Origin of the sequence: Pseudomonas sp. zfem001, from assembly GCF_032621725.1 — a bacterium.
GTDB lineage: Bacteria > Pseudomonadota > Gammaproteobacteria > Pseudomonadales > Pseudomonadaceae > Aquipseudomonas > Aquipseudomonas sediminis.
Genome location: NZ_JAVYJI010000006.1, coordinates 220,489 through 334,838 on the forward strand (window position 1 = coordinate 220,489; position 114,350 = coordinate 334,838).

Consider the following 114,350-nt stretch of genomic DNA (forward strand, 5'->3'; position numbering starts at 1 on the left):
CTGCACCACGCACAAACCGGAAGCGAGATTGGCCCATACCGGAGGCAGGCGGCCGTGACGCAGGGCGAAGCCGCCGTCACGGTCGCGTGCCAGATAGCGCACGCGGGTGATGCCAGCCAGCAGGATACGGCCGTAGCACATCAGGCAGGGTTCGAGGCTGACGTAGAGGGTCAGACCTCGGCGGTCGACTTGCGCATGTTCGCTTTCGAGCTGGTCGAGCACCCGCATCTCGGCGTGGGCGGCGCTGCTGTAGGTCGAGGTGAACACCTGGTTGCGAGCGCTGCACAGCAATTCACCTGCGCCATCCACCAGCAGTGCGCCGACCGCATAACAGCCTTCTTCGAGTGCCAGCAGGGCTTGTTCGCAGCACAGCCTGGCCCAGGTGTCATCGTCGTGAGTGCTGGCTGGCGCCTGCTGCAACAGGGCGAGGTGCTCGGTGTTCATGGCGTCTCCATGGCCGGCGAAATGTTGCCGGAGTATGGCCCGCCATTGGCCACGTGCCCTACGACCTTGGTGCAATAGGCAGGGCAGGCACCGGCGGCGACACTGAGGCCGTCCCGATCATCCTGCGTGATTTGGGTGCAAGCGTTTCCGCATTCCTTTCGAGGAATGCCTTGAATGGGCGGGCGACCAATTTGGTCGCCCTTTTTTTGCCCGGAATTTCGCCGGCGCTAGACGCCCTGATTCAGCCGGTCGATCAGCGCGCGTACGCTGCCCGGCAACGCATCGAGCTCTCGTACCAGCATGCTGCGCTCGCGCACCGCCCAGGCTTCGTCCAGCTGCAGGATGGCCAGCTGCATGGTGCGGCTGTGCCGGCGTGCGGCCGACTCGGGGATGATGCCGATACCTACGCCGCCTTCGATCATCCGGCAGATCGCCTCGAAGCTCGAGACCTGGATACGCAGGGCCAGGTTGCCACCGAGTTCTTCCACTTGCTCACGCAAAAAACTCAGCAGGGTGCTGCCTTCGTGCAGACCGATGTGCTGGTAGGTGAGGGTGTCGGCGAAACTTACTGACTGCCGCTGCGCCAGGGCGTGGCCCAGCGGTACGGCCAGCACCAGGCGGTCGGTGCTGAAGTGCAGCACCTGCAGTCCCGGCGCCTGCACCGGGCCTGCGATGATGCCGAGATCCGCTGCGCCATCGAGCACGCCACGGACGATATCGCGGCTCAGGCGCTCCTGCAGGTCGACGGTGACGCCGGGGCGTTCGGCGAGGAAACCGGCCAGCACCTCAGGGAGAAATTCAGTCACTGCCGTGGTGTTGGCGAAGATGCGGATATGCCCGGCGGCATCGGTGCCGTATTCGGTGAATTCGCTTTTCAGGTAGTCCACCTGGCGCATGATCAGCCGCGCATGCTGCAACAGGCGCTGGCCGGCCGGGGTCAGCTCGACGCCACGGCTGTCGCGGTAAAGCAGACGGCTGCCGAGCTGGCCCTCCAGCGCCTTGATCCGCGCACTGGCGGCGGCCGGCGAGAGAAACGCCTTGCGCGCGCCCTGGGTCAGGCTTGGCGACTCGGCAATGTGGATGAACAGGCGCAGGTCGGGCAGATCGAAATGCATGGGTTCCTCTGCTTCTGTGGGAGGGGCCGGGCGGCGATCCGCTTTAGCCGCGACGCCCTGGCTTCCCCGGAAAACATCGCGGCTAAAGCCCCTCCCATATAGAAATATGGTGTTAAGCATATCCGAACGCCGGTTTAAATAAATGCGGATTCTCTGAACGCATGCCGCGTCTCATGCTCCAGCTCACACAAGAACCGAGCTGGAACCTGCCTCATGAGTGATTCTGCTTTTTCCGCCTGGATCGGTCGTAGCGAAGAAGTCCACGACCAACTCAGCCGCAATCTGGTCAAGCGCATCGCCGCCACCTTCGGCGAAGCCACGCCGGCCCATGGCGAGGCGCTGCCGCCTCTGTGGCACTGGGCATTTTTTCAGGAGCCGGTCGCCGAGAACGGTCTGGGCGAGGACGGCCATCCGGCGCGCGGCGGCTTCCTGCCGCCGGCTGACAACCGTAACCGCATGTGGGCTGGCGGTCGTGTCGAGTTCATCCAGCCACTGCGCGTGGGTGGCGAAGCCAGCCGGGTGTCGACCATCAAACACATCGAGGAAAAGCACGGCCGTACCGGCGCGCTGCTGTTCGTCACGGTGCAGCACGATTACCTGCAGGACGGCCAGCTGGCCATCCGCGAGGAGCAGGACATCGTCTACCGCGAGCCCAGCCCGCCCAAGGCCAGCAGTGGCGAACAGCTGGTTGCCGGCGACTGGCGCGAGGCGGTCACGCCGTCCAGCACCCTGCTGTTTCGCTACAGCGCCGTGACCTTCAACGGCCACCGCATCCATTACGACTGGCCCTACGTCACCGAAACCGAAGGCTATAGCGGTCTGGTGGTGCACGGCCCGCTGACCGCCACCCTGAACCTGCGCGCCTTCTGCCGCGCCAACCCGCAGGCGCGTCTGCGCCGCTTCGCCTACCGCGGCCTGCGCCCGCTGATCGCGCCGCAGCCGTTCGAGGTGGGCGGGCGCATCAGCGGCGAGGGCCAGGCCGAGCTTTGGGCGGGCAACGAGGCCGGCCTGGCGCAGCGCGCCGACGTGCAGTTCGACTGATTTCTGATTGCAAACACTGATTCGTGGGAGCCCGGCGGGTGCCACGACGCGATTTCCGAGGGACACCGATGAACGCTTATAACAACGAAGAACTCAACGCCATCCGTGAAGGCGTGCGCGCGCTCTGTGCGGAATTCCCGGCCGAATACTGGCGCAAGATCGATGAAGAGAAGGGCTTCCCCGAGGCCTTCGTCACGGCCATGACCGAAGCCGGCTGGCTGTCGGCGATGATCCCCGAGGAATACGGCGGCTCGGGCCTGGGGCTGGCCGAAGCCTCGGTGATCCTCGAGGAGGTCAACCACTGCGGTGGCAACTCCGGCACCATCCACGGGCAGATGTACAACATGTTCACCCTGCTGCGTAACGGCAGCGAGGAGCAGAAGCGCTACTACCTGCCCAAGCTCGCCAGCGGCGAGCTGCGTCTGCAGTCGATGGGCGTCACCGAGCCCACCACCGGCACCGACACCACCAAGATCAAGACCACTGCAGTCAAGAAGGGCGACAAGTACGTCATCAACGGGCAGAAGGTGTGGATCTCCCGCGTGCAGCATTCCGATCTGATGATCCTGCTGGCGCGTACCACGCCGCTGACCGAGGTGCAGCGCAAGTCCGAAGGCATGTCGATCTTTCTGGTCGATCTGCGCGAGGCCATCGGCAATGGCCTGACCGTGCAGCCGATCGCCAACATGGTCAACCACGAGACCAACGAGCTGTTCTTCGACAACCTGGAAATCCCCGCCAGCAGCTTGATCGGCGAAGAGGGCAAGGGCTTCCGCTACATCCTCGATGGCCTCAATGCCGAGCGCACGCTGATCGCTGCCGAATGCATCGGTGACGGTCGCTGGTTCATCGAGAAGTCTGCGCAATACGCCCGTGATCGTGTGGTGTTCGGCCGCCCCATCGGCCAGAACCAGGGCGTGCAGTTCCCTATCGCCGAGGCGCATATCGAGATCGAGGCTGCCGACCTGATGCGCTGGCGCGCCTGCGAAGAATACGACGCCGGACGCAACGCCGGAGCGGCAGCGAACATGGCCAAGTACCTGGCGGCCAAAGCCAGCTGGGAGGCCGCCAACGCCTGCCTGCAGACCCACGGCGGCTTCGGCTTCGCCAATGAATACGACGTCGAGCGCAAGTTCCGCGAAACCCGCTTGTACCAGGTGGCGCCGATCTCCACCAACCTGATCCTGTCGTACGTGGCCGAGCATCTGCTCGAGCTGCCGCGCTCTTTCTGAGGTCTCTGCGATGAGCACACATACTCAGCAGCTCGCTGCATTCCTCGCCAATCTCAATTACGAGCAGATTCCCGAGCACGTACTGGATCGCACCGAAGACCTGTTCCTCGACTGGCTCGGCTCGGCCCTGGCCAGCGAAGGCGCACGGCCGATTCCGCTGTTCGAGGCCTATGCGCAGAAGATGGGCCCGGCCGATGGCCCGGCGCGCATCCTGGTCAATGGTCGTGGCACCTCGGCGTACTTTGCCGCGCTGGTCAACGGCGCATCGTCGCACCTGGTGGAGCAGGATGATCTGCACAACAGCTCGGTGCTGCACCCGGCCACCGTGGTCTTCCCGGCGGCCCTGGCGGCGGCGCAGGACCTCGGCAAGTCCGGCCGCGACCTGCTGCTGGCCTCGATCGCCGGCTACGAAGCGGGTATTCGCATCGGCGAATTCCTTGGCCGCTCGCACTACCGCATCTTTCACACCACGGCCACCGTCGGCACCCTGGCTGCGGCGGTGGCGGTGGGCAAGCTGCTGGACTTCGATCAGCAGCAGTTCGTCCATTTGCTCGGCAATGCCGGCACCCAGGCTGCTGGCTTGTGGGAATTCCTGCGCGACGCCGCCGACTCCAAGCAACTGCATACCGCCAAGGCCGCGGCTGATGGCCTGCTGGCCGCCTACTTCACCGAGCAGGGCCTGACCGGCGCGCAGAACATTCTCGAAGGCGAGCAGGGCATGGCTGCGGGCATGTCCAGTGACGCCAATCCAGGCAAGCTCTCGGACCGTCTCGGTCGGCGCTGGGCGCTGGTGGAAACCTCGTTCAAGTTCCACGCCTCTTGCCGGCACACCCATCCGGCGGCTGACGCACTGCTTGGCCTGATGCAGCGCGAAGGTCTGCGCCACGAGCAGATCGAGCGCGTCATCGCCCGTGTGCACCAGGGCGCCATCGATGTGCTCGGGCGGGTGAAGGTGCCGCAGACCGTGCACCAGGCCAAGTTTTCCATGGGCACCGTGCTTGGCCTGATCGCCGTGCATGGCAGTGCGCAGCTGACCGAGTTCGCCAACCTGGCCCTGCAAGACCCGGCCGTGGCCGCCTTCCGCGACAAGGTGCAGATGCGCCTGGACCCTGAAGTCGATGTGGCCTATCCGCAACGCTGGCTGGGCCGCGTCGAGGTGATCACCACCGATGGCCGCACCCTGCGTGGTGCCATCGACGAGCCCAAGGGCGACCCCGGTAACACCCTCAGCCGCGTCGAGCTGGAAGACAAGTTCCGCCGCCTGCTGGCCTTCGCCGGCAAGCGCAGCAGCGATGAGGCGGGCGTGCTGATCGAGCGGGTCTGGCGCCTGCGCGAAACCGACGACCTGAGCCAGCTGGCCTGACCGAGGACATGGACATGAACAACGCACAACAACCCCGGCCACTGGATGGCATCACCGTGGTCAGCCTGGAGCACGCCATCGCTGCGCCGTTCTGCACCCGCCAGCTCGCTGACCTCGGCGCGCGGGTGATCAAGGTCGAACGTCCCGGCAGTGGCGATTTCGCCCGTGGCTATGACGAGCGCGTCGACGGTTTGGCCTCGCATTTCGTCTGGACCAACCGTTCCAAGGAAAGCCTGACCCTCGACCTCAAGCAGGACGATGCGATGCAGGTGCTCGGCAGCCTGCTGGCCAAGGCCGACGTGCTGGTCCAGAACCTCGCACCGGGCGCCGCCGCGCGCATGGGCTTGTCGTTCGAAGCGCTGCACGAACGCTTCCCGCAACTGATCGTCTGCGACATCTCCGGCTACGGCGAAGGCGGCCCCTACGAGCAGAAGAAGGCCTACGACCTGCTGATCCAGAGCGAGGGCGGCTTTCTCTCTGTCACTGGCGGCGCTGGCGAGGAGGAGATGGCCAAGGCCGGCTGCTCCATCGCCGATATCGCTGCCGGCATGTACGCCTACACCGGCGTGCTGTCAGCGCTGATGCTGCGCGGCAAGACCGGTGTCGGCAGCCGCGTCGACGTGTCGATGCTGGAAAGCCTGGTGGAGTGGATGGGTTACCCGCTGTACTACGCCTACGACGGCGCCACGCCGCCGCCGCGCGCTGGCGCTGCGCACTCGACCATCTACCCATACGGCCCGTTCCCGGCTGGCGACGGCGGCACGGTGATGCTCGGCCTGCAGAACGAGCGTGAGTGGCAGGCGTTCTGCGCCAAGGTGCTGGAGCAGCCTGAACTGGCCAGTGACGAGCGCTTTGCCGCCAACTTCAAACGTTCCGAAAACCGCAGCGAGCTGCGTGCGCTGATCGTCGAAGCCTTCTCGCGCATGAGCACCGCGCAAGTGATCGAGCGCCTGGAGCTGGCGCAGATCGCCAATGCCCAGGTCAATGACATGGCCGGCGTCTGGGCTCACCCGCAGCTCGAAGCGCGCCAGCGTTGGCGCCAGGTCGACAGCCCCAGCGGCAGGCTGCCGGCACTGCTGCCGCCAGGGCGCAACAACGCCTTCGAACCGCGCATGGACGCCATTCCAGCGTTGGGCCAGCACACCGATACGCTGCTCGCCGAGCTGGGTTATGCCGCTGGCGATATCCAGCGTCTGCATCAGCAGGGGGCCGTGTGATGAACCGATCCATCATTCGTACCGCGCTGTTCGTGCCAGCCAGTAGACCGGAGCGCATCCCCAAGGCGCTCGCCGTCGGTGCCGACGCGGTGATCGTCGACCTGGAAGACGCCGTGCAGGAGAGCCTCAAGGTCGAGGCCCGCGCCCATCTCGATGGCTTTCTCACCGCCAATCCAGAGGCTCGCTTGCTGGTGCGCATCAACGCGCCAGAGCATGCCGGCCATGGCGCCGATATCGAACTGTGCGGCCGTCATGCCGGAGTCGTCGGTGTGCTGCTGCCCAAGGTGGAAAGTGCCACGCAGGTGGTGCGCGTGGCTGCCTGTGGCAAGCCAGTGTGGCCGATCATCGAGAGTGCGGCGGGCTTGTTGGCGTTGGCGGAAATCGCCCGCGCGGAAGGCGTCGAGCGCTTGTCCTTTGGCGCACTCGACCTGGGGCTGGATCTCGGGCTGAGCAGCGGCAGCGCTGCGGCCGAACGCATCCTCGATCAGGCTCGTTATGCCCTGTTGCTGCATTCGCGCACGGCAGGCCTGGCAGCGCCGCTGGACAGTGTGTTCCCCGCCATCGAAGACCGTGACGGCCTTGCTCGCACGACGCGCGATGCCCGTGACATGGGCTTCGACGGTTTGCTCTGCATCCATCCCAAACAGGTGGAGGTCATCCATCACGCGTTGCATCCGGCCGAGGAAGAGCTGGCCTGGGCACGACGCGTGATGGCGGCGGCCAGCAGCGGCGAAGGCGTCTTCGTGGTGGACGGCCAGATGGTCGACGCACCTGTGCTCGTTCGCGCTCGTCGCCTGCTGCAGCGGGCGGGGGAGAAGCTTCCCTGAAAACCGGCCGGTGGCTGCGCGTCACCGGCCATTTTGTCCCACGTACCGACCTACAAAAACAATGAGGTAACGTCATGTTCAAACTCACCGCCAAGGCGCTCGCCTGCGCCGCCATCCTGTCCTGTGCCGGCCTGGTCCAGGCTGCCGAGGAACCCATCCTCATCAAGTTCGCCCATGTGGTGGCGGACAATACGCCCAAGGGCCAGGGGGCGTTGCTGTTCAAGCAACTGGCTGAAGAGCGCCTGCCAGGCCGTGTGAAGGTGGAGGTCTACCCCAACTCCTCGCTGTTCGGCGATGGCAAGGAAATGGAGGCGCTGCTGCTCGGCGACGTGCAGATGCTGGCGCCGTCACTGGCCAAGTTCGAGCAGTACGCCAAACCGGTGCAGATCTTCGACCTGCCATTTCTGTTCGACAACATGGAGGCGGTCGACCGCTTCCAGGCCAGCCCGGAGGGTCGTGGGCTGCTGACCTCAATGGAAGACAAGAACATCACCGGCCTGGCCTACTGGCACAACGGCCTGAAGGTGATGTCGGCCAACAAACCGCTGCGTGATCCGGCCGATGCCCGTGGCCTGAAGTTCCGCGTGCAGGCCTCGGCGGTGCTGGAGGAGCAGTTCAAGGCAGTCCGTGCCAACCCGCGCAAGATGAGCTTCGCCGAGGTTTACCAGGGTCTGCAGACCGGCGTGGTCAACGGCACCGAGAACACCTGGTCGAACTACTACAGCCAGAAGGTGCACGAGGTGCAGAAGTACATGACCGAGTCCGATCATGGCCTGATCGACTACATGGTGATCACCAACACCAAGTTCTGGAAGGGCCTGCCGGATGACGTGCGCAGCGAGCTGGAGAAGGTCATGGCCGAGGTTTCGGTCGAGGTGAACAAGCAGGCTGACGAACTCAACCGCACGGCCAAGCAAGACATCGCCAAGGCCGGCACCACCGAGATCATTGAGCTGACCCCGCAGCAGCGCGCCGAATGGCGTGAAGCCATGCGCCCGGTGTGGAAGAAATTCGAGCAGGAGATCGGCGCCGAGCTGATCCAGGCGGCGGAGAATTCCAACCAGCAGTGATGTTGCGCTGCAAACGAAAACGCCCGGTGCTTGCACCGGGCGTTTTTTTGTCTCGGCCGAGCCTCAGAGCCCGGCCTCCTGCATCCACTTGGGCTTGGGATAACGACGGTCCGACTTGCCGGCCTTGAGGATGGCGCCGGGTACGTCGTGGCCAATCAGGCCGGGCAGGGTGGCGGCGGCGTCGAGCAGGACATCGAGGTTCACGCCGGTGTCCAGGCCCATGCGCTGGAACATGTGCACCAGGTCCTCGGTGCAGATATTGCCGCTGGCACCCGGCGCGTAGGGGCAGCCGCCGAGGCCGCCAAGAGAGGCGTCGAAGCGGTCGATACCCGCGTTCAGTGCCGCCACGGCGTTGGCCAGGCCCATGCCACGGGTGTTGTGGAAGTGTGCGGTGAATACCGCCTCGGGCCAGCGTTGCAGCGACTCGCGACAGATGCGCTCGACCTGGGCCGGGTCGGCCATGCCGGTGGTGTCGCACAGGGTCACGCCCTGCACGCCGATCTCCAGCAGGCGCTCGGTCAGCTCGTATACGCGGGCCTCGGGCACCTCGCCCTCGAACGGGCAACCGAAGGTGGTCGATAGCGAGGCGTTGATGAATACGCCGCTGCCACGTGTGACCTCGATGATCTCGGCGAACTGCGCCAGCGATTGCTCCGGCGTCATGCGCAGGTTGGCCAGGCCATGGGTGTCGCTGGCCGACATCACCAGATTGATCTCGTCCACTTCGCAGGACAGCGCGCGCTCGCAGCCCTTCACGTTGGGTACCAGCACGGTGTACTCCACGCCAGCCACGCGCTGGATGCCGCGCATCACTTCTTCGGCATCGCGCAGGTTGGGGATGGCCTTGGGCGAGGTGAAAGAGGTGACCTCGATCTTCGCCAGGCCGGTATGGGACAGGCGGTCGATCAGGGCGATCTTGTCGTCGGTGGGGACGAAGGAAGCTTCGATCTGGAAGCCGTCACGGGTGGCGACGTCCTGGATGTAAAGGCGTTTGCTCATGGCATGATCCTGGTTGTTCGCGGCGTAGGGTGCGCGGTGCGCACCGGCTTGGGCTGCGTTGCTGTCTTGGTGGACAAGCTTCGCGTTGTCCACCCTACGAACTGTTGTAGTGCGCACGGCCTAGGCGGCCCCGCGACACCCTACGGGCTAAGTGGTACTGCTGTTAGATGACCCCGCGTTCGCGCAGCCCCGCGACCTGCTCGTCGCTCAGGCCAAGGCCGGCAAGGATGTCGTCATTGTGCTCACCGAGCTGCGGGCCGCCGGTGCCGATACGGCCAGGTGTGCGGCTGAGCTTGGGCAGCACGCCCGGCACCTTGAGTAGGCCGACGCTGGTCTGCACCTGCTCGATCATCTGCCGCGCCAGGTAGTGTGGGTCCTGCACGATGTCGGCGGCGGTGTAGGGGTAGCCGGCCGGCACCCGCGCGCCCTTGAGCGCTTCGATCACCTCGTCGCGGCCACGCTGGGCGGTCCATTCGGCGATGGCGCCGTCGATCAGTTCGGCGTGCTGGCTGCGCCCGTCGTTCTGTGCCAGGCGCGGGTCGTTGCCCAGGTCATCGCGGCCGATCAGGCTCATCAGGCGCTTGTAGATGCTGTCGCCATTGCCGGCGATCAGCACGTAGCTGCCATCGTTGCACGGGTAGGAGTTGGACGGGGTGATGCCGGGCAGGGCGCTGCCGGCTGGCTCGCGGACGTAGCCGAAGGCGTCGTATTCGGGAATCAGGCTTTCCATCATGGCGAATACCGACTCGTACAGCGCCACGTCGATCTCCTGGCCTTCGCCGCTGCGCGCACGCTCCTGTAGGGCCAGCAGCACGCCGATCACGCCGTACAGCGAAGACAGCGAGTCGCCGATGCTGATGCCCACGCGCACCGGCGCCTGGCCGGGGTAGCCGGAGAGGTGGCGCAGGCCGCCCATGGCTTCGCCGATCACGCCGAAACCTGGCAGGTCGCGGTAGGGGCCGGTCTGCCCGTAACCGGAGATGCGCAGCATGATCAGCCGTGGGTTGATCGCCTTCAGCGCGTCATAGCCCAGGCCCCAGCCCTCCAGCGTGCCGGGGCGGAAGTTCTCCACCAGCACATCGGCCTCGGCCACCAGCTTGCGCACGATGTCCTGCGCTTCGGTCTGCTTCAGGTCGAGGGTCAGCGAGCGCTTGTTGCGCGACTGCACGTGCCACCAGAGCGAGGTGCCGTCCTTGATCTTGCGCCATTTGCGCAGTGGGTCGCCGACGCTCGGCGGCTCGATCTTGATCACGTCGGCGCCGAATTCGCCGAGCAGTTTGCTGGCGAAGGGACCGGCGATGAGCTGGCCCATCTCGATCACCTTGAGCCCCTGCAGGGCCATGTTGCTGGTGTTGTTTTGAGTCATGGCTGCACCTGATTTGCCTGTGCGTTTCTCGTGGTGCGCAGAATGGCGCAGCGGCGCGGTGCCGACAATTGCCCAATGGCCAAGCTAGGCTTCGCGTATCGCGAAGTGGCATGCTGTAAATCAGCTTTCTGGCAGCCTTGCTTCGCCAGACACGAAATGGAGACCTTCATGCGCCGCATCGATTTCGTCACCCTCAAGCTGTTCGTCGCCATCGCCGACGAGCGCAGCCTGACCCGCGCCGCCGAGCGCGAGCACCTGGCCCTGGCGGCAGTTAGCAAGCGCGTCAGCGATCTGGAAAATCAGCTCGGCATCGCGCTGCTCTATCGCCAGCCCAAGGGCGTAGAACTGACCCCAGCCGGTCACGCGCTGCTGCATCACGCGCGCAACATGATGGACAACCTCGAGCAGCTCAATGCCGACCTCAGCGAGTTCAGCGAAGGGGTGAAAGGCCATGTGCGCATCCACGCCAACACCTCGGCAGTGATCGAATTCCTGCCCGAGGACCTGGCCAGCTTCAGCCGCCTGCACCCGCAGGTGAAGATCGATCTGGAGGAGCGAGTCAGCAGCGAAACCATCCGCGCCGTGCGCGAGGGCCTGACCGATATCGGCATCTTCGCCGGGCATGTGCCGGCCGAGGATCTGCAGGTGTTCACCTACCGTCACGACCAGCTGGTGCTGGTCACCCCGCATGAGCATCCACTGGCCGAACGCGACGGCCTGTTCCTGCGCGAGGCGGTAGGCTTCGATTTCATCGGCCTGCAGCAGGACGCCTCATTACATGGCCTGTTGCAGCATTCGGCGCAGAGCCAGGGCGTGGCCCTGCGCTTGCGTATTCAGGTACGCAGCTTCGAAGCCATCTGCCGGATGATCCACACCGGCATGGGCGTCGGCGTGTTGCCGGACCTGGCGGTGCGTACCTACCTGCCGGCGCTCGATGTGCGGGTGATCCCGCTGCATGACCCCTGGGCGCGGCGCGAACTCAAGGTGGCGGTACGTAACCAGGACAACCTTTCGCTGACCGCGAAGCAGATGCTCGATCACCTGAGAAACAGCGGTTTGGCGGGGGAGAGTTCTGCGCTGCCTTCGTGAATGCCGAAGGCTCGGTTGTTCAAATGTGAATTTCAGCCTGGGGGGACGGCGGAGTAGAGTCCGGGCCAATCGAAGGGGTTTCTCCCTCGACGCTCAGACAAAAACAACAGGAGCCTTCCATGAAGTTTTCTTTCGTCCGTCGTGGCCTGGCCGGTGTACTCGCCGGTTGCGCACTGCTTGGCGCACTCTCGGCACACGCAGCCGAGTCGCAGCCGACCGCCCCGATCTTGATCAAGTTTTCCCATATCACCGCCGACAGCACGCCGAAGGGCCAGGGCGCGCTGCTGTTCAAGAAGCTGGTGGAGGAGCGTCTGGCCGGCAAGGTCAAGGTCGACGTCTATGCCAACTCTTCGCTGTATGGCGATGGCAAGGAAATGGAAGCGCTGCTGTTGAACGAAGTGCAGATGCTCGCGCCGGCACCGTCCAAGCTGGAGCAGTACACCAAGCAGCTGCAGCTGTTCGACATGATGTTCCTGTTCGATGACGTGGCTGCCGCGCAGCGCTTCCAGTCCTCAAGCAAGGGCAAGGCGCTGCTCAAGTCGATGGAGAGCAAAGGCATCACCGGCCTGGCCTACTGGCTCAACGGCATGCGCCAGCTCACCGCCAACAAACCGCTGGTCGAGCCTGCCGATGCCCGTGGGCAGAAATTCCGCGTGCAGCCGTCCGATCTGCAGGCCGCGCAATACAGCGCCCTGCGTGCGGTGCCGCGCAAGATGGCCTTCGCCGAGATCTACCAGGGCCTGCAGACCGGCGTGGTCAACGCCCAGGACAACCCCTGGTCGAACATCTACTCGCAGAAGTACTTCGAGGTGCAGAAGTACATGACCGAGTCCAACCATGCCATCGGCAACTACCTGCTGATCACCAACACCCAGTTCTGGAACGGTCTGCCGGCGGACATCCGCAGCGAGCTGGAGCAGATCGTCGACGAGGTGACCGTAGAGGTGAACAAGCAGGCCGAGGCGCTGAATACCGAAGCCCGTCAGGCCATCGTCGCTACCGGCAAGAGCGAGATCATCACCCTGACGCCCGAGCAACGTGCCGCCTGGCGTGACGCCGTACGCCCGGCCTGGAAGAAGTTCGAAGCCGAGATCGGCACCGACGTGATCGAAGCCGCACAAGCCGCCAATCAGCCGTGAGCCCCACGGCCGCTCCGGGCCCACGCACCCGGAGCGGCCTTTCATTCGCCGTCGCCTAAGACGGCGTTTGCCAATGACGAATATCGCGCCGTCCCAGGCTCGGTTAGATTCGCCCGACTCCTGACAATCACAAGAACCTCGCGGAGATGCCATGAACGCCTTGCGGCGCGGCTGGGAGCACTTCGAGGAAGGCTTTATCGCTTTCCTCCTGGCGACCATGACGCTGATCACTTTCGTCTACGTGATCCTCAACAACTTCTACACCCTGTTCTATTGGCTGGGTGACACCTTCGGCGGTAACGAGACTCTGCTCGCTATCGGCGACTCCATTCTCGACATGGCCCAGGCGATGACCTGGAGCAATGCCCTGACCAAGGCCCTGTTCGGCTGGCTGATCTTCTTCGGCCTGGCGTACGGCGTGCGTACCGCCGGCCACATCGGCGTCGACGCCCTGGTCAAACTCGCCCCGCGCGGCATTCAGCGCGTGATCGGTGTGATCGCCTGCTCGGCCTGCCTGGGCTACGCCGGCCTGATCGCCGTCGGCAGCTTCGACTGGGTCAGCACCCTGTTCAGGGCTGGCATCGGCGCCGAGGACCTCGGCCACTACGGCATCCAGCAATGGCACATCGGCATGATCGTGCCGTTCGGCTACGCCATGGTGTTCATCCGCTTCCTGGAAATCCTCGTCCGTATCCTGCGCAACGAGCAGACCGGCCTCGGCCTGGCTGACGAAGCCGCCGATGCGTTGAAAATCAATGAGCACGAGGAGCCCAAGCAATGACCGTTCTGTTCCTCTTCCTGCTGCTGTTCCTGCTGATGTTCATCGGCGTGCCGATCGCTGCGTCGCTCGGCCTGGCCGGCTCGATCACCATCATGCTGTTCAGCCCGGACTCGGTGCGCTCGCTGGCGATCAAGCTGTTCGAGACCTCCGAGCACTACACCCTGCTGGCGATTCCGTTCTTCCTGCTGTCTGGTGCGTTCATGACCACCGGTGGCGTGGCACGTCGCCTGATCGACTTCGCCAACGCCTGCGTCGGCCACATCCGTGGCGGCCTGGCCATCGGTGCGGTACTGGCGTGCATGCTGTTCGCTGCGCTGTCCGGCTCCTCGCCGGCCACCGTCGCCGCGGTCGGCTCCATCGCCATCGCCGGCATGGTCCGTTCCGGTTACCCGCAGGCGTTCGGTGCCGGCATCGTGTGTAACGCCGGTACCCTGGGGATCCTGATTCCGCCGTCGATCGTGATGGTGGTGTACGCCGCCGCCACCGAGCAGTCGGTGGGCAAGCTGTTCATGGCCGGTGTGATCCCCGGCATCATGCTCGGCCTGGTGCTGATGATCGCGATCTACATCGTCGCGCGCATCAAGAAGCTACCGGCCCTGCCGCGTGCCAGCTTCCGCGAGTGGCTGCGTTCCGCCCGTGAAGCGTTCTGGGGCCTGCTGCTGATGGTGATCATCCTCGGCGGTATCTACACCGGCATGTTCACCCCGACCGAGGCCGCGGCCGTGGCGGCGGTATACGCCGGCTTCGTTGCCCTGTTCGTGTACAAGGACCTGACCATCCGCGAGTGCCCGAAGGTGCTGCTGGAGTCCGGCAAGCTGACCATCATGCTGATGTTCATCATCGCCAACGCCATGCTCTTCGCCCACGTGCTGACCACCGAGCAGATTCCGCAGCAGATCACCGCCTGGGTGGTGGAGCTGGGTCTGCAGCCGTGGCAGTTCCTGCTGGTGGTGAACATCGTGCTGCTGGTGGCCGGTGCCTTCATGGAGCCGTCGGCGATCATCCTGATCCTGGCGCCGATCCTGTTCCCGATCGCCATGCAGCTGGGCATCGACCCGATCCACCTGGGCATCATCATGGTGGTGAACATGGAGATCGGCCTGATCACGCCGCCAGTGGGGCTGAACCTGTTCGTCACCTCGGCAGTGACGGGCATGCCACTTACCTCGGTGATCAAGGCAGCCTGGCCGTGGCTGATGCTGCTGCTGAGCTTCCTGATGATCATCACCTACATCCCGGCCGTGTCCATGGCGTTGCCGAACTGGCTGGGGATGAGCTGAGCAATTGTGTCTACCTCTGTGCCCGGCCTTGTGCCGGGTTTTTTTATCTGCGCGCCTCGACGTATCCATGACGCTGTCGAATTGGCTCGCCATATGCCAGGCAGCGCTTCAAGACCATGGTCTTAGAGCGGTAAGACCATGGTCGAATGGCCTCACGAAGGGTCGGGGGATACAAAAGGCACCATACAAAAACAACTCCCCGTCGAGGTGATTTCATGAGTGCTGCGTCTCTTTACCCTGTGCGTCCCGAAGTGGCCGCGCGGACCCTCACTGACGAGGCCACCTACAAGGCCATGTACCAACAGTCCGTGGTCAACCCCGAGGGTTTCTGGCGCGAGCAGGGCAAGCGGATCGACTGGATCAAGCCCTACAACAAGGTCAAGCAGACCACCTTCGACGATCACCATGTCGACATCAAGTGGTTCGCCGATGGCACCCTGAACGTTTCCTACAACTGCCTCGACCGTCACCTGGAAGAGCGCGGTGACCAGATCGCGATCATCTGGGAAGGCGATGATCCGTCCGAGCACCGGGAAATCACCTACCGCGAGCTGCACGAGCAAGTGTGCAAGTTCGCCAACGCCCTGCGTGGCCAGGACGTGCACCGCGGCGACGTGGTAACCATCTACATGCCGATGATCCCGGAAGCCGTGGTGGCCATGCTTGCCTGCGCGCGCATCGGCGCCATCCACTCCGTGGTATTCGGCGGCTTCTCCCCCGAGGCGCTGGCCGGGCGCATCATCGATTGCCAGTCCAAGGTGGTGATCACGGCTGACGAAGGGCTGCGTGGCGGTAAGAAAGTACCGCTCAAGGCCAACGTCGACGACGCCCTGACCAACCCCGAGACCCGCAGCATCCAGAAGGTCATCGTGGTGCAGCGCACTGGCTCCGAGATCAAGTGGAACCAGCATCGCGACATCTGGTACGAAGACCTGATGAAGGTGGCTGGCAGCGTCTGTGCACCCAAGGAAATGGGCGCTGAAGAAGCCCTGTTCATCCTCTACACCTCCGGTTCTACCGGCAAGCCCAAGGGCGTGCTGCACACCACTGGCGGCTATCTGGTGTACGCCTCGCTGACTCATGAGCGCGTGTTCGACTACCGTCCGGGCGAGGTCTTCTGGTGCACCGCCGACATCGGTTGGGTTACCGGCCACACCTACCTGGTCTACGGGCCGCTGGCCAACGGTGCTACCACCGTGATGTTCGAAGGCGTACCGAACTATCCGGACGTTTCGCGCGTCGCCAAGATCGTCGACAAGCACAAGGTCAACATCCTCTACACCGCCCCGACCGCCATTCGCGCCATGATGGCCGAAGGCAAGGCCGCGGTTGAAGGCGCCGATGGTTCCAGCCTGCGCCTGCTCGGTTCGGTTGGCGAGCCGATCAACCCGGAAGCCTGGCAGTGGTACTACGAGAACGTCGGTCAGAGCCGTTGCCCGATCGTCGACACCTGGTGGCAGACCGAAACCGGTGCCTGCCTGATGACCCCGCTGCCGGGTGCCCATGGCCTCAAGCCGGGCTCCGCTGCACGTCCGTTCTTCGGCGTACAGCCGGCGCTGGTGGACAACCTGGGCAACATCATCGAAGGCGCTGCCGAAGGCAACCTGGTGATCATCGATTCCTGGCCGGGTCAGGCACGTACCCTGTACGGCGACCATGACCGTTTCGTCGACACCTACTTCAAGACCTTCCGTGGCATGTACTTCACCGGTGACGGTGCGCGCCGCGATGAAGACGGCTACTGGTGGATCACCGGCCGTGTCGACGACGTGCTCAACGTCTCCGGCCACCGTATGGGCACCGCCGAGATCGAGAGCGCCATGGTCGCCCACGCGAAAGTCGCCGAGGCTGCAGTGGTCGGTGTACCGCATGACATCAAAGGGCAGGGCATCTACGTCTACGTCACCCTGAATGCGGGCGAGGAAGCATCGGAGCAACTGCGCCAGGAACTGCGCAACTGGGTGCGCAAGGAGATCGGCCCGATTGCCACGCCGGACGTGATTCAGTGGGCTCCGGGCCTGCCGAAGACCCGCTCGGGCAAGATCATGCGCCGTATCCTGCGCAAGATCGCTACCGCCGAATACGATTCCCTCGGCGACATCTCCACGCTGGCCGATCCTGGCGTGGTGCAGCACCTCATCGACACGCATCGCCAGATGCAAGCCGCCTGCGCCTGATCGGTAACGGCAAACGAAAGCCCCGCCCGGCCAAAAGCCCGGCGGGGCTTTTTCATTTCTGGGAGGAGTGAAAGGCAGCAGGGTGGATCTTGTTGTACGTTTTTATTTATTTGTACAAGTTTTGTATAGGTGTGCATAATGGCGCTGCGCCATGTCTCTCGGGGCATCACTTCCTTGTGCGTGTCGCCGCTATCCCATAGTCAATGCCTACCTTTGCGCTCCGAGGACGTCCTCATGTTTGCCAATCTCAGCATTTCTCAAAAGCTGTATGCGGGTTTCGGCGTTGTTCTGCTGATCATCCTGATCCTTGTGTTATCGACCTGGCGTGGTTTCAGTGAGGTCGACAGTACGGTCAAGCGCAACATCCATACCTACGATGTGATCAACGAGTCGGCCGATCTGTTGGCGAGCCTGATCAATATCGAGACCGGTATGCGTGGTTTCGTCATCACCGGCCGCGAGCAGTTCCTCGCCCCCCTAACCGAAGGTGAGCACGCATTTCAGGAACATTTCGCCAAGTTGCGCAATCTGACTGCCGACAACCCGGCTCAACAGCAGCGTCTCAATCAGTTGCTGAGCGCGCATGACCAGTGGATGCGGGAAGACATCGACAGCAATGTCGAATTGCGCCGCAAGGTGAGCGCCGGTTCGCAGCCCATCGAGGCAGTAATCGAGCAGGTCAGTGCGGGCCGCGACAAAGCCAAGATGGATGGCATGCGCCTGTTGCTCAAAGACCTGCAGGCCGAGGAGAGCGCATTGTTGGAGCAACGCTCGGCATCCATGCAATCGGCCAAGTCTTCGTCGCTGGTGATTCTCCTGCTGGGTGGGCTGGTCGCTGTAGTACTGGCCCTGAGTGTTGCCTTCGTGCTATCTCGCAGTATTGCCGGGCGCTTGCAACAGGTCGTCGACGTCGCCCGCAGCATCGCCCAGGGGCGCCTGGATTCGAGCATCAGCCGTGCCGGTGGTGACGAGATCGGCGTGCTGCTGGATGCCTTCGCGACCATGCAGGAGCGTCTGCGCGAGATGATCGGGCAGATTCGCTCTGGCGCCGAGCAACTGGTCGCCTCGGCGCAGAACATCTCCAGCGCGTCAACGCAGCTTTCGGTGTCGACTCAGGAGCAGTCACAGGCAGCCTCCAGCATGGCGGCGACGGTCGAGGAGCTGACGGTTAGCATCAATCATGTCGCTGACAACGCCAACGAGGCCCATGGCCTGTCGAGTGAGTCGGGGCGGCAATCGGCCGAGGGCGGTACGGTGATTCAGAGCACGCTGTCGAGCATGCAGCGCATTGCCGATACCGTGCAGGGCGCCGCTGTGCAGATCAGCGAGCTGGGCCAGCATTCGGACCAGATTTCCTCTATCGTCAACGTGATCAAGGAGATTGCCGATCAGACCAACCTGCTGGCCCTAAACGCGGCGATCGAGGCCGCGCGTGCCGGTGAGCAGGGGCGTGGCTTTGCCGTGGTTGCCGACGAGGTGCGTCTGCTGGCGCAGCGTACTGCCAATTCCACCCAGGAAATCACCGAGATGATCAAGAAGATCCAGACCGGTACGCGCAATGCGGTGGGCAACATGGAGATCGGCGTGCAGCAGGTCAGCAGCGGGGTGGAGCAGGCCAACCAGGCCGGCGACGCCATCGTCACCATCCGTCAGGCCTCCGAACGCGTGGTTGGTGTGGTCGATCAGATTTCTCTGGCACTGCGCGAGCAGACGGTGGCCAGCCAGGACGTGGCGCGCAACGTCGAACGCATCGCGCAGATGTCGATGCAGAACAGTGAGGCCGTGGCCGATACGGCAAGCACTGCGAGAGATCTGCAGCAACTCGCGCTGTCTCTGGAAAGACAGGTGGATTACTTCAAGCTCTGATTCGTTAGCAGCCGCTGTCGTCTCCTGGTCAGGACCCGTTCAATGGACATTGTCAGCCCTAGTACTTTCCCTGAACCCTTTCGTTCGGTTGGCTGTAACGAGTGCCGCAATCCCGAAGCGCTGGGGTTCGATTTCACCATGGCGTTCCAGCTGATTCTGGATGTCGAGGAACAGCGGCCGTTCGCCTACGAGGCGCTAGTGCGTGGCCTCAATGGCGAGTCCGCGGGGGAAATACTCGGGCGGGTCAACGACGGCAATCGCTATCGCTTCGATCAGGCGTGCCGGGTCAAGGCCATCGAGTTGGCGGCTGGCCTCGGCCTGCACAAGATTCCCGACTGTCTGCTCAGCATCAATTTTCTGCCTAATGCGGTTTACCGGGCCGAGACCTGTATTCGCGCCACCTTGGAGGCAGCCAGGCGCTTCGACTTTCCACGCGAACGGCTGATGTTCGAGGTGACCGAGGGAGAGCAGATCCACGATGCGGAGCACCTCAAGCGAATCTTCGCCGAGTACGGCAAGCAGGGCTTCACCACCGCCATCGACGATTTTGGCGCGGGCTATTCCGGGCTCAATCTGCTGGCCGAGTTTCAGCCGCACCTACTCAAGCTGGACATGGCCCTGACCCGCGGTATAGATCAGGACCCGGTGCGCCAGGCCATCGTCGCCGGTATCGTGCTGGTCGCGCAGCGCCTGGGCATTCGTATCATCGCCGAGGGCATCGAAAGTGTTGGTGAGCGTGATGCGTTGATCGAGCTTGGTATCCGCTATATGCAGGGTTTTTTCTTTGCGCGGCCGGCACTGAATCGACTCTGCCAGCCCAACTAGCGAACAGCATGCGGGGCGTCAGGTAATGCCAGTCAGTTAATCGATGAGCGGCGCCCCGCCGCGAACAAGGGCGAGGCGCAATCGGAAAGCTTCGCCCCGGGGCGGGGTTCCCACGAAAGGCCGCTTTGAAAACTTATCTGATCGGCATCAGGGGCTTTTCTCAGAGTGCGCCAAATACCTTCTTCGCCAGGCTGGTAGCAGCGCCGGCCGGGTTCTGACGGATGCTGGCTTCCTGCTTGGCAATCATCTCGAACAGGCCGTCGAGCGCCTGTTCGGTGACGTAGCTTTCCACCGTGCTGGTCTTGGCATCGCCCACGCCAAAGCTGGCGGCCTGGCCGGCGAAGGCGTTGTATTGCTGGGCCAGGCCGACCTGATCGGTGGCCTGCTTGACGATGGGCAGGAACTTGGCGCGGATCTGCTCGCGGCTGCTCTTGTTCAGGTACTGGGTTGCCGAGTCCTGCGGGCCGCTGAGAATCGACTTGGCGTCGGCCACGGTCATCTTCTTCACCGCGTCGACCAACAATGCCTGAGCCTGCGGCACGGCGGCTTCGGCGGCCTTGTTCATGCTCGCTTCGAGCTGATCGACCTGGGCGCCCATGCCCATCATTTTCATGGTCTTGGCCGCCTTGCCGAGTTTGCCGGGCAGCTCGATGCGTACGTCCGGGTTGTTGCTGAAACCGCCGGGCGTGCCCAATTGCTTGACGGCCACCTGGGCGCCCTGGATCAGCGCATCCTTGAGGCCGCCGCTGGCGTCCTGCTGGCTCAGATCGGAGAGGGACAGTGCGAAGACGTTGGCCGATAGCAGCAAGCCAGCGGCGAGAGTAGTGAGGCGCAGCATGATGATGATCCTTGCATCGGGGGGAAATGCTGTGAGCTTAACGGAGTCTGCAGCGTAGGCAAGCCAACCGATAAGCGTGGATGGGCAGCACGCTCAGCTATAGCTATGATCGGCGCCATGAATTCACCGCTTCCCCTCCGAAACTCTTGCCCTCCGGGTGCCTGCGACTGCCAGCGCGATGAGCTGCTGGGGGTGCCGGGCGCCGACACGCGCGTGCTGTTACTAACGCGTAACGAGGAGCAGCGCCTTCTGGAGCGTCTGGAAAGCCTGCAGAGCCTGGAAGACCTCGAGCGTATGCAGCAGCGTATGTTCGAAAACCTGGGCATTCGCCTGCATATCGAACCCGCACATGGCGAGGTACGCAGCATGCGCGGCATTCACATGCGCTTCGACGCGCATCCTGGTTTGTGTCGTAAAACGCGGCAAAGCATCCCGGCTGCGATCCGCCGGGCCATGGAGAAAAGGCCAGAAATCGCCTGGCGTCTGCTCGATGCCAACGATTTGCTGGGAGCCTGCTAGGTCGAATACGCATTGATCGAAAACGACAACGCCACGCATAAGCGTGGCGTTGTCGTTTGTGGCGGATGAGCAGGCTAGCGCTGCCAGCCACCGCCCAGCGCCCGGAACAGATCGGCCAGCGCCAGTTGGCGGTCGGTGCTGATCTGGATCAGCGTGGTCTGGTCATTGAAGCTGCTGCGTTGGGCATCCAGGTAGCGCAGGTGGTCATCCACACCGCCTCTGTAACGGGCTTCAGCCAGGGCTTCGGCCGCTCGGCTGGACTCGGCCAGGGCGCGTCGCGCAGTTTCTTCGCGGCGCAGTGTGTCGGTGGCGGCAAGGGCGTCGGCGACTTCGCGGAAGGCGGTCTGGATGGTGCCTTCGTAGTCGGCCACGGCGGCGTCCTGGCGGACTTCGGCGAGATCCAGGTTGGCGCGATTACGACCGCCGGCGAAGATCGGCAGCGACAGCGTCGGGGCGAAGCTCCAGGCCCGCGAGCCGCCCTCGAACAGCCCGGACAGCTCGGTACTGGAACTGCCAACCGAACCGGTCAGGGTGATGCGCGGGAAGAACGCCGCACGGGCCGCGCCGATATCGGCATTGCGTGCCTTGAGGCGGTGCTCGCTGGCAAGAATGTCGGGGCGGCGCTCAATCAGTTCCGAGCTGGTGCCGGGGGCGATGTCTTGCAGCACCATCAGCTCGTCGCGTGGGGTCGACGGCAAGAATTGTCCGGCGTCTGGCGTGCCGAGCAGCAGCGCCAGGGCGTTGTCCGCCTGGCGCAGCTGGCGTTCGGTGCTTTCCCGTTCGGCTTTGGCCTGCTCGGCGAGGCCGACCGCTTCCTGGTAATCCAGGGCGGTGGCGGCGCCGACTTCACGACGTTTGCTGACCAGTTCCAGCGAGGCCAGGCGGCTTTCCAGGGTCTGCTCCACCAGCACTTGGCGGCGCAGCGCGCCATCGCGGGTCAGGTAGGCCTGGATCACTTCGGCGATCAGGCTGATCTGCGTGGCGCGGGTCGCTTCCTCGGTGGCCAGGTAGGTTTCCAAGGCGGCTTCGGACAGGTTGCGCACGCGGCCGAACAGGTCGACCTCGTACTCGGCCAGACCCAGGCCGACCTGGTAGACGCTGGCGACTTCCGAACGGCCGGTCTGCGACTGATCGGCCGGCAGGCGCTGGCGGTTGCCCGTGGCGTTGGCGTTTATCGACGGCAGACGGTCGGCACGCTGGATGCGGTACTGCGCACGCGCCGCCTCGATATCCAGCAACGCCTGACGCAGGCTGCGGTTGTTGTTCAGCGCAGTATCCACCGCGCGGCGCAGGTCGGCATCGACGATGAATGTCTGCCAGTCCAGCGCTTGCGCACTAGTGTCATTGGCGTTGGCCACCTGCCAGTCTGCCGCCACCGGCGCAGCCGGGCGTTCGTAGGTCGGCGCCAGGGAGCAGCCGCCGAGGGCGATGGCCAGGGTCAGCAGAGCAGGGCGGAGCATGAGGTGAGAGGTCATCGCATTACTCCGCTTTGTGCAGGGGATGGTTGTCGGTTTGCTGAGGTTTGGCACGCATCAGCGACAGCACCCAGACGAAGAAGATCGGCACGAAAATCACCCCGAGAAGCGTCGCGCTGAACATGCCGCCCAGCACACCGGTACCGATGGCGCGCTGGCTGGCGGCGCCGGCACCGGATGCGATCACCAGTGGCACCACGCCGAGCATGAACGCCATGGAGGTCATCAGGATCGGGCGGAAACGCATACGCGCTGCTTCGATGGCGGCGTCACGCAGCGAGTAGCCGTCTTCCCACAAGTCCTTGGCGAACTCGACGATCAGGATGGCGTTCTTCGCTGCCAGACCGATCACGGTGATCAGGCCGACCTTGAAGTACACGTCGTTGGGCAGGCCGACGGCGGTCACTGCCAGCACCGCGCCGAGTGCGCCGACCGGTACGATCAGCATCACCGCCAGCGGAATCGCCCAGCTCTCGTACAGCGCGACCAGCAACAGGAACACCACCACGATGGCCAGCGCGAACAGCATCACCGCCTGGCCGCTGGCAACCCGCTCTTGGTAAGACAGCCCCGTCCATTCGTAGCCGATACCTTCCGGCAACTCGGCAGCGATGCGCTCCAGTTCGGCCATTGCGTCACCGGTGCTGACACCGGGGGCGGCGTCGCCGGAGATGCGAATTGACGGGTAGCCGTTGTAGCGAGCGATCTGTACCGGGCCTTGTTCCCACTGGGTGGTGACGAAGGCGCTCAGTGGCACCAGGCTGCCGCTATCGTTGGGTACATGCAGCTTGAGCACGCTTTCCGGGGTCATCCGCGCGGCCTGTTCGGCCTGCACGACGACCCGCTGCTGGCGACCTGCGTTGGCGAAGTCGTTGATCACCGCAGAGCCGAAGGCGGTGGACAGTGCAGTGCTGATCGAGTCGAAGGCGACGCCCTGGCTACGCGCTTTCTCGCGGTCGATGACCAGGCGCAATTGTGGCGCTTCGGCCAGGCCCTCCATCATGCCGTAGAGGAACAGCGGGTTGCCGTTGACCTCGCCGAGCAGTTGGTCACGGGCGGCGAGCAGCGCTTCGCGGCCCAGGCTGCCACGGTCCTGCAGGCGCAGCGAGAAGCCGCCGGAGTTACCCAGGCCTTCGATAGGCGGAGGCGGCACGGCCATCATTGCGCCGTCGTCGAGGTTGGCGAAGTGAGCGTTGACTGCCTCGGTTTCCGCCTGCACGGATTGCGAGCTATCGCGCTCGGACCAGTCCTTGAGCAGGGGGAAGGCAATCGCGGCGTTTTCGCCCATGCCCGAGAAGCTGAAGCCCATCACCAGGAAGGAGGTGGCTACCGCTTCGCGAGACGCGAGGAAGGCTTCCAGTTCTTCGCCTGCTGCCGACGTACGCTCGCGGGTGGCGCCCGGTGGCAGTTGGATATCGACGATCATGTAGCCCTGGTCTTCCACCGGTACGAAGGATTCCGGCAGACGCAGGTAGAAGAAGCCCATCAGCACGACGATGCCGATATAGATGAACATGAAGCGCCCGGCGCGCGGCACCAGGGTCTTGTTCACAGCGGTATAGCGGCCAGTCAGTCGGGTGAACTGGCGATTGAACCAGCCAAAAAAGCCGGTTTTTTCATGGTGACCCTGCGGGATCGGCTTGAGCAGGGTGGCGCACAGAGCCGGGGTGAAGGTCAGTGCCAGGAAGCCGGAGAACAGGATCGATACCGCCAGCGACAGCGAGAACTGCTGGTAGATCACCCCGACCGAGCCGGCCATGAACGCCAGTGGCAGAAACACCGCAGACAGCACCAGGGTAATACCGATGATCGCCCCGGATACCTGGCCCATCGCCTTGATGGTCGCCGGCAGAGGTGCCAGACCTTCTTCGGCCATGATCCGCTCGACGTTCTCCACCACCACGATGGCATCGTCGACCAGAATGCCGATGGCCAGCACCATGCCGAACATGGTCATCATGTTCACCGAGAAGCCCAGCAGGTACATGAAGGTCAGTGTGCCGAGCAGGCACACCGGCACCACGATGGTGGGAATCAGCGTGTAGCGCAGGTTCTGCAGGAACAGGAACATCACCAGGAACACCAGCACCATGGCTTCGGCCAGGGTGGTGATGACTTTTTGGATGGCCACGTCGACGAAACGTGAGGTGTCGTAAGGCACCGAGAATTCGACGTTGTCCGGGAAGTTCGCCGACAGCTCGGTCAGACGCTCTTTGACAAGCTTGGCGGTCTGGATGGCGTTGGCGCCAGGCGCCAGCTGCACGGCTGCGGCGACGGAAGGCTTGCCATCCTGGCGCGAGCCGAAGTTGTAATCCTGGCGGCCGACTTCGATGCGTGCGACGTCGCCCAGGGTCAGTTGCGAACCGTCCTGGTTGGCGCGCAGCACGATGGCGGCGAACTCCTCCGGGTTGTCCAGCGTGCCCTTGACGGTCAGCGTTGCGGTCAGCTCCTGCTCGCTTGAGCCTGGTGTGCTGCCGAAGGCGCCGGCAGGCACCTGGACGTTCTGGGTACGAATCGCTTGATTGACGTCGTCGATGGACAGGCCATAACCGACCAGTTTCTGCGGGTCGATCCACACGCGCATGGCGGCTTCGGAGTCGAAGAACTGCAGCTTGCCGACACCGGGCAGGCGGCGAATCTCGTTGTTGACGTTACGCACGGCGTAGTCCGCCAACGCCGTGGTGTTGGCGTTCTTGTCGCCGTCCTTGTAGCGCAGCGAGTAGACCAGCAGGAAGCCGGCGGTGGCCTGCTCGGTCTGAATGCCCAGCGTGAGTACCGCCTGCGGCATGCGCGACTCGGCCTTCTTCAGGCGGTTCTGCACGTCGACCTGGGCCAGATCCGGGTCGGTGCCGGGCTGGAAGGTCACGGTGATCTCGGCGATGCCGTTGGCGTTGCTGGTCGACTCGAAGTACAGCATGTTCTTCGCGCCGTTGAGCTCATCCTCGATGACGCTGGTCACCGAGTCGGTCAGTACCTGGGCCGACGCGCCGGGGTAGGTGGCGGTGACGGTGATCTGCGGTGGTGCCACGTTGGGGTACTGAGCCACCGGCAGAAACGGGATGGCCAGCAAGCCTGCCATCGAGATGAACAGCGCGACCACCCAGGCAAAGCGCGGGCGTTTGATGAAAAACTGGGGCGTCATGTCATGAACTCCGGCTTATTGCGCCTTGGGTTGGCTGGCGGCGTCGGACGCTGGCGCACCTTCTTCGCGGGGCACCACCTTGGCGCCGGGGCGGATCGCCGACAGCGAACTGACGATGACTTTGTCACCCGGCTTGAGGCCTTCACTGATCTGCCAGCGCGAACCCTGCATGGCGCCAGTGGTGACCGGGCGTGACTCGACGGTGTCGCCTTCGCCCAGCAGCATCACGCTGGCCTGGCCATCGGAGGAGCGCTGAACGGCTCGCTGTGGCACCAGAATGGCGTTCTGATCGAGGCCTTGCGGGGTGCGCACACGTACGTACATGCCGGGCAGCAGCACGCCTTGCGGGTTGTCGAAGCGCCCGCGCAGAGCGATCTGGCCGGTGCTGCGATCCACCGAGATATCGGTGAACAGCAGGGTGCCTTTGCTCTCGATGTCGGTGCCGTCGACGCGTAGCGACAACTGCTGATCGTCCGCACCGGAGACTTTGCCATCGGCGATGGCGGCACGCAGACGCAGGGCATCGGCGGCTGGCTGGGTGAAGTCGGCATACACCGGGTCGAGCTGCTGGATGCGCGCGAGCAGGGTGGCTTCACCCTGGCCGACCAGTGCGCCTTCGGTCACCTGGGCACGGCCAATGCGCCCGGCAATCGGCGCGCGCACTTCGGCGTAACCCAGATCAAGGCGTGCCGTTTCCACGCTGGCTTGTGCCGAGCGCTTGTCGGCCTGCGCGCTTTGCAGGGCGGCCTTGGCTACATCGAAGTCCTGCTTGCTGACGGCATCGATCTTCACCAGCGGCTCGTAGCGCTTGACCGTGGCCTGAGCCTGGAACAGCTGCGCCTCGGCGCGCGCCAGTTCGCCCTGGGCACGAGATAGGGCGGCCTTGAACGGCGCCGGGTCGATCTGGAACAGCAGGTCGCCGGCCTTGACGTCGCTCCCTTCCTCGAAGGTGCGCTTGAGCACGATGCCGGCGACCCGGGCGCGTACTTCAGCGGTGCGCACCGGTTCGATACGGCCTGGCAGTTCGGCGATCACGGTGAACGGCTCGGGCTTGACGGTCAGTACGTCGACTTCGCGTGGCGGTGCCTCGCCCCAGCCTTGCTCGCCTTTGTCGCAGCCGGCCAGGCCGATTGCTGCCAACAGAGTGACCACTGAAAAAACGTAACGTCCGCGAATTCTGCTCATGCCTGTCACCTGGATTGAGATTCATTTTCCCTGAAAGGCGCGAATGATCGTACTTTGGCTTAAATGAGTCAATATTGACTCATTTGGGTCTTCTGTGAGCAAAATTGTAAGTCCCCGTTGAGTCTGGGGACTCTTTCTGCACAATGCGCGCTGCTCAAGCTGGAGGCCTTCGATGTCCAATGATGAAAAGCTGCTCAAGGCCCTGGCTGTTGCCATCGTCGATCGCCCGCGGGCGACGCTGAAAGACCTGGCCGAAGCTGCAGGCGTCAGCAAGGCCACCTTGCATCGTTTCTGTGGCACGCGTGACAGCCTGGTCGAGCGCCTGATGAATCACAGTCAGGCAGCGCTCAACCAGGTGATCGAAGACGCCAACCTGCAGGTTGCCGATGTGGCGCAGGCATTGCGTGACCTGATCGAGAATCACCTCAGACACCGCGAATTGCTGGTGTTCATGATCTTCCAGTACCGCCCGGACAGCCTCGACCCGGACCAGGACGGGGCACGCTGGATCGCCTACACCGATGCGTTGGACAGCTTCTTCCTGCGTGGCCAGCAGGAGGGGTACTTCCGCATCGACATCACCGCCGAGCTGCTGACCGAACTGTTCGTATCGCTTGTCTATGGCATGGTCGATGCCGAGCGCCGTGGCCGCGCCGCCAGTGCGCGTTCGCTGGCGGTGCTGGAGCAGTTCTTTCTCAAGGGTGCCGGGCAGCAACGGCCCTGATGCTCAAGCCTGTCACCACGGCAGGGGCTGGCCGTCGTAGGCGTGAAAGCTGCCGCTGTGCTCGGGCCCTAATGAATCGATCACCCGTAGCATTTCCGCTGCTGCCTGTTCGGCCGGTCGTGCGGCTGTGGCGCCGCGAAAGGGCTGTGACAGGGGCGAAATCACTGTGCCGGGATGCAGGCTGAGCAGCCGAGCCTTGGGCTTGCTGCGTGCCAGCTCGATGGCGGCGGTCTTGATCAACATGTTCAGCGCCGCCTTGGACGCACGGTAGGCGTACCAACCACCGAGACGGTTGTCGCCGATGCTGCCGACCTTGGCCGAGAGCATGGCCATGGCGCCTTGTTTGTCGAGCAGCGGCAGGAAGTGGCGCAGCACCAACGCCGGTCCCAGTGCGTTGACCTGGAATACCGCCTGCAGTGCATCGGCTTCGATGGCAGCCAGGCTCTTCTCCGGTGCGATCCCGTCGCGGTGCAATAGCCCGGCCGTATGCAGGATCAACTGATACGGCCCTTCGTCGGTCAGTGCCGCTGCGGCCTCGGCGATGCTGGTTGGAAGCTCCAGATCGAGTGACGGCGCGCTGCTGCGGCTCAGCTCGCGCACACTGGCGCAGTTGGGGTCGGCACGCAGCGCCTGGCAGAAGGCCTGGCCGATGCTGCCGCTGGCGCCAATCACCAGCGCCTTGTAGCTGTTGCCCAGGCTGTGCAGGGTCATGGTGTGGCAGCGCCCCGGCGGAAGAACAGCGTGACCTGGCCCAGCTCGATGCCGAACTTGCTCATGGCCGAGCGGTTGATCAGGGTGTCGTCATCCATCAGGTACATCCAGTCGTCGAAGTAGACGACATAGGTTGTATCGTCCACCGGCAGATTGAGGTGGTAACGCCAGCGCAGGGCGTTGCCGGCCACTTCGCCGATGGCTTCGCCGACCACATCGTCAGCGGTGCCGATCCAGCGTCCTTCGCCGTCCGGGGTCAGGGTCCAGACCCGGCGCTGGCGGGTGCCGTCGCTGTAAAGAAAACGCTCGTCGAGGATCAGCTTGTCGCCCTCGCGGCGGCTCTGGATATCGACGTGGAAGCGCTTGATCACCTCACCGGAGCGATCCTGGAACATGCCCCAGGCCTGCACCGGCCCGGAGAAGTAAGTGGGCAGATCCAGCACAGGTTTCTCGTTGGCGTAACGCTCGACCGGGACCTGGCCGCAGCTGATCAGCAGCAGAGTGCTCAGCACGATCAATAGGGCTTTCATGTAGTACCTCACGGGTTAAGGCCGAGCAGGGCGGCACGCAGTTTCGGGCTGCGGGTCTGCGGGTCGAGCCAGATGGAGAAGAACGCGCGGGCGAACTCCGGATCATCTATGACGTGTTGCAATTGGCCGTCGACATAGAAGCGGCAGCCCTGCTCAGGCAGAAAAACACCGGTAATACGCGTACCGTCCTTGACGTCGACAAAGGCCTGGCTCATCTGCTGCGTCCAGGCGGACTGCTGTTCAGGGTCCAGCGGTTGACCGTTGATCCTGCGGATTTCGTCGAGACTGGTGTCGACCAGGGTTTCCCGGCTGATGGTGCGTCGGTATGTCAGTTCGAGAGCAAAGGGCTCGGTGAAGTCAACTCGACTGCTCGGGCTCCACAATTTGGCGTTGTAGACGGAGAAACCGAACCAGCTGAAGTCGCCACTGCCGACCAGCGTGGCTTGTGGCAGTTGTTCGCGCCAACCGCTCGGGCTATTGGCCTGTGCCGTTCCAGCAGCGAGTGCAAGCGCCAGCAGCAGGACTGAACAGAGGCGTGATCTCGGGGTTGCCATGGCTCATCGCTCCGCAGTTGAATCTGACTGCGGCCAGTAACTGGCCGCAGGTGAAGAATAAAAAAATCCGACAACCAAAAGGGGAGAAGTGGGTTGCCGGATTGCGCAGCTTGTTGGCGCTGCCTGCAATCAGGCAGCGAACTCCTCGTCAGTGAAGGCCATCAGCGTCGCCTTGCCAGCCTTGATTTCGCTGAGCAGGGCATCGGTTTCCGGCAGGATGCGCGCCATGAAGAAGTCGGCAGACTTGACCTTGGCTGCATAGAAATGGGTTTCCGAGGTGCCGGCATCGAGGTGACGCTGGGCCAGTTGGGCTTGTTGCGACCACAACCACGCCAGGCTAGCCAGGCCGAACAGGCGCAGGTAAGGGGTTGCCGCAGCGGCGGCCTGCTCCGGATCCTTGCTGCCTTCGCTGGCCAGCCATAGGGTGGCTTGCTGCAGTTGCTTAAGTGCCTGGGTGACGGCCGCTGCGTGCGGGGCATCGGCATTGCTCTTGAGCCAGCCTTCGACCAAGGCGAAATAGGCACGCACGGCGCGACCACCGCCGAGTGCGAGCTTGCGGCCCACCAGGTCCAGCGCCTGGATGCCGTTGGTGCCTTCGTAAATACGGGTGATGCGACTGTCGCGCACCAGTTGTTCGATGCCCCAGTCTTCGGTGAAGCCCGAGCCGCCCAACACCTGTAGACCTTCGTTGGCGCAGGTGAAACCTTCATCTGTTAGGAAGGCCTTGACCACAGGCGTGAGCAACTGCACCAGGTCGTCGGCGCGCGTGCGGGCTTCGGCGTCCTCGGCGCCGTGGGCGATGTCCTGCTGCAGGCCGGCGAAATAGGCGAGGGCGCGGCAGCCTTCGATCATCACCTTCTGCCGCAGCAACATGCGCCGCACATCCGGGTGCACCATGATCGGGTCAGCGGGCTTGTCGGCCGCTTTCGGCCCTGAGATTGAACGGCTCTGCAGGCGCTCACGCGCGAAACCCAGGGCGATCTGGTAGGCGCTTTCAGCCACGCCCAGCCCTTGCATGCCGACCATCAGGCGTGCCGAGTTCATCATGGTGAACATGCAGCTCAAACCCTTGTTCGGTTCGCCGATCAGCCAGCCTTTGGCGCCTTCGAAATTCATCACGCAGGTGGCCGAACCCTTGATGCCCATCTTGTGCTCGAGACCACCGCAGAAGGCCGGGTTGCGGCTGCCATCTTCAAGCACCTTGGGCACCAGGAACAGGGAGATGCCTTTGACGCTATCCGGTGCGTCCGGCAACTTGGCCAGCACCAGATGGACGATGTTGTCGACCAGATCGTGCTCGCCGCCGGTAATCCAGATCTTGGTGCCAGTGATGGCGTAGCTGCCATCAGCCTGCGGTAAGGCGCGGGTACGGATCAGGCCGAGATCGGTGCCGCATTGCGGTTCGGTCAGGCACATGGTGCCGGTCCACTCACCACTGATCAGACGCGGCAGGTATTGCGCCTGTTGTTCGGGGGTGCCATGGCTGGTCAGGGCATTGATGGCGCCATGGGTCAGGCCCGGGTACATGCCCAGCGACAGGTTGGCTGAACAGGTCATTTCCTCGACCAGCATGTTCAGTACATGTGGCAGACCCTGGCCACCAAACTCGGGTGTACAGGCCAGGGCTGTCCAGCCCCCTTCTGCAAACTGCTTGTAGGCGGCCTTGAATCCATCCGGTGTGCGCACGCTGCGGCTCTGCGGGTCGTACTGGCAGCCTTGCTTATCGCCAGGGCCGTTCAGTGGTGCCAGCACGTTTTCGGCCAGCTTGGCAGCTTCTTCGAGAATCGCACCACCGAGATCAGCGCTGAGTTCATGGTGTTCGGGCAGATTTTGCAGCTGGGTGTAGGCGTCGAGCAGTTCTTCGAACACGAAGCGCATGTCACGCAGCGGAGCACGGTAGGACGGCATATCGATTTACCTAAAGCTGTACAATATTTTGCTGTGTACAGCTTTTGTATAGCTGTTTTTCTTCCTTTGCAAGCCCTTTCGAGTTAGTTCGTGCAATGACTGCTGCGTCACGCCTGAAGTTGTGCAGGCTGTACAGGTTTTGCTGGTTCACAAGCAAAAGCGCCCGATTGCGCCCCTTGTGCTAGCAGTGGGTGTCGGTGTCATGGGCCAAGCCATGGTTCTGAAGGTTCAGGCGGACAAGCCAGGGAGGCGGCGATTGATTTATTGTCGGGCTATTTGCAGGCACCGCGTGCAAGCAGCATTAAAAGCATCTGGGAAACTTGCATTCGGCCAGGCAGCTTCAAGAATGAAGTGATCGGATAAGGATTTCATCATGCCATCACTCTCAAGCTTCGGCAGACGCGTTCGCAAACTCTGGCATGGGGCAGACCTGGCTCTGGTTGGCCAGCGCCGTGAACGCCGGATGCGCATGCTGTCGAGCCTGGTGATGATCGTGATGGGCCTGCTCTGGGGGCTGTTCTTTTCCTCTCGCGGCTACTGGGCCATCGTCATCATGGATGTGGCTATCGTCTGCAGCGGTGTGGCGGTTTTCGCGCTGACCCTGCGCAACCAGGCGCGCAGCGCCAACCTGATCCTGTTCGGTGCGCTGATCCTTATCGTCGTCGCCTCGACCCTGCTGCTCGACCCGCCGACGCTCACGGCGCCGCGTGCGACTCATCTCTATCTGCTGCCGGTGGCCGTCGGTGCGTTGATGGCCTTCCGCGATGAGCCCTTGTGGCTGCGTTACGGCATGTGCTTGTTCTGTCTGCTGCTGTTCGTTACACTGGCCGCGTCCAACTGGCGGCCCACCGATCTTTATGCGCTGCCGGACGATGTGCGCATCGTCGGCTCCTGGGTGCAGGGCGTTGCCGCCATGGCGCTGTTTTTCCTGCTCCTGCATATCCTGCAAAGCGATACCGCCGAGCGCTCGGAGCTGGATCGTGACTTGCGCGCGGCCGTGCGTGAGCGGCAGTTCGTGCTGTATTACCAACCGCAGCTCAATGACGCGAACCGGGTGATCGGTGCCGAATTGCTGATTCGCTGGCAGCACCCACAGCGTGGCTTGCTGGCGCCCGGTGAGTTCATCGACCACGCCGAGAACACCGGGTTGATCATCCCCATTGGCCAGTGGGTGCTGGAGCAAACGGCCGCGCGCTTGCGGCAATGGAAGGATGACCCGCTCTTTGGCGATGTGGGGCTGGCGGTGAATATCAGTCAGAAGCAATTCTCGCAGAGCAGTTTCGTCGCCGAAATCCTCGGCCTGATCGAGCGTCACGGTATCGATGCCCAGCGCCTGGAACTGGAGTTGACCGAGACGCTGATCGTCCGCGACATGGAGGACCTTACGCGCAAGATGGCGGCGCTGGTCGAGCAGGGCGTGCGCTTCTCGCTGGATGACTTTGGTACCGGTTTTTCTTCCCTCAGCCACCTCAAGCGTCTGCCGCTGAGCAAACTGAAAATAGACCGGTCGTTCATCTGCGACGTGCTCACCGATGCCAACAGCGAAACCATCGTGCGTACGGTGATCGCCCTGGGGCAGAGCATGGGCATGACGGTGATCGCCGAGGGCGTGGAAACCGAGGCGCAGCGGCGGTTTCTGGCTGACAACGGCTGCAGCCAGTTTCAGGGCTACCTGCTTGGCCGGCCGATGCCGTTGGCAGATTTCTGCTCCTTCGTGCAGCGCCACAACGGCTGAGAACCTGTTCACGATCTGCTGCGCGTCGGCCATGCTGCGTTGAAACCACGCTCAAAATGCTCATTTACAACTCGTAAACTGCGCTTTTTCGCCTGGTTTCGCCTTGCCTGGCTCTAGCTCGCGAGATCGTGAACAAGTTCTGAGACGACGCTCCGTCCATCTACCATCTCCTGCTGCGAGTGAACTCGAAGCAAGTGGCCAATGTCTGTCTGCTGTCGGCCCGTACCGGCAGGAATTGATGGCTATTGGCCGTTAGTGTGGCGTCTACGTCGCGGATTCTGCCTGGATCGTGCTTGAGCATGCGCTCGTGCGTGTGGCCGGCATCGTTCATCCCGTTCGCCGGGTTCGTCTGACTGCCATGTGAAGATCGCCCCATGTTTTTATCTCGTCATGCTCCACTCCAACCCCGCATTCTCGGTGCCTGCCTGCTACTCGGTGGCCTGCTCGGCGGCGCGCAACCGTCTCTGGCTGAAGAGGCGTCTGGTAACCAGCGCTGGGTCAGCGACAGCCTCAATACCTATGTGCGCAGTGGCCCCACCGATGGCTACCGTATCGTCGGCACGCTGGTTTCCGGGGAGAAAGTGGAGCTGTTGCGCACTCAGGGCGACTACAGCCAGGTACGTAGCGAAAGTGGCTCCACGGTGTGGATTCCCAGCCGCGACCTGCAATCGGTGCCAGGTCAGGCGGAGCGTTTGCCGCAACTGGAACAGAAGGTCGCCGACCTCAGCGCTGAGCTCAAAGGCATCGACGACGCCTGGAAGGTACGTGTGCAAGGCATGCAGGAAACCCTCGACACGCGCAAGAACCTGATCGACGAACTGCAGGCCGCCCGCGGCGCGCTGGACGCCGAGCTGACCACCACCCGTTCGCAGCTGCGTGATGCCCAGGCGCAACTGGGTGAGGAGCAGCAGCAGGTACTGATGCGCTATATGGCCTATGGCGGCAGCATCGCTGGCGCCGGCCTGCTGCTTGGTCTGATTTTGCCGACCATGCTGCGTGTCAAGCGCAAGCGTAATGATCAGTGGGTGTAGAGCCTGCTTTCAATGACGCCAGGCCGGTGCAGAACATCAACAGGCCCTGAGTCATTCCAGATGCGGCGCCATCAACTGCTCCAGCCATTCGATCAATACCGCCAGGCGCCGTGAGCGCTGGCGGCGGTGCGGGTAGAGCAAGGCAATCGGCATGGCGGCGGCGCGCTGCTGTGGCATCACCTCCAGCAGTTCGCCGGAGGCCAGCAGGTGTTGCACATCGAAGCGCGGAATCTGGATCAGGCCCAGGCCGGCCAGGCAACAGGCGATGTAGTTCTCTGCGTTGTTGACGATCACCCGGCTGGCCGGGCGCAGTTCGCACAGTTCGCCATTGTCGTCGACATATTCCCAGGGCAGCTCGCGGCCGCTGGTGGGTGAAGCGTAGCCGACCATCCAGTGGCTGCCTTCCAGATCTTCGGCCTGCTGCGGCTCGCCATGTTCACGCAGGTAAGCCGGGCTGGCGCAGTTGATCAGCGCCAGGTTGCCCAGTTGCCGAGCAGCCAGACTGCTGTCGCTGAGTGTGCCGACGCGCAGCACGCAGTCGACGCCTTCCTTGACCAGGTCGATAGCGCGGTCGGTCGAACTCAGCAGCAGTTGCAGTTGTGGGTGGCGACGCAGCAGGGGCGCTAGCGCCGGAGCGATCAGGCGTCGAGCGATACGGCTGGGCACGTCGATTTTCAAGCGTCCGCTGACCTGGCTGCCAGTTCCTTGCGCGCTCTGCTCGATGTCCTCGGCCAGCGCCAGCAATTCGCGAATACGTTCGAGTAACTGACTGCCATCGGGCGTCAGGCGTACGTTGCGGGTGGTGCGGTGCAACAGGCGAACGCCCAGTTGGCTCTCCAGTTGCTGCAACGCCGCCGATACCGACGCGCGTGGCAGTTCCAGGGCATTGGCTGCCTTGATGAAGCTGCCCATCTCGGCGATCTGCAGGAAAACGCGGTACTGCTCGAGTTTGTCCATTGTTCTACCTGTTCAACTGGCCCGACGCAGCCACCACCAGGCGAGCCAGGCGGCAACCGCAGGAACGCCGAACAGCACGGCATGGATCGGCAGTTCCTCGGCCAGGGTATAGCCATGGGAAAGCCCGGTGCGCAGGTTGAGCGCACAGACGCCCAACCACAGCAAGGTGAACAGCGTGATTGCCAGCGTGCGTTGCGCCGCGGGTGCGAAGCGCAGGGCCAGGGCGGCCAGCGCCAAGCCTACTACCAGCAGAATCAGGGTTCGCATCTGCCCACCTCCCAGGCTTCTTCCAGGTGCTTACTTAGTTGTATAGCCGCCATTGATCAGAATTGTCTGCCCAGTGATCCACCAGCCATCGCTGACCAGGTGGCGAATGAAGGGCACCACGTCCTCGATATCGGTCAGGCCGGTCTTGGAAAATGGCGACAGCGCCGCTGCGCTCTTGTGGTAGGCCACCGCATCGGCGCCTTCCTGGCCGTAGAAGAACGGCGTGTCCATCGGTCCTGGGCCGATAGCGGTGACCGAGATGCCGCGCGCGCCGAACTCCTTGGAGGCGGCGCGGGTGTAGTGTTCCACTGGCGCCTTGGTGCCGGCGTAGGCCGCGTAGAAAGGGGTGTAGGCGCCTAGCAACGAAGTCACCAGGGTGCAGATCTTGCCGTTGTCCTTGACGTGCTTGCCGGCTTCCTTGAGGAAGAAGAACGCCGACTTGGAGTTGACCGCGGTCATCTCGTCGTATTCGGCTTCGCTGATCTCGCTGAAGGGTTTCTTCAGCACCTTGCCTACGGTGTTGATGGCGATATCGGGGCGGCCGACGGCGGCCACTGCATCGGCGAAGAGTTTCTCCACCGCGGCAGCGCTGGTCAGGTCGCCCTGTAGCGCCACGGCCTTGGCGCCGAGCTGCTGCACTGCCTGCACCGTGGCCTCGGCTTCTGCCTTGCTGGCTGCGCTGTTGTAGTGGATGACCACCGCACTGGCACCGTGAGCCGCCAGATCGCGGGCCAGCAGCCCACCGAGATTCTTGCCGCCGCCGGCGATGAGTACCGTCTTGCCTGCAATGGAATGATTGACCATGAGATGTCTCCCGACTCGGGTTGAGGAAACCTGAGTCTAGGTAGCCATTTGGGTCTGATCAGCGCCCTGATTCTGGATGCATTGTCCAGAATTGGCGACCAATCTTCATTGAGCAGTCAGATGACGGGCGATGCCCTTTTTCAGTGGCAGCAGACCCTGCGCCACACGCAGGCCGGCGCCGCGCAGCAGACGGGCGGGCAGGTGGTCGTTGGTATACAGCTCCATCAGCAGGTTGGTGGCCTGGTACAGCGGCCAGGTAGCCAGACGCAGTTGGTGTTCGTAGCGCGCCAAGGGCGTAGGCGCACCGATGTCCTGGCGTTTGCCATGGGCGGCGAGCAGTGCGTCGCTGAGCAGTTGCACACCGATCAGACCGAAGTTGAAACCGTGCGCAGTGACCGGGTGCATGCCTACGGCGGCATCGCCGAGCAGGGCGCAGCGGTTGCCGACCATGCGCCGCGCGTAGGCGCCTACCAGCGGGTAGGCGTGGCGGCTACTGAGCAGTTGCATGGCGCCCAGGCGACGGTCGAAGCGATGCTCCATCTCACGGGCAAAGGTGGCTTCATCGAGCTTCTGCAGGCGCTCTATCTCGCGCGGCGGCAAGGTCAGCACCACGGAGGATTGCCGCCCATTAAGCGGCAGCAGGGCCAGGGTCTGGCCGTAGCCGAACCATTCCCAGGCCACCTGCTGATGATCCTCCTCGTGCTGCATGCGGCACACCAGTATGGTCTTGCCGAAGTCCTTGAGCTGCGCACCGATGCCGAGCTGACGGCGGGTCTCGGAGAAGCGGCTGTCGGCAGCGATCAGCAGGCGTGGTTGCAACACCTGGCCGTCCTGTAGCACCAGCTTCACTTCATGCTCGCCTTGTTGGATGGCGCGCACGCTGGTGTCGCACAACAGTTGCACATCGGCGCAGTCGCTTACGGCCTGATAGGCCGCGCGGCGAATGGCCTGGTTGGTCACCAGATGGCCGAGGCGCTCGGCACCGGCCTGCTCGGCGCGGATCTTCAACGCGAACAGCGAGGGGCCGTTGAACACCTGGGCGTCGCGCAGCACGGCAATGTCGGCGTCAGGCAGGCGTGCCCACAGCCCCAGGCGTTCGAGCAGCGCCTGCGAGCCATGAGTGAGGGCGATCTCGCGGCCGTCGAAGGCCGGTTCGACCAGGGCCTGCTCGACCTGGCGCTCCAGTACCACGATGGACAGACCCTGCCCGGACAGGGCTCGAGCCAGGCACAGGCCGGCCGGGCCGGCGCCGACGATGACGATATCGGGTGACATGCTGCAGCTCTCCGTGCGGATGACCAATGGGGCGGTTGATACCCGCCATGCGCCGGTGCGAGTCTAGGTCGTCGCAACGCCGCCGATATTGTCCGGGATCATGCCGAGGGCTGAATCCGTTGAGCGGGTCGATGGCTATGGGTTGGCATTTAATATTGTTGTTATTACTACTTTGGCCGGCTTGATAGGCGTAATTTTCGGGTTTACTGTGGTGCGCGTTGTTTGAACTACAAAAATAATTCGAGTTTGGAGTCGATGCCATGCATCCTCACTTTTCTGCAATTGCCGATCATCGAACGGTCTTCACTCCGGAGGCGTTCAAGTGAAACTGGCTCTGGTCGGCGATATCGGTGGTACCAACGCACGCTTCGCCCTGTGGCGTGACGAGCAACTGGAGGCGGTGCAGGTTCTGCCGACCGCCGATTACGCAGGGCCGGAGCAGGCTATTGCCGCCTATCTGCAGGCTCAGGGTCTGCAGCCGGGAGCCATCGGCTCGGTGTGTCTGGCCTGCGCCGGGCCGGTCAGCGGCAACCTGTTTCGCTTCACCAACAATCACTGGCGTATCGACCGTACGGCGTTCTGCGAGGCGTTGCAGATCGACCGCTTGCTGATGATCAACGACTTCTCCGCCATGGCCCTGGGCATGACCCGCATCGCCGAGCACGAGCGTGTGCAGGTGTGCCCGGGCGAGCCGCAGGCGGACCGGCCGGCGCTGGTGATCGGCGCCGGCACCGGTCTGGGTGTCGGTACATTGCTGGCGCAGGCGGATGGCAGCTGGCAGGTGCTGCCAGGCGAAGGCGGCCACGTCGACCTGCCCATCGGCAGCCCGCGCGAAGCCGAGCTCTGGAAAATTCTTTATCGGCAACTGGGCCATGTGCGCGCCGAAGACGTGCTCAGCGGCAATGGCCTGCTGGTGCTCTATCGGGCCATCTGTGAGCTGGGCGGTCAGCCTGTGCAGCACGCGACGCCAGCGGCCATCACCGCTGCCGGCCTGGCGGGCGAGCCCGTCGCCGCCGAAGTGCTGGAACAGTTCAGTTGCTGGCTCGGCCGCGCGGCTGGCAACAACGTGCTGACCCTCGGCGCGCGCGGCGGGGTGTATATCGTCGGCGGCGTGGTGCCGCGTTTTGCCGAACGTTTTCTCGCCAGCGGTTTTGCCAAGAGCTTCAGCGACAAGGGCTGCATGAGCGATTACCTTCACGGCATTCCAGTGTGGCTGGTGACGGCCGAGTATCCCGGTCTGACCGGCGCTGGCGTGGCCTTGCAACAGGCGTCGGAACGTAGCCCGGATGCAATCCGGGAGAAGCATTGATAGCCCCCCGGATTTGATCCGGGCTACATAGTCATAACAAGAAAGGTGGCGGACCATGAGCCAGCCCGGCAAATCGATTCTGCTGGTCGATGACGACCAGGAAATTCGCGAACTGCTCGATACCTACCTGAGTCGTGTTGGCTTTCAGGTGCGCGCCGTGGCCGACGGCGCCGCATTCCGCCAGAGCCTGTGTGCGGAGTCGGCAGACCTGGTGATTCTCGATGTGATGCTGCCCGACGAGGATGGCTTCAGCCTGTGCCGCTGGGTACGCGAGCACCAGCGCTTCGCCCAGGTGCCGATCATCATGCTCACCGCCAGCTCCGATGAGGCTGACCGCGTGATCGGCCTGGAGCTGGGCGCCGACGACTACCTCGGCAAGCCGTTCAGCCCGCGCGAATTGCTGGCGCGGATCAAGGCCTTGCTGCGCCGTGCGCAGTTCACCCAGGAGCGCAGCGGCGAGGTGCTGGCCTTCGAGGACTGGCGCCTGGACATGGTCAGCCATCGGCTGTTTCACCGTGATGGCGAGGAGGTGATTCTGTCAGGTGCCGACTTCGCCCTGCTCAAGCTGTTTCTCGATCACCCGCAGCAGATTCTCGACCGCGACACCATCGGCAACGCCACCCGTGGCCGCGAGGTGATGCCGCTGGAGCGCATCGTCGACATGGCCGTCAGCCGCCTGCGCCAGCGTCTGCGCGATACCGACAAGCCACCGCGGCTGATTCGCACCGTGCGTGGCAGCGGCTATCAACTGGCGGCCACGGTCAGCCTGCAGGCCGGCGATGGGCGTTAACCCGCGGCGCTGGCTGCCGCGCTCGCTGCTCGGGCGCATGCTGCTGCTCACCTTGCTGGCGATATTGGCCGCGCAGACGCTATCCAGCGTGATCTGGCTGTCGCAACTGCGCGCCACCCAGCTCGAAGGCCTGGTCACCACTGCGCGCAGCCTGGCGCATTCGATGTCCGCCAGCGTGCGTTACTTCCGCTCGCTGCCGGTGGCGTATCGGCCGCTGGTGCTCGATCAGCTGCGTAGCATGGGTGGCACGCGCTTCGTGGTCAGCCTTAATGATCGTCCGCTGCAGATGGAGTTGCTGCCGGTCACGCCGCGCAAGCAGGCGGTGACCGAGGCGGTGGCCGAGGTGCTGCACCAGTCGCTGGGCACTGCCGCGGACATTTCGGTGACCTTCGTCAGCCCGGATGACCTGCGCATCTTCAACGGCGGCCTGAAGCTCGACGAACTGCCGCGCTCCTGGGCGCATTACGCGCTGACTCTGGAGCCGGTCAATCCGCCCGTGTTGGTGACGCAGATCCAGCTGGCGCCGGGGGAGTGGCTGTACATCGCCTCGTTGCTGCCCGAACCCTACACCAGTCTGGAGGAGCCCATCCTGCCGACCCAGCAGCTGTGGTTCATCCTGCTGACCACGGCTTTCCTGCTGCTGTTCATCGGTCTGCTGGTGCACCTGCAGAGCCGCCCGCTCAAGCGCCTGGCGCGCACCGCGCGGCATATGTCGCTGGGCGCCGAGGTGGAGCCGGTGGCCGAGGGCGGCGGCCGTGAAGTGGTCGAGGTGGCGCGCGCCTTCAACGCCATGCGCGAGCGTATCAGCCGCTACCTGACCGAGCGCAGCCAGCTGTTCAGTGCCATTTCCCATGACCTGCGCACGCCCATCACGCGTCTGCGCCTGCGCGTCGAACTGCTCGACGACGAAAGTCTGCAGACCAAGTTCGGTCGTGATCTGGATGACCTCGAGCTGCTGGTCAAAGGCGCGCTGCAGTGCGTGAAGGACACCGACATTCACGAGAACATCGAGCCAGTGGACCTCAACCACCTGCTGCATTGCCTGGTCGAACCCTGCCTGGCGCCGGCAGGCAATGGCCGCGTGACCCTCGATGGCGAGGCCTGCGCGCCGTATCCGGGCAAGCCGCTGGCGCTGCGCCGCTGCATTGGCAACCTGATCGACAACGCCTTGAAGTACGGGCACAACGCGCATCTGCATATTGAGGACGACAACGCAGCCTTCGTCCTGCATGTCGATGACGACGGCCCAGGTGTGCCGGAGCAACGCCTGGAGCAGGTGTTCGAGCCGCATTTTCGCCTGGCCGGGCAGCAGCAGGGCTACGGCCTGGGCCTCGGCATCGCGCGCAACATTGCCCACAGCCATGGTGGTGAAGTCAGCCTGCGTAACCTGCGCGAGGGCGGCTTGCGCGTCACCCTGCGTCTGCCGCGTACGCCAGAGTGAATGTCACCGAACGGTGACAAAGGCGCGCGCTTTCGTGACCGGAGCCACGGATGGCACTGACTAGAATCCGGCTTCGACCCAGCGGCATCACGCCGCGCTGAGTATGGAGCACAACCGTGAAAGCACCTGCCTGGCGCCCCGACAGCTGGCTATGCCAGCCCGCTCACCTCACCTGGCTGAATGACGAAGGCTTGCGCCTGCTGCCGTTCGCACGTGGGGCGAAGGTCGAGCAGGGCTTCGCCGCGCTCGATGCGCACGGGCGCTTGCCCGAAGGCGCGATTGCCGAGCTGATTCACACCACGCGCATGACCCACTGCTTTGCCCTGGCGCACATCCAGGGTATTCCCGGCCATGCTGCTCTGGTCGACCATGGCCTTGCTGCACTGCGCGGCGCGCTGTGGGACGAGGAGCACGGCGGCTGGTTCGCCGATGTGACGCGCAGCGGCGGCAAGTCCGCCTACCTGCATGCCTTCGTCGCCCTGGCGGCCAGCTCCGCCAGGGTCGCCGGTCGTCCCGATGCGCAAGCGCTGCTGGATGACGCCATCGGGATCATCGAGCGGCACTTCTGGAGCGAGGAGGAGGGCGCGCTGCGCGAGAGCTTCAGCCGTGACTGGCAAGATCAGGAGGCCTACCGCGGCGCCAACAGCAACATGCATGGCGTGGAAGCCTTTCTCGCCCTGGCCGATGTCACCGGCAATCCGCGCTGGCTGCAGCGCGCGTTGCGCATCGCCGAACGCCTGATCCATCGGCATACCGCTGCGTGCGGGCACGTCGTGGTCGAGCACTTCGATGCGCACTGGCAGGCGCTGCCGGAGTACAACGCGGATAACCGCGCCGATCCCTTCCGACCCTACGGCAGTACGCCGGGTCATGCCTTCGAATGGGCGCGCCTGCTGCTGTACCTGGAAGCGGCGCTGGCCCAGGCCGGGCTCGCCGCGCCCGACTGGTTGCGGGACGATGCCGAGGGCCTGTTCGCCAGCGCCTGCCGGCATGCCTGGCAGGCCGATGGTGCGCCGGGGCTGGTCTACAGCCTCGATTGGAACCAGCAACCGGTGGTTCGCGCACGTTTGCACTGGGTGCATGCCGAGGCCGTTGCGGCGGCGGCGGCGCTTGTGCAGCGAACCGGCGAAGCGGTCTACGAGCAGTGGTATCGACAGTTCTGGGACTTCACTGCCGCCTATTTCATCGACCTGAGCGGCGGTAGCTGGCACCACGAACTCGACAGCCACAACCGCCCGGCAGCCAGCATCTGGGCCGGCAAACCCGATCTCTATCACGCCTATCAGGCCCTGTTGCTGCCGCGTCTGGAGTTGGCGCCGAGCCTGGCCACGGCGCTTGCGGTGGATGTAACGAGCCGGTGACATTCATGCATCCTTTCGTTACCCGAGCCGGCCAAGACCCTGATTACACTCCCTATCAACGCAAGCGCCACGACTTGCCCGATAACAACAAGAAAGGTATTCCGATGAACGCTATTACTCGCCTCGCTACCGCCGTTTCTCTCGCCTCCCTGTTCCCCTTCGCCGCGCTGGCCGCCGACTCCAAAGGTACGGTGGAAGTGGTGCATTGGTGGACCTCAGGTGGTGAAGCAGCCGCGGTGAAGGTTCTGCGTGATCTGGTCGAGAAAGATGGTTTCACCTGGAAGGATGGCGCCGTGGCCGGTGGCGCCGGTTCCGCGGCCATGACCGTGCTGAAGACTCGTGTGGTGTCGGGCAACCCGCCTGGGGCGGCGCAGATCAAAGGCCCCGACTTGCAGGAGTGGGGCGCGCTGGATCTGCTCGCACCATTGGATGAAGTGGCCCAGGCCAATGACTGGGATGGCCTGCTGTCGAAAACCGTTGCCAAGACCATGCAGTACGACGGGCACTACGTCGCGGTGCCGGTGAACATCCACCGGGTCAACTGGCTGTGGATCAACCCGCAGGTGTTCGAGAAGGCCGGCATCGACAAGGCGCCGACCACCCTCGAAGAACTCTACGCCGCCGGTGACAAGCTCAAGGCCGCCGGCTTCATCCCGCTGGCTCACGGTGGCCAACCCTGGCAGGACAGCACCGTGTTCGAAGGCCTGGTGCTGAGCATCATGGGTGCCGAGGGCTTTCACAAGGCGTTCGTCGAGAACGACGAGGCGACCCTGACCAGCCCGCAGATGACCGAAGTGTTCACCGCGCTGAAGAAGCTCTCCACCTACATGGACGACAACCGCGCTGGACGTGACTGGAACCTGGCTACTGCGCAAGTCATCGACGGCAAGGCCGGCATGCAGATCATGGGCGACTGGGCCAAGAGCGAATGGACCGCCGCCGGCAAGGTGGCAGGCAAGGACTACCAGTGCGTGCCGATGCCGGGCACCGCCGGTAGTTACACCTACAACATCGACTCCATGGCCATGTTCAAACTGAAGAACGAAGGCGACATCGCTGCCCAGCATGCCCTGGCGCGCATCGCGCTGGAGCCTGAGTTCCAGTACGTATTCAACGAAAACAAGGGCTCTATCCCGGTGCGCGCCGACCTGGACATGAGCAAGTTCGACAGCTGCGCCCAGGCTTCGATGAAGGATTTCCAGGAGGCCGACAAGAACGGCAAGCTGGAGCCGAGCATGGCTCATAGCATGGCCACCAACCTCGCCGTACAGGGCGCCATCTTCGACGTGGTGACCAATTTCATGAGCGAGAAGAACGCCGACCCGAGCAAGGCCGGCGCGCAGATCTACGCAGCGATCAAGGCCGCTCAATAGCGCCAACGGGCCGGCGCTGCCGGCCCACTTCTCAAGCACCGCCTCGCACGACAGGGCCTTGGCCCCGTCAGGGTGGCGCTCGGCCCGGATTTCACTTCGCCAACTGGTAATGCCCGATGAGTATCGCCACGGTAATGACCAAGACCTCACCCCTCGACATGCTGCAACGCTGGCTGCCCAAGTTGGTGCTGGCGCCGAGCATGCTGGTGGTGCTGGTCGGTTTCTACGGCTACATCCTCTGGACCCTGGTGCTGTCGTTCACCAACTCCAGTTTCATGCCCAGCTACAAGTGGGTCGGCCTGCAGCAGTACATGCGTCTGATGGACAACGACCGCTGGTGGGTGGCGAGCCAGAACCTGTTGGTGTTCGGTGGCCTGTTCATCGGCATCAGCCTGGTGATCGGCGTGTTTCTCGCCGTGCTGCTGGACCAGCGCATCCGCCGCGAAGGTTTCATTCGCACCATCTACCTGTACCCCATGGCGCTGTCGATGATCGTCACCGGCACCGCCTGGAAGTGGCTGCTCAATCCCGGCCTGGGCCTGGACAAGATGCTCCGTGACTGGGGCTGGGAAGGCTTTCGCCTCGACTGGCTGGTGGATCAGGACCGGGTCATCTACTGCCTGGTGATCGCTGCGGTGTGGCAGGCCTCGGGCTTCGTCATGGCGCTGTTTCTGGCCGGCCTGCGCAGCGTCGACCAGTCGATCATCCGCGCCGCCCAGGTGGACGGGGCCGGGTTGCCGACCATCTACCTGCGCATCGTCCTGCCGAGCCTGCGCCCGGTGTTCTTCAGCGCGGTGATGATCCTCGCGCACATCGCCATCAAGAGCTTCGACCTGGTGGCGGCGATGACCGCCGGTGGCCCCGGCTATGCCTCCGACCTGCCGGCGATGTTCATGTACTCCTTCACCTTCAGCCGCGGTCAGATGGGTGTCGGTTCGGCCAGCGCGATGCTGATGCTGGCCGCGATCCTCACGCTGCTGGTGCCTTACCTCTATTCGGAACTGCGAGGCAAACGCCATGAATGATGCGAGCGTTGCACAGCGACGATCTGCCGCTGAGCTTCTCCCCTCGGGAGACGGTGGCGCGAAGCGCCGGGTGAGGGTGATCAGTCCGAGCCGCCTGGCCATCCACGCCACCCTGCTGTTCGCCGCCGCGCTGTATCTGGTGCCGCTGGTGGTGATGCTGCTGACCAGCGTCAAGACTCCCGACGACATTCGCACCGGCAACCTGTTGTCCTGGCCCGAGACCTTCACCCTGATCGGCTGGGTCAAGGCCTGGAGCGTGGTCGATGGCTATTTCTGGAACTCGGTGAAGATCGCCGTTCCCGGGGTGCTGATCTCGACTGCGATCGGCGCGCTGAACGGCTACGTGCTGTCGATGTGGCGCTTCCGTGGTTCGCAGCTGTTCTTCGGCCTGCTGCTGTTCGGCTGTTTCCTGCCATTCCAGACCGTGCTGCTGCCGGCTTCGTTCACCCTCGGCAAGCTGGGGCTGGCCAATACCACGGCCGGCCTGGTGCTGGTGCATGTGGTCTACGGCATCGCCTTCACCACGCTGTTCTTCCGCAACTACTACGTCACCGTGCCCGATGCCCTGGTGCGCGCGGCGCGGCTCGATGGCGCCGGGTTCTTCACGATTTTCGGGCGAATTCTGCTGCCCATGTCGGTGCCGATCATCATGGTCTGCCTGATCTGGCAGTTCACCCAGATCTGGAACGACTTCCTCTTCGGCGTGGTGTTCGCCAGTGGCGACGCGCAACCGATCACCGTGGCGCTGAACAACCTGGTCAACACCAGCACCGGCGCCAAGGAATACAACGTCGACATGGCCGCCGCGATGATCGCCGGGCTACCGACCCTGCTGGTCTACATCGTGGCTGGAAAGTACTTCCTGCGCGGCCTGACGGCCGGCGCGGTGAAAGGCTGAAAGCTACTGCGCTTTCAAAGTGGAGAAATGAAATGGCTACCCTCGAACTGCGCAACGTCAACAAATCCTACGGCAGCGGCCTGGCCGACACGCTGAGGAACATCGAACTGTCGATCGATTCCGGCGAGTTTCTGATCCTGGTTGGCCCGTCCGGCTGCGGCAAGTCCACCCTGATGAACTGCATCGCCGGGCTGGAAAGCATCAGCGGCGGCGCGATCCTGGTGGACGGCGCCGACATCAGCGGCATGAGCCCGAAGGATCGCGACATCGCCATGGTGTTCCAGTCCTACGCGCTGTACCCGACCATGAACGTGCGCGACAACATCGCCTTCGGCCTGAAGATGCGCAAGATGGCCCCGGCTGACATCGACGAAGAAGTGGCGCGGGTGGCCAAGCTGCTGCAGATCGAGCACCTGTTGCAACGCAAGCCCGGCCAGCTGTCCGGCGGCCAGCAGCAGCGCGTGGCCATGGGTCGGGCGCTGGCGCGGCGACCGAAGATCTATCTGTTCGACGAGCCACTGTCGAACCTCGACGCCAAGCTACGTGTAGAGATGCGTACCGAAATCAAGCTGATGCACCAGCGCCTGAAGACCACCACGGTGTACGTCACCCACGACCAGATCGAAGCCATGACCCTGGGCGACAAGGTGGCGGTGATGAAGGACGGCATCATTCAGCAGTTCGGCACGCCACAGCAGATCTACAACGACCCGGCCAACCTGTTCGTCGCCAGTTTCATCGGTTCGCCGCCGATGAACTTCATCCCCGTGCGCCTGCAGCGTCGCGATGGCCAGTGCTGGGCCGTGCTCAGCTCGTCGCTCGGTGTCGCCGGGCAGGCGCGCTGCGAACTGCCGTTGGGGGAGCTGGAGGCAGGCATGGAGAACCGCGACCTGATCCTCGGCATTCGTCCCGAACAGATCCAGTTGGCTGCCGACGACGGTGCTGAGGCACCGAGTATCTGCGCCGAAGTGGAGGTCACCGAGCCCACCGGGCCGGACACCCTGGTGTTCGTCAACCTCAACCAGACCAAGGTCTGCTGCCGCCTGGCGCCGGACATGACGCCGCAGGTGGGTAGCACGCTGTCGCTGCGTTTCGAGCCGAGCCGGGTGTTGCTGTTCGATGCCCAGAGCGGCGAGCGCCTGCTGGCAAAAAAGCGCCAGGCCACTGACAACAAGGTGGCGCAATTGAAGCGCGGTTAGCCGTGTAGCCCGGATGAAGTCCGGGCTCTGCCGAAACAACTTTCCGCATTGCATCCGGGCTACGCGACGCACCACGTCACGTAGGAGGTGCCGTGCGCACCAGGGAAACGAAGAACCGTCGCTGCGGCGGCTATTCCGCAGCATCGCTCAATAAAAACAATCAGGAGCAACGATGAAGACCACACAACAAACCCTCACCTGTTCACTCGGCGCCCCCTGCTTGCTGGCACTGGCTTTGGCCACCCCGCAGGTGCAGGCCGTCGAGTTCACCGGCTACGTACGCAGCGGTATCGGTGGCGCGGACACCGGCGGCACGCAGCAGTGCTTCCAGTTACCGGGGGCGCAATCGAAGTACCGCCTGGGTAACGAGTGCGAGCAGTACATCGAGCTGGATTTGCGTCAGGATCTGTTTCGCCTGGACGACGGCTCGGTGATCAGCGTCGAGGGCATGGCCCAGCTCTACAACCAGTACGGCCACACGCCGAAGTTCACCGGTGACTACGGCTTTGCGCGGATGAACCAGATGTACGCGGAATGGAGCAACATGCCGGCGCTGAACGGTGGTTCGCTGTGGGCCGGGCGGCGTTTCTACAAACGTAACGACATCCATATCTCCGACTTCTACTACTGGAACCAGAGCGCCACCGGTTTCGGTATCGACGAGATGAAGATCGGCGACCTCAAGTACAGCTACGTGTTCTCGCGCAAGGACAACTACGACCAGGAGCCTTACATCAACCGCCACGATTTCAACGTTGGCGGCTTCCAGGTCAATCCTGGTGGCGAGCTGGAAGTGGGCGTCAGCTACATCGACAAACCGGACAGCACCGACAGCCACAGTGGTTGGGCGGTGACCGCGCAGCACAAACAGCAGGACTTCCTCGGCGGGGTCAACACCGTCGCCCTGCAATACGGTCGCGGGCCGGGCACCGCACTGGGCTACACCGGTGATCCGACCCTCGACAGCAGCAACAGCAGCTGGCGCCTGGTGGAGTTCTTCGACTTCCAGATGACCCCGCGTCTCGGTGGCCAGGTGCAGGTGGTCTACCAGAAGGACAAGCGCCCGGATGGTGCGGATCAGAACTGGCTGTCCATCGGTGGTCGCACCAGCTACGCCTTCACCGAGCAGTTCAAGCTGGTCGGCGAGATCGGCCGCGACCAGGTCGAGGCGCCCGGCGGCACGCGCAAGTTGACCAAGTTCACCATCGCGCCGACCTGGTCGCCATCCGGCCCCGGTTTCTGGGAGCGCCCGGAAATTCGCCTGTACTACACCTACGCCAGCTGGAACCGCGCCGCGCAGCAGGCCGCCAACCTGTTGGCCGACGGCTCGGCATTGTCCGAGAACGGCGCCTTCGGCAGCGCGCGCAACGGCTCCAACTTCGGCGTACAGGTGGAGTACTGGTGGAAGTAAAACGCTCGTAGATTGGGTCCGCTGGCAAATCAGTCGGTGCGCACGGCGCACCCTACGCGACCTGCGGGGTGTTCGTAGGGTGCGCCGTGCGCACCGGGCGTCAGAGCAATCCCGCCACCAGGCGCCCGAGCACTTCCATGGCCTGTTCGCTGCGTGGGCTCCATGGGTGGCCGTAGTTGAGCCGTGCGCAGTGACTGAAGCCCTGGCTGGCGGAGAAGATCGGCCCCGGCGCCAGGCTGATGCCCTGGGCCAGCGCCAGGCGCAGCAGTTGCAGCGAGTCCAGGCGCTCGGGGAATTCGAACCAGAGGAAGTAGCCACCCGAAGGCCTTGTGACCCGCGTGCTGGCGGGAAAGTGCCGGGAGGCGGAGGCGAGCATCGCGCTCTGCTGCATTTCCAGCGAGTGGCGCAGCTTGCGCAGATGACGGTCGTAGCCGCCGTGCTGCAGGTAGTCGGCCAGCGCCGCCTGTGCCGGCACTGACGGCGAGATAGTGGTCATCAGCTTGAGCCGGGCGATCTGCTCGGCATAGCGTCCGCCGGCCACCCAGCCGATGCGATAACCCGGCGCCAGACTCTTGGAGAAGGAGCTGCAATGCATCACCAGCCCTTCGCGGTCAAAGCTCTTCACCGGTTTGGGCGGGTGGCTGCCGAAGTACAGCTCGGCGTACACGTCGTCCTCGATCAACGGCACCTGATGTTCGACCAGCAGCTCATACAGCGCCTGCTTCTTGGTCTCACTCATGCTGGCGCCGAGCGGGTTCTGCAGGCTGCTCATGAACCAGCAGGCCTTGATCGGCAGTTGCTTGAGGCTATCGGACAGGGCACCCAGGTCGATGCCTTCGCGCGGGTGCACGGGGATTTCCACGGCCTTGAGCTGCAGGCGCTCCAGCACCTGCAGGCAGGCATAGAAGGTGGGGGATTCGATAGCCACCAGGTCGCCCGGTTGGGTCACGCACTGCAGGCAGAGGTTGAGTGCCTCCATGGCGCCATTGCTGATCACCAGCTCCTCCATCGGCAGCATCACGCCGCTGACCATGTAGCGCAGGGCGATCTGCCGGCGCAGGTCGGCGTTGCCGGCGGTCATGTCGGCGATGATCTCATGCGGCGATAGCATGCGCAGCGCGTGCGCCATGCTCTTGGCCAGACGCGGCAGGGGGAACAGGTCGGGGCTGGGGAAGGCCGAGCCGAAGGGCACGGTGTGCGGGTCCTTCAGTGAGGCGAGCACGGAGAACACCAGTTCGCTGACATCGACTTCGGTGGTCTGCGCGGCGTGGGCGGTCAGTTCCGGTTCGTGCAGCGGGCGCTTGGCGTGCTCGCGAACGAAGTAGCCGGAGCGTGCCCGGGCCTGGATCAGGCCGCGATCCTCCAGCAGGTAGTAGGCCTGGAACACGGTGGACGGGCTGACGCCGTAGGTGCGGCTGGCATGGCGCACCGAGGGCACTTTCTCACCGGGGCCGAGCACGCCGGTACGGATCAGCTCGGCGATCTCGTCGGCAAATTTTTCGTAGCGTTTCATCCTGTCCTGGTTCACCGCCGCAAAGGGTACGGGCGAATACTTTACGGGGTGAGCGGCAGACATGGCAGTGCCTCGTGAGTGGTGCTTGCGTCGGACGTAGGAGCGGACTTATCCGCGATCAATGTGGCTCGGCGGTTTCGCGGTTGAAGCGGAATGCCGCCCAGCCGCTCGTTGGGTGTTGGCAACCTAGCCCGGATGCAATCCGGGGAAGTATCTCGAACCGCCCCGGATTGCATCCGGGCTACGACGCAGATGCCCATTCGCCGCGGGGCGCGGCTCCTACATGGATATCTGTAGGAGCCCCGCCTCGGGGCAAAGCGCTAGCGCAGCGGCGCAAGGAAGGTGCTTTTGGTGCTCACATGGCTCTGCGCATCGGCCTTGTCGCGCACTTCGAAACGCAAGGTCTGCGGCCCAGCAGCGTTGTGCGAGGCCGTCAGCGCGACGCTTACCGGCAGGTCGCGAATCTCCCCCGGCGCCAGGTTCAGCGTGCTCGGGCCATGCAGCTCGAAGTCGCCGGGCTCGACCAGGCTGATGGCATAGCTGCGCGGCTGCTGGGTCTTGTTGATGATCTTCAGGCTGTAGATGTTCTCGATCTGGCCCAGAGCATTCTCGCGGAACAGGCCACGGTCGCGGGTCACGTCCAGCGAGATCAGCGGGCGTTCGGCCAGCGCCCAGGCGAAGGCGCCGATCATCACTGCCAGCATCGCTGCGTAGCCGATCAGGCGTGGACGCAACCAGTGGGTCTTGCCGCCGGCCAGTTCGTTCTCCGAGCTGTAGCGCACCAGGCCACGGGCATAGCCGAGCTTGTCCATGATGCTGTCGCAGGCATCGACGCAGGCGCCGCAGCCGATGCATTCCAGTTGCAGGCCGTCGCGGATGTCGATGCCGGTGGGGCAGACCTGCACGCACATCGTGCAGTCGATGCAGTCACCCAGGCCCTCAGCCTTGTAGTCGGCGTCCTTGCGGCGCGGGCCACGGTTTTCGCCGCGGGCGGCGTCGTAGGAGATGATCAGCGTATCGCTGTCGAACATCACGCTCTGGAAGCGCGAGTAGGGGCACATGTCGCGGCATACCTTTTCGCGCAGCCAGCCGGCGTTGATGTAGGTGGCAGCGGTGAAGAACAGCACCCAGAACGCCGTGGTGGCGCCGACTTCGAAGGTCGCCAGGTCCACCGTCAGTTGGCGCACCGGGGTGAAGTAGCCGACGAAGGCCAGCGCGGTAACCAGGCTAACCGCGAGCCACAGGCCGTGCTTGGCGCTGCGCCGGGCCAGTTTCTGCAGCGACCAGGGCGCAGCGTCGAGCTTGATGCGCTGGCCGCGGTCGCCCTCGGTGATCTGCTCCACGCGCATGAACACCCAGGTCCATACGCTCTGCGGGCAGGCGTAGCCGCACCAGACGCGGCCGGCCAGCACGGTGATGAAGAACAGGCCGAAGGCGGCGATGATCAGGATCGCCGAAAGCAGGATGAAATCCTGTGGCCAGAAGGTCGCGCCGAAGATATGGAACTGTCGGTTATCCAGATCCCAGAGCACGGCCTGGCGGCCGTTCCAATCGATCCAGGCGGTGCCGAAGAACAGCAGGAACAGCAGGCCGGCACCGAGCAGACGCAGGTTGCGAAAGCGTCCGGTGAAGCTGCGCGTATGGATCGGGCCGCCGGCCTGGGCCGGTGTCAGGCGGATGGGTTTGCTCGGGTCGATGGTCTCGACGCTGCGCACGGGGATCAGATCGGTCATTTAGTTGCCCTCATCAGGCGTTTATCAGGCTGGCGCCATGATCCGAGGGCAACTGATCGCAAAACAGACTCAGGTTTTCGATAAAAAAGCGGATCAGATGATCGCGTTGGACGTAGGGAAAAATGTCAGAAAGGTCGCCGGGCCCTGCCATTTCTGGCGTTTGGAGCTTTGCCGTCTGGCTATGCCACGGATGCCCTGCGACATCGCGCCGCGCCAATCAGTGACCTGCGCTGGTCTCTGTCGTATCTATCTGATCCGCTTTTTTAAGGCTTTTCTGGCGCTGTTTTCAGTGCACGTCTGGGAGGCATAGTCGACGCCCCGTGATCAGGAGGCCTGCCTGCATGTACCAATATGACGATTATGACCGCGCGCTGGTGCGCGAACGCGTCGCCCAGTTCCGCGACCAGGTACAGCGGCGTCTGGCCGATGAACTGAGCGAGGAGGAGTTTCTGCCGCTGCGCCTGCAGAACGGCCTGTACCTGCAAAAGCATGCCTACATGCTGCGCGTGGCCATCCCTTACGGCACCCTGTCGGCCAAGCAGATGCGTGCGCTGGCGCATATCGCCCGCGAGTACGACCGCGGTTATGGCCACTTCACCACGCGGCAGAACATCCAGTTCAACTGGATCGAGCTGGAGCGTGTGCCGGACATCCTCGACTGGCTGGCCGATCACGACATGCATGCCATCCAGACTTCCGGCAACTGCGTGCGCAACGTCACCACCGAGGCTTTCGCCGGCGTCGCTGCCGACGAGTACCTCGACCCACGCCCACTGGCCGAGATTCTGCGTCAGTGGTCGACGGTCAACCCGGAATTCCTCTTTCTGCCGCGCAAGTTCAAGATCGCCCTGTGCGCGGCCGAGCAGGACCGCGCAGCCGTTCAGGTGCATGACATCGGCCTGCAGCTGTATCGCGACCAGGCCAACGAGCTGCGTCTGCGTGTGCTGGTCGGCGGCGGCCTTGGGCGTACGCCGATTATCGCCCAGACCCTGCGCGAGGGTCTGCACTGGCAGGATTGCCTGTCCTACGTCGAGACCATCCTGCGCGTGTACAACCGCCATGGCCGGCGCGACAACAAGTACAAGGCGCGGATCAAGATCTTGGTCAAGGCGCTGGGTATCGAGGCTTTCTCTACCGAAGTGGAGCGTGAATGGCAGCCGATCAAGGACGGCCCGGCGCAACTGACCGAGGACGAGTACCAGCGCGTCGCGGCCTCCTTCCACAAGCCGGACTACGTGCCGCAGGACGCCCTCGACCTCGACTTCGGCACCCACCTGGCGCGTGACGAGGCCTTCGCCCGTTGGGTTTCGCGCAATGTCATGGCACACCAGGTGCCCGGTTACCTCAGCGTGGTGCTGTCGACCAAGCCTGGCATCAGCGCTCCGCCCGGCGACGTCACGGCCGAGCAGATGGAGGCCGTGGCCGACTGGAGCGAGCGCTACGGCTTCGGCGAGATTCGCGTCGCCCACGAACAAAATCTGGTGCTGCCCGATGTACGCAAGGCCGACCTCTACGCGCTATGGCGGGAGGCCGAAGCGGCCGGGCTGGGCACGGCCAACGCCGGGTTGCTCACCGACATCATCGCCTGCCCCGGTGGTGATTTCTGCTCGCTGGCCAACGCCAAGTCGATCCCCATTGCCCAGGCCATCCAGCAGCGTTTCGACGACCTCGACTACCTGCATGATCTGGGCGAGCTGAGCCTGAACATCTCCGGCTGCATGAACGCCTGCGGCCATCACCATATCGGCAACATCGGCATCCTCGGCGTCGACAAGAACGGCAGCGAGTGGTACCAGCTCACCCTCGGTGGTAGCCAGGGCCAGCAGGCGGCGCTGGGCAAGGTGATCGGCCCGTCGTTCGCTGCCGAGCAGGTGCCCGAAGTGATCGAGCGTATCGTGCGCACCTACGTCGATCAGCGGGTGGTCAACGAAGGCTTTCTCGACACCTTCCAGCGCATCGGCCTGGAGCCATTCAAGGCGAGCGTTTACAGCCGCGAGGAGGTGGCATGAACAACCTGATTCGCCTGGTCGGGGGCCAGGCCTGCATCGTCGACGACGATCCCTGGCAGCTCGATGTGGAGGCTGACGCGTCATTGATCCTGCCGCTGGCGGCCTGGCGTGAGCGGCAGTCTGTGGAGGTGCTGGAGGGTAGGGCGATGAGTGCCGACGGCCTGCTGTTGCAGGTGGATGACGAGCCGGAGGCGCTGCAACCATTTCTTTTCAGCTTGCCGCTGATAGCCATCGACTTTCCCAGTTTCCGCGATGGCCGTGGCTACAGCCAGGCCTACCTGCTACGTACCCGACTGGGCTGGCGCGGCGAGTTGCGCGCGGTGGGCGACGTGCTGCGTGACCAACTGGCGCACATGCGCCAGTGCGGCTTCGATGCTTTCGCTGTGCGCGCCGACAAATCGCTGGAGGACGCACTCAAGGGCCTGCAAGGGCTCAGTGTGTTGTATGGTCGTTCGGTTATCGAGCCGCGTCCGCTGTTTCGTCGGGGGCGTAATAAGGAGGAGTCGAAGTCATGATGGTGCGTGGCCTGTTCTGGCTGGTATTGCTGCAATTGTTCGGCGTGGCGCTCAATCATTGGCTGTTGCCGATGTTGCCGGCCTCGATCATCGGCCTGCTGCTGCTCTCTGTATGGCTGATGTGGCGCGGCGCGGTGCCCGAGCCACTGCAGCAGGCCGCCGGCGGTTTACTGCCGTATCTGCCGCTGCTGCTGGCCGTACCGGCCTCTGGGATCATGACCAGCAGCGATCTGCTGCTCGGTGAGCTGCCGGTGATCGCCACGGCGCTGGTGCTGTCGCTGCTGGTGACCGTGCCTTTCTGTGGCTGGTTGCTGCAGACGTTGATTCGCCGTCAGGAGCGCAAGGGATGACCCTGTTGACTCATCACCCGCTATTCGCCATTGCCCTGACCCTGGCCGCCTTTCTGATCGCCGCCTGGCTTTATCGCCGCAGCGGTTGGCTGCTGCTGCAGCCGGTTCTGGTGTCGGTGACGCTGATCGTCGCCACCTTGCTGCTGTGCGGGGTGGACTACGCCACCTACCGCGCCGGCGCCGAGCCCGTTGCCTGGCTGCTGGGGCCAGCCACCGTGGCCCTGGCGGTGCCGCTGCAACACAACATCAAGCGCATCCGCCAGTTGTTCTGGCCGGTGCTGATCACCCTTACGGCCGGCGGCGTGCTGTCGGTGGCGTTGACCCTGGCCATCGGCTGGGCGCTGGGGGCCGACTGGAGCGTGGTGATGAGTTTGGCGCCGAAATTCGTGACCATGCCGATTGCCATGCCGGTGGCCGAGCAGATCGGTGGCGTGGCGTCGCTGGCGGCGGTGATGGTCATGCTCACCGGTGTGATTGGTACGGCCATGGGGCCGCTGCTACTGCGTTGGGCGGGCGTCGACCACCCGGCGGCGCGTGGCCTGAGCTACGGCATCAACGCCCATGCCATCGGTACTGCCCATGCCTTGCAGGAAGGGGAGGAGTGCGGCGCCTTCGCCGCCCTGGCGATGAGCCTGCTGGGCATCGGCACTGCCTTGCTGCTGCCGCTACTGCTGGCCTGAATCGGGCGGGATTCCGCCATTTCCAAAGGGCTCTTCACGGGGTGCTGGCGAGTTCCCGCCAGCGCCGAGTCTGCTGTGTGACAGAAAGCCGCATTCGACCTGCTGAATCCATTCAGCGGCACGCATATTGCTCTAGCACGCGGCGCGATCGGAATACGCCCGCCAAGAGGCCTGGAACCCCCTTCCTTTCGCCCTGTCGCAGATCTGCGGCTATTGCTCATGTGCGGCTTAAACGGCCGCTGCCCGAAACCTTGCCTGCACGGCCCTTGTCGTCGTGCGACGAATAGGACTGTCCCATGAAAAAAATCCTGCTGACGCTGCTTTGTCTCAGCGTGATCGGTTGCTCCAAGCCCCGCGAGCCCGAGAAAACCGTCGACGTGCTGCTGATTGGCGCTGGCGTGATGAGCGCCACCCTCGGCACCTACCTCCACGAGCTGCAGCCGGACTGGAGCATCGAAATCTACGAGCGCCTCGACAAGGTAGCCGCTGAAAGCTCAAATGGTTGGAACAATGCTGGCACCGGCCACTCGGCCTTCTGCGAGTTGAACTACACCCCGGAAACCGCCGACGGTGGCATCGATATCAGCAAGGCCATCGCGATCAACGAATCGTTCGAGATCTCCAAGCAGTTCTGGGCCACCCAGATCGAGCGCGACGTGCTGAGCAAGCCCAAGAGCTTCATCAACATCACTCCGCACATGAGCTTCGTCTGGGGCGACGACAACGTCGAGTACCTGCGCAAGCGTCACGCAGCCCTGCAGCACAGCAACCTGTTCCGCGGCATGGAGTTCACCGAGGACCACGCACAGATCGCTCAGTGGGTACCGCTGATCATGCAAGGTCGTGATCCGCAGCAGAAGGTTGCGGCTACCCGCATGGCCATCGGTACCGACGTCAATTTCGGCGAGATTACCCGTCAGCTGATCGACTCGCTGATCGGCAAGGAGCAGGCCAGCCTGCACCTGGAACACGAAGTTCGTGATCTGCAGCGCAACGATGACGGCACCTGGCGCGTGACCGTGGCCGACCTGGCCAAGGGCGGCGCCGAGCAGAGCATCAATGCGCGCTTCGTCTTCATCGGCGCCGGTGGTGGCGCGCTCAAGCTGCTGCAGAAGTCCGGCATCGAAGAAGCCAAGGGCTACGCCGGCTTCCCGGTTGGCGGCCAGTTCCTCATGACGCGTAACCAGGAGGTGGTTGCCCAGCACCTGGCTAAGGTCTACGGCAAGGCCTCGGTCGGTTCGCCGCCCATGTCCGTGCCGCACCTGGATACCCGCGTGATCGACGGCGAGAACGTGCTGCTGTTCGGCCCGTTCGCCACCTTCTCCACCAAGTTCCTCAAGAATGGCTCGCTGCTCGACATGTTCAGCAGCATGACCACCGACAACTTCATGCCGATGGTCAATGCCGGCATGGACAACTGGTCGCTGAGCACCTACCTGATGGGCCAGCTGATGCTCAGCCAGGAAGACCGCATGGCGTCGCTGCGCGAGTACTTCCCGGAGGCGCAGGACTCCGACTGGGAGCTGCTCACCGCCGGCCAGCGCGTGCAGATCATCAAGAAGGATGCCGAGAAGGGCGGCGTACTGCAGTTCGGTACCGAAGTGGTGACTTCCGCCGATGGCAGCATCAGCGCGCTGCTGGGCGCCTCGCCGGGGGCCTCCACTGCCGCGCCGATCATGCTGCAACTGATCGAGAAGGCTTTCGCTGACAAGGTCGCCACTCCTGAGTGGCAAGCGCGCCTGAAGGAAATCATCCCGTCCTACGGGCAGAAGCTGAACGACGACCTGGCGCTGACCAACCGTATTCGTCAGTGGAGCAGCGAGCGTCTCGAACTGCAGCACATCGAAGTGGCGCCGGACGTGGAAATGGCTGTCGAGCCCGAGCCGACGCCCGTGACGCTGTAAGGCTTAAACGCTGCGAAGGAACCCGCCCTGCGTGATGCGCACGGCGGGTTTTTTCTTGGGCCGCTGATATTCGTGAGCTGAATCTTTCGCGGCTGAAGCCGCTTCTAAAGGTATTCACCCGTACCGTAGGAGCGGCTTCAGCCGCGATGTTCTATCCATGCTTCACAGCCCAAGTGAAGTCCGAGGCCGTTCTAGCGTCAGAAAAGCTATCGCGGCTAAAGCCCCTCCCACAGATCTCACCGTTACTGTGGGAGGGGCTTTASCCGCGACTGGGTAGAGGGTGATTGCTCGGTTTACGTCCGGGCGATGGGCAGGCTGATCACTCCGTCAGCGTCATCAGAATATCGGCATACCAGGTGCAGTTCAGACCCAGGGCCTCGTCCTGGTCCTCGTCTCGATTACCCAACAGCCGCGTGGAATGGATGCCGAGCAAATGCCAGGGCAGGTCGCCATCGACACTGGCGCGCTTGACTACGGGCGCGCCGCTGATGCCGCGGTGGGTGCGGCCGTCGGTGAGAAAGTAACCCAACCCCTGAAAGCGCAGGCCGAAAGAGGAGGCTAACCCGGCGTGACGCGCCACCGGCATACGGTGCAGGGTGTCCTGAAATCCCAGCGGGAAGCCCACCACCAGCAGCGTCGAGCCAATTTCTACATGTTCGTCGGCTTGTAGCAGGTGCTGCGGGGTGAAGGCCTGGTAGGCGCCGCCGTTGGGAAGAGCGGCCTGATCCAGCTCGATCACCGCCACATCGATCTCGCCCGCGCCATCCATACCCTGACGCCACAGGTGCTGGTCGCCGTCATACAGCGGGATGGAGAAGCTGACGGTGCTGGCCAGGTTGTTCGCGTCGGTATGCAGCTCGATCTGCAGGCTGTCCGGCTGATGGCCGCTGGGTTCGTCGAGGACGACATGGCGGCTGGTGACGAGAAACAGCCGTTGCTCCCGGCGGAAGAAGAAACCACTGGCGTTGGTCAGTATCTGCCCAGCGGCCAGGGTGGTGATGCGTGCAGCGCTCAACATCAGGGAGTCGATCATGGCCAGGGCCTCCTGCCGGTATGTGGTCTATCACTGACTGCCAAACCCGTGACAGGTTCGTCTGTTTGTTCTGAGCCTCTGCCACGGTGGATGTAACACGTGACATCCATCCGAGGCAGTAGCGGGGCGGTAGGGTGCGCTGTGCGGACCGGTGGCTACGGTGATTCGAAGGTGCGCACAGCGCACCCTACACACATCACGGCGCGGCCGGCTCATCCTCGTTGCGATCCAGCGCTACCTGACGAATAGACAGGCGAATCTCCGCTGGCAGCACGCGCTTGGCGGCGCCTTCGGCCAGCTCGCTGAGCAGCGGGTGATGGCTGAGCTTGCCGGCTTCGTCCTGGCGCAGCACGCCCTGATCCAGCAGGCTCTGGATGAAGTGACGGAACAGGCTCTTGTCGAAGAACTCCGGCGCGTTCAGGCCATGTAGGATCGACAGGCGCTGGGCCATGACCGTACACAGGTCTTCCAGCTCCTCGGCGCTGATCGCGTTCTGCCCGGCGTTGAGCAGCAGGGCGATGGCCATGTAGAAGCGCTGCAGGGTCTGCGCCACCGAGCGCGACAGCAGCGTCAGCAGCACGAACTGGCGTGAGCTGGGCGCCGGGCGCACGTACACGTCGCCCTCGACCTTGAGCAGGCCCTGTTCGACGAACGCCGTCAGCCACTGGTCGATCACGCCTTCCAGCTCGCTCTGCTCCCAGCGGATGAACAGCTCCGATTGCAGATACGGATACAGCGCGCCGGCGTAGCGCAGGATCTGCTCGCGGCTGATTCGTGCGCTGCTCTGGAAGAAGCTCGCCAGCAGCGCCGGCAGGGCGAAGATGTGCAGCACGTTGTTGCGGTAGTAGGTCATCAGGACGGCATTCTGCTCGTCCAGATAGAGAATCTTGCCCAGTGCATCCTTCTGTTCGGCCAGCAGGTCCATGCCCTTGACGTGCTCGATCAGCGCCGCGCCGTCGCCTTCCGGCAGGGTGGTGTGCGGCGAGTAGGGCACCGCGCGCAGCAGCGCCAGATACAGGTCGAGTACGCGCGCCAGGGCGCGGTCGTCCAGGGCCAGCTTGCTGGTGGACAACAGCGCCAGGGCCACCAGGTTGACCGGGTTGATCGACGCCGCCTCGTTGAGGTGGCGCGCCACGCGCTCACCCAGGCGATTGGTCGTGTCGTTGAGCCAGGCCGGGCGGTACTGCGGGCCCAGTTCCTGCTCACGCCAGCCGGGCTGCTGCTGGTCGAGGAATTCGGCCAGCTTGATCGGCTCGCCAAAGTTCACCGAGACCTGGCCGAAGCGCTGCTTGAGCGCGCCGAGCACCTTGAACAGGTCGAAGATCGACTCCTTCTTCTTGCTCGCGCCACGCAGTTCGCCCAGGTAGGTGCGGCCTTCCAGCACGCGCTCGTAACCGATGTACACCGGCACGAAGACGATGGGCAGGCGGTTGCTGCGCAGGAAGCTGCGCAGGGTGATGGCCAGCATGCCGGTCTTCGGCCGCAGCATGCGCCCGGTACGCGAACGGCCGCCCTCGACGAAGTACTCGACCGGAAAGCCCTTGCTGAACAGGGTGTGCAGGTATTCGTTGAACACCGCCGTATACAGCGGGTTGCCCTTGAAGGTGCGGCGCATGAAGAAGGCGCCGCCACGGCGCAGCAGGCCGCCAATCACTGGCATGTTGAGGTTGATGCCGGCGGCGATGTGCGGCGGCGTCAGGCCATTGCGGAACAGCAGGTAGGACAGCAGCAGGTAGTCGATATGGCTGCGGTGACAGGGCACGTAGATCACCTCGTGGCCCTGGGCGATGTCGCGCACGCCTTCGACGTTGTGCACCTTGATACCGTCGTAGATCTTGTTCCAGAACCAGCTCAGCACCAGTTCGAGGAAGCGGATCACCGTGTAGGTGTAGTCCGAGGCGATCTCGTTGCCGTAGCGCAGCGCCTGGGCTTCGGCCTTCTCCAGGCTGATCTTCTCGCGCTCGGCTTCCTCGGCAATCGCTTGGCGCACCATCGGGTCGTGCACCAGGCCTTTGACCAGGTTGCGCCGGTGCGACACGTCTGGGCCGATCACCGCCGCCTTCTGGTTGCGGAAGTGCACGCGCAGGATGCGGTGCACCATGCGCAGGGTGCGCTCCTTGCCCTTGTCCTGCTCGACCAGCTCGCGCAGGTGAATCGGCGTGGAGAACTGCACGCGGGTCTTGCGCCCGAGAATCAGGATGCTGACCAGCCGGCGCAGGCGCCCGGTGACGGCCCAGCTGTCAGCGAAGAGCAGCTTCCAGGCGCTGGTTTCGCGATCTGGCGACTGGCCCCAGAACACGCTGACCGGGACGATCTGCGCGTCATCCACAGCGTGCTGGCTGAGGGCACTGACCACGCGATCGAGGGTCGGCGAGATGCCGCGCTTGTCCTGGCGGCCGAACCAGTCCGGTTCCGGCGTCAGGTAGAAGAAAGCGGCGGGTTCGATATGTTCCCCGACGGCTACCGGCAACACCGGGCGTGGCAGGCCAGCCTTGGTGCACTCGCGGTCGACCACTGCCAGGTCGCTCACTGACGGCTGCTGCAGCACGTAGAACACCGGCTTGCTGCGGTCGAGTTTGAGGGTGAAGGCGGACTGGTTGATGGTTTCCGAGCGTACCCAGAGGTACAGCAGGCGGCGCAACGATCCGAAGACGAGGCGGCGGAAGGGGGAACGGGTCATACGGACTCTGCTTGTATGGCAAAACGAGCGGTGGCTCGGGAAGGGCGCTAGTGTGCCGCAAGCCGCGTCTGGCGGGCAAAAAACTCGTGCGTCCAGGCGGTCAGCCCGACCAGCATGCAGGCGGCGTATGACGAAAAAACGGTCAATGACTCAGCACCCGTTGATCAACAGAACCGTAAAGCTGGTCCCGGGTTCCCGATTGGAATACCGAGTCAGCTTTCAGGATGATTGCAGCGACCTGAGCAGGGAGGACGAACAGCGTTATGACATTGTAGGGCGGGCCGGGCGGCGATCCGCTTCAGCCACCACCTGCTCCGATGCGGCCTTGACCGAACCCCTACGCCAGCTTCATCACCACCACGCCAGCCGCGATCACCGCGCACGCCACCAGACGAATCGGTCGCAACCTTTCCTTGAGCAACACCACTCCCAGCAGCACGGCGAACACCACGCTGGTCTCGCGCAGGGCCGAAACCAATGCCACCGGCGCCTGGGTCATGGCCCAGATGACGATGGTGTAGGCCGCCATCGACATCGCCCCGCCGGCCAGCCCGCCACGCCAGTGCGGGCCCAGCTGCAGGAAGGCGCGCGGCCCACGGCTGATGGCCAATACCGCCGCCATCACCACGCCGTTGACGGTAAACAGCCACAGCGAATAGCTCAGTGCATCGCCATTGCTGCGTGCGCCCACGGCATCGCTGAGGGTGTAGCCGGCGATGAACAGCGCCGTCATCAACGCACAGCCCAGCATCGCCCCCTGTGGCGCCTGGTGATGGCCGCCGCGCAGCGCCATCAGCCAGATGCCCAGTACCAGAACCAGCAAACCCAGCAACTGCAAGGCACCGAGCCCGTCATGCAACAGCAGCAGTGAGAGCAGGGCGACCATCAGCGGCGAGCTGCCCCGCGCAATGGGGTAGACCTGGCCCAGGTCGCCGTACTGGTAGGCGCGGGCGAGAAAGAAGTTGTAGCCGATATGCAGCAACGCCGACAGCGCGATCCACGGCCAGGCCGAGGCTTGTGGCAGCGCCACCAGTGGTAAGGCGCAGAGCGCTACCAGACCAGCGCCTATCTGAATCAGCGTGGCGGTGAGAAAGCGATCCAGACCAATCTTGAGCAGGGCGTTCCAGCCGGCATGCAGGGCAGCGGCAGCGATGACGGCGAGAAAGACCGTGGTTTCCAAGGCGGGCCTCGAAGGCAGGCGGTTGTCGAAGAAATAGAGCAGGAGCAGTGCGGATAGCGCTCGGCTCGAAGTGATGTGGCTGAGGTGCAGTGCCGGTCGTCAGTTTGCCGCAAGCTCTATTTTCGGGCAAAACCCATTACAACGTGATGGCAGCACAGTGGCGCAACAATGCCTATGATTCAACGCAAGGCGATGGATCACCCCCGCGACGCTGAACGAAAGGGCAGCAAACCCTTGCCCTCGACAACTAGAAAACAGCCCGCCCGTGCATGGCTTGGAGAACTAAGGCGATGACCCCGCCTAGACTGTCGATTGACGCGCATGACGCCGTCGCTCGACGCCCTCGAATCGCAACACCCTTGAACCTGCTGATCGTTCTGGCGAGCGTATTCGTTGCCGTTGTCTGGTTGATCACCCTGCAACGTATCGCCTTCGAGCGTGAGCAGGCGCTGGCCGCAGAAATGGAGGCCAACTCCAGCCTGGCCATCGCGTTCGAGCAGCAGGTGTTTCGCGCGCTGAAGGCGGCCGAGCAGGTGGCGGCCTTCGTGCGCGAGCAGTACCGCCGGCAGGGTGAGGCCATCGACCTGCGCCGCTGGGTCGAGGAGGGCGTGATCCGCGAGGAGATGTTCACCATCGTCAGCGTGGTGGACGAGCATGGCGATATCGTCAGCAGTAGCCAGGACACTGGCCCGGTCAACTACGCCGACCGCGAGTTCTTCACCGCGCAGCGCGATGCCCGTATCGATCACCTGTTCATCAATCAGCCAGTACTCGGGCGGGTTTCCGGGCGCTGGTTGATACCCATGTCGCTGCGTATCGAGCACGCTGACGGTAGCTTCGCTGGCGTCGTGGTGATGGCCGTGCGTCCAGAGGATGTCACGCGTTTCTTCCAGCAGGTCGATCTGGGACCGCAGGGGCTATTGGAACTCGCCGGTCTCGACGGCGTGGTGCGTGCGCGCAAGGTCGGCACCCGCAGCGAATTTGGTGTGGGTGCCGAGTCGTTGGCCTGGTTCCAGCGGCAAAAGCTGCACGATGCCGACGATTTCTACGACAGTGGCGAGGCGCTCGATGGCATCGCCCGTATCGTCAGCTACCGCACCATGAGTGGTTATCCACTGATGATTACCGTGGCCACCGCCTACGACGAGGAGATGGCCACCACCATGCAACGGCGCTCCACCTACCTGATGGCCGCGGTCGGCGTCACCTTGGTGGTCATGCTGTTCGTTGGCCTGCTGGCGCTGATGCTGGTCCGTCAGCGCGCGGCCACTGATGCCCTGCAAGGCAGCGAAGCGCTGTTTCGCGCCACCTTCCACCAGGCGGCCATGGGTATCGCCCACATCAGCCCTGATGGCCAGATACTGCGGGTCAACGACACGTTCGCGCGCATGCTGGGGCGCCCGGCCGAGGCGCTGCAAGGCGTCAATATTTTCGGCCTGAGCGACGCCGAAGTGGCCAGCGCAGCGCGCAGCTTTCTGAGCGCACAACTGGTCAGCGAGGCACGCACACTTTCCCCGGAAATCGAGAAGACCTATCGGCGCGAAGATGGCTCGCTGATCTGGGTCTGCGAGGCCTCGAGCGTCGTACGCAACAGCTATGGTCACCCGGAGTTCCTGGTGCTGGTCACGCAGGACATCACCGAGCGCAAGCACCTGGAGGCGCGCCTTTGTCATGACGCCGAGCATGACGCCCTCACCGGGTTGGCCAACCGCGTCAGGTTCCACCAGCGGCTCGACCAGGCGCTGGCGTCTGCGTGCGACCAGCAGGAGCTATGCGCCGTGCTCTATATCGACCTGGACGGATTCAAGGAAATCAACGACCGCCAAGGTCATTCGGCCGGCGATGGCCTGCTGCAGATGGCCGCCAGGCGGCTCGAGGGATGTGTGCGCAGCACGGACACGGTGGCGCGCTTCGGCGGTGATGAGTTCGGCATCGTCCTCGCCAGCTTGCACAGCAGCCAGGATTGTGAGGCCGTGGCGCTCAAGGTGCTGGATGTTCTGGCGCGTCCATTCGACCTGGATGGTAGCGTGGTGCGGATATCGGCTAGTGTCGGCGCCGCTCTGTTTCCGCTGCACGGTGAAAGCGGCCAAGACCTGCTCAAACGTGCGGACCAGGCCATGTATGCGGCCAAGCACGCGGGTAAGAATCGCTTTCACAGCGCTGACGGATAGGGTTGATGATGGCTTGAGCAGCCATCTACGGATCCTCGCCTGAGTACCTTGGACGGCTACTGGTCCGCGACAGGCTGAGTCGAAACGCCCTGTTCGCCAGCCACCAGCAGCTGCCTGCGCCATTTCCACTCCAGTATGCCCAAGCCTGCGACGAACGCAGCCTCGCCGAGCACATGGCAAAACCCCGGTAGCGTCATGACCGGGGCAAAGGTCGCAGCGATGCCAAGGCATACCAACGCCCAGAATCCGTTGGCCACTGCCAGCAGCTTGATCAGCGCTTCGTAGCGCCGCACACGAATCGCCAGCGAAAAGGAAAAGCAGGCATAGGCGATATTGACCGCGCCGATGAAGCTGAGCAGCTCGCGGGGCAGGGCATACCACTCGCTCAACCAGGCGGCGAACGACAGCACGAGAACCCCCGAGACTGCTGCGGCCATGCAGTCCAGCCAGAGGATATGCCTGATCATTCCCATGGGGCCCGCCTCAAGCGCTGCGCCGCTTTTGCACGGCCAGCAGAAACAGCAGGGTAAAGGCGATCACCAGCAGATCCAGGGCGACGGCGGGCGCGGCCTTGCTCAGGTAGTTCTGGCCATGGATCAGCAACAGCGACACGAAGATGGCCTTGCTCAGCGCGGCAATGACGGCACAGGGAACCCGATGCTTCGGGCTCAGCGCGCCATAGATCAGCAGCATGCCCATCAACCCGATCAGCGCCGACCAACTGCGAACGACCAAGGATTGCAACTGCCCGTCGAAGGATGCGCCAAACATCGACTGCAGCGCCTCCTGCGGGGCGAACAGGCCGTAGAACATGGTCGCCGTAAGAACGCCGGATAGCAGCATCAGCCATCTGAAATTGCGTGCAATGAAGTCCATCGATGTTTACGTCCTTGTTGGTATGAGCGGGGGAGAGCATAGCGTCAAAGCGAAGACGTTGGACGCAGCCAGGCTGGAGATTCATGTTGCCCCAGCAACCTGTGCGCCATTTCATCCAGGCAACCATATCCTCGAAGAGGTCTCGACGCTGTGCGCTCGCGCTGCTGGTTCAGGCTGGGGCTGGTGCAGCCATTGAGTCTATTGGTTTGGGCGAACAGACGCTCGATGAGCGAGCAGGGTGAGCAGCATTGGCTGGTACTCGGATAGCGGGTCGTCTGGCGCTTGATTCAGGTGCAATGGCTGGTCAAGAAGTTGCGCGATCTGTTAGTTAAAAGCTTATAAAACAAGCTGTAACCTGCATATCTTCTGGGTTCTTGGCGGTTTTGAAAAAGTGCTTTTCAGTCACAATTCATGCTTTATACTCGGCCTTCGGCTGCAGCAAGAACGCGAATCGCTTGACCTGCTCCATGCTCGATTGCCGGGGGTGGCGAACGCTGAGAAGACCGTTTTTACCGAGCCGTCAAAGCGCCTTCGGGACAATAAAAACATAGCGAGTTTGGAGAAGTTGGTAATGGCAGATCGTGAGACGGGAACCGTCAAATGGTTCAATGATTCCAAGGGTTACGGGTTCATTCAGCGCGAAAGCGGCCCGGACGTATTCGTTCACTACCGCGCTATTCGTGGCGACGGCCACCGCACTCTGGTCGAAGGCCAGAAGGTCGAGTTCGGTGTGACCCAGGGCCAGAAAGGTCTGCAGGCGGAAGACGTCTCCGCGGTCTGAGCTCCTGCTCGACATACAACAAGGCCCGTCGATGACGGGCCTTGTTGTTTATGGCGTATCTTGGGCCACTAGGGCCTGGATCACTGTGACCCGGATGGAATCCGGGAAATGCGCTGATCTCCCGGATTTCATCCGGGCTACGGCGACGATAATGACCCCGCACAGCCTTGCGTTGGAGCCCCGCCCCGGGGCGAAGCTATATTAGGTGGTGCCGCCCAGATTAGCTGTCGAATCAGAAAGCTCGTAGCGCGAGACCCCTTACCCTCTCCCGCCCTTCGGGCACCCTCTCCCGCAAGCGGGAGAGGGTCATCAGATGGCCGCCTTGCGGCCGCTATTGATCAGTACGCCAGACGATCTCGGTTTCACCATCGGCATCGATCTTGATCCAGCGATCAGCTTCCTCATCGCTTTCATCTTCTACCCAGGTGCCCGGTGCGCAGCGCACTTGCACGCCGAGCGCGGCATGGGCGGCGCGGGCGCAGGCCAGGTCGTCGGCCCAGGGCGTGGCGTCGCTTTCCAGATACAGGCTGTGCCATTTGCCCACGGCTTTCGGCAGCCAGGTCACCGGCACGTCACCGGCCTTGCATTTGAAGGTCTGGCCCTTTTGCTGCCAATCGCTGCATGGGCCGAGGGCTTCGCCCAGCCACTGGGCCACGGCGTCGCGTTCGGCGTCTTTGAGGTAGATCTCGATGTCGGGTTGGCGCATGGCTTTCAGTCCTGAGAGCGTGGGCTCTGGGTTTTGGTGATCCAATCGTAGCGGATTGAAACGGTGACATCGAAGGGCTCGGCGATCACCGCCTCTCGGTGTTCGGCACTGGCGCGCCAGCCGTGCGGGGTCATGGCCAGCAGGTCGGCGCGAGCCTGTGCGTCGGCCAGATGCAGCGGGAATTCGAGGGTCTCGCTGTGGGCCAAGTGCATGCCGGGCGGAATCAGCGCCAGGTGCTTCTCGTCGTCGTAGTCACGGACTTCGTCGTACAGCTTTTGCCGCAGCTCCATCAGGTGGCCACGGGTCGGGCCCATACGCAGCAGGCCGCCACCGGGGGCGAGCAAGCGTTTGGCCTCGTTCCAGTCGAGTGGGCTGAAGACGCTGGCGAGCAGGCTGCAACTGGCATCGGCCAAGGGCACGCGGGCCATGCTCGCCACCAGCCAGTTCAACTGCGGAGCACGTTTGCACGCGCGTTTGACCGCCTCACGAGAGATGTCCAGGGCATAACCGTCGGCGGCGGGCAGGCAACGGGCGATCTGTTCGGTGTAGTAACCCTCACCACAGCCTATGTCCAACCAGCGTGCCGGCTTGTAATCGGCAGCCAGTGCGGCCAGACGAGCAGCCAGCGGCGCGTAGTGGCCAGCGTCGAGAAAACGCCGGCGGGCCTCGACCATGGCGGCGTTGTCGCCGGGGTCACGACTGTTCTTGTGTTGCACCGGCAGCAGGTTGTAGTACCCCTGGCGCGCGCGGTCGAAGCTGTGCCGGTTGCTGCAGATCAGACCGCTGTCACTCGGCTCCAGCGATGTCTGGCAGATGGGGCAGATCAGGCTCATGCCAGCAACTTCACCATGGTCTGGTAGTAAACCTCGGTGAGCAGGTCCAGATCGCTGGCCAGTACACGCTCGTTGATCTGGTGGATGGTGGCGTTGACCGGGCCAAGTTCGACTACCTGGGTGCCCAGGGTGGCGATGAAGCGACCGTCAGAGGTGCCGCCGCTGGTGGATGGCTTGGTCTCGCGGCCGGTGACGGTCTTGATGCTGGCGGCCACGGCGTCCAGCAGATCGCCCGGCTGGGTAAGGAAGGGCAGGCCGGACAGCGCCCACTCCAGGTGGTAGTCCAGGCCGTGCTTGTCGAGGATGGTGGTGACGCGCTGCTGCAGGCCTTCGACGGTGGATTCGGTGGAGAAACGGAAGTTGAACACCGCTTTCAGCTCGCCGGGGATGACGTTGGTCGCACCGGTGCCGGAATTGAGGTTGGACACCTGGAAGCTGGTCGGCGGGAAGTAGTCGTTGCCGTGATCCCAGTGCTCGGCGGCCAGTTCGGCCAGCGCCGGAGCGGCTAAGTGAATCGGGTTCTTCGCCAGGTGCGGGTAGGCGACGTGGCCCTGCTTGCCGTACACGGTCAGGGTGCAGCCGAGCGAGCCGCGGCGACCGTTTTTCACCACATCACCGAGCAGGGTGGTGCTCGACGGTTCGCCGACGATGCACCAGTCCAGGCGCTCGCTGCGGTCGCGCAGGCGCTCGACCACGGCTTTGGTGCCGTGCTGGGCCGGGCCTTCTTCATCGCTGGTGATGAGAAAGCTGATGGCGCCCTTATGCTTCGGGTAGTCGGCGACGAAACGCTCCACGGCGATGATCATGCTCGCCAGGCTGCCTTTCATGTCCGCTGCGCCACGGCCGCAGAGCATGCCGTCTTCATCCACGCGCACATCGAACGGCTGGTACTGCCAGGCGTCCAGCGGGCCGGTGGGCACCACATCGGTGTGGCCGGCGAAGCACAGTACCGGGCCGTCACCACCGCGCTTGGCCCAGAAATTCTCCACCTCTTCGATACGCATGTGCTCGACCTCGAAGCCGCAGGCGGCCAGGCGGCGCATCATCAGCTCCTGGCAGCCTTCGTCGACCGGGGTCACGGACGGGCGGCGGATCAGGTCGAAGGCGAGGTCCAGGGTCGGGGTGAGGGGGGCGGTCATGATGGCTCCGGTACGACAGCTAGCGTGAAGGCTGGCCATCTTAAAGCAAAAGTCGTTACCGATCAGGTGATAAGGCGCGCCGTACGGCGTATTCGTCGGTCACTGGCCGACGGCTGACGTGTGCGGCGGGCTTGGGTGGGCAGGGCTATGTCCCTATAATGCGCCGCTTCGTTCAGGGCACCTCTAAAAACTACCTGCGTTGCCATCGCTGCGTTAAAAACAGGCTCGCGTGCGAGTCCGAGCGTTTTTCGCCTGTTTTTGCGGGGCCGCCATCGGTATTGCACTGGCTGCCTCGCTTACGTTTTTAGAGGCGCCCTTCAGGGGGTGAGATGAGTACAGACGATCAACGCTTCGGCGGCATAGCCCGGCTCTACGGCCAGGAAGGCTATCAACGCCTGGCGGCCGCGCATGTGGCGGTAGTCGGCATCGGCGGGGTCGGCTCCTGGGCGGCCGAGGCGCTGGCGCGCTCGGGCGTGGGCGAGATCTCCCTGTTCGACCTGGACGACGTCTGCATCACCAACACCAATCGCCAGGTGCATGCCGTCGAAGGTGCGGTAGGCAAGGCCAAGGTCGATGAGATGGCCGCGCGCATCCGCGCCATCAACCCGGCCTGCGTGGTGCATGCGGTGGCAGATTTCGTCACCCGCGAAACCATGGCCGAGTACATCACCGAGCAGCTCGACGGGGTTATCGATTGCATCGACAGCGTGCCGGCCAAGGCGGCGCTGATCGCCTGGTGCAAGCGACGCAAGATTCAGATCGTTACTACCGGTGGGGCAGGCGGGCAGGTCGACCCGACGCAGATTCAGGTCACCGATCTGAACAAGACCTTCAATGACCCGCTGGCGGCCAAGGTGCGCAGCCTGCTGCGTCGCGATTACGGCTTCTCTCGTACACCGGGGCGCACCTACAGCGTGCCCTGCGTGTTTTCCACCGAGCAGTTGCGCTATCCCAAGCCGGACGGCACGGTCTGCCAGGCCAAGGGGTTCGTCGGAGAAGGCGTGCGCCTTGACTGCGCCGGTGGCTTCGGTGCGGTGATGATGGTCACCGCCAGCTTCGGTATGGCTGCAGCGGCCAAACTGGTGGACAAGCTGGTGGCTGGCACACGCCGCCCGGCGGAGCGTCTGCCCAAGGCTTGAAAAATCCCCGGCCATGCTTCGTTTGACTATGCTGGGGCGAGATGGGAGAGGTTGCCGTAACTGACAGGGAGGCGTCGTAGATGATTCGTATCAGAGGTGATTTGTGTCGTACCTGTTTTGTAGCGTCTCTCTGAAAAGACGCTGGGCACGGATGTTCGCCTCCCTGGCGTTGCCTTTGTTGTGGGTGGCGATGGGACCGGTTCAGGCTGAACCTAAGAAGTTGTTTATCGGTACCGGCGACTGGGCGCCTTACGTCGATCAGGAGCGTAGTGACGGTGGTGCTCTGGCGCGTCTGATCAGCGCTGTCTTTGCTGAGGCGGGCTATCAGGTCGAGTACGTCTTTCGTCCCTGGGACCGCAATGTGCTGATGCTGCAGCAGGGGCAGTTGCACGCGATCATGCCCTACAGCTGTACGCCCAGCCGGCTCAACTATGGGATTTGTAGCGACACGCTGGTGCGCGGAGAGATAGTCCTGTTCCATCGTCGCGAGCAGGCGTTCGACTGGACTACGGTCGAGGATTTACTGAGCTACCGCATTGGCACGACTCTGGGTTACTCCTACGGCCCGGCGTTCGATGCAGCGTTGCAGGCCGGTCGGCTCAACGTCGAGCAAAATGGCAAGGAAGACACCAGCTTCCGTCTGCTTGAACTGGGGCGCATCGACTTGCACCCGCAGGATCGTGCTGTGGGTTACGCCATGTTGCGCCGGCTGTTTCCAAAAGACGGCGGTAACATCATTCACCATCCGCGTCAGCTCAATACAGAGCCTTTGCGCCTGTTGTTTCGCAAGGATGATCCGGAAAGTGTCATGCTGTTGCGCAAGTTCAATGCCGGGCTGCGTGAGTTCGCCAATCGTGGTGATCTGCAGCGACTGCAGCAGGCACTCAACTCCGGCGATGCCGATGACTGGAAACCCAGCCAGTCAACTCCGCTGGCGCGAGATTGAACGGCACTCGCCGAATTCCGTTCTCAAGAGTCTTTTGCATGCTCAATAACGATGTACTGCGCAGCCTGCGCTATCTGTTAGACGTCAGCGACGCCAAGCTGGAAGAACTCTGCCGGCTGGCGGATTATCCCGTCGAGCCGGGTTTGATCTCGGCCTGTCTGTTGCACGAGGACGAGCCAGGCTATCGCTCGTGCAACGATGTGCTGCTGGCGCACGTGCTCGAAGGGCTGGTGTTCCACAAGCGTGGCAAGGACGACAGCCGGCCGCGCTTGCCGGTGGAAAAGCGCCTGACCAACAACCTGATCCTGAAGAAGCTGCGCGTGGCCTTCGAGCTGCGTGACGATGATATTCAGTCCATTCTGCAAGCGGCTGACCTGCCGATGACCAAGACCGAGCTCAGCGCACTGTTCCGTGCGCCGGGGCACAAGCATTTTCGCGAGTGCGGCGACCAGATTCTGCGCAATTTCCTGCGGGGTTTGACCTTGCGTGAGCGGGGCTGAGCCTCGCTGCACAATGCCTAGATGATTTCGGCGGTTGACCGCTGCCGGCGGCGCGGGATCAGCAATATGCCCAAGGCTACCCCCCAGAACGCTGGTCAACAGATCCCCTGTGATAGCGCCTACGCTGTTCCAGCCAGTCTCAGGCAATATGCAGTCGTAGCTGACGCTGGTGAGCGCACCGAATTGCAAGGGTTGCTGATCCAGGGGTTGTCCCAGGTTGTACTGGGGGATGGCGGCCCAGTCATCACGGATGCGCTGCGTTTCTTCTGGGCTGCATAGATTGCTATAGAAACTGATGCTGCCCAGGGCGATCAATCCGAATGCGGCCAAGCCGCTGGTGACGAGACGCCGATTCGGAGCCATCAGCGCCAGGCAAATCCCGGCAAGCAGACCGGACAAGAGCAGGATCAAGATGAAGGGGTGCATTGGCAGCACCTCGTAAACGGCGTCCGGCAGAAATGCCAGCATTCCTCCAAGAAACTGAGGGCCGAAGTAAACCAAGGCGATGCTGAGCAGGGCGGCTAGCCCTACGCGGATAAAAATAGGCATGACTCGCTCCATGAGTTTGAGGGCCGCGAGCATACATCATCGATGCCGGGCGATGCCGAACCGGCTTCTAGCTTTCTTGCGCCAGTTCTCGCATGCGCTGCAGCACCGCATTGAGCCCATTGCTGCGTGACGGCGAGAGCTGCCGTTGCAGGCCCAATTGTCCAAACCAGTCGACCAGGTCGAGCGCCGCCAGTTTGTCACCGCTAAGGCCATCGACCCGCGCCAGCAATACGGCAAGCAGGCCGCGTAGCAGGCGAGCGTCGCTATTGGCGCGAAAGTGCAGGTGCTCACCATGGCGCTCGGCGATCAGCCAGACCAGGCTCTCGCAGCCATGCACACGGTGCTCGTCGACCCGCTCGGCGTCGCTCAATGGCGCCAGGCGCTCACCCCATTGCATCAGCAGGCGCGCGCGCTGCTCCCAGCCGGGGCAGGCGGTAAAAGCTGCCAGTGCTTCCTGAGCGGCGACTGGCAGGCTCATGGCGAGAGACTCCCGTAGCATGTAGGAGCGGCTTCAGCCGCGATGGACCGGGTGTAGATATTCGCGGCTGAAGCCACTCCTGCAACGAGCAATTGGCGGAATTTCATCGCAGCAGTTCCAGGGCGTTATCCAGGGCGCTGAAGAAGCGCTGCAGGTCCTCGCCGTCGTTGTACAGGCCGAGCGACACGCGAATCGCACCATTCAGGCCGAGGCCTTTCATCAGCGGCATGGCGCAGTGATGCCCGGCGCGCACGGCGATACCCTGTTCGCTGAGCAGGTGCGCCAGGTCGGCGTTATGCACGCCATCGACACAAAAGCTGGCCAGGGCCAATTGGGGTTGGCCCAGCAGGCGAACACCGTCACGCGCCTGCAGGCCGGCCAGCAGTTCGGCATGCAGGGTCGCCTCATGACGTGCCACGGCTGCGTGATCCAGGCCGTTCAGCCAGTCCAGTGCAGCGCCCAGTGCGATTACCGCAGAAACCGCTGGTGTGCCGGCCTCGAAACCCAGTGGAGCAGGGCGAAAGCGCGCTTCGTGGTAGTCGGCATCGAGCACCATCTCGCCGCCGAATTGCCAGTGCTGCAATTGGCCCAACGCTTCGCGGCGGCCATATAGCAGGCCGACGCCATCCGGGCCGTAGAGCTTGTGCGACGAGCAGACGTAGAAGTCGCAGCTCAGCGCTTGCAGGTCATGACGACCATGCACCGCCCCTTGAGCGCCGTCGACCACAGTGAGGGCGCCTTGCGTGCGTGCCAGTGCCAGCAGCTCGTCCAGCGACTGCCAGCGACCCAGTACGTTGGACAGTTGCGAGACTGCCAGCAGGCGGGTGCGTGGGCCGATCAGCCGGGCCGCTTGTTGCAGGTCGATGCTGCCAGCGTTATCGAGCGGAAGGACCACCAGTTCCAGGCCGCGACGCTTGGCCAGTTGCTGCCAGGGCAGCAGGTTGGCGTGGTGTTCTAGTGCGCTGATGACGATCTGCTCGCCCGGCTGCAGCAAGTGCTCCAGGCCGTAGGCCAGCAGGTTCAATGATTCGGTGGTGCCGCGGGTAAAGATGATCTCCTCGGCGCTGGCCGCATTCAGCCACTGCGCCGCCTGGCTGCGTGTCGCCTCAAAGGCACGGGTGGCGCGTTCGCCTGGCAGATGCTGGGCGCGATGCACGTTGGCCACGCCGCTGGCCAGGTAGCCGAGCAAAGCGTCCAGCACCGCCTGCGGTTTTTGCGCAGTGGCGGCGCTGTCCAGGTAGGTCTGGCCTTCGGCTGCGAGGGCGAGAATGCCGGGGAAGTCGGCACGCCAGGGGGAGATCAGTGACATGGATGCTTCCAGAGATCATCCGGCGGTTAAAAGTTGGGTTTAACGTGTAGCGAGCGACGGCCAGACAAGGCGCGATAAGGCGAGGACGCGGAATTTACTGGTGTAAATGAGCGTCCGAGCCTTATTGCAACGCAGTATGGGCTAGCGCAGCAGCGTTAAACCAACTTTTCAGTTGTGGGCGTGCAGGGCTTCGTTCAGCTCAATGGCCGACTTGTGGGTCTTGCACTCCACGGCGCCGGTCAGTGAGTTGCGACGGAAAAGCAGGTCAGGCTGACCAGCCAGGTCGCGCGCCTTGACCACCTTGACCAGGGCGTTGCCCTCGTCGAGCAGGTTCACCTTGGTGCCGGCGGTGATGTACAGACCGGCTTCGACGGTGTTGCGGTCACCCAGCGGGATGCCGATACCGGCGTTGGCGCCGATCAGGCAGCCTTCGCCGACGCTGATGATGATGTTGCCGCCACCGGACAGGGTACCCATGGTCGAGCAACCGCCGCCCAGGTCCGAGCCCTTGCCGACGAATACGCCAGCGGAAACGCGGCCTTCGATCATGCCCGGGCCTTCGGTGCCGCCGTTGAAGTTGACGAAGCCTTCGTGCATCACGGTGGTGCCTTCACCGATATAGGCGCCCAGGCGCACACGGGCGCTGTCGGCGATACGCACGCCGGCCGGTACCACGTAGTCGGTCATTTTCGGGAACTTGTCCACCGAGAATACTTCCAGCAGCTCGCCCTTCAGGCGCGCTTCCAGTTGACGCTCGGCCAGCTCGTTCAGGTCGACAGCGCCCTGGCTGGTCCAGGCCACGTTGGGCAGCAGCGGGAAGATGCCGGCCAGGCTGAGGCCGTGCGGCTTGACCAGACGATGCGACAGCAGGTGCAGCTTGAGGTAGGCCTCCGGGGTGCTGGTCAGGGCGGCGTCTTCAGCCAGGAAGGTGGCGACCAGCGGATTGTGGCTTTCGGCCAGGCGGGTCAGCAGCGCCGCTTGTGCAGAGTCCACGCCTTTCAGGGCTTCGGCCAGATCGGCGGCTTGCGCAGTGGTAAAGGTGATGGCCTGGTTGCCGCCTTGATAGCCGAGCTTCTCAGTGGCCTTGGCCACTAGCTCGCTGGCCGGGTTGAGCAGCGGCAGGGCGTAGAAGACTTCCAGCCAGTTGCCCTGGCGGTTCTGGGTGCCAACACCAAAGGCGATGCTGTAAAGGGAGGTGCTCATTAAGATGGGTTCCTTGCAACGAAATCGGGTGAGAGTGATCAGGCCAGCGCGGCTTGGTAGTTATCCGGCTTGAAGCCGACCAAGGTCTTGTCGCCCAGGTCGAGTACCGGACGCTTGATCATCGATGGCTGGGCCAGCATCAGTTCGATGGCCTTGGCCTGGTCGAGATCGGCTTTCTGCGCGTCGTCCAGTTTGCGGAAGGTGGTGCCTGCACGGTTCAGGATGGTCTGCCAGCCATGCTCGTTGCACCACTTTTCCAGGTTTGCACGGTCGATTCCGACGCTCTTGTAGTCGTGAAAGGCATAGTCGACCTGGTGTTCATCGAGCCAGGTTCTGGCCTTTTTCATCGTGTCGCAGGCCTTGATGCCATACAGGACGTAACTCATTGATCTTCCTCTGATGAGTGGCGTGCCGGAAGGTCCGGTAAATACGGCGGGCCATTATGCCACGTCGTGTCCTTGCATGGCGGTGGCTGTCGCTGCGATGTGTTACGGCGCTAGAATCACGGCCTCCCGCTCGTTCCCGCCGGTTCCACGCCATGCAATTGCTCTACACCATTCTGACCATGTTGCTGGTGGTCAGTGGCACCCGCATTACCGCCCAGTTCATTCCCCTGCCACTGCCGCTGCTGCAGATTCTGATCGGTGCGCTGCTGGCGATTCCCGTGTTGGGGCTGCATGTGCGGCTCGATCCCGAGTTGTTTCTGCTGTTGTTCATCCCGCCGTTGCTGTTCGTTGATGGCTGGCGCATGCCCAAGGGGCAGTTTCGCCAGTTGCGCACGCCGATCCTGCTACAACTTCCGCAGGACAACGCCGCCCTGCGCGAGCGTGAACTCAATCGCCACCGTGCGCTGATGCTGGAGTCGGCGATTCGCTACCTGGAGTCCGAAGATGAGCGCGCGGCCGATGCCGAGGGCGCGATCACCTCGGTGGAGGTGAAGGCGCGGCTGATGAGCGAGTACCGCGATCTGCTGGAGCGCGCCCATGATGGCGACGAAGCACGCGAGCAGCAGCGTGAAGTGGACCGTTTGGAGTATCGCTTGCGCCTGCAGGCGCTGCGCACCCAACGGCTGGAGCTGTATCGCATGCGCAAGGACAACGAGTTGGACGACGATATGCTGACCGAGATCCTGCGTGATCTGGATATCGCCGAGGCGCGCCTGCACAAGAGTTGAGTCACGGATAGGCGTAGCCCGGATGCAATCCGGGAGGCCTTGGGCGGGCTATCCCCGGATTGCATCCGGGCTACGGAGTCAGAGGTTCGCGGCTAAAGCCCCTCCTACAAATCAATTAGCTGTGGGAGGGGCTTTAGCCGCGACTGCTTCTGAAGTCGCTCAGGCGCCGCGAATGAAGCGGGCGATGCGCTCGGCGGCTTCGATGCACTCGGCCAGTGGTGCAACCAGCGCCATGCGTACACGGCCGGCGCCAGGGTTGACGCCGTTCACTTCGCGCGACAGGTACGAGCCCGGCACTACGGTAACGTGCTCGGCGGCGAACAGGTCGCGGGTGAACAGGGTGTCATCACCCGGGGTGCGTGCCCACAGGTAGAAGCCACCATCCGGGCGTTGCACGTCCATCACCGGGGCGAGGATGTCCAGCACGGCGGCGAACTTCTCGCGGTACATATCGCGGTTGGCGCGTACGTGCGCTTCGTCGTTCCAGGCGGCAACGCTGGCCAGCTGGGTTTGTACCGGCATGGCGCAGCCGTGGTAGGTGCGGTACAGCAAGAAGTGCTTGAGGATGCTGGCGTCACCGGCGACGAAGCCCGAGCGCAGCCCTGGCAGGTTGGAACGCTTGGACAGGCTGTGGAACACCACGCAGCGGGCGAAATCGCTGCGGCCCAGCTCGGCGCAGGCGCTGAGCAGGCCGGGCGGTGGTGCGTCTTCATCGAAATACAGCTCGCTGTAGCACTCGTCGGCGGCGATGACGAAGTCGTGCTCGTCAGCCAGGGAGATCAGTTTCTTCAGCGTCTCAACCGGGATCAGCGCACCCGTGGGGTTGCCCGGCGAGCAGAGGAACAGGATCTGGCAGCGCTTCCAGATTTCCGCCGGCACGGCATCGAAGTCCGGGTTGAAACCGTGGGCTTCCAGACACGGCAGGTAGTGTGGCTCGGCACCGGCGAGGAAGGCCGCACCTTCGTAGATCTGATAGAAGGGGTTGGGGCTGATCACCAGGCCCTTGGCGTTGCGGTCGACCACCGCCTGAGTGAAGGCGAACAGCGCTTCGCGCGTGCCATTGACCGGCAGCACGTGGCGCGCAGCATCCAGCCAGCCGCCGGGCACGCCGAAACGGCGCTCGCACCAGGTGGCGATGCTCTGGCGCAGCTCTGGCAGGCCGAGCGTGGTCGGGTAGACAGCGAGCTTGTCGAGATTGGCGGTTAGCGCCTGGCCGACGAAGTCCGGCGAACGATGCTTGGGTTCGCCGATGGACAGCGCGATCGGACGCTTGTCAGCGGCCGGTTGTACGCTGCCGAGCAGTTCGCGCAGTTTCTCGAAGGGGTAGGGCTGGAGCTGGTCGAGGGCTGGATTCATCGTTATCTCGTTTACGTCGGAAAGCGGGGCGGCTCGATCAAATATTTATCTGCAGGCTCTGCGGTTGAATGCTCGGCTCTGACAGGCGGCGGACGATGGTTTCCTGCAGGCGCGCGCAGAGCTCGGGGTCGGACAGCGGCTGGTTGTTGGCGTCGGTGACGAAGAACACGTCCTCGACGCGCTCGCCCAGGGTGGCGATCTTGGCGTTCTGCAGCGACAGGTCGTATTCGAGGAAGATGCGCCCGATGCGCGCCAGCAGGCCGGGGCGGTCCGGTGCGGTCAGCTCGAGGATGGTCACCGGGCGCTGCGCGTCGTTGTGGATGGTCACCTGCGGCGCGAAGGCGAAGTGCTTGAGCTGGCGCGGTACGCGGCGCTGAATGATGGTCGGGTAGTCGTCCGGGTTCTTCAGCGCTTCGATCAGGCCTTCGCGAATCTGCTGGATACGCGCGGGGTTGTTACCGATGGAGCCGCCGTCGGCATCCAGCACCACGTAGGTGTCGAGGGTGAACTGGCTGGTGGAGGTGATGATCCGAGCGTCGTGAATATTTAGGTTGAGCTGGCTCATCGCGGCCACGGTCACGGCGAAGAAGTCATGCTGGTCCGGCGCGTAGATGAAGATCTGCGTGCCGCCCTCGAATTCGCGCTGGGTGGTTTCCTTCATCAATACCAGCGGGCCGCCATCGTTGGGGTGCTGGAGAATGGCGTCGGTATGCCAGGCCACGTCGGTGGCGGTGTGACGCAGGAAGTAGTCGTCGCCGAGCTGGCTCCACAGCTGTTCGGCGTCGTCCGGGTCGGTGCCGCCGCGTACCAGGGTGTCCAGGGCCGCGCTTTGCGTCTGGCGAATCTGCTCTTCACGGTCCAGCGGGTTCTCCAGGCCGCGGCGCAGGGCGCGCTTGGTCTCGGTGTAGAGCTGGCGCAGCAGGCTGGCGCGCCAGGAGTTCCACAGGCTGGGGTTGGTGGCGTTGATATCGGCCACGGTCAGTACATAGAGGTAGTCCAGGTGAGTCTGGTCGCCGACGAACTGGGCGAAGTCGTGGATCACCTGCGGGTCGGAGAGGTCCTTGCGCTGCGCAGTGGTGGACATCACCAGGTGGTGCTGCACCAGCCAGACGATCAGTGCACTGTCCCAGGTCGGCAGGTGATGGCGGCGGGCGAAGGCCTCGGCGTCCACTGCGCCCAGTTCCGAATGGTCGCCGCCACGGCCCTTGCCGATGTCGTGATACAGGCCGGCGAGGTAGATCAGTTCCGGCTTGGGCAGCTTGTCGATCAGTTTGCTGGCCAGCGGGAATTTCTCCGCCAGTTCCGGCCAGCGGAACTTGCGCAGGTGCTTGATCAGGTTGAGCGTGTGCGCGTCGACCGTATAGATGTGGAACAGGTCGTGCTGCATCTGCCCGACGATATGGCCGAACTCAGGCAGGTAACGGCCGAGAATGCCGTAGCGGTTCATCCGCCGCAGGTTGCGGTGAATACCTTCCCTGCACTTGAACAGTTCGATGAACAGGCTGGTGTTGCGGATATCCTTGCGGAACTCGTCGTCGATCAGGTGGCGGCTGTCGCGCAGCAGGCGAATGCTGTCGGCGCGTACACCTTTGATTTCCGGGTGCTGCGCCATCAGCACGAAAATTTCGATGATGGCGAAGGGCGTGCGTTTGAACACGTTCGGGTGGGTGACTTCGATGTAGCGGTCGCGCACCTGGAAACGGCTGTTCAGCGGTGTGGCCGGGTTGCTTTCGCCGGCGCGCAGGATGACTTCCTCGAAGTGCTGGTTGATCAGGTCCGACAGTTCGGAAATCCCCATCACCACGCGGTAGTACTTCTGCATGAAGTGTTCGATGCTGCGTTTGCCTTCTCCGTCCTTGTAGCCGAACAGGGCGGCGATCTTCACCTGGTAATCGAACAGCAAACGGTCTTCGGCGCGTCCGGCGAGCATGTGCAGGGCGTAGCGCACCTTCCACAAGAATTCCTGGCTGGAGGAGAGCAGGGCGTACTCGCTTTCCAGCAGAAAGCCATGGCCGACCAGGGCCTGCAGGTTGAGCGTGCCGAACTGGCGGCGCGCGACCCAGAGCACGGTCTGGATGTCGCGCAAACCACCCGGCGAGCCTTTGACGTTGGGTTCGAGGTTGTACTCGGTGTCGTTGTACTTGCCATGGCGGGCTTTGCGTTCTTCTCGCTTGGCCAGATAGAAGTGCTTGCTCGGCCACATGGCGTCGGTGCTGGTCACCTGCTGCATGCGCTGGCGCAGGTGCTCTGGGCCGGCGATGGTGCGGCTTTCCATCAGGTTGGTGATCACCGTCAGGTCAGCGCGTGCCTCCTCGGCGCATTCGTCGACCGAGCGCACGCTCTGGCCGACCTCCAGGCCGATGTCCCAGAGCAGGGTGAGAAAGCCCTCGATGGGCTCGCGGAAGATTTCGTGGTCGCTGCTGTCGAGCAGGATCAGCAGGTCGATGTCCGAATAGGGGTGCAACTCGCCACGACCGTAGCCGCCGACTGCGAGCAGGGCGATGTCGGCGTCCTCGCTCCAGGTGAAGCGCTTCCAGGCTTCCTGCAGGATCTGATCGACGAACCAGGCGCGATCCTCGACAAGTCGGCGAATGTCGCGGCCGTCGCGAAAGCGCGCATCGAGCACTTCATGCGCACCGCGGATGGCCTTCTTGAATGCGGCGATGGGGCTGGATTTTAACGCCAGCTCGGCCTGGAACTGACCGCGGTCAAACAGTTCGGGGTCCATCTGCGGCATGCAGTTGCCTTCCTTATTAAGGGGTCGTAGGGTGCGCCGTGCGCACCGTTTCAGTTCATGGTGCGCATGGCGCACCCTACGAGTCAGTGGCCAGCTGAGGTGCGCGCGATGGTGTCATCGCTGCGCAGGGTGAAAATCTCGTAGCCATCGGCGGTGACCAGCACGGTGTGCTCCCATTGCGCCGAGAGCTTGCGGTCCTTGGTGATGGCGGTCCAGCCGTCGCCGAGCAGGCGGGTTTCCGGGCGACCCTGGTTGATCATAGGCTCGATGGTGAAGGTCATGCCTTCCTTGAGCTCCATGCCGGTGCCGGCCTTGCCGTAATGCAGCACCTGGGGCTCCTCGTGGAAGACCGCGCCAATGCCATGGCCGCAGTATTCGCGGACCACGGAGAAACCGTTCTTTTCCGCGTGCTTCTGGATCACTTCGCCGATATCGCCCAGGCGGGTGCCGGGTTTGACCAGCTCGATGCCTTTATACATGCATTCCTGGGTGATCTTGGCCAGGCGCTCGGCCCACTCGGCCACCTTGCCGACCATGAACATCTTGCTGGTATCGCCGTGGTAGCCGTCCTTGATCACGGTCACGTCGATGTTCAGCACGTCGCCGTCTTTCAGTGGCTTGTCGTTGGGGATGCCGTGGCACACCACGTGGTTGATCGAGGTGCAGATCGACTTGGGAAAACCCTTGTAGTTGAGCGGGGCGGGAATCGCCTGCTGCACGTTGACGATATAGTCATGGCAGATGCGGTCGATTTCCTCAGTGGTGACGCCTGGCTTGACGTGCTCACCGATCATTTCCAGCACTTCGGCGGCCAGGCGGCCAGCGACGCGCATTTTCTCGATTTCTTCGGCGGATTTGATGGTGACGGTCATATGAAGCTCTCGGGCACGAACGGAAAGGTCGCTATATTAGCAGCTTCGCTGTGCCAGCCCCAAAGGGCGCCGCAACCGCTGCAGGACGTTACTGCGTTGTTTGCCAGCTTTTGTAGCCTGAGCCGGCTTTGTGTGGTATAAAACGCGCCGCTTTACGGGCACTAAGCCCGAAAGCTTAAACCCACACACGTATCGACACGGTTTCCTGGGTGCCTTTCGACAAGTTCGAGGGTTGGAAGCTGGGATGCGTGGAGGCCTAACCCGACTTATCAAGGAACTATCATGTCCCAAGTCAACATGCGCGATATGCTGAAGGCCGGTGTGCACTTCGGCCACCAGACCCGTTACTGGAACCCGAAAATGGGCAAGTACATTTTCGGCGCGCGCAACAAGATTCACATCATCAACCTCGAAAAAACCCTGCCGATGTTCAACGAAGCTCAGGCTTTCGTTGAGAAGCTGGCTGCTGGCAAGAACAAGATCCTGTTCGTCGGCACCAAGCGTTCCGCTGGCAAGATCGTTCGCGAAGAAGCTGCTCGTTGCAACTCGCCGTTCGTCGATCACCGCTGGTTGGGCGGCATGCTGACCAACTACAAAACCATCCGCGCCTCGATCAAGCGTCTGCGTGAGCTGGAAGTTCAGTCCCAGGACGGTACTTTCGCCAAGCTGACCAAGAAAGAAGCCCTGATGCGTTCGCGTGATCTGGAAAAACTGGATCGCAGCCTGGGCGGTATCAAGGACATGGGCGGCCTGCCGGACGCACTGTTCGTAATCGACGTTGACCACGAGCGCATCGCTATCACCGAAGCCAACAAACTGGGCATCCCGGTTATCGGCATCGTCGATACCAACAGCAGCCCGGAAGGCGTTGACTACATCATCCCGGGTAACGACGACGCCATCCGCGCCATCCAGCTGTACATGGGTGCCATGGCCGACGCCGTGATTCGTGGTCGCAGCAACGCTGGCGGCGCCACTGAAGAGTTCATCGAAGAAGCCGCGGCTGCCGAGAGCGCCGAAGGCTAAGCGGTAACGCAAAGCATCTAGCGTTACGCGCTGTGCAAAAAGGGGGCTAGGCCCCCTTTTTGCCACTCAAAGATTTGATCGTCCGTGATGCGGGCGATGGTTGAAGACCTACCGAGAGGATTTTCAAAATGGCAGAGATTACTGCAGCACTGGTTAAAGAACTGCGCGAGCGTACCGGCGAAGGCATGATGGATTGCAAAAAGGCCTTGACCAAGGCTGGCGGCGACATCGAAAAAGCCATCGACGATATGCGCGCTTCCGGCGCCATCAAAGCTGCCAAAAAGGCTGGCAACGTTGCTGCTGAAGGCGCTATCGCCGTCAAGGCCGACGGTAAGGCCGCCGTGCTGATCGAAGTTAACTCGCAGACCGACTTCCTGGCTCTGCAGGACGACTTCAAGAATTTCGTTACCAGCAGCGTAGACAAGGCATTCGCTGACAAGCTGACCGACGCGGCTCCGCTGATCGAAGCTCAGGAAGCCGAGCGTACCGCTCTGGTCGCCAAAGTAGGCGAAAACGTCAACATCCGTCGTCTGGTACGTGTTGAGGGTGACGTTGTCGGTTCCTACCTGCATGGCAATAAGATCGGTGTTGCCGTTGTTCTGAAGGGCGGCGACGTCGAGCTGGCCAAAGACATCGCGATGCACGTTGCTGCAAGCAACCCGGAATTCCTGCTGCCAAGCGACGTTTCGGCTGAAGCGATCGAGCGCGAGAAGGCTGTCTTCCTGCAACTGAACGAAGAGAAGCTCAAGGGCAAGCCTGCCGATATCGCCGAGAAGATGGTTGCCGGCCGTATCTCCAAGTTCCTGGCAGAAGCCAGCCTGGTTGAGCAGGCGTTCGTCAAGAACCCGGAAATCAAGGTCGGTGAGCTGGCCAAGAAAGCTGGCGCTGAAATCGTTTCCTTCACCTACTTCAAAGTGGGCGAAGGCATCGAGAAGCCGGTTGACAACTTTGCTGAAGAAGTTGCTGCCCAGCTGGCCGCCAGCAAGCAGTAATCGTTTTCGGTACGTGTCCCCAAAGAGGCTGCCCGTTTGCGCGGGCGGCCTCTTTGCCGAATAAGGGATGACGAATAAAGTAGCGGTCGTTTCAATGAACGGCCGTTGGCGCTGTCGAAGTGCCGGATAATCGCAGCGCTCGAACGCGTTGCTGACGAATTTCATATCGCCGCAGGAGAGACTTGCAATGGCTCAGCAGACAACTGGTCGCCAACCTCGCTACAAACGCATTCTGCTCAAACTTAGCGGCGAGGCCCTGATGGGCTCGGAAGATTTCGGCATCGATCCCAAGGTGCTCGACCGTATGGCGCTTGAAGTCGGCCAGCTAGTCGGCATCGGCGTGCAAGTCGGCCTGGTGATTGGTGGCGGCAACCTGTTCCGTGGCGCGGCGTTGTCCGCTGCGGGTATGGATCGCGTAACCGGCGACCACATGGGCATGCTGGCGACCGTCATGAACGCGCTGGCCATGCGCGATGCGCTGGAGCGCTCGAACATCCCGGCCATCGTCATGTCGGCGATCTCCATGGTCGGCGTGACCGATCACTATGACCGCCGCAAGGCCATGCGCCACCTGAAGACCGGTGAGGTAGTAATTTTCGCTGCTGGCACCGGCAACCCCTTCTTTACTACCGACTCGGCTGCCTGCCTGCGTGCCATCGAAATCGATGCGGACGTTGTACTGAAGGCGACCAAGGTCGATGGCGTGTACACTGCCGACCCGTTCAAAGACCCGCATGCCGAGAAGTTCGAGCGCCTGACTTATGACGAGGTGCTCGATCGCAAGCTGGGTGTGATGGATCTGACGGCCATCTGCCTGTGCCGCGATCACAACATGCCGCTGCGGGTCTTCAACATGAACAAGCCCGGCGCACTGCTGAACGTTGTAGTGGGTGGCGCCGAAGGAACACTGATCGAGGAGGATGCACAATGATCAACGACATCAAGAAAGACGCTCAGGAACGCATGAGCAAGTCCCTGGAAGCGCTGGGTCGTAACCTGGCTTCCATTCGTACCGGTCGTGCCCATCCGAGCATTCTCGACAGCATCAAGGTACCGGCCTGGGGCAGCGACATGCCGCTCAATCAGGTAGCAGCGATCACCGTTGAGGACGCGCGTACCCTGAAGATCGTCGCGCATGACAAGACTCTCGGCGCTGCGATCGAGAAAGCCATCCTGACCTCGGACCTGGGTCTGAACCCGAGCAGCGCTGGTTCCACCATTCGTGTGCCGATGCCGGCCCTGACCGAGGAAACCCGCAAGGGCTACACCAAGCAGGCGCGCGGCGTTGCCGAAGATGCCAAGGTCGCCGTGCGTAACGTGCGTCGCGATGCTTTGGCCGAGCTGAAGAAGCTGTCCAAGGCCAAGGAAATCAGCGAAGACGAAGAACGTCGCGCTGCAGATGAGCTGCAGAAGATCACCGACAAGTTCATCGGTGATGTCGACAAGGCGCTCGAGGTGAAAGAAGCGGACCTGATGGCTGTTTGACGGCTGGGCGCCCATACATGGACAAGAACAAGCAGGGTGCGGTGCCGCGGCATGTCGCCATCATCATGGATGGCAACAACCGATGGGCGAAGAAGCGCCTGTTGCCGGGTGTGGCGGGGCACAAGGCCGGGGTCGACGCGGTTCGCGCGGTGATCGAGGTCTGTGCCGAGTCTGGCGTCGAGGTGCTGACCCTGTTCGCCTTCTCCAGCGAGAACTGGCAGCGTCCGGCCGAAGAGGTTGGCGCGCTGATGGAGCTGTTCCTGGGGGCGCTGCGTCGTGAGGCCAAGCGGCTGCTGGATAACGACATCGGCCTGCGCATCATTGGGGACCGCTCGCGGTTTCATCCCGAGTTGCAGGCGGCCATGCGCGACGCCGAGCTGCTGACAGCCGGAAACCGTCGTTTCACCTTGCAGATCGCTGCCAACTACGGCGGTCAGTGGGATATCGCTCAGGCCGCTCAGCGTTTGGCCCGTGAAGTGCAGGCAGGCCATCTGCAGCCTGAAGACATCACGCCGCAATTGCTTCAGGGCTGCCTGGCCACCGGTGACCTGCCGTTACCCGACCTGTGCATTCGCACTGGGGGCGAGCACCGCATCAGCAACTTCCTTCTCTGGCAGTTCGCTTACAGCGAACTGTACTTTTCCGACCTCTATTGGCCGGACTTCAAGCATGAGGCCATGCGCAAGGCGCTGGCTGATTTCGCTACCCGCCAGCGTCGCTTCGGCAAGACCAGCGAGCAGGTGGAAGCTGAGGCGCGCTCTTAATGCTCAAACAACGAATCATCACGGCTTTGGTGCTGTTGCCCATCGCCCTGGGCGGTTTTTTTCTGCTCGATGGCGGTGCCTTTGCCCTGTTCATCGGTGCAGTGGTCACGCTGGGTGCCTGGGAATGGGCGCGTCTGGCAGGGTTCGAGGCTCAGTCGCTGCGTGTGACCTACGCGGCTGCAGTGGCCGTTTTGCTCGGCCTGCTGTACATGGTGCCTGTCGTTGCCCCGCTGCTGCTGGTGGTGGCTGTGCTGTGGTGGTTGGTCGCCACCTTTCTGGTAATGACCTACCCCGATAGCAGTCGTTTCTGGGGCGGAGTGCCGGGGCGTTTGCTGATTGGTTTGCTGATTCTGCTGCCGGCTTGGCAGGGTCTGGTTCTGCTCAAGCAGTGGCCGCAAGCCAATGCGCTGATCATCGCCGTTATGGTGTTGGTCTGGGGCGCGGACATTGGTGCTTACTTTTCCGGAAAAACCTTTGGCAAGCGCAAACTGGCGCCCAAAGTCAGTCCGGGCAAGAGCTGGGAAGGCCTCTATGGTGGTCTCGCGGCCAGTCTGTTGATCACCCTGTTGGTCGGGCTGCAGCAAGGCTGGTCCGCTGGTGGGCTGCTGCTGGCTCTTGCCGGTGCTGCCGTGGTGGTGCTGATTTCCGTGGTTGGCGACTTGACCGAAAGCATGTTCAAGCGTCAGTCCGGGATCAAGGACAGCAGCAATCTGCTTCCGGGTCACGGCGGTGTGCTGGATCGCATCGACAGCCTGACGGCGGCCATTCCGCTGTTCGCTGCATTGCTCTGGCTCGCGGGTTGGGGCGCGCTGTGAGCGCAGTGCAGCAGGTCACCGTGCTGGGGGCTACTGGCTCTATCGGCCTCAGCACGTTGGATGTGATCGCGCGCCATCCTGAGCGCTACAGCGTCTTCGCGCTGACGGGCTTTTCGCGCTTGGCAGAGCTGCAGGTGCTGTGCGTGCAGCATCGCCCGCGCTACGCGGTGGTGCCTGATGACGATTCAGCGCTCGAGTTGCAGAACAATTTGCGCGCTGCCGGGCTGGCGACCGAAGTGCTGGTTGGCGAAGCAGGGCTGTGCGCCGTCTCTGCCGACGCCGCCGTCGATTGCGTAATGGCGGCCATTGTTGGCGCTGCGGGCCTCAAGCCGACCCTGGCAGCCGTGCAGGCCGGCAAGAAAGTGCTGCTGGCGAATAAGGAAGCCCTGGTGATGTCCGGCGCCTTGTTCATGCAGGCGGTCAAGCAGAGCGGGGCGGTGCTGTTGCCCATCGATAGCGAGCACAACGCGATTTTCCAATGCTTGCCGGGCGACTATTCGCGCGGTCTGCAGGCGGTTGGTGTGCGTCGCGTACTACTGACGGCTTCCGGTGGGCCTTTTCGCGAAACGCCGTTGGCCGATCTGGAGCATGTCACGCCGGAGCAGGCGTGCGCGCATCCGAACTGGTCGATGGGGCGCAAGATCTCGGTCGATTCGGCCAGCATGATGAACAAGGGGCTCGAGTCGATCGAAGCCTGCTGGCTATTCGATGCCCGCCCCGAGCAGATCGAGGTGGTCATCCACCGGCAGAGCGTGATTCATTCGCTGGTCGATTACATCGACGGTTCGGTACTGGCCCAGCTGGGTAATCCGGACATGCGCACGCCCATCGCGCATGCTTTGGCCTGGCCGGAGCGTATCGACTCGGGCGTATCGCCTCTGGATCTGTTTACCGTCGGTCGACTGGATTTCGAACGTCCCGACGAGCAGCGTTTCCCCTGTTTGCGCCTGGCGCGTGAGGCAGCGCAGGTCGGCGGCAGTGCGCCGGCGACGCTCAACGCGGTCAATGAGGTGGCAGTCGAGGCTTTCCTTCAGCGGCGCATCCGTTTCACTGATATCGCGCGTATGATTGAGTCCGTGTTGAACGCCCAGCCTGTGCAGGCTGTCGAAGCGCTCGACGCAGTATTCGAGGCCGATGCCCGTGCGCGTGAACTGGCTGGGCAGTGGCTCGTTGGTCGTTGATCACGCCGACGTTGGTCTTGTACTTGAGCGGCTCGTAGGGCTGGAGAAGTGAAATGAGTGGGTTGTACATGCTGGTTGGCACCCTGATCGCACTGGGTGTCCTGGTCACCTTTCACGAGTACGGACACTTCTGGGTGGCTCGCCGCTGCGGCGTCAAGGTGCTGCGCTTTTCCGTTGGCTTCGGTACGCCACTGTTGCGCTGGCACGACCGCCAGGGCACTGAGTTCGTCGTAGCAGCCATTCCTCTGGGCGGCTACGTCAAGATGCTTGATGAACGCGAGGGCGATGTACCGCCCGAACTGGTCGAGCAATCCTTCAATCGCAAGAGTGTACGCCAGCGCATCGCCATTGTTGCCGCTGGCCCGCTGGCCAATTTCCTGCTGGCGCTGCTGTTCTTCTGGTTCGTCGCCATGCTCGGCAGTCAGCAGGTTCGGCCGGTGATCGGTGGCGTGCAGCCGGACAGCCTGGCGGAAGTGGCCGGGCTGCGTGCTGGGCAGGAGATCGTTGCAGTCAACGGCGAGGCCACCAGTGGTTGGGCGGCGGTCAATCTGCAGCTGGTAAGGCGTCTGGGCGAGAGCGGTACGCTCGATCTGCGCGTGCTCGAGCCGGGCTCCACGGTTGAAGCGCCCAAGCAGGTGCAATTGGATAACTGGTTGCGCGGCGTCGACGAGCCGGACCCGATTGGCTCGCTGGGGATTCGCCCCTGGCGCCCAGTGCTGGAGCCGGTTCTGGCTGAGGTGGATTCCAAGGGGCCTGCCTATGCTGCAGGCTTGCAGGCCGGAGATCGACTGCTGGCACTCGATGGCGAGCCGCTCGTTGACTGGCAGGGTTTGGTTGATCGTGTAAGGGCATTGCCAGGTGAGGCGGTCACGCTGCGCTTCGAGCGCGCGGGACAGGAGCGGGACGTGCAGCTGACACTGGCGTCGCGCGGTGAAGGGGAAGCTCGCAGCGGTTATCTGGGCGCGGGTGTGCAGGGTGTCGAGTGGCCGCCAGAGATGCTCCGCGAGGTGCGCTACGGTCCGCTCGATGGCGTCGTCGAGGGCATGCGTCAAACCTGGTCCATGAGCCTGCTGACCCTCGATTCCCTCAAGAAAATGCTGTTCGGTGAGCTCTCGGTAAAAAACTTGAGTGGGCCGATAACCATTGCTAAAGTGGCGGGCGCTTCAGCTGAGTCAGGGCTGGGGGATTTCCTGAAATTCCTTGCATATCTGAGTATTAGCCTGGGGGTTCTCAATCTGCTGCCCATTCCTGTACTGGATGGTGGGCATCTGCTGTTTTATCTGGTCGAGTGGGTGCGTGGTCGCCCCTTGTCTGAGCGGGTTCAGGGTTGGGGGATGCAGATCGGCATCAGTCTGGTTATCGGGGTCATGTTGCTTGCCCTGGTCAACGACCTCAGCCGCCTGTGAGCATTGCTGAATACGTTCTTGAGATTTAAAAGAAGTGTCGCCTAAGCGGCAGTTTTTATCGTCAGTTGGAATAAGAAAGGACTTCATGAAACGTCTGCTGCTACCTGCGGTACTGTCCGCATTGATGATCGCCGAAGTTCACGCCGAGTCCTTCACCATCTCCGATATACGCGTCAACGGCCTGCAGCGGGTTTCCGCGGGTAGTGTATTCGGCGCGTTGCCGCTCAATGTGGGCGAGCGGATAGATGATCGCCAGCTGGTCGATGCCACCCGCTCCCTGTTCCGTACCGGCTTCTTCCAGGATATTCAGCTTGGTCGCGATGGCGACGTGCTGGTCGTTACTGTGGTCGAGCGTCCCTCCATCTCCGGCATCGAGATCGAAGGCAACAAGGCCATCAGCACTGAAGACCTGCTCAAGGGCCTGAACCAGTCTGGTCTGGCCGAGGGCGAGATCTTCCAGCGCGCCACCCTCGAAGGCGTGCGTAACGAGCTGCAGCGCCAGTATGTCGCTCAGGGCCGTTATTCGGCCGAGATCGAAGCCGAGGTGATTCCGCAGCCGCGTAACCGCGTGGCGCTGAAGATCACCATCAACGAAGGCACCGTAGCCGCTATCTCCCACATCAACGTGGTCGGCAATACCGTGTTCTCCGATGAAGATCTGGTCGATCTGTTCGAGCTGAAGACCACCAACTGGCTGTCCTTCTTCAAGAACGACGACAAGTACGCCCGCGAAAAGCTGTCCGGTGACCTCGAGCGTCTGCGCTCCTACTACCTGGACCGCGGCTACATCAATATGGATATCAGCTCCACGCAGGTTTCCATCACCCCGGACAAGAAGCACGTCTACATCACCGTCAACGTCGAAGAAGGCGAGAAGTACAGCGTTCGCGACGTGAAACTGTCCGGTGACCTCAAGGTCCCGGAAGACGATGTGCGCGCACTGCTGCTGGTCAAGGAAGGTCAGGTCTTCTCGCGCAAGATCATGACCACCACCAGTGAGCTGATCACCCGTCGTCTGGGTAACGAGGGTTACACCTTCGCCAACGTCAACGGCGTGCCGGAAGCGCACGACGAAGACAACACCGTTTCGATCACCTTCTTCGTCGATCCGGGCAAGCGTGCCTACGTCAACCGTATCAACTTCCGCGGCAACACCAAGTCCGAAGACGAAGTGCTGCGTCGCGAAATGCGTCAGATGGAAGGTGGCTGGGCCTCGACCTACCTGATCGACCAGTCCAAGACTCGCCTGGAGCGCCTGGGCTTCTTCAAGGAAGTCAACGTCGAAACTCCGCAAGTGCCAGGCACTGATGACCAGATCGACGTCAACTACAGCGTCGAAGAGCAGCCGTCCGGCTCCATCACTGCCAGCGTCGGTTTCGCCCAGAACGCCGGCCTGATCCTTGGTGGTTCGATCAGCCAGAACAACTTCCTGGGTACCGGTAACCGCGTCAGCATCGGTCTGACTCGCAGTGAATACCAGACCCGATACAGCTTTGGCTTCGTTGATCCCTACTGGACCGTCGATGGCGTTAGTCTGGGTTACAACGCCTTCTACCGCACCACCGACTACGATGAACTCGATGTCGATGTATCCAGCTATTCGGTTGACAGCCTGGGTGCGGGTATCAACATCGGCTACCCGATCAGCGAAACCGCGCGTCTGACCTATGGTCTGACCGTACAGCAGGACAGTATCGATACCGGTCGTTATACCGTCGACGAGATCTTCGATTTCATCGACTCTGAGGGCGATAACTACCTGAACTTCAAGGGTTCCATCGGCTGGTCCGAGTCGACCCTGAACCGTGGTGTACTGGCCAACCGTGGTCATTCGCAGAGCCTGGTGCTGGAAACCACGCTGCCAGGTAGCGATCTGTCGTTCTACAAGCTCGACTACCGTGGTCAGGTGTTCACCCCGATCAGCGACAACTACACCCTGCGTTTCCATACCCAGCTGGGTTATGGCGACAGCTACGGCTCCACTGCTGAGCTGCCGTTCTATGAGCACTACTACGCGGGTGGTTTCAACTCGGTACGTGGTTTCGAAGACAGCAGTCTGGGCCCGCGTAGCACGCCGAGTACCGGTGCCAAGCCAGGCACCCTGCGTGACCCGGATCAGGACCCGCTGCCGTTCGGTGGTAACGTACTGGTACAAGGTGGCGTCGAGATGCTGTTCCCGCTGCCGTTCGTCAAGGATCAGCGCTCGCTGCGTACCGCATTGTTCTGGGACGTGGGTAATGTCTTCGATACCAACTGCAGCTCCAGCCAGAAAAGGCTGAGCGACAGCTGCAATATCGACTTCAGCAGCATGGCCAGCTCCGTGGGTGTCGGCCTGACCTGGATCACCGCACTGGGCCCGCTGAGCTTCAGTCTGGCCATGCCGATCAAGAAGCCGGATGATGCCGATACTCAGGTATTCCAGTTCTCCCTAGGTCAAACCTTCTAAGTTCGTTTCACAGAAAGCCAACAGTTTTGTTGCAGGAGTGCATTGTGCGTAAGTTGACTCAACTGGTTCTGTTCACCGCCGCCCTGATCGCCACTCCGGCGTTCGCCGAGATGAAGGTGGCCGTACTGAACTATCAGATGGCGCTGCTCGAGTCGGATGCAGCCAAGCGCTACGCCGTCGATGCCGAGAAGAAGTTTGGTCCGCAACTGAACAAGCTCAAGACTCTGGAAAGCGACGCCAAGCGCATCCAGGATCGTATGGTCAAAGATGGCGACAAGATGCAGCAGGCTGAGCGCGAGCGTCTCGAGCTCGAATTCAAGCAGAAGGCCCGTGACTTCCAGTTCCAATCCAAGGAGCTGAACGAAGCCAAGGCCATTGCTGACCGCGAGATGCTGGGCAAGCTGAAGCCGAACCTGGATAAGGCCGTCGAAGACGTGATCAAGAACGGCAACTTCGACCTGGTGCTTGAGCGTGGTGCGGTGATCGAGGTCAAGCCTCAGTACGACATCACTCGCCAGGTCATCGAGCGCATGAACCAGATGCGTTAAGCATGACAGTGACAGTTACCCTCGGCCAATTGGCTGAGCGTCTTGGCGCCACCTTGCGTGGCGCCGAAGCGAAGGTCATCACGGGCCTGGCCACCTTACAGGAGGCCAGGCCCGAACAGTTGAGCTTCCTGGCCAATGCCCAGTACCGCAAGTTTCTGGCGCAGACCCAGGCCGGTGCCGTGCTGCTGACCGCAGCCGATGCTGAAGGCTACGCTGGCGATGCCCTGATCGTTGCCAACCCGTACCTGGCTTATGCCCAGCTGTCGCATGTGTTCGATCGCAAGCCCAAGGCTGCGCCGGGTATTCATGCCACGGCACAGATCGCCGAAGACGCTCTGGTCGATCCGAGTGCGAGTATTGGCGCTTTTGCGGTTATCGAAAGCGGTGCGCGTATCGGTGCTGATGTCAGCATCGGTGCCCATTGTGTAGTCGGTGCGCGCAGTGTGGTGGGTGATGGCGGCTGGCTGGCGCCGCGCGTGACGCTCTATCACGACGTGCAGATCGGTAAGCGGGTGGTGATCCAATCCGGTGCTGTGATCGGTGGTGAAGGCTTCGGTTTCGCCAACGAGAAGGGCGTCTGGCAGAAGATCGCGCAGATCGGTGGGGTAACCATCGGCGATGACGTCGAGATCGGCGCCAACACCACGGTGGATCGCGGTGCGCTGTCCGACACCCTGATCGGCAATGGTGTGAAGCTGGATAACCAGATCATGATCGCGCACAACGTGCAGATTGGTGACAACACTGCAATGGCGGGCTGCTGCGGTATTTCCGGCAGCACCAAGATCGGCAAGAACTGCATGATCGCTGGCGGTGTGGGGATGGTTGGTCATATCGAAGTGTGCGACAACGTGTTCGTCACCGGCATGACCATGGTGACCCGTTCGATCACCGAGCCGGGCGCCTATTCTTCCGGTACCGCCATGCAGCCGGCGGGCGAGTGGAAGAAGAGTGCGGCCCGTATTCGTCAGTTGGACGAGATGGCCAAGCGACTGCGTGAGCTGGAAAAACAGCTGGCCGCCGTGACCCAGACGGCAAACGTCTCATCTGATGCCTGAGCACGGCGCGGCCGTGCTCTTTTCTTTTCTTACAGGCTTAACCGGACATGATGGACATCAACGAAATTCGTGAATATTTGCCGCACCGCTATCCGTTCCTGCTGGTGGACCGTGTGGTGGACCTGGACGTCGAAGGCAAACAGATTCGCGCCTATAAGAATGTCAGCATCAATGAGCCGTTCTTCAACGGTCACTTCCCCGAGCACCCGATCATGCCGGGCGTTCTGATCATCGAGGCGATGGCTCAAGCTGCCGGTATCCTCGGCTTCAAGATGATGGGCGTGAAGCCGGCCGATGGCACCCTGTATTACTTCGTTGGCTCCGACAAGCTGCGTTTCCGTTCGCCGGTGTTGCCGGGTGACCAGCTGACGCTGGAAGCCAAGTACCTGAGCGATCGTCGCAGCATCTGGAAATTCGAGTGCCGCGCCACTGTCGATGGCAAGGAAGTCTGCTCCGCTGAAATCATCTGTGCGGAACGCAAGCTATGAGTTTGATTGACCCCCGCGCGATCATCGACCCCAGTGCCAGATTGGCTGACGACGTTGTCGTTGGCCCTTGGAGCATTGTTGGTGCCGATGTGGAAATTGGCGAGGGTACAGTCATCGGTCCGCACGTAGTGCTCAAGGGACCGACCGTGATTGGCAAGCACAACCGCATCTACCAGTTTTCTTCGGTCGGTGAAGATACGCCGGACCTGAAGTACAAAGGTGAGCTCACTCGTCTGGTGATCGGCGATCACAACACCATTCGCGAAGGCGTCACCATTCACCGCGGAACCGTACAGGATCGCAGTGAAACTACCATTGGCGACCACAACCTGATCATGGCTTATGCCCATATCGGCCATGACAGTGTGATCGGTAACCATTGCATTCTGGTCAACAACACGGCGCTGGCTGGTCATGTTTGGGTCGACGACTGGGCGATTCTGTCCGGCTACACCCTGGTGCACCAGTTCTGCCGCATTGGCGCGCACAGCTTCTCGGGCATGGGCACCGCGATTGGCAAGGATGTGCCTGCTTTCGTTACCGTATTCGGTAACCCGGCCGAGGCGCGCAGCATGAACTTTGAGGGCATGCGTCGTCGTGGTTTCTCAGCCGAGGCCATTGCCGCATTGCGCAAGGGTTACAAACAGGTTTATCGCCAGGGGCTGACCGTAGAGCAAGCACTGGCCGAATTGGCCGAGTCTGCTGCTCAATTCCCCGAGGTGGCGATCTTCCGTGATTCGATCCAGGCCTCCACGCGCGGCATCACGCGCTGATTCCTATGAACAGACCTATTCGCGTCGCACTGGTCGCCGGTGAGGCGTCCGGTGACATCCTCGGCTCCGGCCTGATGCAGGCCATCAAACAGCGTTATCCAGATGCCGAGTTCATCGGCGTTGGTGGTGCGCGCATGGAAGCCGAGGGTCTGAAATCCTACTTCCCGATGGAGCGCCTGGCCGTGATGGGCCTGGTCGAAGTGCTCGGTCGTTTGTTCGAACTGCTTGGCCGTCGCCGCCAGTTGGCGCGCGATCTGATCGCCGCGCAGCCGGATGTGTTCATCGGTATCGATGCCCCCGATTTCAACCTGGGCCTGGAACTCAAGCTGCGCCGTGCCGGGATCAAGACCGTGCATTACGTCAGCCCTTCGGTTTGGGCCTGGCGGCAGAAGCGGGTGCTGAAGATTCGCGAAGCCTGCGACTTGATGCTGACCCTGTTCCCGTTCGAGGCGCAGTTCTACGATGAACATCAGGTGCCGGTGCGCTTTGTCGGTCATCCGCTGGCCGATGCGATTCCCCAGCAAGCTGATCGTGCCGCCGCGCGCGAGGCACTGGATCTGCCGCAGGACGAGCCCGTGGTCGCGCTCATGCCAGGTAGCCGTGGTGGCGAGGTCGCGCGCTTGGGTGAGCTGTTTCTCGAGGCGGCGATCCGCCTGCGTGCGCTTCGCCCGGGTGTTCGTTTCCTGCTGCCTTGCGCCACCCCCGAGCGCCGTGAGCAGTTGGAGCAGATGCTGGCAGGGCGTGATTTGCCGCTGACGTTGCTCAACGGTCGATCCCACGAAGCGCTGGCCGCCTGCGATGCAGTGCTGATCGCGTCGGGTACCGCGACCCTGGAAGCGCTGCTGTACAAGCGGCCGATGGTGGTGGCGTACCGCGTAGCGCCGCTGACCTACCGTATCCTCAAGCGCCTGGTGAAGAGCCCCTATATCTCGCTGCCTAATCTGCTGGCCGAGCGTTTGCTGGTCCCTGAGCTGATTCAGGATGCAGCGACGCCTGAGGCATTGGCCCAGGCCGTGGCACCGCTGATCGATGGTGGGCAAGTGCAGACCGAAGGTTTCGACGTCATTCACCGTGCGCTGCGTCGCGATGCTTCGCAGTCTGCGGCCGATGCAGTTCTCAAGCTTGCTGGGCGAGTCTGATGCAGCTGGGATTGGACTTTACCCTGGTCGAAGAGCTGGTCGCTGGCGTTGATGAGGTTGGTCGTGGCCCGCTCTGCGGCGCCGTGGTGACGGCGGCGGTGATCCTCGATCCGGCGCGGCCGATCATCGGCCTGAACGACTCGAAGAAGCTCACCGAGGCGCGCCGTGAATTGCTGTTCGATGAGATCCGCGAGAAAGCCCTGTCCTGGTGCATCGCTCGCGCTGAGGTCGAGGAAATCGACCGCCTGAATATCCTGCATGCCACCATGTTGGCGATGCAGCGGGCCGTCGAGGGGTTGAGCGTAACGCCGAGACTGGCGCTGATCGACGGCAACCGTTGCCCCAAGCTGGCCGTGCCGAGTGCGCCGGTGGTCAAGGGCGACAGCCGGGTTCCGGCTATCGCCGCCGCTTCGATCCTGGCCAAGGTCAGTCGCGACCGTGAGATGCTCGAAATGGATCGTCTCTATCCCGGCTACGGCATTGCCGGTCACAAGGGTTACCCCACGCCCGTTCATCTCGAAGCGCTGATACGCTTGGGGCCTACGCCGATTCATCGGCGTTCTTTCGCCCCGGTACGTGCTTTGCTCGAAGGCGTGTAGCTGCATGGCCTGGATGCAGTCCGGGAAATGCCACGCCTGTTGAACCTCTGGCCCTCAGCCAGACCCTCTTAGGCTACAATCCGCGCTTTGTCGTTTTCACCTGCAAGGCCGCCCATGACTCAAGCGTTCGTCCACCTGCGTCTGCACACCGAATACTCCCTGGTCGATGGCCTGGTGCGGGTCAAACCGCTGATCAAGGCCGTTGCCGGGGCCGGCATGCCGGCGGTGGCGGTCACCGACATGAGCAACATGTGCTCGCTGGTGAAGTTCTACAAGACGGCCATGGGCGCTGGGGTCAAGCCGATCTGCGGCGCCGATATCTGGATGGCCAGCGCCGAGGAAGACGGCCCGCTGACGCGCCTGACCCTGCTGGCGATGAATGCCAAGGGCTACCGCAACCTCACCGAGCTGATCTCTCGTGGTTGGTCCGAAGGTCAGAGCAACGACCTGGTGATTATCCAGCGCGATTGGGTCAAGGATGCGGCAGAAGGTTTGATTGCGCTGTCCGGCGCCCGTGAGGGCGAAGTGGGTCAGGCGCTGCTGGCCGGTGACGAAGCGCTGGCCGAAACGCGTCTGCGCGAATGGATGGCAGTATTCCCGGACCGTTTCTACCTGGAAGTGCAACGCACTAGCCGTGTGGGTGACGAGGAATACCTGCACGCCGCCGTGGCGCTGGCCGATCGCGTCGAGGCACCGCTGGTGGCGACCAACGATGTGCGCTTTATCAAGCAGGGTGACTTCGAGGCCCACGAAACCCGCGTCTGCATCGGTGAAGGCCGTACCCTCGACGACCCGCGCCGGCCGCGACACTACTCCGACCAGCAGTACCTGAAAAGCGCTGACGAAATGTGGGAGCTGTTCTCCGACCTGCCTGAGGCACTGGAGAACACGGTCGAGATCGCCAAGCGCTGCAACATCGACGTGCAGCTCGGTAAATACTTTCTGCCGGATTTCCCCACGCCCAATGGCATGGGCATTGACGATTACCTGCGCCACGCCTCCTTCGAGGGTCTGGAAGAGCGCCTGGAAGTGCTGCTGCCCAAGGACACACCGGATTATGAGGCGAGGAAGCAGGTCTACATCGATCGCCTCAACTTCGAACTCGACATCATCATCCAGATGGGTTTCCCCGGTTACTTCCTGATCGTTATGGACTTCATCCAGTGGGCCAAGAACAACGGCGTGCCGGTTGGCCCGGGCCGTGGCTCGGGTGCCGGTTCGCTGGTGGCCTACGTGCTGAAGATCACCGACCTCGATCCGTTGGCCTATGACCTGCTGTTCGAACGTTTCCTCAACCCGGAACGGATTTCCATGCCCGACTTCGACGTCGACTTCTGCATGGACGGCCGCGACCGGGTGATCGACTACGTGGCCGAGAAGTACGGGCGTAATGCGGTGAGCCAGATCATCACCTTCGGCTCGATGGCGGCCAAGGCGGTGGTGCGCGATGTGGCGCGGGCGCAGGGCAAATCCTATGGCCTGGCCGACCGTCTGTCGAAGATGATCCCCTTCGAAGTGGGCATGACCCTGGAGAAAGCCTACGAGATGGAGGAGCCGCTGCGCGAGTTCCTCAAGAACGACGAGGAAGCCCAGGAAATCTGGGACATGTCGCTCAAGCTCGAAGGCGTGGTGCGCGGCACCGGCAAGCACGCTGGTGGTGTGGTGATCGCACCGACCAAACTCACCGACTTTTCGCCGATCGCCTGTGATGAAGAGGGTGGCGGCCTGGTGACCCAGTTCGACAAGGATGACGTCGAGCAGGCCGGCCTGGTCAAGTTCGACTTCCTAGGCTTGCGTACGCTGACCATCATCAAATGGGCGATGGAGACCATCCACCGTATCCAGAAGCGCGACGGCGCGCCGGATGAGGATCTGGTCAACATCGACTTCATCCCGCTGGATGACAAGAAAACCTACGACATGCTGCAGAAGGCGGAGACCACCGCGGTCTTCCAGCTTGAATCGCGCGGCATGAAGGAGCTGATCAAGAAGCTCAAGCCCGACTGCCTGGAAGACATGATCGCACTGGTGGCGCTGTTCCGCCCCGGCCCGCTGCAGTCCGGCATGGTGGACGACTTCATCAACCGTAAGCACGGCCGTGCCGAACTGTCCTATCCACATCCTGATTATCAGTATGCGGGGCTGGAACCAGTGCTCAAGCCCACCTACGGCATCATCCTGTACCAGGAACAGGTGATGCAGATCGCTCAGGTGATGGCCGGCTACACCCTCGGTGGTGCGGACATGCTGCGTCGCGCCATGGGTAAGAAGAAGCCCGAGGAGATGGCCAAGCAGCGCGGCGGCTTCATCGAAGGTTGTGCCAGCAACGGAATCGACGCCAACCTGGCGGGTAACATCTTCGATCTGGTGGAAAAGTTCGCCGGTTACGGCTTCAACAAGTCGCACTCGGCCGCTTACGGTCTGGTGTCCTACCAGACTGCCTGGCTCAAGGCGCATTACCCGGCGCCGTTCATGGCCGCGGTGCTCTCGGCGGACATGCACAACACCGACAAGGTGGTGATCCTGGTGGAAGAGTGCCGCAACATGAAGTTGCGCATCGATCCGCCGGACGTGAACGTCTCCGAATTCAAGTTCACCGTCAACGACGACGGTCGCATCGTCTACGGCCTGGGGGCGGTCAAGGGCGTGGGCGAGGGGCCGGTCGAGGCCATCGTCGAATGCCGGGCCGAGGGCGGGCCGTTCAAGGATCTGTTCGACTTCTGCAATCGCGTCGACCTCAAGCGCATTAACAAGCGCACTCTGGAAGCGTTGATCCGCAGCGGCGCGCTGGATCGTCTCGGCCCGTACTATCAGGACGAGCTCAAGGCCTATCAGGCCAGCGTGGACAAGAACCGCGCCGTGCTGCTGGCTTCCATGGAGGAGGCCGTGCAGTCCGCCGAGCAGACTGCGCGCAGCGCCGAGAGCGGCCATATGGATTTGTTCGGTGGCCTGTTCGCCGAGCCCGAGGCTGATGTCTACGCCAACCACCGTAAGGCCCGTGAACTGCCGATCAAGGAGCGTCTGAAAGGCGAGAAGGACACCCTGGGCATCTACCTGTCCGGCCACCCCATCGACGAGTACGAAGGCGAGATTCGCCGTTTCGCCCGTCAGCGCATCGTCGAACTGAAGCCGGCGCGCGATACCCAGACCATCGCCGGGATGATCGTCAACCTGCGGGTGATGAAGAACAAGAAGGGGGACAAGATGGGCTTCATTACTCTCGATGACCGCTCCGGGCGGATCGAGGCGTCGTTGTTCGCCGATGCTTTCGCCAGCAACCAGGCGTTGCTGCAGAACGATGCGCTGGTGGTGGTAGAGGGCGAGGTCAGCAATGACGACTTCTCCGGTGGCCTGCGTCTGCGAGCCAAGCGCGTGATGAGCCTGGAAGAAGCGCGCACCGGCCTGGCCGACAGCCTGCGGGTGAAGGTCGCTAGTGAGGCATTGAAGGGCGACCGCCTGCGCTGGCTGGCCGAGCTGTGCAGCAAGCACAAAGGCGCTTGCCCGGTGACCGTCGACTACAGTGGCGAGGAGGCACGGGCCTTGCTTCAATTCGGCGATGCCTGGCGAATCGACCCGGCCGACACTTTGATTCAGGCATTGCGTGACCAGTTCGGGCGCGACAACGTCTTTTTGCACTACCGCTGATATACGAGAGGAAAATTCCTCTTCGTGGCAGCAAAGGCACCCGAGGGTGTCGACCCGCTGCGCCCTATCCCTTAAGGTAGGGCGCCTAATGGATACAGCTCCCCGGCCACTTGGCCGTCGACGCAAGACGGATGACTATGAACCCGAATTTCCTCGATTTCGAACAGCCGATCGCCGACCTGCAAGCCAAGATCGAAGAGCTACGCCTGGTTGGTAACGACAACTCGCTGAATATCGGCGATGAAATTGCCCGCCTGCAGGACAAGAGCAGCTCCCTGACCGAAAGCATCTTCGGCAATCTAACCAGCTGGCAGATCGCGCAGCTTGCGCGCCACCCGCGTCGCCCTTACACCCTGGATTACATCCAGCACATCTTCACCGAGTTCGACGAATTGCACGGTGATCGTCACTTCTCTGATGACGCCGCTATCGTCGGTGGCATTGCTCGCCTGGGCGACCAGCCGGTGATGATCATCGGCCACCAGAAAGGCCGTGAAGTGCGTGAGAAGGTGCGCCGCAACTTCGGCATGCCGCGTCCGGAAGGCTACCGCAAGGCCTGCCGCCTGATGGAAATGGCCGAGCGCTTCAAGATGCCGATCCTCACCTTCATCGATACTCCGGGTGCCTATCCGGGTATCGATGCCGAGGAGCGTGGCCAGAGCGAGGCCATCGCCTGGAACCTGCGCGTGATGGCGCGTCTGAAAACGCCGATCATCGCCACCGTCATCGGTGAAGGTGGTTCTGGTGGTGCACTGGCCATCGGTGTTTGCGACCAGCTGAACATGCTGCAGTACTCCACCTACTCGGTGATCTCGCCGGAAGGCTGCGCCTCGATTCTCTGGCGTACCGCCGAGAAAGCGCCGGATGCCGCCGAAGCCATGGGCATCACCGCCGAGCGTCTGAAGGATCTGGGTATCGTCGATCAGGTGATCGCCGAACCGCTGGGTGGTGCGCACCGTGACCCGGCCGCAGCTTCCGAGTCGATCCGTCAGGAGCTGATCAAGCAACTGGCCAGCCTGCAGAAGCATGACACTGACGCGCTGCTCAAGCGTCGTTACGATCGTTTGATGAGCTACGGCATCGCCTGAGTTCGTTCTGCGTCTATCTCAACGGGCCTTCGGGCCCGTTGTTGTTTAAGCTTGGCCAATGACCGATCTCTCTATTCGCCTGCGCCAGGCCCTGCAACCGTGGTGTACGGCTCCTGCCTGGTGTATCGCCTTCTCCGGTGGTCTCGACTCCACCGTGCTGCTGCATTTGCTCGCCGATCTGGCTCGGCGTGAGAAGCTGCCGCCGCTTTCCGTCATTCATATCCATCATGGTTTGCAGTCGGCGGCTGACACCTGGCCAGAGCATTGCGCGCAGGTTTGCGCACGGCTGGGTATTGCTATGGACATCGTCAGGGTGCAGGTGGCGCCAGGCGCCAGTCTCGAGCAGGCAGCGCGTAACGCGCGTTATCAGGCTTTCACTGCGCGGCTTGGTCCGGGCGAGGTGTTGCTCAGTGCTCAGCATCGTGATGATCAGGCTGAGACTCTGCTGTTTCGTCTGTTGCGCGGTGCTGGCGTGCGCGGGCTGGCGGCGATGCCGACTGGTAGAGCGTTGGGGAAGGGCCACCTGATTCGGCCGCTGCTCGATTGTTCTCGGGCTGAATTACAGGCCTATGCGCAGAGTCATGGCCTTGCCTGGATCGAAGACCCGAGCAACGCCGATGAGCGTTTCAGTCGCAACTTCCTGCGGCGACAAGTGATGCCGCTGCTGGTGGAGCGCTGGCCGCAAGCGTCGAGCAGCCTGGTGCGCAGCGCAGGCCATCTGTCTGAGGCGCAGCAGTTGCTGGATGAATTGGCTGAGATCGACCTTGCCGCTGCGCATGGCGGCTCAGCGTTTGCCTGGCTGTCGTTGCCGTCGCTGTATCTGCCGGCTGTCACTGCGTTGAGCGAGGCGCGCCAGCGCAATTTGCTGCGCCACTGGTTGGCGCCTTATACGCGTATGCCCGATAGCGACCACTGGGCCGGCTGGTGTGACCTGCGTGATGCCGACACGGATGCAGCGCCGATCTGGAAGCTGGCCGATGGTGAGCTGCACCGTGCCGATGCTCGGCTTTGGTGGCTTAGCGGTGAGTGGCTGCAGCCGCTGGAACCACTCGATCGTTCCTTCAGCTCGTTTCCCGAGCCTGTCGAGCTGCCCGGTAACGGTTGTGTGCATCTACAGGGTGAGTTGCCGCCAGGTCGCTGGCATTTGCGTTACCGTCAGGGCGGTGAGTCACTGCAGCTGCCGGGGCGCGGCAGGCGCGATCTCAAGCGTCTGCTCAATGAGCTGCGCGTGCCGGCATTCGTGCGTCCGCGCCTGCCGCTGTTGTTCGATGGTGATGAGTTGATGGCGGTGGCGAACCTGACGCAGTCGTCAGTAATTCAGGCGAGCGGGGTGCGTCTGCAGTGGTCGCCGCCTATCGGCGTGCAAGGTTTGAGCTGGTAAGGCCTTTCCGGTAGACTACGCTCCCGTCTTAATACAGCTTTTGCCGACTCCCTCAGGGAGCTTGGCGAGCCTGCCATTTTTGCTATTGATGGCGCTCCTTCGCTTTCCCCGGCGGCATTGACCGCTTAAACGCAGACTTCTAGGGTTTTTCATGACGCGCTACATCTTCGTCACGGGTGGTGTTGTTTCTTCATTGGGGAAAGGCATTGCCTCGGCTTCACTGGCGGCCATCCTGGAGGCGCGGGGCCTGAAGGTCACCATGCTCAAGCTGGACCCTTACATCAACGTCGATCCGGGCACCATGAGCCCGTTCCAGCACGGTGAGGTGTTCGTCACCCACGACGGCGCCGAGACCGACCTCGACCTGGGTCACTACGAGCGGTTCATCCGCACCACGATGACCAAGGGCAACAACTTCACCACCGGCCGTGTGTACGAGGACGTACTGCGCAAGGAGCGCCGTGGTGATTACCTGGGTGCGACCATTCAGGTCATTCCGCACATCACCGACGAGATCAAGCGCCGCATCATCAAGGGTGCCGGCGATGCCGACGTGGCCCTGGTGGAAATCGGCGGCACCGTGGGTGACATCGAGTCGCAGCCGTTCCTCGAGGCCATCCGCCAACTGCGTGTGGAAGTCGGCGCCAAGCGCGCGATGCTGATGCACCTGACCCTGGTGCCGTACATCGCCACCGCTGGTGAGACCAAGACCAAGCCGACTCAGCACTCGGTCAAGGAACTGCGCTCCATCGGCCTGCAGCCTGACGTGCTGGTGTGCCGCTCCGATCACCCGATCGATGTCTCCTCGCGCCGCAAGATCGCCCTGTTCACCAACGTCGAAGAGCGTGCGGTGATTAGCCTGGAAGACGTCGACACCATCTACAAGATTCCGGGCGTGCTGCATGCCCAGGGTCTGGATGACTTCGTCGTCGAGCGCTTCGGCCTGGAATGCGGCGGCGCCGACCTTTCCGAGTGGGATCGCGTGGTCGATGCCAAGCTCAATCCGGAAAAAGAAGTCACCATCGCCATGGTTGGCAAGTACATGGAGCTGCTCGACGCGTACAAGTCGCTGATCGAAGCGATGAGCCACGCCGGCATCCAGAACCGTACCAAGGTCAACCTGCGTTATATCGACTCCGAAGACATTGAGAACCAGGGCACTGGCCTGCTCGAAGGCGTCGATGCCATCCTGGTGCCGGGCGGCTTCGGTCTGCGTGGCGTGGAAGGCAAGATCAAGACCGTGCAGTACGCTCGCGAGAACAAGATTCCCTACCTGGGCATCTGCCTCGGCATGCAGGTAGCGGTCATCGAGTACGCCCGTAACGTCGTGGGTTGGACTGACGCCAACTCTTCCGAATTCGACATGGCCAGCGCTCATCCGGTGGTGGGCCTGATTACCGAATGGCAGGACGCAACTGGCGCCACCGAGCAGCGCAGTGAAAGCTCTGACCTCGGCGGCACCATGCGCCTGGGTGCTCAGGACTGCCAACTGCAGGCCGGCTCTCTGGTACATGACTGCTATGGCAAGGACGTGATCGTCGAGCGTCATCGTCACCGTTACGAGGTGAACAACAACCTGCTGCCGAAGCTGACCGAGGCTGGCCTGAAGGTCACCGGCCGTTCTGGCGACGGCGCACTGGTCGAAGTGGTCGAGGCGCCGGATCATCCGTGGTTCGTTGCCTGCCAGTTCCACCCGGAGTTCACCTCCACGCCGCGTGACGGCCATCCGCTGTTCAGCGGTTTCGTCAATGCTGCCCTAGCGCAGAAAGCGAAGAAGGCTTAAGGCATGGCACAGAAGATCATCAAGGTTCGCGACATCGAGATCGCCAACGACAAGCCTTTCGTGCTGTTCGGCGGCATCAACGTGCTCGAGTCGCGCGACCTGGCCATGCAGGCCTGCGAGGAGTACGTACGGGTGACCGAGAAGCTCGGCATTCCCTACGTGTTCAAGGCCAGCTTCGACAAGGCCAACCGTTCTTCGGTTACCTCCTTCCGCGGCCCGGGCCTGGAAGAGGGCATGAAGATTTTCGAGGAAGTGAAGAAGACTTTCGGCGTGCCGGTGATCACCGATGTGCACGAGCCGCACCAGGCGGCTGCCGTGGCCGAAGTGTGCGACATCATCCAGTTGCCGGCTTTCCTGTCGCGGCAGACCGATCTGGTAGTGGCCATGGCCAAGACCGGTGCGGTAATCAACATCAAGAAGGCGCAGTTCCTCGCCCCGCAGGAAATGAAGCACATCCTGGCCAAGTGCGAAGAGGCCGGTAACGATCAGCTGATCCTCTGCGAGCGTGGTTCCTCCTTCGGTTACAACAACCTGGTGGTGGACATGCTCGGCTTCGGCATCATGAAGCAGTTCGAGTATCCGGTGTTCTTCGACGTGACCCACGCCCTGCAGATGCCGGGTGGTCGCGCCGACTCTGCTGGTGGTCGTCGCGCTCAGGTTACCGACCTGGCCAAGGCGGGCATGAGCCAGGGCCTGGCAGGCCTGTTCCTCGAAGCGCATCCGGATCCGGAAAACGCCAAGTGCGACGGTCCATGCGCCCTGCGCCTGAACAAGCTGGAGCCGTTTCTCACCCAGCTCAAGCAGTTGGATGACCTGATCAAGAGTTTTCCTCCGATCGAGACTGCCTGAGCCGGCTGTAATCCGGTAAAGTGCCGCCCGAGAAAAATCCCCCTGACCCGTGAGTCAGAGTGAGCCGTCGATCTGCCCCGGCAGCGACGGCCCAGTGCAGCCTGCTGCTGCCGTCTTATCGTCAACCTTTGGAGCGTTATCAAGAATGGCAAAGATCGTCGACATCAAGGGTCGTGAGGTTCTCGACTCCCGTGGTAACCCCACCGTGGAAGCGGATGTAATTCTGGAAGGCGGCATCGTCGGTAGCGCATGCGCTCCGTCCGGCGCCTCCACTGGCTCGCGCGAAGCGCTGGAGCTGCGTGACGGCGACAAGAGCCGTTACCTGGGCAAGGGCGTGCTGAAGGCCGTCGCCAACATCAACGGCCCGATCCGTGACCTGCTGCTGGGCAAAGACGCTGTCGACCAGAAAGCGCTGGATCGCGCGATGATCGAGCTCGACGGTACCGAGAACAAGGCCACTCTGGGCGCCAACGCCATCCTCGCCGTGTCCCTGGCTGCCGCCAAGGCCGCTGCTCAGGCCAAGGGCGTGCCGCTGTACGCGCACATCGCTGATCTGAATGGCACCCCGGGCGTCTACTCCATGCCGGTACCGATGATGAACATCATCAACGGCGGCGAGCACGCCGACAACAACGTCGATATCCAGGAGTTCATGGTGCAGCCGGTTGGCGCCAAGAATTTCGCCGACGCCCTGCGCATGGGCGCCGAGATCTTCCATCACCTCAAAGCCGTGCTCAAGGCCCGTGGCCTGAACACTGCCGTCGGTGACGAGGGTGGTTTCGCGCCGAACCTGGCCTCCAACGAAGACGCTCTGGCTGCCATTGCCGAAGCCGTTGCCAACGCCGGCTACAAGCTGGGTGACGACGTGACCCTGGCGCTGGACTGCGCTTCCAGCGAGTTCTTCAAGGACGGCCAGTACGACCTGGCCGGCGAAGGCAAGGTATTCAGCGGTGAAGGCTTTGCCGACTACCTGGCTGGTCTGACCGAGCGTTACCCGATCATCTCCATCGAAGACGGCATGGACGAGTCCGACTGGGCCAGCTGGAAAGTCCTGACCGACAAGATTGGCGCCAAGGTACAGCTGGTTGGCGACGACCTGTTCGTTACCAATACCAAGATCCTCAAGCGCGGTATCGACGAGCAGATCGGTAACTCGATCCTGATCAAGTTCAACCAGATCGGCTCGCTGACCGAGACCTTGGAAGCCATCCAGATGGCCAAGGCCGCTGGCTTCACCGCCGTGATCTCGCACCGCAGCGGCGAAACCGAAGACAGCACCATCGCCGACCTGGCCGTGGGTACTGCCGCTGGTCAGATCAAGACCGGTTCGCTGTGCCGTTCCGACCGCGTTTCCAAGTACAACCAACTGCTGCGTATCGAAGAGCAGTTGGGCGGCAAGGCCCCATACAAAGGTCGCGCCGAGTTCCGCGGCTAATATCTGCGTGGTAGAAAAGGGCGACGCAAGTCGCCCTTTTTCGTGGACGCTTCGTCGATCTCTGGGAACCAATGCACGGATGCAGGTACCGAAACCCCATGTCACTCATCAGACGGCTTCTTTTCAAGCATGAACGCAGCCCCTACCATGCCGATGACTCATTCTGCGAGCCGCTCCATGCGTAGTCCGTATTGGCTGTTTATCGTGTTGGTCCTGTTGCTGGGCGGTCTGCAATATCGATTGTGGGTCGGCGACGGTAGCCTGGCTGCTGCCAGCCGTCTGCAACAGCAGATCGCCGAGCAGCAGGGCGAGAACGAGCGCCTGCTGGAGCGCAATCGTATCCTCGAGGCCGAAGTGATGGAGCTCAAGCGCGGCATGGAAACCGTTGAAGAGCGGGCGCGCCAGGAGCTGGGCATGCTCAAAGAGGGTGAAACCCTCTATCTGCTGACTGAATGACCACGAAATTCTGGCTGGTGATTCCAGCTGCCGGTGTCGGCGCACGTATGGCCGCCGACCGGCCCAAGCAGTACCTGCAGATCGCCGGCCGCTGCATTCTTGAACACACTCTGCACTGTTTTCTTGACCATCCCGGTCTGCTGGGAGCGGTGGTGTGCGTTGCCGTGGATGACCCGTTCTGGCCGCAATTGCCTGTGGCAGGCGATGCGCGTATCCGCCGGGCGCCTGGCGGTCACGAACGCGCCGACTCGGTATTGGCAGGGCTGGAAGCGCTATTCGCAGGGGGCGCGGGCCGCGAGGATTGGGTGCTGGTGCATGACGCGGCACGACCCAATCTGTCCAAGGACGACCTTGAGCGACTGTTGGACAGTCTGGCTGATGATCCGGTCGGCGGCCTGCTGGCGGTGCCGGCGCGCGACACGCTCAAGCGTGCCGGAAGCGATGGCAGGGTGGTGGAGACTGTGGATCGTAGCGTGATCTGGCAGGCTTACACGCCGCAGATGTTTCGCCTGGGCGCGCTGCGCGAGGCTCTGGCGCAAGCGCTGAAAGAAGGCGTGGCAGTGACCGACGAAGCTTCGGCCATGGAGTGGGCAGGGCAGTCGCCCCGGCTCATCGAAGGCCGGGCGGACAACCTCAAGGTCACCCGCCCGGAAGATCTGCATTATCTACAACGTATCTGGCGCGAGAGCCGCTAGGCGATCCGCAGCATCAGTGCGTCCAGCGCTTGGCGTCTTTGCCCAGGTTGCGATCCAGCGCGTTGGTCAGCTTGTTCATGGCACCGTCGATTGCCTGCTGCAGTTCGCTGGCATCGTGGGAGACCGTCAACGGGTCGCGTCCTTTCATCCGCGCCTCGACTTTGCAGCGCTTGTCCTGCGGACCACTTTTGAGCGCGTTCTCGTCGGAGAGATGAATTTCGATCCGGGTGAGGTGGTCCTCGTAGCGCTGGAGCTTGTCCCGGACGCGACCGCGAATGTCGTCCTTGAAGTCCATCGAGGAGGTGACGTGCTTACCACTGTTGACCAGAACCTGCATAACCATGTCCTCATGTAGCTGAGTTCGTGAGGCCCCGTTTGAGCGGGGTGCATAGATTGTGACGCGGTCGTCTCGCCCGAGTTTCGCCCTGACTTGTGACATTCCATGACTGTTCAGCTGGGTGACAAGGTTGTTGCAAAATCTCAGGCGGGAGCGAGGTATTCGATGCGTTGGCTGAGCCCCTGGTGCAGGGCGTCGATCAACTGGCGCACCTTGGGTGAAAGGTGACGTTGCTGTGGGTAGAGCGCCCACACTGCGGTATTGGGTGGGCGATGCTGTTCCAGTAGAGAGGTCAGCCGCCCGCTACGCAGATGTTCGAGGACGTAGTAATCGGGTAGCTGGCACAGGCCAAAACCGCGTAGCGCAGCGTCGAGCACGGCCTGGCCGCTGTTGCAGCGCCAGTTGCCCTGCACCCGCACTTGGGTTTCCCGGCCATTTTCGGCGAAGCTCCAGGTCTCGCTGCTGCCGATCAGGCAATTGTGGCGCGCCAGCTCCGACAGCGAATGAGGGCGGCCGTAGCGTTGCAGGTACTCGGGTGCCGCGCACAGGTACATCTCGCGGGGGGCCAGGCGTGCGGCCATGAGTCGTGAGTCCTGCAGGCGCCCCAGGCGGATGGCCAGGTCCAGGCCGTCGTGCAGCAGGTCTAGCGGGCGGTTGGACAGTTCTATCTCGACGCGCAACTGTGGATGTCGCGCCATGAAGTCATTGACCAGTGGCACGATGAAGCGCTCGCCATATGCCACGGCGCAGGTCATGCGTAGCAGCCCTTTTGGCTCGGCGCCAAGATCGCCGACTGCACGCAACGCTTCTTCGCGGGCATCCTGCAGGCGCTGGCAGTGTTGCAGAAACAACTGGCCGGCCTCGGTCAGGGCTACCCGCCTGGTGCTGCGGTAGAACAGACGGCTCTGCAGGCGCTCTTCCAGGCGTGCGACCTGGCGGCTGACCTGCGAAGTGGACAATCCCAAGCGCTCGGCCGCCGCACTGAACTGCCCGCTCTCGGCCACGGCGACGAATTCGTCGAGTCCTTCCCAGCGATTCATTGATGCTTGTTCTCCTGTGCTCCCGATTGCATCCGGTTGGCTCGTAGAGGGGGCGCTTGCAGGGCTCAATATTATCCCTGTACAGCAATAATGTTTTTCTATTTCGCTGATTATCTCTTGTCGGTCGTGAACTAGACTGCCGGCCATTGCCCACGCTCTCTGGAGAGAACTGCCATGATCAAATCCCGCGCCGCCGTCGCCTTCGCCCCGAATGAGCCCCTGAAAATCGTCGAGGTCGATGTCGCGCCACCTCAGGCCGGAGAAGTGCTGGTACGTATTGTCGCTACCGGTGTCTGCCATACCGACGCCTATACCTTGTCCGGCCAGGACAGCGAGGGCGTGTTCCCCTGCATTCTCGGTCACGAGGGTGGCGGTATCGTTGAGGCGGTGGGTGAGGGCGTCACTTCGCTGGCGGTCGGCGACCACGTGATTCCGCTGTACACCGCTGAATGCGGCGAGTGCAAATTTTGCAAATCCAACAAGACCAACCTGTGCAGCTCGGTACGCGCCACCCAGGGCAAGGGGCTGATGCCCGATGGCACCAGCCGCTTCTCCTACAACGGCGAGCCGGTCTACCACTACATGGGTTGCTCGACCTTCTCCGAGTACACCGTGCTGCCGGAAGTGTCTCTGGCGAAGATCCCCAAGGAGGCGCCGCTGGAGAAGGTCTGCCTGCTTGGCTGCGGCGTGACCACCGGTATTGGCGCCGTGCTCAATACCGCCAAGGTTACCGAGGGCTCCACCGTGGCCATCTTCGGTTTGGGTGGCATTGGTCTGGCGGCGATCATCGGCGCCAAGATGGCCAAGGCTTCGCGCATCATCGGCATCGATATCAACCCGGCCAAGGAAGCTGTGGCGCGTGAGCTGGGCATCACCGATTTCGTCAATCCGAAAGAGCACAGCAAGCCGATTCAGGAAGTCATCGTCGAGATGACCGATGGCGGCGTCGACTACAGCTTCGAGTGCATCGGCAACGTGCAACTGATGCGCGCTGCGCTGGAGTGCTGCCACAAGGGCTGGGGCGAGTCGACCATCATCGGCGTGGCACCAGCTGGTGCCGAGATCAGCACCCGTCCGTTCCAGCTGGTCACCGGTCGTGTCTGGCGTGGCAGCGCCTTCGGTGGTGTCAAGGGTCGTACCGAGCTGCCCAGCTATGTCGAGAAGTCGCAGAGCGGTGAAATTCCGCTGGACACCTTCATCACCCACAACCTGCCGCTGGAAGAAATCAACGAGGCGTTCGAGCTGATGCATGAAGGCAAGAGCATCCGCACCGTCATTCATTTCTGATGAAACACCGTGCGGCCTCATGGCTGCACGGATTCTCGCGGGGTGCGCTGTGCGCACCGCAACCCCTTGGTGCGCATGGCGCACCCTACGGAGCGGCTCATGACCCTCGAAATCGTTTCCAGCAACAAGAGCTTCGGTGGCTGGCACAAGCGCTATCGCCATCGTTCCAGCAGTCTCAACTGCGACATGGTGTTCGCCGTCTATCTGCCACCCCAGGCGGAGCAGGGTGCCAGGCTGCCGGTGTTGTACTGGCTGAGCGGCCTGACCTGTACCGACGAGAACTTCATGCAGAAGGCCGGCGCTCAGCGCATGGCCGCCGAGCTCGGGTTGATCATCGTCGCACCGGACACCAGCCCGCGTGGCGAAGGCGTGGCCGACGACGCCAACGGTGCTTATGACTTCGGCCTCGGCGCAGGTTTCTACGTCAATGCCACTCAGGAGCCCTTTGCGCGCCACTACCGCATGTACGACTACGTGGTGCAGGAGCTGCCGGCACTGATCGAGGCCAATTTCCCCGTCTCGGACAAGCGCGGTATCGCCGGACATTCCATGGGCGGCCACGGTGCGCTGATCTGCGCGCTGAAGAACCCAGGGCGCTATCAGTCGGTATCGGCCTTTTCACCGATCAGCAATCCGATGAACTGCCCGTGGGGGGAGAAGGCGTTCTCGCTGTACCTCGGCGAGGAGCGTTCGCGCTGGCGTGAGTGGGATGCCAGCGTGCTGATCGCCGAGGCTGGCGAGAAGCTGCCGATCCTAGTCGATCAGGGTGATCGTGATGATTTCCTCGACGGCCAGCTCAAGCCGCAGGCCCTGCAGGCTGCGGCCAAGGCCGCCGGTCATCCGCTGACCCTGCGCATGCAGCCAGGCTATGACCATAGCTATTACTTCATCGCCAGCTTCATCGACGATCACCTGCGTCACCATGCAGCCGCTTTGCTCCCGGCGTAACCCGGATGAAATCCGGGGCGCGAATTTCCCGGATTTCATCCGGGCTACGGGGCAATGCGGTTAGAATCACGCCCTGACTTTTTCAGGGCGTTGTTCTTTATGCGTATCGGTCATGGCTATGACGTACACCGCTTCGGCGAAGGTGATTTCATCACCCTCGGCGGCGTACGGATTCCCCATAAGTTTGGTCTTGTCGCTCATTCCGACGGCGACGTGCTGCTGCACGCGCTGAGCGATGCCCTGCTCGGTGCAGTAGCGCTGGGCGATATCGGCAAACATTTCCCCGATACCGATCCGACTTTCAAAGGCGCCGATAGCCGTGCGCTGCTGCGCCATGTGATGGGCCTGGTGCGTGGCAAGGGCTACGCGGTGGGTAACGTCGATGCCACCATCATCGCTCAGGCACCGAAGATGGCGCCGCATATCCAGAGCATGCGCGAGCGCATTGCCGAGGACCTGGGTATCGAACTGGATCAGGTCAACGTCAAGGCCACCACCACCGAGAAGCTCGGTTTCACCGGGCGTGAGGAAGGTATCGCGGTGCACGCCGTCGCCTTGCTGGTCAAGGCATGAACGAGCTACAACTGCTGGGGCCGCGCGCCCATGGCGTGGCGTGTGGTCGGGCGGTACTCAAGGCCACTGCCGAGGATTTTCAGGTCGATGAAGTACTGGACATCCCGCTCACTGGCCAGGGTGAGCATCTGTGGTTGTGGGTGGAAAAGCGCGGCCTGAATACCGAGGAAGCCGCCCGGCGGATCGCCCGCGCTGCCGGCCTGCCGCTCAAGGCGGTCAGTTACGCGGGACTCAAGGATCGTCAGGCGCTGACCCGGCAGTGGTTCAGTCTGCACCTGCCGGGCAAGGCCGACCCCGATCTGGCCGCTGCGCAGGGCGATGATCTGGTCATCCTGCGCAGCCAGCGACACAACCGCAAATTGCAGCGTGGTGCCCATGCCGCCAATGGTTTCACCTTGCGCTTGACTGCCCTGGAGGCAGACCGCGATGCGCTGGAGCAGCGTCTGCAGCGTATCGCCGAACAAGGCGTGCCCAACTATTTCGGCTTGCAGCGCTTTGGCTTCGATGGCGGCAATGTCGAGCAGGCGCGTGATTTCGCCTCGCGTCAGGAGTTGCCGGTGCAGCGCAACCTGCGCTCGCGCCTGCTGTCTTCGGCGCGCAGTTACCTGTTCAATCAGGTGCTGGCCAAGCGCGTAGCTGCTGGTACCTGGAACCAGGCTCGGATTGGCGACCTGCTGGCCTTCACTGCCAGTCGCAGTTTCTTCATGGCTGGCGAGGCCGAGTGTATTGACCCGCGCCTGGCTATTCTCGATCTGCATCCCACTGGCCCGCTTTGGGGAGACGGTCCGTTGCCGACCGCTGGTGAGACCCAGCAGCTGGAGCAGGCGGCGGCCGATGAGGCCGGACAACTGGTGCAATGGCTGATCAAGGCGGACATGGCGCACGAACGGCGAATTCTGCGCCTCCCCATCGGCGGCCTGTCATGGCATTATCCCGAACCCGATATTCTGCAACTTGCATTCGTCCTGCCGGCCGGGTGTTTCGCCACCGTGGTGGTGCGCGAATTGCTCGATCTGGTGCCAGCAGGGCAGACGGATACTCCATGCGAATTCTGATTTCCAACGACGACGGGGTGAACGCACCCGGTATCGCTGCGTTGCACCAAGCGCTGGCCGACTATGCCGAGTGCGTGGTGATCGCGCCTGCCGAAGACAAGAGCGGCGCCAGCAGTGCGCTGACCCTGGATCGTCCACTGCATCCCATGGCATTGGCCAATGGCTACATCAGCCTCAATGGCACGCCGACCGATTGCGTGCACCTGGGGCTCAATGGCTTGCTCGAGCAGACGCCGGACATGGTCGTCTCTGGCATCAATCTGGGGGCTAACCTGGGTGATGACGTGCTCTATTCCGGCACCGTCGCCGCCGCGCTCGAAGGACGTTTCCTGAGCAAGCCAGCGTTCGCTTTCTCGCTGCTGTCGCGTCTCCCGGACAACCTGCCGACCGCTGCCTATTTCGCCCGTAAATTGGTCGAGGCGCAAGAGCGGCTCGAACTGCCGCCGCGTACCGTGCTCAATGTCAACGTGCCGAATCTGCCGCTTGAGCATATCCGTGGCGTGCAGCTGACCCGACTTGGCCATCGCGCGCGCGCGGCGGCTCCGGTCAAGGTGGTCAACCCACGTGGCAAGGAAGGTTACTGGATTGCTGCAGCCGGTGATGTCGAGGATGGCAGTCAGGGCACCGATTTTCATGCCGTGATGCAAGGTTATGTATCGATCACGCCGCTACGGCTTGATCGCACGTTCAATGAGGCTCTCGAATCTATGGATGGCTGGTTGGAGGGCATCTTCTGATGCGTGGCCAGGACGACATGCAGCGCAGCGGGATCGGCATGACCTCGCAGCGCACCCGTGAGCGATTGATCCAGCGCCTCTATGAGGAAGGGCTGTCGAACGCTCGGGTACTGGAAGTGATCCGCCGTACGCCGCGTCATCTGTTCGTCGATGAGGCCCTGGCGCACCGTGCCTATGAAGACACGGCGCTGCCCATCGGGCATAACCAGACGATTTCCCAGCCTTACATGGTCGGTCGCATGACCGAACTGCTGCTGGCCGCTGGCCCGCTGGACAAGGTGCTGGAGATCGGTACCGGTTCCGGTTACCAGACCGCCGTGCTGGCACAGCTGGTCGAGCGGGTGTTCTCTGTGGAGCGCATTCAGGTGCTGCAGGATCGCGCCAAGGAGCGTCTGGTCGAACTCAAGCTGCGCAACGTGGTCTTTCGCTGGGGTGATGGTTGGGAAGGTTGGAACGCGCTCGGCCCGTATAACGGCATCATCGTCACCGCCGCCGCCGCGCAAGTGCCGCAAGCCTTGCTAGATCAGCTGGCTCCAGGTGGACGGCTGGTCATCCCGGTCGGCAGTGGTGATGTGCAGCAGTTGTTGCTGATCGTGCGTGAAGAGCAGGGTTTTTCCCGGCATGTGCTCGATGCGGTGCGTTTCGTGCCATTACTCAACGGGCCGCTGGCCTGATCGCTTTTTAGCTCCGGAAGGATCCATGAAGAAACATTTTCTGCTCTATGCCAAGGGCTTGGCCATGGGCGCTGCAGATGTCGTGCCTGGCGTTTCCGGCGGCACCATCGCTTTCATCAGTGGCATTTATGACGAGCTGCTGCGCTCCATCGCCAGCATCCCCGAAGCGCTCCTGCTTTTGCTGCGTGGTCGCATCAAGAACGCCTGGCAGATGGCCAACGCGACCTTTCTGCTGGTGCTGTTGTGCGGCATCCTCACCAGTATCCTGACGCTCGCTCGCTTGATCACCTATTTGCTGCACCATCATCCGATTCCGGTGTGGTCGTTTTTCTTCGGATTGATTCTGGTGTCCACCTATTTGGTGGGGCGCGAGATCGGGCGGTGGAACTGGAGCAGGGTGGCGAGTTTTGTGCTCGGTCTGGCTTTCGCCTACTGGATCACCGTCGCGGCGCCCATGCAGTGGGGCAGTGACCTGCCGACTCTGTTTCTGGCTGGTGCCATAGCTATCTGCGCAATGATCCTGCCGGGTATTTCGGGCAGTTTCATCCTGCTTCTGCTGGGTCTTTACTCGGTGGTATTGGGGGCGGTGAAAGAGCTCGATCTTATGGTCTTGGCGGTGTTTGCCAGCGGTTGTCTGGTTGGCATTCTCAGTTTCGCTCGCCTGCTAAGTTGGCTGCTTTCACGTTGGCGTGACCTCAGTCTGGCGTTTCTCTCTGGTCTGATGCTGGGTTCGCTGAACAAGGTCTGGCCCTGGAAGGAGACCCTGAGCTGGCGTATCGACAGCAAGGGCGAGCAGGTGCCGTTACTGGAGAGCAATCTGCTGCCAGGGAAATTTGCCGAAATCAGTGGTCAGGATCCGCAGTTGCTGTTTGCCGTTGCACTGGCAATCGGCGGCATCGTTCTGGTGCTCGGTTTGGAGTGGCTGGCGAGTCGTCGGCCAGTCGATACTGGTCGCGCTGAATAAATACGGCACAATAGGCGTCGTACT

102 protein-coding genes and 2 pseudogenes (1 of these 104 running past the window's edge) are annotated in these 114,350 nt (G+C 62.7%); 69 read left to right on the forward strand and 35 right to left on the reverse strand.

Translation table 11 applies throughout. The features are described from left to right. Positions 1-444, reverse strand: partial view of a nucleoside deaminase gene (locus RTH74_RS19560; RefSeq protein WP_316915748.1) — the 5' portion only. It extends 111 nt beyond the left edge of the window; 444 of the gene's 555 nt are visible here — the first part of the coding sequence; it begins with the start codon at positions 442-444; its stop codon lies beyond the left edge, outside the window. Positions 445-671: 227 nt separating this feature from the next. Continuing rightward, complete coding sequence (locus RTH74_RS19565; protein WP_316915749.1) at positions 672-1,559, reverse strand: LysR substrate-binding domain-containing protein; 888 nt, start codon at positions 1,557-1,559, stop codon at positions 672-674. 213 nt (positions 1,560-1,772) lie between these two features. Here RTH74_RS19565 and RTH74_RS19570 point away from each other — a divergent pair, with 213 nt between their 5' ends. The 6 genes from RTH74_RS19570 (at position 1,773) to RTH74_RS19595 (ending at position 8,309) form a co-directional block, all read left to right on the forward strand. Next, positions 1,773-2,600 (forward strand): FAS1-like dehydratase domain-containing protein, encoded by an 828-nt coding sequence (locus RTH74_RS19570; protein WP_316915750.1) that lies wholly within the window; start codon positions 1,773-1,775, stop codon positions 2,598-2,600. Positions 2,601-2,668: 68 nt separating this feature from the next. Then, positions 2,669-3,832 (forward strand): acyl-CoA dehydrogenase family protein, encoded by a 1,164-nt coding sequence (locus tag RTH74_RS19575; protein ID WP_316915751.1) that lies wholly within the window; start codon positions 2,669-2,671, stop codon positions 3,830-3,832. Between the two features lie 10 nt (positions 3,833-3,842). Then, positions 3,843-5,195 (forward strand): MmgE/PrpD family protein, encoded by a 1,353-nt coding sequence (locus RTH74_RS19580; RefSeq protein ID WP_316915752.1) that lies wholly within the window; start codon positions 3,843-3,845, stop codon positions 5,193-5,195. Between the two features lie 14 nt (positions 5,196-5,209). Continuing rightward, a complete protein-coding gene (locus RTH74_RS19585; RefSeq protein WP_316915753.1) occupies positions 5,210-6,412 on the forward strand; it encodes a CaiB/BaiF CoA-transferase family protein in 1,203 nt (400 codons plus the stop codon). Then, a complete protein-coding gene (locus RTH74_RS19590; RefSeq protein WP_316915754.1) occupies positions 6,412-7,239 on the forward strand; it encodes a CoA ester lyase in 828 nt (275 codons plus the stop codon). Before RTH74_RS19585 ends, RTH74_RS19590 begins: the two co-directional genes overlap by 1 nt. Before the next feature lie 74 nt (positions 7,240-7,313). Continuing rightward, positions 7,314-8,309, forward strand: a complete 996-nt coding sequence (locus tag RTH74_RS19595) for a TRAP transporter substrate-binding protein (protein ID WP_316915755.1) — start codon at positions 7,314-7,316, stop codon at positions 8,307-8,309. A 63-nt stretch (positions 8,310-8,372) separates the two neighbouring features. On the opposite strand, the gene RTH74_RS19600 is transcribed toward RTH74_RS19595, so the two are convergent. After that, positions 8,373-9,308, reverse strand: coding sequence for a hydroxymethylglutaryl-CoA lyase (locus tag RTH74_RS19600; protein WP_316915756.1), 936 nt, complete (start codon positions 9,306-9,308; stop codon positions 8,373-8,375). A 163-nt stretch (positions 9,309-9,471) separates the two neighbouring features. Continuing rightward, positions 9,472-10,674: a CaiB/BaiF CoA-transferase family protein gene (locus RTH74_RS19605; RefSeq protein WP_316915757.1), complete on the reverse strand. Its 1,203-nt coding sequence runs from the start codon at positions 10,672-10,674 to the stop codon at positions 9,472-9,474. A gap of 168 nt (positions 10,675-10,842) precedes the next feature. Between RTH74_RS19605 and RTH74_RS19610 the strand changes: the two genes are divergently transcribed. The 8 genes and pseudogenes from RTH74_RS19610 to RTH74_RS19640 all read left to right on the forward strand — a co-directional run bounded on the left by RTH74_RS19610 (position 10,843) and on the right by RTH74_RS19640 (position 19,831). After that, positions 10,843-11,763 carry a LysR family transcriptional regulator gene (locus RTH74_RS19610; protein ID WP_143507714.1) on the forward strand — a complete coding sequence of 307 codons (921 nt, stop codon included), beginning with the start codon at positions 10,843-10,845 and terminating at the stop codon, positions 11,761-11,763. A 119-nt stretch (positions 11,764-11,882) separates the two neighbouring features. Then, positions 11,883-12,902 (forward strand): TRAP transporter substrate-binding protein, encoded by a 1,020-nt coding sequence (locus RTH74_RS19615; protein ID WP_316915758.1) that lies wholly within the window; start codon positions 11,883-11,885, stop codon positions 12,900-12,902. A gap of 151 nt (positions 12,903-13,053) precedes the next feature. Next, positions 13,054-13,683, forward strand: a complete 630-nt coding sequence (locus RTH74_RS19620) for a TRAP transporter small permease (RefSeq protein WP_316915759.1) — start codon at positions 13,054-13,056, stop codon at positions 13,681-13,683. Next, on the forward strand, positions 13,680-14,963 hold the full coding sequence (gene dctM, locus RTH74_RS19625; RefSeq protein ID WP_316915760.1) for a C4-dicarboxylate TRAP transporter large permease protein DctM: 1,284 nt from the start codon (positions 13,680-13,682) through the stop codon (positions 14,961-14,963). Before RTH74_RS19620 ends, dctM begins: the two co-directional genes overlap by 4 nt. A 215-nt stretch (positions 14,964-15,178) precedes the next feature. Beyond that, positions 15,179-17,140: an acetate--CoA ligase gene (gene acs, locus RTH74_RS19630; protein WP_316915761.1), complete on the forward strand. Its 1,962-nt coding sequence runs from the start codon at positions 15,179-15,181 to the stop codon at positions 17,138-17,140. Positions 17,141-17,374: 234 nt separating this feature from the next. After that, positions 17,375-18,151 (forward strand): annotated as a pseudogene (locus tag RTH74_RS24270) (CHASE3 domain-containing protein); the annotation flags it as partial. Between the two features lie 129 nt (positions 18,152-18,280). After that, positions 18,281-19,006 (forward strand): methyl-accepting chemotaxis protein, encoded by a 726-nt coding sequence (locus tag RTH74_RS24275; protein ID WP_420713172.1) that lies wholly within the window; start codon positions 18,281-18,283, stop codon positions 19,004-19,006. Positions 19,007-19,048: 42 nt separating this feature from the next. Next, complete coding sequence (locus RTH74_RS19640) at positions 19,049-19,831, forward strand: EAL domain-containing protein (RefSeq protein ID WP_316915764.1); 783 nt, start codon at positions 19,049-19,051, stop codon at positions 19,829-19,831. Between the two features lie 160 nt (positions 19,832-19,991). Here RTH74_RS19640 and RTH74_RS19645 read toward each other — a convergent pair whose 3' ends face one another. After that, entirely contained in the window at positions 19,992-20,669 is a 678-nt protein-coding gene (locus RTH74_RS19645) for a DUF4197 domain-containing protein (protein WP_316915766.1), read from the reverse strand. 117 nt (positions 20,670-20,786) lie between these two features. Here RTH74_RS19645 and RTH74_RS19650 point away from each other — a divergent pair, with 117 nt between their 5' ends. Continuing rightward, a complete protein-coding gene (locus RTH74_RS19650) occupies positions 20,787-21,188 on the forward strand; it encodes a hypothetical protein (RefSeq protein ID WP_316915767.1) in 402 nt (133 codons plus the stop codon). A 74-nt stretch (positions 21,189-21,262) separates the two neighbouring features. Here the strand turns inward: RTH74_RS19650 and RTH74_RS19655 are convergent, their stop codons facing one another. Genes RTH74_RS19655 through RTH74_RS19665 form a run of 3 tightly spaced genes read right to left on the reverse strand, consistent with a single transcriptional unit; the run spans position 21,263 to position 26,990 of the window. Beyond that, positions 21,263-22,663, reverse strand: a complete 1,401-nt coding sequence (locus tag RTH74_RS19655; RefSeq protein WP_316915768.1) for an efflux transporter outer membrane subunit — start codon at positions 22,661-22,663, stop codon at positions 21,263-21,265. 4 nt (positions 22,664-22,667) lie between these two features. After that, positions 22,668-25,805, reverse strand: a complete 3,138-nt coding sequence (locus tag RTH74_RS19660; RefSeq protein ID WP_280079134.1) for an efflux RND transporter permease subunit — start codon at positions 25,803-25,805, stop codon at positions 22,668-22,670. 15 nt (positions 25,806-25,820) lie between these two features. Then, positions 25,821-26,990 carry a MexC family multidrug efflux RND transporter periplasmic adaptor subunit gene (locus tag RTH74_RS19665; RefSeq protein WP_316915769.1) on the reverse strand — a complete coding sequence of 390 codons (1,170 nt, stop codon included), beginning with the start codon at positions 26,988-26,990 and terminating at the stop codon, positions 25,821-25,823. Between the two features lie 172 nt (positions 26,991-27,162). On the opposite strand from RTH74_RS19665, the gene RTH74_RS19670 reads away from it, so the two are divergent. Beyond that, entirely contained in the window at positions 27,163-27,714 is a 552-nt protein-coding gene (locus RTH74_RS19670; protein WP_099523589.1) for a TetR/AcrR family transcriptional regulator, read from the forward strand. 12 nt (positions 27,715-27,726) lie between these two features. Here the strand turns inward: RTH74_RS19670 and RTH74_RS19675 are convergent, their stop codons facing one another. The 4 genes from RTH74_RS19675 to RTH74_RS19690 form a co-directional block, all read right to left on the reverse strand. Continuing rightward, positions 27,727-28,425: an SDR family NAD(P)-dependent oxidoreductase gene (locus tag RTH74_RS19675; protein ID WP_316915770.1), complete on the reverse strand. Its 699-nt coding sequence runs from the start codon at positions 28,423-28,425 to the stop codon at positions 27,727-27,729. Continuing rightward, positions 28,422-28,955, reverse strand: coding sequence for a DUF3833 domain-containing protein (locus RTH74_RS19680; RefSeq protein WP_316915771.1), 534 nt, complete (start codon positions 28,953-28,955; stop codon positions 28,422-28,424). The genes RTH74_RS19675 and RTH74_RS19680 overlap by 4 nt, the downstream gene beginning before the upstream one ends. An 8-nt stretch (positions 28,956-28,963) precedes the next feature. Beyond that, positions 28,964-29,509, reverse strand: coding sequence for a chalcone isomerase family protein (locus tag RTH74_RS19685; RefSeq protein WP_316915772.1), 546 nt, complete (start codon positions 29,507-29,509; stop codon positions 28,964-28,966). Positions 29,510-29,638: 129 nt separating this feature from the next. Beyond that, the gene (locus RTH74_RS19690; protein WP_316915773.1) at positions 29,639-31,417 is read right to left on the reverse strand and encodes an acyl-CoA dehydrogenase C-terminal domain-containing protein; all 1,779 of its coding nucleotides are present in this window, start codon (positions 31,415-31,417) and stop codon (positions 29,639-29,641) included. Between the two features lie 373 nt (positions 31,418-31,790). Between RTH74_RS19690 and RTH74_RS19695 the strand changes: the two genes are divergently transcribed. Both RTH74_RS19695 and RTH74_RS19700 read left to right on the forward strand, forming a co-directional pair. Then, the gene (locus tag RTH74_RS19695; RefSeq protein ID WP_316915774.1) at positions 31,791-33,152 is read left to right on the forward strand and encodes an EAL domain-containing protein; all 1,362 of its coding nucleotides are present in this window, start codon (positions 31,791-31,793) and stop codon (positions 33,150-33,152) included. Positions 33,153-33,526: 374 nt separating this feature from the next. Continuing rightward, entirely contained in the window at positions 33,527-34,183 is a 657-nt protein-coding gene (locus RTH74_RS19700; RefSeq protein WP_316915775.1) for a TIGR04211 family SH3 domain-containing protein, read from the forward strand. 51 nt (positions 34,184-34,234) lie between these two features. On the opposite strand, the gene RTH74_RS19705 is transcribed toward RTH74_RS19700, so the two are convergent. From RTH74_RS19705 to ubiM, 4 genes are all read right to left on the reverse strand, one after another. After that, positions 34,235-35,140 carry a LysR family transcriptional regulator gene (locus RTH74_RS19705; protein ID WP_316915776.1) on the reverse strand — a complete coding sequence of 302 codons (906 nt, stop codon included), beginning with the start codon at positions 35,138-35,140 and terminating at the stop codon, positions 34,235-34,237. 12 nt (positions 35,141-35,152) lie between these two features. Next, entirely contained in the window at positions 35,153-35,407 is a 255-nt protein-coding gene (locus RTH74_RS19710; protein WP_316915777.1) for a hypothetical protein, read from the reverse strand. Between the two features lie 30 nt (positions 35,408-35,437). Beyond that, positions 35,438-36,211, reverse strand: coding sequence for an SDR family oxidoreductase (locus RTH74_RS19715; protein WP_099523564.1), 774 nt, complete (start codon positions 36,209-36,211; stop codon positions 35,438-35,440). Positions 36,212-36,316: 105 nt separating this feature from the next. After that, on the reverse strand, positions 36,317-37,486 hold the full coding sequence (ubiM, locus tag RTH74_RS19720) for a 5-demethoxyubiquinol-8 5-hydroxylase UbiM (protein WP_316915778.1): 1,170 nt from the start codon (positions 37,484-37,486) through the stop codon (positions 36,317-36,319). A 322-nt stretch (positions 37,487-37,808) separates the two neighbouring features. Here ubiM and RTH74_RS19725 point away from each other — a divergent pair, with 322 nt between their 5' ends. The 9 genes from RTH74_RS19725 (at position 37,809) to RTH74_RS19765 (ending at position 48,293) form a co-directional block, all read left to right on the forward strand. Beyond that, on the forward strand, positions 37,809-38,795 hold the full coding sequence (locus tag RTH74_RS19725; protein ID WP_316915779.1) for a glucokinase: 987 nt from the start codon (positions 37,809-37,811) through the stop codon (positions 38,793-38,795). A gap of 55 nt (positions 38,796-38,850) precedes the next feature. Further along, positions 38,851-39,585 carry a response regulator gene (locus tag RTH74_RS19730; protein ID WP_092376686.1) on the forward strand — a complete coding sequence of 245 codons (735 nt, stop codon included), beginning with the start codon at positions 38,851-38,853 and terminating at the stop codon, positions 39,583-39,585. After that, positions 39,575-41,026, forward strand: a complete 1,452-nt coding sequence (locus tag RTH74_RS19735; protein WP_106734935.1) for an ATP-binding protein — start codon at positions 39,575-39,577, stop codon at positions 41,024-41,026. The genes RTH74_RS19730 and RTH74_RS19735 overlap by 11 nt, the downstream gene beginning before the upstream one ends. A gap of 116 nt (positions 41,027-41,142) precedes the next feature. Continuing rightward, on the forward strand, positions 41,143-42,387 hold the full coding sequence (locus RTH74_RS19740; RefSeq protein ID WP_316915780.1) for an AGE family epimerase/isomerase: 1,245 nt from the start codon (positions 41,143-41,145) through the stop codon (positions 42,385-42,387). Between the two features lie 104 nt (positions 42,388-42,491). Further along, entirely contained in the window at positions 42,492-43,760 is a 1,269-nt protein-coding gene (locus tag RTH74_RS19745) for an ABC transporter substrate-binding protein (protein ID WP_316915781.1), read from the forward strand. A gap of 116 nt (positions 43,761-43,876) precedes the next feature. Continuing rightward, on the forward strand, positions 43,877-44,785 hold the full coding sequence (locus RTH74_RS19750) for a sugar ABC transporter permease (RefSeq protein WP_316915782.1): 909 nt from the start codon (positions 43,877-43,879) through the stop codon (positions 44,783-44,785). A 76-nt stretch (positions 44,786-44,861) separates the two neighbouring features. Beyond that, the gene (locus RTH74_RS19755) at positions 44,862-45,683 is read left to right on the forward strand and encodes a carbohydrate ABC transporter permease (protein WP_316915877.1); all 822 of its coding nucleotides are present in this window, start codon (positions 44,862-44,864) and stop codon (positions 45,681-45,683) included. Positions 45,684-45,715: 32 nt separating this feature from the next. Then, a complete protein-coding gene (locus RTH74_RS19760; RefSeq protein ID WP_316915783.1) occupies positions 45,716-46,882 on the forward strand; it encodes an ABC transporter ATP-binding protein in 1,167 nt (388 codons plus the stop codon). Between the two features lie 172 nt (positions 46,883-47,054). Then, positions 47,055-48,293 (forward strand): carbohydrate porin, encoded by a 1,239-nt coding sequence (locus tag RTH74_RS19765; RefSeq protein ID WP_316915784.1) that lies wholly within the window; start codon positions 47,055-47,057, stop codon positions 48,291-48,293. Between the two features lie 100 nt (positions 48,294-48,393). On the opposite strand, the gene mapR is transcribed toward RTH74_RS19765, so the two are convergent. Further along, positions 48,394-49,806: a GntR family transcriptional regulator MpaR gene (mapR, locus tag RTH74_RS19770; protein ID WP_316915785.1), complete on the reverse strand. Its 1,413-nt coding sequence runs from the start codon at positions 49,804-49,806 to the stop codon at positions 48,394-48,396. Between the two features lie 320 nt (positions 49,807-50,126). Next, entirely contained in the window at positions 50,127-51,539 is a 1,413-nt protein-coding gene (gene ccoG, locus RTH74_RS19775) for a cytochrome c oxidase accessory protein CcoG (protein WP_316915786.1), read from the reverse strand. Between the two features lie 37 nt (positions 51,540-51,576). Here ccoG and RTH74_RS19780 point away from each other — a divergent pair, with 37 nt between their 5' ends. From RTH74_RS19780 to RTH74_RS19805, 6 genes are all read left to right on the forward strand, one after another. Further along, on the forward strand, positions 51,577-51,849 hold the full coding sequence (locus tag RTH74_RS19780) for a hypothetical protein (RefSeq protein WP_316915787.1): 273 nt from the start codon (positions 51,577-51,579) through the stop codon (positions 51,847-51,849). 31 nt (positions 51,850-51,880) lie between these two features. Next, complete coding sequence (locus RTH74_RS19785; protein WP_316915788.1) at positions 51,881-53,548, forward strand: nitrite/sulfite reductase; 1,668 nt, start codon at positions 51,881-51,883, stop codon at positions 53,546-53,548. Beyond that, positions 53,545-54,063 carry a DUF934 domain-containing protein gene (locus RTH74_RS19790; protein WP_316915789.1) on the forward strand — a complete coding sequence of 173 codons (519 nt, stop codon included), beginning with the start codon at positions 53,545-53,547 and terminating at the stop codon, positions 54,061-54,063. Before RTH74_RS19785 ends, RTH74_RS19790 begins: the two co-directional genes overlap by 4 nt. Further along, positions 54,060-54,413 (forward strand): CidA/LrgA family protein, encoded by a 354-nt coding sequence (locus tag RTH74_RS19795; RefSeq protein WP_017674822.1) that lies wholly within the window; start codon positions 54,060-54,062, stop codon positions 54,411-54,413. The genes RTH74_RS19790 and RTH74_RS19795 overlap by 4 nt, the downstream gene beginning before the upstream one ends. Next, positions 54,410-55,093 carry an LrgB family protein gene (locus RTH74_RS19800; RefSeq protein WP_074918209.1) on the forward strand — a complete coding sequence of 228 codons (684 nt, stop codon included), beginning with the start codon at positions 54,410-54,412 and terminating at the stop codon, positions 55,091-55,093. Before RTH74_RS19795 ends, RTH74_RS19800 begins: the two co-directional genes overlap by 4 nt. Positions 55,094-55,389: 296 nt before the next feature. Then, positions 55,390-56,997 (forward strand): malate:quinone oxidoreductase, encoded by a 1,608-nt coding sequence (locus tag RTH74_RS19805; protein ID WP_099523528.1) that lies wholly within the window; start codon positions 55,390-55,392, stop codon positions 56,995-56,997. A gap of 319 nt (positions 56,998-57,316) precedes the next feature. Here the strand turns inward: RTH74_RS19805 and RTH74_RS19810 are convergent, their stop codons facing one another. From RTH74_RS19810 to RTH74_RS19820, 3 genes are all read right to left on the reverse strand, one after another. Beyond that, positions 57,317-58,030, reverse strand: a complete 714-nt coding sequence (locus RTH74_RS19810; RefSeq protein WP_099523526.1) for a S1 family peptidase — start codon at positions 58,028-58,030, stop codon at positions 57,317-57,319. Positions 58,031-58,226: 196 nt separating this feature from the next. Next, on the reverse strand, positions 58,227-60,710 hold the full coding sequence (plsB, locus tag RTH74_RS19815; RefSeq protein ID WP_316915790.1) for a glycerol-3-phosphate 1-O-acyltransferase PlsB: 2,484 nt from the start codon (positions 60,708-60,710) through the stop codon (positions 58,227-58,229). Positions 60,711-61,047: 337 nt separating this feature from the next. Continuing rightward, positions 61,048-61,890 carry an EamA family transporter gene (locus RTH74_RS19820; RefSeq protein WP_099523521.1) on the reverse strand — a complete coding sequence of 281 codons (843 nt, stop codon included), beginning with the start codon at positions 61,888-61,890 and terminating at the stop codon, positions 61,048-61,050. Positions 61,891-62,249: 359 nt separating this feature from the next. Between RTH74_RS19820 and RTH74_RS19825 the strand changes: the two genes are divergently transcribed. Continuing rightward, positions 62,250-64,061 (forward strand): diguanylate cyclase domain-containing protein, encoded by a 1,812-nt coding sequence (locus RTH74_RS19825; protein ID WP_316915791.1) that lies wholly within the window; start codon positions 62,250-62,252, stop codon positions 64,059-64,061. A 56-nt stretch (positions 64,062-64,117) separates the two neighbouring features. Here RTH74_RS19825 and RTH74_RS19830 read toward each other — a convergent pair whose 3' ends face one another. Together RTH74_RS19830 and RTH74_RS19835 are read right to left on the reverse strand one after the other, a co-directional pair. After that, positions 64,118-64,534, reverse strand: a complete 417-nt coding sequence (locus tag RTH74_RS19830; protein WP_316915792.1) for a hypothetical protein — start codon at positions 64,532-64,534, stop codon at positions 64,118-64,120. 10 nt (positions 64,535-64,544) lie between these two features. Then, positions 64,545-64,937, reverse strand: a complete 393-nt coding sequence (locus RTH74_RS19835; protein WP_099523515.1) for a hypothetical protein — start codon at positions 64,935-64,937, stop codon at positions 64,545-64,547. Positions 64,938-65,508: 571 nt separating this feature from the next. On the opposite strand from RTH74_RS19835, the gene RTH74_RS19840 reads away from it, so the two are divergent. Beyond that, entirely contained in the window at positions 65,509-65,718 is a 210-nt protein-coding gene (locus RTH74_RS19840) for a cold-shock protein (RefSeq protein ID WP_004423973.1), read from the forward strand. 331 nt (positions 65,719-66,049) lie between these two features. On the opposite strand, the gene RTH74_RS19845 is transcribed toward RTH74_RS19840, so the two are convergent. The 3 genes from RTH74_RS19845 to dapE are packed head-to-tail and all read right to left on the reverse strand — an operon-like array spanning position 66,050 to position 68,396. After that, on the reverse strand, positions 66,050-66,424 hold the full coding sequence (locus RTH74_RS19845; RefSeq protein WP_316915793.1) for a hypothetical protein: 375 nt from the start codon (positions 66,422-66,424) through the stop codon (positions 66,050-66,052). A gap of 5 nt (positions 66,425-66,429) precedes the next feature. Next, positions 66,430-67,257, reverse strand: a complete 828-nt coding sequence (locus tag RTH74_RS19850) for a putative RNA methyltransferase (RefSeq protein WP_316915794.1) — start codon at positions 67,255-67,257, stop codon at positions 66,430-66,432. After that, positions 67,254-68,396, reverse strand: a complete 1,143-nt coding sequence (gene dapE / locus RTH74_RS19855; RefSeq protein WP_316915795.1) for a succinyl-diaminopimelate desuccinylase — start codon at positions 68,394-68,396, stop codon at positions 67,254-67,256. Before dapE ends, RTH74_RS19850 begins: the two co-directional genes overlap by 4 nt. 329 nt (positions 68,397-68,725) lie before the next feature. Between dapE and tcdA the strand changes: the two genes are divergently transcribed. The 3 genes from tcdA to RTH74_RS19870 all read left to right on the forward strand — a co-directional run bounded on the left by tcdA (position 68,726) and on the right by RTH74_RS19870 (position 70,981). Next, on the forward strand, positions 68,726-69,535 hold the full coding sequence (tcdA, locus tag RTH74_RS19860; RefSeq protein ID WP_316915796.1) for a tRNA cyclic N6-threonylcarbamoyladenosine(37) synthase TcdA: 810 nt from the start codon (positions 68,726-68,728) through the stop codon (positions 69,533-69,535). 151 nt (positions 69,536-69,686) lie between these two features. Then, entirely contained in the window at positions 69,687-70,481 is a 795-nt protein-coding gene (locus RTH74_RS19865) for a substrate-binding periplasmic protein (protein WP_125881119.1), read from the forward strand. Between the two features lie 38 nt (positions 70,482-70,519). Continuing rightward, entirely contained in the window at positions 70,520-70,981 is a 462-nt protein-coding gene (locus tag RTH74_RS19870) for a DUF1456 family protein (protein WP_125836057.1), read from the forward strand. Positions 70,982-71,597: 616 nt separating this feature from the next. Here the strand turns inward: RTH74_RS19870 and RTH74_RS19875 are convergent. From RTH74_RS19875 to RTH74_RS19890, 4 genes are all read right to left on the reverse strand, one after another. Continuing rightward, entirely contained in the window at positions 71,598-72,008 is a 411-nt protein-coding gene (locus tag RTH74_RS19875; RefSeq protein ID WP_316915797.1) for a SufE family protein, read from the reverse strand. A gap of 103 nt (positions 72,009-72,111) precedes the next feature. Beyond that, positions 72,112-73,317: a cysteine desulfurase gene (locus RTH74_RS19880; protein WP_316915798.1), complete on the reverse strand. Its 1,206-nt coding sequence runs from the start codon at positions 73,315-73,317 to the stop codon at positions 72,112-72,114. A 168-nt stretch (positions 73,318-73,485) separates the two neighbouring features. Continuing rightward, a complete protein-coding gene (gene dapD, locus RTH74_RS19885; RefSeq protein ID WP_316915799.1) occupies positions 73,486-74,520 on the reverse strand; it encodes a 2,3,4,5-tetrahydropyridine-2,6-dicarboxylate N-succinyltransferase in 1,035 nt (344 codons plus the stop codon). A gap of 38 nt (positions 74,521-74,558) precedes the next feature. Beyond that, positions 74,559-74,906 carry an ArsC family reductase gene (locus tag RTH74_RS19890; RefSeq protein ID WP_099523498.1) on the reverse strand — a complete coding sequence of 116 codons (348 nt, stop codon included), beginning with the start codon at positions 74,904-74,906 and terminating at the stop codon, positions 74,559-74,561. Between the two features lie 152 nt (positions 74,907-75,058). Between RTH74_RS19890 and RTH74_RS24280 the strand changes: the two are divergent. Next, positions 75,059-75,310, forward strand: a pseudogene (locus RTH74_RS24280) (cation:proton antiporter); the annotation flags it as partial. A gap of 543 nt (positions 75,311-75,853) precedes the next feature. Here RTH74_RS24280 and dapC read toward each other — a convergent pair. From dapC to map, 3 genes are all read right to left on the reverse strand, one after another. Further along, positions 75,854-77,050: a succinyldiaminopimelate transaminase gene (dapC, locus tag RTH74_RS19900; protein WP_316915801.1), complete on the reverse strand. Its 1,197-nt coding sequence runs from the start codon at positions 77,048-77,050 to the stop codon at positions 75,854-75,856. A gap of 37 nt (positions 77,051-77,087) precedes the next feature. Further along, a complete protein-coding gene (locus tag RTH74_RS19905) occupies positions 77,088-79,787 on the reverse strand; it encodes a [protein-PII] uridylyltransferase (protein ID WP_316915802.1) in 2,700 nt (899 codons plus the stop codon). Between the two features lie 83 nt (positions 79,788-79,870). Further along, entirely contained in the window at positions 79,871-80,659 is a 789-nt protein-coding gene (map, locus tag RTH74_RS19910; RefSeq protein ID WP_099523490.1) for a type I methionyl aminopeptidase, read from the reverse strand. A 282-nt stretch (positions 80,660-80,941) separates the two neighbouring features. Between map and rpsB the strand changes: the two genes are divergently transcribed. From rpsB to ispD, 23 genes are all read left to right on the forward strand, one after another. Beyond that, positions 80,942-81,685, forward strand: coding sequence for a 30S ribosomal protein S2 (rpsB, locus tag RTH74_RS19915; RefSeq protein ID WP_106734965.1), 744 nt, complete (start codon positions 80,942-80,944; stop codon positions 81,683-81,685). A gap of 128 nt (positions 81,686-81,813) precedes the next feature. After that, positions 81,814-82,677, forward strand: a complete 864-nt coding sequence (gene tsf / locus RTH74_RS19920) for a translation elongation factor Ts (protein WP_099523486.1) — start codon at positions 81,814-81,816, stop codon at positions 82,675-82,677. Between the two features lie 187 nt (positions 82,678-82,864). Continuing rightward, a complete protein-coding gene (pyrH, locus tag RTH74_RS19925; RefSeq protein WP_004424012.1) occupies positions 82,865-83,608 on the forward strand; it encodes a UMP kinase in 744 nt (247 codons plus the stop codon). Beyond that, a complete protein-coding gene (gene frr / locus RTH74_RS19930) occupies positions 83,605-84,162 on the forward strand; it encodes a ribosome recycling factor (RefSeq protein ID WP_099523484.1) in 558 nt (185 codons plus the stop codon). Before pyrH ends, frr begins: the two co-directional genes overlap by 4 nt. 17 nt (positions 84,163-84,179) lie before the next feature. After that, positions 84,180-84,926 (forward strand): polyprenyl diphosphate synthase, encoded by a 747-nt coding sequence (uppS, locus tag RTH74_RS19935; protein ID WP_125881129.1) that lies wholly within the window; start codon positions 84,180-84,182, stop codon positions 84,924-84,926. Next, positions 84,926-85,741 (forward strand): phosphatidate cytidylyltransferase, encoded by an 816-nt coding sequence (locus RTH74_RS19940; RefSeq protein WP_316915803.1) that lies wholly within the window; start codon positions 84,926-84,928, stop codon positions 85,739-85,741. The genes uppS and RTH74_RS19940 overlap by 1 nt, the downstream gene beginning before the upstream one ends. Then, positions 85,738-86,922, forward strand: coding sequence for a 1-deoxy-D-xylulose-5-phosphate reductoisomerase (gene ispC, locus RTH74_RS19945; protein ID WP_316915804.1), 1,185 nt, complete (start codon positions 85,738-85,740; stop codon positions 86,920-86,922). The genes RTH74_RS19940 and ispC overlap by 4 nt, the downstream gene beginning before the upstream one ends. 53 nt (positions 86,923-86,975) lie before the next feature. Continuing rightward, positions 86,976-88,328 carry a sigma E protease regulator RseP gene (rseP, locus tag RTH74_RS19950; RefSeq protein ID WP_316915805.1) on the forward strand — a complete coding sequence of 451 codons (1,353 nt, stop codon included), beginning with the start codon at positions 86,976-86,978 and terminating at the stop codon, positions 88,326-88,328. An 85-nt stretch (positions 88,329-88,413) separates the two neighbouring features. Continuing rightward, the gene (bamA, locus tag RTH74_RS19955; protein WP_316915806.1) at positions 88,414-90,774 is read left to right on the forward strand and encodes an outer membrane protein assembly factor BamA; all 2,361 of its coding nucleotides are present in this window, start codon (positions 88,414-88,416) and stop codon (positions 90,772-90,774) included. Positions 90,775-90,818: 44 nt separating this feature from the next. Beyond that, positions 90,819-91,322: an OmpH family outer membrane protein gene (locus RTH74_RS19960; RefSeq protein WP_099523471.1), complete on the forward strand. Its 504-nt coding sequence runs from the start codon at positions 90,819-90,821 to the stop codon at positions 91,320-91,322. A gap of 2 nt (positions 91,323-91,324) precedes the next feature. Next, complete coding sequence (gene lpxD / locus RTH74_RS19965) at positions 91,325-92,380, forward strand: UDP-3-O-(3-hydroxymyristoyl)glucosamine N-acyltransferase (RefSeq protein ID WP_316915807.1); 1,056 nt, start codon at positions 91,325-91,327, stop codon at positions 92,378-92,380. Between the two features lie 47 nt (positions 92,381-92,427). Then, complete coding sequence (gene fabZ / locus RTH74_RS19970) at positions 92,428-92,868, forward strand: 3-hydroxyacyl-ACP dehydratase FabZ (protein WP_003244215.1); 441 nt, start codon at positions 92,428-92,430, stop codon at positions 92,866-92,868. Then, entirely contained in the window at positions 92,865-93,641 is a 777-nt protein-coding gene (gene lpxA, locus RTH74_RS19975) for an acyl-ACP--UDP-N-acetylglucosamine O-acyltransferase (protein WP_106734973.1), read from the forward strand. Before fabZ ends, lpxA begins: the two co-directional genes overlap by 4 nt. Before the next feature lie 5 nt (positions 93,642-93,646). Beyond that, positions 93,647-94,780, forward strand: a complete 1,134-nt coding sequence (gene lpxB / locus RTH74_RS19980) for a lipid-A-disaccharide synthase (RefSeq protein ID WP_316915808.1) — start codon at positions 93,647-93,649, stop codon at positions 94,778-94,780. Beyond that, positions 94,780-95,379 (forward strand): ribonuclease HII, encoded by a 600-nt coding sequence (rnhB, locus tag RTH74_RS19985; RefSeq protein ID WP_316915809.1) that lies wholly within the window; start codon positions 94,780-94,782, stop codon positions 95,377-95,379. Before lpxB ends, rnhB begins: the two co-directional genes overlap by 1 nt. A gap of 114 nt (positions 95,380-95,493) precedes the next feature. Then, positions 95,494-99,024, forward strand: coding sequence for a DNA polymerase III subunit alpha (gene dnaE, locus RTH74_RS19990; RefSeq protein WP_316915810.1), 3,531 nt, complete (start codon positions 95,494-95,496; stop codon positions 99,022-99,024). A 137-nt stretch (positions 99,025-99,161) separates the two neighbouring features. Continuing rightward, positions 99,162-100,112, forward strand: a complete 951-nt coding sequence (locus RTH74_RS19995) for an acetyl-CoA carboxylase carboxyltransferase subunit alpha (protein WP_099523456.1) — start codon at positions 99,162-99,164, stop codon at positions 100,110-100,112. A gap of 58 nt (positions 100,113-100,170) precedes the next feature. Further along, positions 100,171-101,493: a tRNA lysidine(34) synthetase TilS gene (gene tilS / locus RTH74_RS20000; protein ID WP_316915811.1), complete on the forward strand. Its 1,323-nt coding sequence runs from the start codon at positions 100,171-100,173 to the stop codon at positions 101,491-101,493. A gap of 151 nt (positions 101,494-101,644) precedes the next feature. Continuing rightward, the gene (locus RTH74_RS20005; RefSeq protein ID WP_316915812.1) at positions 101,645-103,276 is read left to right on the forward strand and encodes a CTP synthase; all 1,632 of its coding nucleotides are present in this window, start codon (positions 101,645-101,647) and stop codon (positions 103,274-103,276) included. A gap of 3 nt (positions 103,277-103,279) precedes the next feature. Next, positions 103,280-104,125, forward strand: coding sequence for a 3-deoxy-8-phosphooctulonate synthase (kdsA, locus tag RTH74_RS20010; protein ID WP_017674773.1), 846 nt, complete (start codon positions 103,280-103,282; stop codon positions 104,123-104,125). A 145-nt stretch (positions 104,126-104,270) separates the two neighbouring features. Continuing rightward, positions 104,271-105,560 (forward strand): phosphopyruvate hydratase, encoded by a 1,290-nt coding sequence (gene eno, locus RTH74_RS20015; RefSeq protein ID WP_316915813.1) that lies wholly within the window; start codon positions 104,271-104,273, stop codon positions 105,558-105,560. 177 nt (positions 105,561-105,737) lie between these two features. Then, positions 105,738-106,016 carry a septum formation initiator family protein gene (locus RTH74_RS20020; protein ID WP_179576994.1) on the forward strand — a complete coding sequence of 93 codons (279 nt, stop codon included), beginning with the start codon at positions 105,738-105,740 and terminating at the stop codon, positions 106,014-106,016. Then, on the forward strand, positions 106,013-106,711 hold the full coding sequence (gene ispD, locus RTH74_RS20025; protein ID WP_316915814.1) for a 2-C-methyl-D-erythritol 4-phosphate cytidylyltransferase: 699 nt from the start codon (positions 106,013-106,015) through the stop codon (positions 106,709-106,711). The genes RTH74_RS20020 and ispD overlap by 4 nt, the downstream gene beginning before the upstream one ends. A 13-nt stretch (positions 106,712-106,724) precedes the next feature. Here the strand turns inward: ispD and RTH74_RS20030 are convergent, their stop codons facing one another. Together RTH74_RS20030 and RTH74_RS20035 are read right to left on the reverse strand one after the other, a co-directional pair. Next, positions 106,725-107,048, reverse strand: coding sequence for an HPF/RaiA family ribosome-associated protein (locus tag RTH74_RS20030; RefSeq protein WP_099523440.1), 324 nt, complete (start codon positions 107,046-107,048; stop codon positions 106,725-106,727). A 143-nt stretch (positions 107,049-107,191) separates the two neighbouring features. Continuing rightward, on the reverse strand, positions 107,192-108,088 hold the full coding sequence (locus RTH74_RS20035; protein WP_316915815.1) for a LysR family transcriptional regulator: 897 nt from the start codon (positions 108,086-108,088) through the stop codon (positions 107,192-107,194). A 174-nt stretch (positions 108,089-108,262) separates the two neighbouring features. Between RTH74_RS20035 and RTH74_RS20040 the strand changes: the two genes are divergently transcribed. The 7 genes from RTH74_RS20040 to RTH74_RS20070 all read left to right on the forward strand — a co-directional run bounded on the left by RTH74_RS20040 (position 108,263) and on the right by RTH74_RS20070 (position 114,326). After that, positions 108,263-109,375, forward strand: a complete 1,113-nt coding sequence (locus tag RTH74_RS20040) for an S-(hydroxymethyl)glutathione dehydrogenase/class III alcohol dehydrogenase (RefSeq protein ID WP_125835732.1) — start codon at positions 108,263-108,265, stop codon at positions 109,373-109,375. Between the two features lie 99 nt (positions 109,376-109,474). Beyond that, a complete protein-coding gene (fghA, locus tag RTH74_RS20045) occupies positions 109,475-110,323 on the forward strand; it encodes an S-formylglutathione hydrolase (protein ID WP_316915816.1) in 849 nt (282 codons plus the stop codon). 99 nt (positions 110,324-110,422) lie between these two features. Further along, the gene (gene ispF / locus RTH74_RS20050) at positions 110,423-110,896 is read left to right on the forward strand and encodes a 2-C-methyl-D-erythritol 2,4-cyclodiphosphate synthase (protein WP_004424049.1); all 474 of its coding nucleotides are present in this window, start codon (positions 110,423-110,425) and stop codon (positions 110,894-110,896) included. Beyond that, positions 110,893-111,951, forward strand: coding sequence for a tRNA pseudouridine(13) synthase TruD (truD, locus tag RTH74_RS20055; RefSeq protein WP_316915817.1), 1,059 nt, complete (start codon positions 110,893-110,895; stop codon positions 111,949-111,951). Before ispF ends, truD begins: the two co-directional genes overlap by 4 nt. Beyond that, the gene (gene surE, locus RTH74_RS20060; RefSeq protein WP_316915818.1) at positions 111,939-112,688 is read left to right on the forward strand and encodes a 5'/3'-nucleotidase SurE; all 750 of its coding nucleotides are present in this window, start codon (positions 111,939-111,941) and stop codon (positions 112,686-112,688) included. Before truD ends, surE begins: the two co-directional genes overlap by 13 nt. A 38-nt stretch (positions 112,689-112,726) precedes the next feature. Beyond that, positions 112,727-113,362: a protein-L-isoaspartate(D-aspartate) O-methyltransferase gene (locus RTH74_RS20065; protein ID WP_177429695.1), complete on the forward strand. Its 636-nt coding sequence runs from the start codon at positions 112,727-112,729 to the stop codon at positions 113,360-113,362. A gap of 25 nt (positions 113,363-113,387) precedes the next feature. Next, positions 113,388-114,326, forward strand: coding sequence for a DUF368 domain-containing protein (locus RTH74_RS20070; RefSeq protein ID WP_316915819.1), 939 nt, complete (start codon positions 113,388-113,390; stop codon positions 114,324-114,326). Positions 114,327-114,350 lie beyond the last annotated feature (24 nt).

Coding starts and splice junctions, on each gene's coding strand:
- RTH74_RS19565 (WP_316915749.1), bottom strand. CDS start 1,559: ATGCATTTCGATCTGCCCGACCTGCGCCTGTTCATCCACATTGCCGAG.
- RTH74_RS19570 (WP_316915750.1), top strand. CDS start 1,773: ATGAGTGATTCTGCTTTTTCCGCCTGGATCGGTCGTAGCGAAGAAGTC.
- RTH74_RS19575 (WP_316915751.1), top strand. CDS start 2,669: ATGAACGCTTATAACAACGAAGAACTCAACGCCATCCGTGAAGGCGTG.
- RTH74_RS19580 (WP_316915752.1), top strand. CDS start 3,843: ATGAGCACACATACTCAGCAGCTCGCTGCATTCCTCGCCAATCTCAAT.
- RTH74_RS19585 (WP_316915753.1), top strand. CDS start 5,210: ATGAACAACGCACAACAACCCCGGCCACTGGATGGCATCACCGTGGTC.
- RTH74_RS19590 (WP_316915754.1), top strand. CDS start 6,412: ATGAACCGATCCATCATTCGTACCGCGCTGTTCGTGCCAGCCAGTAGA.
- RTH74_RS19595 (WP_316915755.1), top strand. CDS start 7,314: ATGTTCAAACTCACCGCCAAGGCGCTCGCCTGCGCCGCCATCCTGTCC.
- RTH74_RS19600 (WP_316915756.1), bottom strand. CDS start 9,308: ATGAGCAAACGCCTTTACATCCAGGACGTCGCCACCCGTGACGGCTTC.
- RTH74_RS19605 (WP_316915757.1), bottom strand. CDS start 10,674: ATGACTCAAAACAACACCAGCAACATGGCCCTGCAGGGGCTCAAGGTG.
- RTH74_RS19610 (WP_143507714.1), top strand. CDS start 10,843: ATGCGCCGCATCGATTTCGTCACCCTCAAGCTGTTCGTCGCCATCGCC.
- RTH74_RS19615 (WP_316915758.1), top strand. CDS start 11,883: ATGAAGTTTTCTTTCGTCCGTCGTGGCCTGGCCGGTGTACTCGCCGGT.
- RTH74_RS19620 (WP_316915759.1), top strand. CDS start 13,054: ATGAACGCCTTGCGGCGCGGCTGGGAGCACTTCGAGGAAGGCTTTATC.
- dctM (WP_316915760.1), top strand. CDS start 13,680: ATGACCGTTCTGTTCCTCTTCCTGCTGCTGTTCCTGCTGATGTTCATC.
- acs (WP_316915761.1), top strand. CDS start 15,179: ATGAGTGCTGCGTCTCTTTACCCTGTGCGTCCCGAAGTGGCCGCGCGG.
- RTH74_RS24275 (WP_420713172.1), top strand. CDS start 18,281: ATGGCGGCGACGGTCGAGGAGCTGACGGTTAGCATCAATCATGTCGCT.
- RTH74_RS19640 (WP_316915764.1), top strand. CDS start 19,049: ATGGACATTGTCAGCCCTAGTACTTTCCCTGAACCCTTTCGTTCGGTT.
- RTH74_RS19645 (WP_316915766.1), bottom strand. CDS start 20,669: ATGCTGCGCCTCACTACTCTCGCCGCTGGCTTGCTGCTATCGGCCAAC.
- RTH74_RS19650 (WP_316915767.1), top strand. CDS start 20,787: ATGAATTCACCGCTTCCCCTCCGAAACTCTTGCCCTCCGGGTGCCTGC.
- RTH74_RS19655 (WP_316915768.1), bottom strand. CDS start 22,663: ATGACCTCTCACCTCATGCTCCGCCCTGCTCTGCTGACCCTGGCCATC.
- RTH74_RS19660 (WP_280079134.1), bottom strand. CDS start 25,805: ATGACGCCCCAGTTTTTCATCAAACGCCCGCGCTTTGCCTGGGTGGTC.
- RTH74_RS19665 (WP_316915769.1), bottom strand. CDS start 26,990: ATGAGCAGAATTCGCGGACGTTACGTTTTTTCAGTGGTCACTCTGTTG.
- RTH74_RS19670 (WP_099523589.1), top strand. CDS start 27,163: ATGTCCAATGATGAAAAGCTGCTCAAGGCCCTGGCTGTTGCCATCGTC.
- RTH74_RS19675 (WP_316915770.1), bottom strand. CDS start 28,425: ATGACCCTGCACAGCCTGGGCAACAGCTACAAGGCGCTGGTGATTGGC.
- RTH74_RS19680 (WP_316915771.1), bottom strand. CDS start 28,955: ATGAAAGCCCTATTGATCGTGCTGAGCACTCTGCTGCTGATCAGCTGC.
- RTH74_RS19685 (WP_316915772.1), bottom strand. CDS start 29,509: ATGGCAACCCCGAGATCACGCCTCTGTTCAGTCCTGCTGCTGGCGCTT.
- RTH74_RS19690 (WP_316915773.1), bottom strand. CDS start 31,417: ATGCCGTCCTACCGTGCTCCGCTGCGTGACATGCGCTTCGTGTTCGAA.
- RTH74_RS19695 (WP_316915774.1), top strand. CDS start 31,791: ATGCCATCACTCTCAAGCTTCGGCAGACGCGTTCGCAAACTCTGGCAT.
- RTH74_RS19700 (WP_316915775.1), top strand. CDS start 33,527: ATGTTTTTATCTCGTCATGCTCCACTCCAACCCCGCATTCTCGGTGCC.
- RTH74_RS19705 (WP_316915776.1), bottom strand. CDS start 35,140: ATGGACAAACTCGAGCAGTACCGCGTTTTCCTGCAGATCGCCGAGATG.
- RTH74_RS19710 (WP_316915777.1), bottom strand. CDS start 35,407: ATGCGAACCCTGATTCTGCTGGTAGTAGGCTTGGCGCTGGCCGCCCTG.
- RTH74_RS19715 (WP_099523564.1), bottom strand. CDS start 36,211: ATGGTCAATCATTCCATTGCAGGCAAGACGGTACTCATCGCCGGCGGC.
- ubiM (WP_316915778.1), bottom strand. CDS start 37,486: ATGTCACCCGATATCGTCATCGTCGGCGCCGGCCCGGCCGGCCTGTGC.
- RTH74_RS19730 (WP_092376686.1), top strand. CDS start 38,851: ATGAGCCAGCCCGGCAAATCGATTCTGCTGGTCGATGACGACCAGGAA.
- RTH74_RS19735 (WP_106734935.1), top strand. CDS start 39,575: ATGGGCGTTAACCCGCGGCGCTGGCTGCCGCGCTCGCTGCTCGGGCGC.
- RTH74_RS19745 (WP_316915781.1), top strand. CDS start 42,492: ATGAACGCTATTACTCGCCTCGCTACCGCCGTTTCTCTCGCCTCCCTG.
- RTH74_RS19750 (WP_316915782.1), top strand. CDS start 43,877: ATGAGTATCGCCACGGTAATGACCAAGACCTCACCCCTCGACATGCTG.
- RTH74_RS19760 (WP_316915783.1), top strand. CDS start 45,716: ATGGCTACCCTCGAACTGCGCAACGTCAACAAATCCTACGGCAGCGGC.
- RTH74_RS19765 (WP_316915784.1), top strand. CDS start 47,055: ATGAAGACCACACAACAAACCCTCACCTGTTCACTCGGCGCCCCCTGC.
- mapR (WP_316915785.1), bottom strand. CDS start 49,806: ATGAAACGCTACGAAAAATTTGCCGACGAGATCGCCGAGCTGATCCGT.
- ccoG (WP_316915786.1), bottom strand. CDS start 51,539: ATGACCGATCTGATCCCCGTGCGCAGCGTCGAGACCATCGACCCGAGC.
- RTH74_RS19780 (WP_316915787.1), top strand. CDS start 51,577: ATGATCCGAGGGCAACTGATCGCAAAACAGACTCAGGTTTTCGATAAA.
- RTH74_RS19785 (WP_316915788.1), top strand. CDS start 51,881: ATGTACCAATATGACGATTATGACCGCGCGCTGGTGCGCGAACGCGTC.
- RTH74_RS19790 (WP_316915789.1), top strand. CDS start 53,545: ATGAACAACCTGATTCGCCTGGTCGGGGGCCAGGCCTGCATCGTCGAC.
- RTH74_RS19795 (WP_017674822.1), top strand. CDS start 54,060: ATGATGGTGCGTGGCCTGTTCTGGCTGGTATTGCTGCAATTGTTCGGC.
- RTH74_RS19800 (WP_074918209.1), top strand. CDS start 54,410: ATGACCCTGTTGACTCATCACCCGCTATTCGCCATTGCCCTGACCCTG.
- RTH74_RS19805 (WP_099523528.1), top strand. CDS start 55,390: ATGAAAAAAATCCTGCTGACGCTGCTTTGTCTCAGCGTGATCGGTTGC.
- RTH74_RS19810 (WP_099523526.1), bottom strand. CDS start 58,030: ATGATCGACTCCCTGATGTTGAGCGCTGCACGCATCACCACCCTGGCC.
- plsB (WP_316915790.1), bottom strand. CDS start 60,710: ATGACCCGTTCCCCCTTCCGCCGCCTCGTCTTCGGATCGTTGCGCCGC.
- RTH74_RS19830 (WP_316915792.1), bottom strand. CDS start 64,534: ATGGGAATGATCAGGCATATCCTCTGGCTGGACTGCATGGCCGCAGCA.
- RTH74_RS19835 (WP_099523515.1), bottom strand. CDS start 64,937: ATGGACTTCATTGCACGCAATTTCAGATGGCTGATGCTGCTATCCGGC.
- RTH74_RS19840 (WP_004423973.1), top strand. CDS start 65,509: ATGGCAGATCGTGAGACGGGAACCGTCAAATGGTTCAATGATTCCAAG.
- RTH74_RS19845 (WP_316915793.1), bottom strand. CDS start 66,424: ATGCGCCAACCCGACATCGAGATCTACCTCAAAGACGCCGAACGCGAC.
- RTH74_RS19850 (WP_316915794.1), bottom strand. CDS start 67,257: ATGAGCCTGATCTGCCCCATCTGCCAGACATCGCTGGAGCCGAGTGAC.
- dapE (WP_316915795.1), bottom strand. CDS start 68,396: ATGACCGCCCCCCTCACCCCGACCCTGGACCTCGCCTTCGACCTGATC.
- tcdA (WP_316915796.1), top strand. CDS start 68,726: ATGAGTACAGACGATCAACGCTTCGGCGGCATAGCCCGGCTCTACGGC.
- RTH74_RS19865 (WP_125881119.1), top strand. CDS start 69,687: ATGTTCGCCTCCCTGGCGTTGCCTTTGTTGTGGGTGGCGATGGGACCG.
- RTH74_RS19870 (WP_125836057.1), top strand. CDS start 70,520: ATGCTCAATAACGATGTACTGCGCAGCCTGCGCTATCTGTTAGACGTC.
- RTH74_RS19875 (WP_316915797.1), bottom strand. CDS start 72,008: ATGAGCCTGCCAGTCGCCGCTCAGGAAGCACTGGCAGCTTTTACCGCC.
- RTH74_RS19880 (WP_316915798.1), bottom strand. CDS start 73,317: ATGTCACTGATCTCCCCCTGGCGTGCCGACTTCCCCGGCATTCTCGCC.
- dapD (WP_316915799.1), bottom strand. CDS start 74,520: ATGAGCACCTCCCTTTACAGCATCGCCTTTGGTGTTGGCACCCAGAAC.
- RTH74_RS19890 (WP_099523498.1), bottom strand. CDS start 74,906: ATGAGTTACGTCCTGTATGGCATCAAGGCCTGCGACACGATGAAAAAG.
- dapC (WP_316915801.1), bottom strand. CDS start 77,050: ATGAATCCAGCCCTCGACCAGCTCCAGCCCTACCCCTTCGAGAAACTG.
- RTH74_RS19905 (WP_316915802.1), bottom strand. CDS start 79,787: ATGCCGCAGATGGACCCCGAACTGTTTGACCGCGGTCAGTTCCAGGCC.
- map (WP_099523490.1), bottom strand. CDS start 80,659: ATGACCGTCACCATCAAATCCGCCGAAGAAATCGAGAAAATGCGCGTC.
- rpsB (WP_106734965.1), top strand. CDS start 80,942: ATGTCCCAAGTCAACATGCGCGATATGCTGAAGGCCGGTGTGCACTTC.
- tsf (WP_099523486.1), top strand. CDS start 81,814: ATGGCAGAGATTACTGCAGCACTGGTTAAAGAACTGCGCGAGCGTACC.
- pyrH (WP_004424012.1), top strand. CDS start 82,865: ATGGCTCAGCAGACAACTGGTCGCCAACCTCGCTACAAACGCATTCTG.
- frr (WP_099523484.1), top strand. CDS start 83,605: ATGATCAACGACATCAAGAAAGACGCTCAGGAACGCATGAGCAAGTCC.
- uppS (WP_125881129.1), top strand. CDS start 84,180: ATGGACAAGAACAAGCAGGGTGCGGTGCCGCGGCATGTCGCCATCATC.
- RTH74_RS19940 (WP_316915803.1), top strand. CDS start 84,926: ATGCTCAAACAACGAATCATCACGGCTTTGGTGCTGTTGCCCATCGCC.
- rseP (WP_316915805.1), top strand. CDS start 86,976: ATGAGTGGGTTGTACATGCTGGTTGGCACCCTGATCGCACTGGGTGTC.
- bamA (WP_316915806.1), top strand. CDS start 88,414: ATGAAACGTCTGCTGCTACCTGCGGTACTGTCCGCATTGATGATCGCC.
- lpxD (WP_316915807.1), top strand. CDS start 91,325: ATGACAGTGACAGTTACCCTCGGCCAATTGGCTGAGCGTCTTGGCGCC.
- fabZ (WP_003244215.1), top strand. CDS start 92,428: ATGATGGACATCAACGAAATTCGTGAATATTTGCCGCACCGCTATCCG.
- lpxA (WP_106734973.1), top strand. CDS start 92,865: ATGAGTTTGATTGACCCCCGCGCGATCATCGACCCCAGTGCCAGATTG.
- lpxB (WP_316915808.1), top strand. CDS start 93,647: ATGAACAGACCTATTCGCGTCGCACTGGTCGCCGGTGAGGCGTCCGGT.
- rnhB (WP_316915809.1), top strand. CDS start 94,780: ATGCAGCTGGGATTGGACTTTACCCTGGTCGAAGAGCTGGTCGCTGGC.
- dnaE (WP_316915810.1), top strand. CDS start 95,494: ATGACTCAAGCGTTCGTCCACCTGCGTCTGCACACCGAATACTCCCTG.
- RTH74_RS19995 (WP_099523456.1), top strand. CDS start 99,162: ATGAACCCGAATTTCCTCGATTTCGAACAGCCGATCGCCGACCTGCAA.
- tilS (WP_316915811.1), top strand. CDS start 100,171: ATGACCGATCTCTCTATTCGCCTGCGCCAGGCCCTGCAACCGTGGTGT.
- RTH74_RS20005 (WP_316915812.1), top strand. CDS start 101,645: ATGACGCGCTACATCTTCGTCACGGGTGGTGTTGTTTCTTCATTGGGG.
- kdsA (WP_017674773.1), top strand. CDS start 103,280: ATGGCACAGAAGATCATCAAGGTTCGCGACATCGAGATCGCCAACGAC.
- eno (WP_316915813.1), top strand. CDS start 104,271: ATGGCAAAGATCGTCGACATCAAGGGTCGTGAGGTTCTCGACTCCCGT.
- RTH74_RS20020 (WP_179576994.1), top strand. CDS start 105,738: ATGCGTAGTCCGTATTGGCTGTTTATCGTGTTGGTCCTGTTGCTGGGC.
- ispD (WP_316915814.1), top strand. CDS start 106,013: ATGACCACGAAATTCTGGCTGGTGATTCCAGCTGCCGGTGTCGGCGCA.
- RTH74_RS20030 (WP_099523440.1), bottom strand. CDS start 107,048: ATGCAGGTTCTGGTCAACAGTGGTAAGCACGTCACCTCCTCGATGGAC.
- RTH74_RS20035 (WP_316915815.1), bottom strand. CDS start 108,088: ATGAATCGCTGGGAAGGACTCGACGAATTCGTCGCCGTGGCCGAGAGC.
- RTH74_RS20040 (WP_125835732.1), top strand. CDS start 108,263: ATGATCAAATCCCGCGCCGCCGTCGCCTTCGCCCCGAATGAGCCCCTG.
- fghA (WP_316915816.1), top strand. CDS start 109,475: ATGACCCTCGAAATCGTTTCCAGCAACAAGAGCTTCGGTGGCTGGCAC.
- ispF (WP_004424049.1), top strand. CDS start 110,423: ATGCGTATCGGTCATGGCTATGACGTACACCGCTTCGGCGAAGGTGAT.
- truD (WP_316915817.1), top strand. CDS start 110,893: ATGAACGAGCTACAACTGCTGGGGCCGCGCGCCCATGGCGTGGCGTGT.
- surE (WP_316915818.1), top strand. CDS start 111,939: ATGCGAATTCTGATTTCCAACGACGACGGGGTGAACGCACCCGGTATC.
- RTH74_RS20065 (WP_177429695.1), top strand. CDS start 112,727: ATGACCTCGCAGCGCACCCGTGAGCGATTGATCCAGCGCCTCTATGAG.
- RTH74_RS20070 (WP_316915819.1), top strand. CDS start 113,388: ATGAAGAAACATTTTCTGCTCTATGCCAAGGGCTTGGCCATGGGCGCT.